Genomic DNA, 84,715 nt, shown 5'->3' with positions numbered 1-84,715 from the left:
TCCCGAATGCTATGACTTAATCAAGTACTAAGCAGCCTTTTTTTGTTTGTCGAATCTGGATTCATGGTTTGATTTATAGCAAGTTTGGCTGTTCCATATGGCACATATAATAGTGATTAATTTGTTTACCAGGTTATTACGAACTACCGGCCAAGGCTTACCTTCCTCCAGTTTTTTCTGTTTATAGGCACTGAATTTATCGTTGTGTGTACTGGCCGAGCGGGCTGCCATGGTTAACGTAGAACGTGCTTCTGCACTTCCATGGCCGGAAGAACGCGTTTTCCCACGCACCGAACTTCCTGAACTATGACTATGGGGAGCTACTCCAAAACGGGAGGAAATAGCCTTAGGATTCAATTTTTGTTCTCCAAAAAAGAGAATCAGCCACATCCAGGCGGTAACTTCTCCAATACCAGGAATACTGACCAGCAAGTCGTAGTATTCCTGCAGCCCATCATGGGTTTGTATGCACTGCCGAATGTGCTGTTCCAACTGGGCAATATGGTTGTCAAATAACTGTAGTTGCTCTTCCCACCCCTGGCGCACCAGCTCCGGGCAGTCCGGCTGTTGGGCCGATTGCGTTTGCTTGGTTTTGGTGGCCGTTTGCTGGCGTATCAGCCGGCGACGTTCAGCATAGAGTTGTTGAAGCTGATCTAATACCGGCTCTGCCGGGGTGCTCAGTGATAACTGATCAGCAAAACGATCCGCGTATTCAGCCAGTAGCTGAGCATCAAACTGGTCATCTTTACGATGGTGGTCCGGGCCCACCTTTTCCAATATGGTGGTCTTTTCTACCGAGCATCTCCATCCCATTTGGGTTAACGCAACCAATAGTCGTTTACCATAGATTCCGGTGTCCTCCATACAAATAACACTGTTCTGGTCGGTACATCCCGCCTCGGTTATCCACTGGTTTAGTTGTTGGAAACCGGACTCGCAATTTGCGCACTGCATATGTTCCCCGGAAGGACGGTGCCAGCAGTCCAGGGTATCTTTAGAAATATCTATACCAATAAAGTGGGTTAGATTTGTGAGATCCATAAAAAATCCTCATGTTTGATTAACCTTAATGACGTATGCCAGCTAGGTATTATCGGACCTGACTCTGTTCGTAGTGTTTTACTAGCATGCTATTTAGGTTTGGATAATACCGAAGCCGGAGGGGCTGATTCGGGATTTCGAGTTCTGCTCGACACACTCGGTTAGCCTGTCTCCGGCTCGCTGGTATTATAAAAAAGCAGAGTTGACTGCCTTTCTCAATACTTAAAGTCTAACAGAAATCTCGGGAGCACCTCATGAAGCAGGGCACCGTGACGAACAAAAATATTATGATTACTAATTTTACTTACCTCTTTTTCAATTACAATTCATTCCCCACAAAATAAAAGTTTAGGGCACTCCCTTGTATAATCTCAGAAAACTCCCCGGCTAAATTTTTCGATTTATCCCCAATACGACCATAAATGTTTCTATTTCGGAAAAAAACTGATTTATACCTAAAACCAATTCCATGATTATGCTCCTCACTATCTACCTGTATATTTTCCAGTGTGAGTAGCACATCTTCAGATATCACCAATTCAAAAGGAGTTAGATCTACGGATACCACTCCATGTTTCTGAACACCTTCAAGCAACACATTCTCCGAAACAAGGTTTCTACCAATTTCCCCATCATTGAATTCATAGATATTGACTCGATAGATCATACTATCTCCACTTACTCGGTCTATGGTAAAATGAGCACTTTTCAAATAGGTAGGTTTTCTGATCTTGATTGGCGTGCCGATCTCGTCCCCGGGTTTGTTGGATGCTAAGCCGGTATATCCGGCAGGAATTCCCTTTTTGATTCCAAAAATTTTATCTCTGCCTCCTCCTTTATCCACCACCTCAAAACTCTGCATTTCATACGATCTGGAGGTCAACCATACTTTATCATTGTCAATAAGATCTGTGATCGCCACTTTACGGGAAGAATAACCTACTGCTGAGAATAATACCGAATCGGCCGTTCCCTCTGATATTTGTAAACTGAATTTCCCCTCTTTATCACTCACCGTTCCTATACCCAATTCAACAACCCCAATATTGACATAGGACAATACTTGTTCGGTCTCTTCATCTATAACCTGTCCGTTTATCACTTGTCCCCATCCAATTTTTTGTCCTAATAACAACACTATTATTAAAAGCCAGAAACACTTCATAAAAAAATTAAATAGTTAGGATTACTATCAATCTATACCATTCTTCGTATAACACTGATACATGTTACAGCATAATTTTAAAGCAGAAAACTAATTGATTTCCTTAAAACCTCTGAATCAACGTCTAACTAAAGAATGCAAACCTTGCACCCCTTAAGTCTATATGCGAGCCTTAAAATTATGATCCGTTATCCAAAACCTATCGAGCGCTGACTTAGGAGTCTTTGCAGAGCAAGTCTCTGACTTACATACTAGCAGCTAGGTGTTAAATAGAATAGAACTCACTGCCAATTTTGGAAGTCGGAGACTTCCTGAGCAACTACTTTCCAGTGAATATTCATTATTCCATCGACCTTAGAAAAAAGAGCGTTAAGAAGATGACGGAATGAAGCGTAAAGAAAGAAATCAAACCGCATGGCACTTAACTTACCTGCAAGCCCGGTGATGGAGCATTGATTTCTTTTAGCGCAATGGAGTCAGCTTTAGCTCTTTTTTCGCAGTCGGGAGCTTTTGGTTCTTTTGTCGGCACAAAAGAACAAGGAGGGCGATAATGGGAAATTTATATTCGCAGATCGATCTATCGGTCCCCTGATCATTCCCTGGGCAAGCCTTAGACCCGTAACGATCAACCATCGAGCAGATGAACTCTGACCCTCAAACCACATAAATAAACTATCCAAAACAAAAAAGCCCGATCATCATAGATAACCGGGCTTGAATCTATTAGTGAATAGATGTTCAGTTCAATACTGAATCTACATCTTCCCAGGCCATGTCAAAGGCTTCGGCTACATCTTTATAGACAATAGAGCCATCCGCAATATTCAATCCCTTCAATAATTCGGGATCATCCTTCAGGGCTTGTTTCCAGCCTTTGTTGGCTAATTGCACAGCATAAGGCAATGTTACGTTGGTTAGTCCCATGGTTGAGGTGAAAGGAACCGCACCGGGCATATTTGCTACACAGTAGTGAACAATACCATCCACCTCATATACCGGATCTTGGTGCGTAGTTGGTTTTGAGGTCTCAAAACAGCCGCCCTGATCGATCGCCACATCCACGATCACCGTGCCCGGCTTCATCAGCTTAAGCATATCTCTGGTGATCAAGTGCGGGGCCTTGGCACCCGGTATCAAAACGGCACCGATCACCATATCCACGTGTGGCAGCATTTTGCGGATGTTGGCCTCAGAGGAATACATGGTAGTCACATTCTTTTCCATCACATCATCCAGGTAGCGCAGTTTAGGCATGCTGATATCCATGATCGTGGTATTCGCACCCATACCGGCTGCGATCTTAGCAGCATTCACACCTACAATACCACCTCCCAATACCAATACATTAGCCGGAGGCACTCCGGGAATTCCTCCCATCAATACGCCTCGACCGCCTTTGGGTTTCTCCAGATAAACGGCGCCCTCTTGTGCAGCCATTCTACCGGCCACTTCACTCATCGGGATGAGCAGCGGTAAAGACCGGTCGGCTTTTTCAACTGTTTCGTAAGCAATGGCAATCGACTTGGATTCAACCACGGCTTTGGTAAGAGCTTCCTCAGCGGCAAAGTGGAAATAGGTAAATATGATCTGCCCCTCGCGCATTCTTGGATACTCAACGGCAATAGGTTCTTTCACCTTCATGATCATTTCTGCTCTTTTCCAGACTTCCTCTACATCATCAATGATCTTGGCGCCGGCATCAATATACTGTTGATCCGAAAAACCGCTTCCAACTCCGGCACTTTTTTCGATCAGAACCTCATGTCCGTTACGTTTTAACTGCACCACACCGCCCGGCTGAATGGCAACTCGGTTCTCGTGTGTCTTGATCTCTTTAGGGACTCCAATAATCATGATATTATGTTTAGTTAGGCTGTTGTTTTTCAGGATGCAAAGGTAGGTATTTTTCAGGAAAACTGGTTAATGAAAGTTTACCCCAAACTACCTATTAAAGGGAATGTTATTTCATGTTAAACCCTTAAACCTTTTATTGAATACCCCTACATTTGGTCAATAAACTTTTAATCAACTCTATTACCATGCCTAACGCATTTTCTAAAAAACTCGGGGTTTTTGTGCTGTCCATGTTATTTATGGGCGCCTGTTCCGGGACCAAACAAACTACATCCAGTAAATCAGCTTCAGACCGGGCCGCTGCTTCCGGCAAAGGAGGCAACGAGTACTCCAAAGTGATCACCAAAGATGCTGAGACCGATGAAGGATTATTTGACGTCCACTGGGTAGATGATAAACTCTATTATGAAATACCGGACTCACTTCTGAACCGTGAGATGTTATTAGTGAGCCGGATCGCTGAAGTCCCGACCGATTATTTCGGTTTTTTCTCGGGCGGATCCAAAACAGCGGAGCAGGTCATTACCTTTGAACGGCAACGCGATAATATTCTTCTAAGAAAACAATCCTATAATGCTGTAGCGGCTGATACCCTGCCAATTTACAAGTCGGTGAAAGCAAACAACTTTGCCCCTATCCTGGCCTCTTTCCCTATCGAGGCCATGAATGAGGATTCAACAACTATGGTCATTGAGGTAACCGATTTCTTCACCTCAGATATCGAAGCCATCAGTGGAGCTATCAGTTTTTTGAGACGACAATATCAGGTGCGCCGTTTGGATGGTGACCGTACCTATATCGAAAGCGCCAAAAGCTTTCCGGAGAATATTGAGGTTCGCCATGTGCTCACTTACAACGCAGGCAATCCTCCTTCTGACGAGCAGACCGCAACCCTTTCCATGCTTATGAGTCAATCTATGGTTCTGCTTCCAAAAGAACCTATGCGACCCAGATACGAAGATTACCGAGTAGGCTGGTTCACCGTGAATCAGATCGATTATGGATCTGACGCCCAAAAGGCGGAAGAAAAAAGCTATATCCGCCGGTGGAGACTGGAACCAAAAGATATGGATGCCTACCAACGGGGTGAACTCGTTGAGCCGGTTGAGCCGATCGTCTATTATCTTGATCCTGCCACTCCAAAAAAATATGTACCCTATGTAAAACAAGGCGTTGAAGACTGGAATGAGGCCTTTGAGGTAGCCGGATTCAAAAATGCAGTGATCGCTAAGGAAGCACCGACTCCCGAAGAAGATCCGGATTGGAGCCCTGAAGATATTCGGTATTCCACTGTTCGCTGGGTAGCAAGTACCATCAGAAACGCGGTTGGACCAAGCGTGAGTGACCCCCGAACCGGTGAGATCATTGAAAGTGATATTGTATGGTACCACAACCATATGCGGTCGTACAGAAACAGGTTGATGATAGAAACAGGCGCGGCTAACCCTGCTGCCAGAAAGCTTAAACTGGATGATGACCTGATCGGTGAGACCATGCGCCGGGTGATTTCTCACGAAGTGGGTCACGCATTGGGACTTCCACACAACATGCAGTCAAGTTCTGCCTATCCGGTCGACTCACTGCGTTCCGGTACTTTCACTCAAAAGTATGGCATTGCCACTACCATCATGGAATATGCCCGACAGAATTATATCGCCCAGCCGGGAGATGAAAACATCCGGTTTATACGTCAGATCGGACCTTATGATAAGTATTCGATCAACTGGGGATACCGCGTGATCCCTGAGGCAGATACTCCAGAGGATGAAAAGCCCATTCTGGATAGCTGGATAATGGAAAAAGCCGGTGACCCGGTCTATCGTTTTGCCTCATCCACCGGATATGACCCTTCATCACAAACCGAAGATCTTTCGGATGATCCCGTAAAAGCAAGTACGTATGGACTTATGAACCTGAAACGTGTGGTACCAAACCTTATCGAGTGGACAGCCACACCGGGTGAAGGGTATGATGACCTGGAAGAGATCTACGGAGAATTGATCTTCCAATGGGCTCGTTATGCGGGGCATGTATCCACTAATATTGGCGGTGTTTATCAAAACCGTAAGAGCTCAGATCAGGAAGGATATGTGTACACTCCGGTTCCTGAGGACTATCAAAAACAGGCCTTGGAGTTCCTGAATGACCATGTATTTACGACGCCTGATTGGCTACTTGACAAGGAAATCCTACGCCGCATTGAACATAACGGAGCACTTGACCGGGTTAAAAATCTGCAAGCCAGAATTCTGAATGATGTGATGGCAGCCGATGTAATGATCAGGCTTAATGAAACGTATGCTTTCAATGGAGATGAGGCCTACGCTCCTCTTGAAATGTTAGGCGATCTCCGTCAGGGTGTATGGAGCGAGATCTATGATCATGAAGCGGTTGATCCCTATCGCAGAAACCTGCAGCGCATGTACATCAATAACATTGCATCCGCTTTTGAAAATGATGAAGCCGGCCGGGTTGATATCGCCACTTCCGATATACGTCCCCTGCTCAGAGTGGAACTGAATACCCTCGATCAGGACCTTGATCAGGCCAGCTCAAGGATCTCAGATGCACTAACGAAAGCTCATATTGAAGATATTCAGAATCGAATTGCTGATATTTTGGATTCAGAGTAATATCCAGCCCGATTATTAACAGAATAGCCTCTTTCAACGAAGAGGCTATTTTTGTTTATGGCAATCGCCTGTAATTCGGAGCTATCTGAGTAGGAATGATAAAATTATCAGGAGATCCTATTTCTTCTTCAGGGCTTTATGAATGCCTTTGTCAGTGATCTGAATATGTCCATATAAAAAAGGACCTCCAATGGATGCAATAGAGATCAGTTCACGTCCTTCCAGGTACTGCAACAGGTTTTTAAGTACAGAACGATCTGAATCAAGTTCTTTTACAAGCTCTTCAACAGGTACTTTAACATCCGTATCGTTATCACACATGTCTGACAAGATCACCAGCAGTTGTTTTGCCCTGTCATTAAAATCTCCACCAATCAGCATAAAGGAATAGAATTAAGTTGGTCAAGAATCAGCATCTCAGCTAAAGAAAAGGTTAAGCGAATGTTATGCCTTTGTTAACAAGTGTTTTTCACTTGAGTTTTAAAACATTACAAAATATTAATAAAACGTCTCACAGTTTAGTAAAATGAACTTTATGTATTAACATTGGGCAATTATGCTGAACAATCTGACACTCCGGAAGCGGATCTTTTTATTCTCTTCCCTGCTGCTGTTATTGGCTTTTACCCTGATCTGGATCTTTGTGCGCCCCCAGTACAAAGAAGCCATTGTTAACGAGCGCACCACCATTGTATCACAACTTCAGGAATATTCCCTTCAGCGGGCCGATCAGATCATCAGAAACTGGCTGAACGCTTCCAATTACATGACGGATCAGATCCTTCAGAATCCTGCCCAAACACAGGATCTGATGTCAAAAACACTGAACCTCACACCCGGTTTAATGAGAATCACCATTGCTGAAGATGGCTCTGATGAAACTGTGGATATCAGGCGTTCCATGTATGATGAGATCGATTTTTCTGAGATCACTTACACCTGGTATCCTTCTGAAATTGACAACGAGATCAACGTCAGCTTTAGCAGCGACTCCCTTTCAGAAATGCATTACATAGTGGCCAGAAAAGCCATTCAGATCGATCAGGCATTCTATATGATCGATCTGTACTTCAACGCAACCGGCATTGTGAACGATCTGGTAAACATCCCTCTTGGTGGCACCTATGCCAGTAATATTATCACCAAAGATTCGAACAAACTACTTCCGTCTAAACAGATCGATGTTCCCGAACAGGAACTCATGGATCTGGTCTATTCTGATCTTACTGTTAAGGAAATAGATGGGTTGGAATGGTACATTCTCACTTCCAGATTTCAGACCATTCCCTATTGGCATGCCGTTGCGGTAGAGGATGCCTTTATCCTGAAACCGGTTTATGATCTGATCACTTTTTCTCTGATCACAGGTAGTGTGATACTTCTCATCCTTTTTGCCTTTGGATGGTACGTCAGCCGTAAGGTCAATCGCCCGGTCGAACAGATCATCAGTGATGTTGAATATATGAGTACCCTGAATTTTGAGCATCCTGTGCAACCGGTTTCTTTACCCGAGTTCAGCCTGATGCAAACCACGCTTGAAAACATTCGGCTCACTCTTGAACGCTATCAGCGCATTAATGTGGAAAAGATCATCCTTGAGGAATGGAAAAACCGATATATGATGACCTATTCCGATGACCTGATCGGAATACTGGACAGCGATAAGAAATTCAGCTTCCTCAATAATAATTTTAAGCAGCTGCTTGAGTCCATGGATCTGGATCCGGATACCACACAACTTGGTGAGTTACTGGTTCATAAGGATATCACGATGAGCAAACTGGAACAGCAGGTCCATAATCCCGACCCTTATACCGTTAAGATCAATGTCTCCGAACTCGCACATTATCAAAACGAAAATAAAAGCGACTATTACGACTATCAGTACGTTTCCATCATTGACAAGAATGATGAGGAACAGGCAGCACTGATCATACTACATGATAAGACAGAAGATCGATTGAATGATATTAAACGAAATGACATGATCAATATCATTGCGCACGAATTGAAAAACCCGATCACCAGTATCATGGGACTTTCTGAAGTGCTGCAGGATTCCACGTTCACTGACGAGAAGGAACGCAACAATCTGATCAACGAGATCATGTTATCAGGACAGCGCATGAAAACTCTGGTCAATCGTTTTCTTGACATACAAAGAATTGAGTCCGGGCGGGCTAACATCGAAATCGTGGAAATCAACCTATATCGAATAGCAGAAGAAGTAAGGAGTGTAAACCGTCCACTTTTTGATCAAAAAGGTGTGGAAGCAGAGATTGTTCGTGAAGGCCGCGGATTTAAAATCAAAGCCGATAAGGATCTGGTGTACGATGCCATTCAAAACCTTGTGAGTAATGCCATCAAGTATGGAGAACCGGGACGAACCATCGAGATCAAAGTGGCCAACCGCCCTGACTCTGTAAAACTAAGCGTAACTGACTTTGGATATGGAATTAGCCTTGAGGAACAGAAGAAAATATTTAATAAATTCTATCGGGTTAAATCAAACAAAAAGGCGGCACGTGAAAACGGAACCGGTCTTGGGTTAGCTTATGTTCGTGAGATCATAAATATTCACAACGGGGAAATTGAACTTGAATCAAACGAAGCGATCGGCTCGCGGTTTACGTTGATTTTTCCGAAGTAACGGGTAGAAATGAAAAGGAGTTATGTTAAAGTCTTTATTGGCTTTATTACAGCCCTGATTTTGGGCCATGGGATTACTATGGCTCAGGGAAACTCATTGTCATTCAAAGCCAGTGAATTACAAAAAATTGCGGAAGATTATACCGGCAGTACCCAAAACTGGCCTTTGGTGATATCGCTTGCTGATCATGATACAGAAGAAAATGTATTCAGCATTACTCCTTCGCAAGTTCAGGAACTTCAGAATTTCTCACAGATCCATGCTTCCATCGCTGCTCAAAAAGAACGGATCGGCACATTGATAGCTGATGGAGCTACGGTTTTCGCGGCAGAAGAGTATCAGGAAGTGCAGAAACTTATGTCTGCCTATACCAAGGCGATCAATGATGGAAACATTGAGCAGGCTTTTTCCCTTGGCAGAAACCTCCCATCCGCAGTTGATAGTATGGAATCTGCATTAAATGAAAACCGGGTTGTGGACGTCCAGGCCCAGTTATCCCAAAAGAAAGGACAGGTAGATAAGCGACTTGGTTTACTGGGTTCATGGACCGATGCCATGCGGGGAGATCTGTTCGAACAATCCGATGGGATCAGGACGTTCTCTGAAAGCTATGCACTCCTATCCTTTGTGGATGGCAGTGATATACAGGTTGAACCAAATACCATGGCGGTTATTCGAAAATCCCGGATAGATCGACTCAATAATTCCACCGATACCGAGATCACCCTCGAAGACGGCGGGTTACTCGCTAAACTTTCAGCCTCAGGGAAAGAACAGAGTCGGTACATACTGAATGCCGGTTCCTCTGTGTCTGAACTTCAAACCCAGAATTTTTATGCCGAAACAGAAGAATCAGGACTCGTTAAGCTGACCAACTATGACGGACAGGCGATCGTTAATTCAAATAATGTAACCGTAACCATTCGCCAGAATGAAGGAACCGTGGTGGAAAGAGGTAAGTCACCGATGGAACCCGTGAAATTATTGCCCTCTCCGGAAATAACATGGGCGACCTCAGATTCGGTTGTAAGTGATCAGGCGGTTGTTATTTCATTCATACCGATAGATGGAGCCGTTTCTTACAGAATTCAACACAGCACTGACTCTAAGTTTGAAGATAACGTTAATGAGGTGCGCATGACTGATACGTCACTTGCCTTCAACACTTTACCCATGGGAATCACGTACGTGCGTGTTCAGGCCATTGATCACTTAGGCCTTCGAGGTCCATTTTCTGAGACGATCCGGATCATTCGATCCATTGATAAAGTACCTCCCCCAATATTTATTGATAACCTGAATAATGATCTTTTGTTTGCTGTGAATGGGCAGTTAGACGTTGAAGGAGCTACGGAACCTGAAGCACGGTTAACCTTAAACAATGAAAGGATCTCAGTACAGTCCACCGGTAGGTTCTCATACCAAACCCAGATCAATGACAAAGAAAAGACATTTGACCTTAAGGCCACTGATCCATCCGGAAATACCACACAGAGATCTTTAAGAGTGGTGAACATGACCAAAGAACGAGTGTTTGACATCAGGGTTAGAAGTGCATCAGGCAGTGATCTAACTCCCATTCGCTCCGGTTCCACGACATTTTCAGGAAACTTGTATCCCGGTATTGAAGTGGTTCTCAGTAATAATACTTCTGAGAGATCGGTTAAAACTGATTTCAACGGTAACTGGGCGGTTACCCTAACTCTTGAAACCGGTGACCTGGAAATTAGCTTTAAAGACTCCCGGACCGGTGAGATCTATTTTTCGAATTCATATTCAGTTCAGTAATTTTATGAACAAACAATTATTCAGAGCCTTACTCATTTTAATGACATTTGTTTTGGTTGAACCGAAACTTTTGGCTCAGGAAACCTATGTTGCTGTGTCAGGTAATCAAGCTGACCCGGCCCTTCAAACCATCGACTTATGGGTTCAACCCGACGAAAACGCCTCCCAAGCCACACTGCAGATCTTCGATGCGGCAACCGGAAGTGATTTGGATATTTTATCCGGAAACGCCAACACATCCACTTCATTTGAGATCTACCCTTTCAATGACTTGTACCGACTGGTTGACGGTAAGCCTGAAAAACGAAATGTGGCAGGATCTCCTGAATATTCCCTGCAGGTTGAAAATGAATCAAATTTTACCAAAAGCTGGAAAAATTTGGGCTCAGGTCTTTCCCCCATTCCCAGCGGCTATATTCTACGGGTCCGTATCACCTCCGGAGATGATCTAAACAGCTTTAAGATCCGAACGGTCACTGAATCCGGCTCCTCATCAAATTCATGGAACATCATAAGCCTGAATCTATCACTGCGAACCTTAGGTTTTAAAAATGGAGACGCACTGCAGATCACCCCTCATCAAGCATCACATGAGTACGGTCCATTCACCATTAATACCTCTGATGATATCTACTTAACCAAACTCGACAGATTTGGGCGGCATTATAATTTGAATGATACAGGTGTGCCCGAAACCAGGTTTGGCACTCAAAACAACTGGGTCCTTTCAGTTGGAGATTTTGAACGATCCAATTCTGTTTTTTCTGTTGTTGATCAAGAACAACCTAAGGCCTGGCATCTTCCTCCGAATCTCACCCCGTTTCATGATCCACAGATCTCACTGGCAGAGCGGCCTGTACAAACCTGTTCTGAAAAATCATTTGAGCTTACGAGTCCCGTCATCAATTCTGCCGATTTCAGGAATGCCCGCTGGCAGGTAAATGGTGAAACCATTGGAACCGGGGCTAACCCAACCCTGGTATTCAGCAATCGTGGTACGGTAAATATGACGATTCGGGTGCCAAACACTCTCATTTCATTTCCGGATGAATGGATCATTGACCAAACGCTTCAGATCACTGAACCACCCATTGCACGCCTTAACGTACCAAAAACGGACATTGCACTGGCAGAAGTGGTTACCCTTTCAGCCGCTGATTCTTATGATATGCAGGGCAAACCGTTAAATTATTTCTGGTTTGTTAACGGTGAGCTGCAGGCTACTTCTCCCTCTTTCAACTTTTCTTCAACACAGCCCGGCAGTTACATTATTTCAGTGCGTGTTAATAATGGAGGAGATATTCCAAATTGCAGTAACAGTCAGCGACAGGCCCGAATCGTGGTATCAAATAAAACCAATGCAGGCGGACCTTCAGGCCAACAAATTTTAGCACCATCCATCACCTCAACCGGTAAGATCAGCCTCAGTTACGACAATGGTGAAAATCAACTGCCCCCAAATTTCAGTTATACCTGGAATATGGGAGATGGCACGATCCTCAACGGAGTTGAAATAGAACACACCTATCAGCAACCGGGATCATATGAGGTCACGCTGACCATTGACGACGGACGGGGACAAGCAAATAGCGCAAGGGTCAGATCTCATACGATCATTGTCAATGAATTCCCTGAAGCCATTTTTGAATTACCTGAAGTTGTACCCACCGGAATTCCCATTCGCCTCGATGGTACGGAAAGTTTTGATGAAGATGGCATCATAACACGCTACGAATGGTTCTTGGATGGGGCTCCTATTGCCAACGGACCAAACCCAGAAGTCATCATTGAAGAACCCGGTGAACACGTTGTCACACTAAAGGTTCGTGATAATTCCGGCAATCAGATCGCTCAGGGATTGATGAGCCAAACCGTGCGTGCTAATCACGCTCCGGTTATACTTTGGGAAGCAACCCCGGAAAAGATCGGCTCTGGACAAGAGGTTACTTTGAGTGCTGCAGAAACCCATGATCCGGATGGTGAGATCACAAACATAGAGTGGTCGTTTGAAGACGGAAGTACGTTTCAGGGACCTGAAGCCACGATGCGTTTTCAGGAAAGTGGGGTCCATTACTTTACCATCACTGCAACCGATAACGAAGGTGTAGCCAATTCAGTAAAAACCATTGAGGGAACCATCAATGTAAATCATACCCCTTACATTGTGTCAGAATCCGTTATCAGATCCAATTCACTGGATGTGACCCTCGATGCCACCTCCACCTACGATGCCGATGATGATCCACTGAATTTTGAGTGGACACTCCCTGACGGTTCCAAACGCTCGGAAGCCAGTTTTAGCTGGAAGGCACCTGAATTCGGTGTTCATATCTTTAACCTGAAAGTGGATGATGGAACCGGACTTGAAAACAGAAGTGCTGAAAAATCAATTCGCGTGCTTATCAACCGACCTGTTCAGGCCGTCGCAGATTCAGTGGTCATATCCTGTGCCGGACAAACCATACTATTTAACAGCTCGCAAAGCTACGACCCCGATGGGGATGCCTTCGATGTTCAGTGGGATTTTGGAAACGGTGATGTTTCAGAAAGTGCAAACCCCTCTTACGTATATGATCGTCCGGGTATATATGATGCCATTCTCAGCATGACAGACGGCATTTCCAATAAAACCACAGTTACCAAGATACCCGTCATTATTGAAGGCTCGCCGGTGGCCAAGATGAACGTCACAGACACCACTGTTTGTGTGGATACAGCTCTTGAATTCGACGGATCAAACAGTGTGGACCCATCCGGGGCTCTGCCCTCTTTGCTGTGGGACTTCGGTGATGGAACCATTGAAACGGGACCTAAGATCCGCCACGTTTTCACCCAGCCAGGGATCTTTCCGGTAACCCTTACTGTAGAAGGCTCGGGCTCAGTGAATTGCGGGAACACCAATCAGGCACGTGCCGTGGTCAGGGTAATTGAAGGCCCTCAGGCACGTTATGAAGTACCTGAGTGGATAGAACCCGGTGAAACGGTACAGTTTGATGGAAGTAATTCTACCTCCGAGGAGCAGTTAACAGATATCGAATGGCAGATCCGGAAAGATGACAACGTGATCGAAAAATCAGGTTTCGTCACAGATCATCAGTTCAATGAACCGGGAGAATATCTGGTTACGTTGAACCTTCAGACCAGTTCAAATGTGACCTGTAACACTGCCAGTTTTACAAGATCTATTAGAGTGAATGCCCCGCCGGTGATCGAATGGGAGCTTCCTGAAATAGTAGCGGCAGGTGGCGATGTTGAACTAAGTGCCATGAATTCATACGATCGGGATGGATACATAAAAGAGTATAAATGGTACCTTGATGGTGAATTGATCAGTAAAAATGCGGCTCAATTGATCAAAGCGATCGAGCCGGGGGCTCATACGGTCAGGCTGGAGATCACTGACAACAGTCCTACCTCAAATAACAGATCTGTCGCTGAAAAGACCTTTATTGCTAATAATGCGCCCAAACCACAGATCAGCACTTCCGCGGTTCGGTTTATTGGGGAACCGGTCACCCTGTTTTCAAGTCCTGACAGGGATGCCGATGGGCAATCCGTTACGGATACCTGGCTTATAGATGGTCAACCGATCGATGGAAATACATTCACACCAACTGAGGCCCGAAAACACAGGGTAACCCTGCTGCAGGATGATGGCCAAAATGCCCCAAATTCCATTGATTCCGCCGTTGTCGAGATCACTCCCAGAGATATCCCTTTGATCTATCCAAAATATCCGAGATCCATCATCGCAGGACAATCTCTTTCCATTGAAGAACTTGGTATCAGCTCTGACTGGAGGTTCCCAAACGGAAATCAATACACTTCATCCTGGACAGCAGATCAAACCGGAACCCAGGATCTTAGGATCTATTGGTTTTTTGAGGGGGATCCGATCTATTTCCGGGCTTACCCCATCAACATAAAACAACCGCTTGCATTTGAACAGCCTCAAACTACTATTGAGCTTGCTCACACTCCGGCAAACCCTGAAAAGATCATTAGTGCACCGGTATTAAATCGTAACGTAAACGAAGTTCGGTTTACCTGGCTGACAGAAGATGGGCAGATATTGGGCAATGGACCAAAGATCGAGCTCACTTTGAAGGAAGGCGAAAACAGATTTAAGGTTCGTGCAGCTGATCTCAATACAAAAGGCTCACTGCCCGTTGAGACTGATCTAATAATTATCACTGATTAGCCTGTAATATGCTGTTATTTTTACGTTTGTGAAAATTTAAAACATTTTCAATTCACGTGAAATCATGGTAACATTGATTGCTTTTTGAAAATGAAACCAACTGACTATTGAAGATCGTAATTATTGGTGGCGGAGAAATTGGCTACGACCTGGCTAGTGTGCTTTCTTCCGAAAAACACGATGTAAGGGTGCTTGACCGTGATAAAGCGGCTTTATCAAGAGTGGCAGACTCTCTGGATGTTCTTACCATTGAAGGCAACGCTACATCCGTTAAAGACCTTGTAACAGCCTCGGCAGGTGAAGCAGATATCCTGATCTGTGTAACCAGTATTGATGAGGTGAATATGATCGCGGGGATGATCGGCAAGCGTTTGGGAGCTAAGATGGTCATAGCCCGTATCCGGAGTGATGAATTTTCGGATGAAAATGCCCCACTTACCCCCTCCGACCTTGGTATCGACGTGATGATACATCCCGAGCTGAGTGCCGCCCATGAGATCGCACAGTTACTTAAACGGTCCTCAGCCAGTGATGTCATAAACCTTGCGGATGATCGCATGCAACTTATTGGCATACGGCTTGAAAAGAATTCACCCCTCATAAATAAATCTCTTACAGAATATGCGGCTTCCTATCCCGACCTGACTTTCAGGGTGGTAGCTATTGGCCGGCGTGGACGTACGATCATTCCAACCGGATCTGTTAAGCTGCAGAATTACGATCAGGTCTTTATTCTGGCTGAGACTAAAAACATCAATACCGTTATAAAAACCACGGGTAAAAAAGATCAGGAACTTAATTCTGTGATGATAGCCGGCGGTTCAGGCATGGGGTCTATGATCGCCAAACTCCTTGTGGATGATCCAGCCAAGAATTGGTCGGTAAAGCTGATCGAACCGGATTATGATAAGGCTGAACAGCTGGCCATTGACATGAAAGACATCATGGTGCTGCATGGGAATCCAACCGATCCGGATCTGTTGGTTACAGAAGGCATCAACGAAATGGATGCTTTTATTGCAGTAACGGATGATGAGGAATCCAATATTATCTCATGCCTGATGGCAAAGCACCTTGAGGTTAAAAAAACCGTAGCCCTTGTTTCCAAACCGGACTTTATCCCACTGGCACAAACCATAGGCCTCGATGCCGTCATCAACAAAAAGGTGGCGGCCTCTAACGAGATCCACCGTTATGTGAGACGTGGCAGGGTGATCTCCGTGACTGAATTAAGAGGAATCAAAGCCGAAGTGATCGAACTGCAGGCAACCAAAGACTCAAAGATCACCAAAAAACCCATCAAGAAACAGAAACTACCTGAAGGTTGTGTGATCGGTGGGGTTTTATGTGACGGTGCGGTTGAAATCGCAACCGGAGAAACACAAGTGAATTCCGGTGACCGGGTGATGGTCTTCTGCCTGCCCTCTGCCGTTGATCGTGTAACCAAGCTTTTTCAATAATGGCTTCACTCTATAAAAGTAACGCACCCCGCGCACAAATCGATTTTCTGGTGGTATTAGGGGTACTCGGAGCCTTTATCTTCTTTATGGGATTTGCCCTGCTGATGCCCGCGATCATTGATCTTGTTTACGGGGAAGATACCTGGCATTCATTTATTATATCGGCAGGCATCGCATTTACCGTCGGAGGCACACTTTGGTATTTGTTCAAACCTTCACAGGAACTTAGAGTGCGTGAAGGTTTTCTCATTGTAAGTCTGACATGGTTATCTCTTTCCCTGGTTGGTGCCCTGCCGTTTGTGATCTCAGGGGTTCTTCCCTCCTTCACCGATGCCGTCTTTGAAACCATGAGTGGTCTGTCCACAACCGGTTCAACCATACTTGGAGGTACCACCTCAGACGGGTTCTCTAATCCGCAAATAGAGGATATTCCTAAAAGCTTTTTATTCTGGCGTTCACTGGCACACTGGCTGGGTGGTATGGGGATCATCGTACTATCACTCGCAATTTTACCACTACTCGGAATTGGCGGTATGCAGCTGTTTCAGGCTGAGTCGCCGGGTCCTACGGCCGATAAACTGACTCCCCGCGTACAAGAAACTGCAAAGTTACTCTGGGGAGTATATGTAGCCTTTACCGTGGCCGAATTCCTGCTACTTTGGGTACACCCGTCCATGGATTGGTTTGAGGCCATTAATCATGCGTTTGCCACCATGGCAACCGGGGGCTTCTCGACCAAGAATGGAAGTATCGCCTCCTTTAACTCAGCCTATATCGATTGGGTGATCATACTGTTTATGTTTCTCGCCGGCGTCAACTTTGCGATGCATTTCCGACTATTTAAAGGCGATACAGAATCTTTTTTCAATAATCGTGAGATCCGTTTTTATACGCTGGTCATAGCTGTTGGTACCATCATCATTTCAGGGTCACTTTGGCTGAAAGACAATTATGAGATCCTTGAAGCTTTGCGATCAGGGGCCTTTCAGGTCATTGCCATTGTCACGACTACCGGATTTGGAACGGATGATTATGAGCTATGGAACACCATAGGTGCTTTTTTCCTCTTCCTCCTGTTTTTTACCGGGGGGTGTGCCGGATCGACCGGCGGGGGCATTAAGATGATCCGGTGGATGATCCTGATCCGTAATACCGGCAGAGAGATCAAGCAGATCGTTCACCCAAAAGCGATCCTTCCCGTTCGGATCGGAGATCAGGCTATCAGCCAGAATATTCAGAGGACCGTACTGAGTTTCTTTATCCTCTATATCTTCATATTTGCCACAGGAGCCTTCATCATCAGTTTGTTCGGCTACGATATCATGTCTTCCATCGGGGCAAGCATAGCGGCTATTGGAAACATTGGTCCGGGCTGGGGTGACTTCGGTCCCACCGACAACTTTGCGGGCTTACCCTACTTAGCTAAATGGGTACTCATCATGCTGATGATGGTCGGGCGACTCGAGATCTTTACCGTACTGATCATCTTTTCTCCGACTTTCTGGAAACAGTAATTCAGTAGTACAGGGAACAGTTAGCAGTGATCAGTTGACAGCCCTATTTATGTAACATCTGTTCAATGTATAGATAAGGTGTTTTTATAAATTTAGTGGTCATTTCGCGGCGAATGCCCGAAATCCAATGATCTGCTAAGTATCCGACAGCTTACTCTGACAATATGCTATTTCCCGCCTTTGCGGTAATGATCGTGATCGCTGTATATAGGCTGTTGCAACCACTTGTTATGTCGAATTCACGCTATTTAGTTGCTTCCCGAATCATCGCCGGAGCCTTCGGCGAACCAGGTTTTTTCGATGAGTACATCGCTGGCGGTTTCGGAGCGAATGTACTTTCTGAATTCACCGGAGCTTTTTTGATCGACTTTGAGGTGGAAGTAAACTTCGATGATAACTAAACACTAGGCAGATTTTAATACCGCCTGTGCACACTTAATGCCATCCATAGCGGCAGATACAATACCACCCGCATATCCGGCTCCTTCTCCACAGGGATAGAGCCCGCCGATCTGAATATGTTGTAAGGTGGAATCATCCCTGGGAATCTTAACGGGACTTGAAGTTCTTGTTTCAGGCGCGTGAACCACGGCATCATTGGTCAGATATCCCTGCATGCTTCGGTCAAACTGGCGAAAACCATCTTTGAGGGAATTATAGATGAATTTCGGCAGAACACTTCTCAGATCTACAGATGTAATTCCCGGAGCATATGAAGTATTTGGTAATGCATCTGATACTTTTCCATCTATGAAGTCCTGCAGCAACTGAGCCGGAGCCGTTTGGGTCTTACCTCCGGCCACCCAGGCCTTTTTCTCTATAGCATGCTGAAATTCCATGGCGGCTAAGGGACCATACTTACTGAAGCTGTTAAAATCACTGGGTTTGAGTTCTACCACAATTCCTGAATTGGCTGTCGATCTGGCTCTCCGCGAAGACGACCATCCGTTAGTTACAATCTCTCCGGGTGATGTAGCACAGGGCGCAATGACTCCACCCGGACACATACAGAACGAATACACTCCCCGATCCCCTGCCTGCTTTACAATACTGTATGAGGCCGGTGGCAAATAATCCCCTCGTGTTTCACAATTGTACTGTATGGAATCGATCAATGCCTGTGGATGTTCGACCCTAACTCCAATAGCCAGGGGTTTTAATTCAATGGCAATATCTTTCTGATGTAACGATCTGAATATATCCCGGGCACTGTGTCCGGTGGCAAGGATCACATCATTCGCTTTAAACTGTTCTCCATTCAGTGTTTTCACACCTCTAATTATCTCTGCTTCAATAATGAGATCAGTTACGCGTGTATTAAAATGGATCTCTCCTCCATTCTGAAGGATGCATTCCCTCATATTTGCGATGATACCCGGAAGTTTATTGGTCCCAATATGCGGATGTGAATCAACGAGAATGTCTTTTACGGCACCAAAACCAACCAGTCTTTCCAACACCTTCATTACGTTACCACGCTTTTTAGAACGTGTGTAAAGCTTTCCGTCCGAATAAGTTCCGGCTCCTCCCTCACCGAAGCAGTAGTTGGAATCCTCGTTCACCTCATGCCTGACATTGATCGCCTTCAGGTCCTTAATTCGATCTTTCGCGTTCTTACCCCTTTCCAGGATCACCGGCTTTAAACCCTGCTCCATCAGTTCCAAAGCTGCAAAGAGTCCGGCCGGTCCGGCTCCGATAACGATCACTTCCCTGGCATTTCTGACATTTGGATAATCCGGCAGAGATACCTCCTGAGGGCGATATTCCTCTCCAATGAATAATCGTACCTTTAGGTTGTAATAAGCCTGTTTTGCCCGGGCGTCAATAGAACTTCGAAGGATCTCAACATGCCTGAGGTCTTCTTTTTTGAGCCCTTCTTTTTCGATCAGGTGCTCAAACAGCAACTCTTCTTCCCCCGCAACTTCAGGCAATACCCTAACGACAAGTTCTTTTTTCATACTTATTTATATTCCCTCAAAGTATTGAGGCTCAATAATTAACCGACTTCACTTAAAATTTTATCCAACTCTTGTCTTCCAGCCATTGTATTAATGCCGGCAGGAAGGTAATGGATGTAAGCAAGGTCATTCCTATTCCAATGACTGCCATGATACCAATAGATTGCAGGCCGGGGTGATTAGTGAACAGCAATCCGGCAAAACCCAACATGGTAGTCACAGACCCCATGGTAATATGCTGACCGGTACTCGACAAAACCTGCCACATACTGTTCTTCCCTTCCTCACGGTATCGGTGAGCTAAATGGACTCCACTATCCTCACCAATTCCAAGAATGGCAGGCAGCACTACCAGGTTGTAAAAATTGAACTGGAACCCAAAGATCATCATGATGCCGAACAGCCACAATAAGCCAACCAGAAGCGGTAACATAGCGATCAGCGACCATCTGAATGATCGGAATGAAAACAACATGAAGAAGTAAATAAAGATAAAGGTAGCAGCGACCATATACGGACTCTCAGTTCTCATCAGATCCAGCATGGAAGCGGCAACAATGGAGGTACTTGAAGCATAAAACTCTGAACCATCATCCAGGTTAACTACGCTGACATCATCTTTGAAGGCAATGGACTGCCTGCCGTCTGATAATCCAACAGAAGGATATATGATCACAAATCGCCCGATCTCTCCATCCTTGGTCACAAAACGTGACTTGAGGTAATCCGGTATCTGATCTATGGTCACAGGTTCTGTGGTTTGAGCTGCAAGCCGAAGCCGGTCAAGATCTTCATCATCCCTGTCAACCAGGAATGGATCCTGAAGTAATTCCCTCACCTTAGCGATCTTCTCAAGCTTTTCCTGTTCTTCAGCTTCATTGGAAGGATATCGCTCCTGCAGAGTTTCGACGCTTTGAATGGTCGGTGAAACGGTATCTGCCTCGGCTCTCTCCTTTAGGATATTCGCAATTTCTTCAACCTGTTCATTGGTTTCTGCTACTATATAAGCCGGGTTTCTTTTGTCTGAATCCTCAACCTGCCGGGCAAATGACCTGAATTCCTCATATTCTGGGAATTTTGGTTCCAGTTCGCCGAAATTATACTGAAATGACAGGTTTCCGCTGAAACCGATCACCACAGCCGAGATCACCAATCCGACCGTTACGATCGTTCTTGCAAATGGGTAGCGATGCGTGCCATCGTAAACCTCTTTGTCTTCTTCACTGATCAATATCCAGTTCAGACGTTCATCCAGTACCACAAGAATAGAAGGCAGAATGAAAAGCATGCTCACCAGGGCCAGCATGATCCCGGTTCCTGAAATAAAGCCAAATTCTGAGAACCCTCGGAAATCAGCAAACATTAGAATATATAGGGCTGTGGCTGTTGTGAAGGCGGAAACCAAAATAGCCTCTCCCGTCTTCGTGTAGGTGGTTTCTACGGCTTCATACACACTTAAACCATGATTACGAAGCTCAATATATCTTGCGTAGAAGTGGATCCCGTAATCGATACCCAACCCGAACAGTATCACAAATAGCACGGAGGTCATCGTGTTGAGTATTCCCAGATAAAAGTAGGTCAGTCCAAAGGTCCACACCAGGCTTATCAGCAATGGGATACCGATCACCAGCACGGGAACCGGCATTCTGATGAAGTGTGACCAGATCGTGTAGGATCCTTCTCCCTGTGTTCCTTTTCTGTAGTGCAGGTATTTTTTAATGAAAAAGTATAACATGACCAGGAGTATCACACTGCTGATACCCGTGGCAAAACTACCGATCACATCATCCATAATGGATGTGATCTCTTCCAGGTGCCTTTTGAGTCGGCCGCCGAATTTGACTTCCATTTCAGGATGATAACTGGCAGGTTCCAGAGAAGCGATCACATCCTCGTATTCCTCAAACATATCCTCGAGGTATTTGATATCACTTTTTGAACCGGTTGGAAAGAATTTCACCACCATAATGGTGCTGTCTTCGCTGATCGGATATTCTGAAGGTACCAGTGTTTTATAGCTTTGCTCGAAATCTTCAGCCCGTGTATCTTCTGCCTCTTCTTCATCCTCACCAAGATCAAAATAAAAGGGATTAGCTTCTTCTTTGGCTTGTTCGATCTCATCTTCCAGCCAGCTGATCACATCATTCAGCTCAGACTCACTTGCCAGATATAGTGCATTATTTTTCGTGAATTCGGTTTCCCGTTTGAATTCTGCCCGGTCAAAGTAATAATCCTCTAACCGCGGGTAATACATTTCAAGGGATCTCTCAATGAGGTCTTCAGCAAATTTCTTGTTCGCCTCAAAACTGGGTGAACTTATGACGACCTGCATATCGGTCTCCCCACCCACTGTTTCGTTCAGTTTATCCAGCGCTAACACATTAGGGTGATCCTCAGGCAGTAGATTCGCAATGTCGGTATCTACCTTGAGCTGAATGGCATAAAATCCACTCACGATAGCAACTAACAGCGTTATGGTCAGGACCCAATATGGATGTGAATAGTTAAATTTCAGTAAGGGTTTGAGGAGGTCGAGCAGCTTTGACATTTAATTTCTTTGTGAATCGTAGGTTTTATCGGTTCTGATAACTAACAAAAATACGGATTTCTTGGTTCTCTTTTAAGAAATACTAACAAGTCGATGTCGGTTTCAGTAGCACATTAACTCTTGTACCCTACTATCATTGTGCAAGTAAATATTGTTAACATCTCCGTGATCGAGGAGTTACATTTAGTTAGCATAAATTCAATATCTTTGAGCTCTCATAAACCCAAAGATCTCCGGAGTGGATACATTTAAAAAGCATAAAAAGATCCTGTTGTGGACTCTTTTGATCAATATCCTGCTGGTGGCTACGCACCTTGGTGAATTCTGGCCATTTTCCATTTTCCCAATGTTCTCTCAGGCCGGAAAGGAATGGTCGCGGGGAGTGGTGGAGCAGGTAGAGGATTCTTCAAGAGCCGACCTATGGGAAACCAAGTCGATCTCCGAGATCGAGAACCGCATCTTGCCCCTCAAAGATTATGGGATACACGAGATCGATTTCGCCAATTTCATCACCAAAACAAAAGTGTGGAATGAAAAACGGCTCAATGGAATGCGCTCCACCTTTCAGATCGATCAATATCCCGGCGAAATGTGGCTGGCTACCCGCGTTAGAGGCTATATGGATGAAAGAGACAGTGTGGTCATAGAAGCCATTCCTATGTTTCTGTTTACGGCAGACACTACCATCAAAAATCCTCATCTATTCCCTGAACCATGATGAGAGTATTGCAAAATCTGTTTCAACTTGATGATCCCGATTCCGTTGGCACAAAAATTCAACTCAGGGCCTTTGAGTTCTTTGCTGTTATCTATACCCTCATTTATACCTGGGAATGGGCATTTTACATTCCAAGGCTGAGTGATGTGGTCCTCCCCCTCGGCCTGGCTAATTACTTAGATATCAGTATTTTTTTCTCCAATGATATTTCAATTTACAATGCTGTACTTATCAGTTTATTCACTCTTGTTCCTTTGCTTCTAAAACGAGTTAGGTGGCTGTATGCCATCGCCTTTGTGCTGTTTCACCTTCAACACGTGGCAAGGTTTTCTCAGGGAGAGATCCCACACAGTGCCAATCTCGTAGCCTTCAGTTTAATGGGATTGGGTCTGGCCGCCCTATTTTTTAAGGGTATGAAAAAGGAGCTCAGTTTTGCCTTTGGGTTTACCCTGTTCTTCTTTGGTCTCGGTTATACCTCTGCAGCCATCAGTAAGTTGGTTGCAACCGGAGTTACCTGGGTAGATGGCTATCATTTATGGCTATGGATGGGTGAAAAGAGTATTGATATCCTCTCTCTTCAGGGGGAATTTCAGTACAACTGGCTACAGGAGCTGGCGTTCAACAGCCGGTTTTTGGCCACTTTGATCCTCAGTTTTGGTCTGATCACGGAGTTACTTGGTTTTACAATATGGTTCAAAAAATTACGTCCGTACATTGTTATTATGCTGATCGGGATGCATGTCGGTATCGATCTCACTATGAACATCTTTTTCAAAACCTTCACCATACAGTTGATCATCATGGGTTTTTTCTGGAACCGATACATCAATGTTATACCCGGTATTGAAGCTCTAAATGAGCATCCATTGGTGAAGAAGATCCTCTTGTACTAACAAGCACAATGATGAAATGATTTATCGTCTAAATTGATTGAGTGAACACATAAATAATGATATAGCTATTACATTTTGAAGACACTAAAACGACCGTTTATTTATTAAGGCTTTCAAACATAATAAAAGTGTTCTATGATCATTTATGTAAGTGAAAGTTGTAAGTTATTTTTTAAATATTTTGTATTAACCATTTGATATTAATTTAATGTCAGCCAAGCTTTTAAAAGTTTTACCTGTTCTGCTCTTATTCATTGTTTCTCCACTTATTCAGGCTCAAACCCCGGAAGGAAGTTTCAGAGACACCACGCCCGAAGATTTTGTAGCTAAAAATCTGCCTTCCAAGTACTACAACGAACTCTGGACCTATCATGCCGACCTGAATGAGGACATCCAACTGGTGGTAACCTTCTCCATCAATGATTTCGGTTCCTCCTTTAAAGAACGTGTTACCGGCGGGAAACTAATGGTAGCCTGGAAAGATGGGAACAGTTACGTGGTCAACAAAGAATATTCGCCTGATGACCTGATCAGTGAAGCCGAAGATCATCACCTGAAACTTCACCCTGAACGAAATTACTGGGCCAAGGGGAGTCTGGATAATGAGCATCGTTTGTATTACAAGACTCAAAAAGACGGAATCAAATACGATGTGGATATCACTTTTTATGATATCGCCCAAGGCAAGGCGCTTGGAGATGGCGAGTATAAGATCGGTTCACATAAATTAGGGTTGACCATCCCCATGCCTCATGCCAAAGTAAAAGGATTTGTTGCCATCAACGATGATACCGTTCAGGTTACCGGAACCGGATATATGGACCACTTGTATCAGGACAATCTAACTACTGATCTGATCGACACCAGTTATCGCGTAAAACAGGGCGATGAAAAATATGGGTTTTACCTACATTTTCTTAAGATAAAGAGTAACCGCTCACGTTCAACCATTGGGTATGGAGTGGGCTACAAAAATGGGATGGCTTATCTAATCTCTCCATCCGGAATTGAGGTAAATCGCTCAAAAGGTGACCTTGACTTACAAACAACCTTTGGCACATATCAGGATGGCAAAATTGAAGTTGAGGCGTATGATATGCTCAATAAATACTCTCTGATCAACGAACTGGGTTCTGTTCAGAAGTTTTTTGTCAAAAAAGTAGTTGGCGGAGAACTTATTGAAATGCACGGAAATGCCCGCATTAACGGGAGCAAGGAAGGGTATTTCTACTACATGGATGCCAAATGAGCACTTGGCGCTGATCTTCAACTATTTAAATCACTTCCATTCTCTTACAGTTAGTCTTATATTTGGGGTTCTGTTCAATAAAATGATACACATCCGCAAATCTGATGAGACCAATTTATAATGAGTGAGACTTCTTTTGCCCGAAAAGTAGCTTCATCAGTGTTCTATAGCGGAGCCAGTTCTGTTGTCGCCCGTCTTTTAAATGCGGGGGCCTTATTTTATACGCTCAAGATCATTTCTGAATCAGAATTTGGTATTGCCGCACTGGCCATTGCTTTTTTTAATACAGCTAAAGCTCTTACTGAACTCGGATTGGGTGCCGCGATCATTCAGGAACGTAAAATTGGCAGAATTCAGATCGATTCCTTGTTCTGGATCAGTTTTATGATCTCTGCTGTGCTTTATGTAACCCTTTATTTTGCAGCTCCCTTTGTGGCTCAGTTTTACGAAACAGAGGTCCTTTCCCCCATGATCCGGGTTTATATGCTGGGAATCGTAGCTTTCAGTTTTTATATGATCTCCAGTAGACTACTCACACGGGAACTGGCTTTCAAAAAGATCGCTGTGATCGATAATGTGTCCCTCGCAGCTTCTGCGGGATTGATGATCTGCCTGGCGTGGGCCGGTTGGGGTGCCTGGTCAATAGTCCTCGCTGAATTAGCCCATAAAGTCGGCCAAATGGCGCTTAGCATGGTATTCAAACCATATTGGCCACGCTTGCAATTCAAATACAGTAAGATCAAGCATCTGCTAAGTTTTGGGTTATACACGGCCGGATCACATACGCTCCAAAAACTGTACATCAATGCCGATTATCTGATCATCGGTAAATTCTTTTCCATGGAATTGGTGGGGATCTATTCCTTCGCCTACCGGCTCGTTTTTGACACGGTTCAGGAACTTTCAAGCGTGATCAATCGTGTGGCCTACCCTGCTTTTGCCAAACTTCAGGATCAGGCAGACCGATTGCGTAATTACTTCTTCACCATGAGTAAAGCAAGTATGTTACTGGTTGGAACCGTGATGATCATCATCGGGACCTACATCGACTGGTTCCTGCCTATGGTGGGTTACGAGAAATGGATCGAAGCCGTACCCTACATGCGTATCTTTGTGGTTGTCGGGCTGGTTCAGTGCCTTATCACTCTTTTACCTAAACTCATCAATGCCAAAGGCGAGGCTCGTTTTGTGTTCTACTTCACCCTAAGTAATGCTATTGTGCTCCCTGTAGGTTTCCTGCTGGCCGCTCAGATCAGCATGCTGGCTGTCGCTTATGTGTGGCTAACCCTCTACCCTGTTATCTCAGGGGTGATATTCTACTTTGGAGCTAAAGTCACCCAAACTAATCCCTGGTATTTTGGCTTCAAGAGTTTTTCAGCCTTATACATTTTAGCTCCTATGACCGGTGTTGCCATTCTTACCCGTTACGGCATCAATTACTGGTTAGGCGGAGCCCACCTTGGTGGACTTATTCTGGCTTCTGTCTTCATTTTTACCCTGTCTATAGGGGTGATATGGTTCACAGAACGAAAGACTATCAATGCCCTGCGATAAACGGTTTATCCTTTTCAGTTGTCCACTTAGGGCAGATCAAATTTAGACTTACACCTGTGCTTTATTAAAAGTATTTTTAGCTGATCATCTTCACTTTAATTCACGGTCCAACATGCCGAACTCTCAGATATCTAATCCCAAAGTCAGTTGCCTGATGGTGACCGCCAACCGGCGAAACCTGGCTAAAAGAGCTGTTCAATGCTTTAGGAACCAAACTTATCCCAACAAGGAGTTGGTCATAATTGATGATGGGGATGAGGATTATTCAGGGATCCTTCAGGATCTTCCGGCTGAACAAGTGAAATACATCAAACTGGAAAAGGAGCCTGATTTCGTACTGGGAAAATTACGAAATCGAAGCCTTGAAGAAGCAAACGGAGACTATCTGATCCAATGGGATGATGATGACTGGTATCACCCGGAAAGAATAGCCATACAAGCCGAAGTGCTCGATCAGGGGTATGATGCCTGCTGTCTGGCTTCCTCCCTCATGCATCTGGATACGGATGAGTTTATGCTACATCCATATGTGGGTATCTTACCGGACGGTATTCCCGGGAGCATCATGCACCGTCAAAATAATTCGATCCGATATCCTGAAACGCGTCGTTCTGAAGATACCGTTTATCTTGAGGAATGGATGAAACTGCGATACCACAAACTGGATCATTCCTACAACTACCTGTTTTTGAGAGCCTACCATGGCAACAACACCTGGGAGAAAGATCACTTCAAGCGTCGTATCAGAAATTCACCAAAGGCATTAGTTCAGTATGTTTGGCATGCCATCGTTAAAAATGACCTGTTTGGTCACCCCCGCTTTCAATTGAGTGATGAAGCCACCAAAGCCTTTCGTCAGTACCTCAATGAATCCAAAGCCTTAAACCTGCTTTAGCCTTGATGAAAAAGATCTTCATAGTCGGCTGCCCACGTTCAGGTACCACCTTGCTCCAAAGTTTTCTGGCTTCGCACAGCGATGTTGTTTCATTTCCGGAAACTCATCTCTATTCCAAAACTATCTCCATCAATCCGTTGGTTCAGGCTTTAAGCTGGTACAGAACTAAACACCTAAATATGGTTGAGCGGATACTGACTGAACTTGAGGTTCCCATCAATAAAGAGATCAAAGAATTTGGCCATACATTCAGTACTGCAACATGGGTTCAGTTTTTGAATCTACAATTGGACCATATTGGGGAATATTTCAGGAGTAAAAATGAGACCTACCTTCTGGAAAAAACACCACGGCATCTGCATTTTATTGATCTGATTCAGTCCGCCGAACCTGACGCTCAATTCATTCATATTATAAGAAAGGGAGAAGATGTAGTAGCCAGCATGGTTGAGGCCACAAAATCAAACCCGAACGAATGGTCAGGAAATCGCTCTGTTGATACATCTATTTTTTGGTGGAACCGAAGCATCCGGCTCTCAGAAAAATTTATCGGGAGGCCTAACAACTATCACATCAGATATGAAGATCTGACTGAAAAACCGGAAAAGATATTACGATACCTCTTTAAAAAAATGGGCATTCCCTTTGAAGAGCAGATACTAACTGAATATCACAGGACCGCTGACTCCCTGATAGGTGATGACGAGGTCTGGAAGAATAAGAACACAGAAAGTAACCTAAGTACCTCCAATAAATTTGAAGCCCTGCCGGATAAAACCCGGGAGCATATCCAAAATAAACTCATTCGGTTTGATCACAGAAAAATCGATATCAATAATCTTAGTTGATTCTATTATTTGATCAGATCGTATTCCAACCTGACTGCGGCCCCTACCCGGTCACCATAAAGTTCACCCAGATCGGCCGTAATGTTGACCCCATATTTTAGCCTGTCATTACCGGGAAAAATTGAATTGATGCCCACCATAAATGAGTGATTCACCTTTTTCAGTTCCTCAAGGGGACGTAATTCAGCACAAACCCTGCCACCGGTTCCCGGACATTCTTCACGTGGAAGCCTGGTGATGATCTGATCTTCAACTACCCCATAATTTCGGGAATAGGTATATAGCACCTTATAGCTTAGAGCATTTGAAAGTTTACCTGACAAACCCAGATGATGTGCTACAATGATATTATTATAAATAGGCCGTTCTGTTGAACCGTCTGTGAGTAACATGGGGTTTCCGATCACTCGTCCCTGATAGGTCCAGCCGGTTCTGTAAATGCCATTATTGTAATAACTGGCGGTTCCCCTCGGTTCCCAATCATAGGAATCCATGCGCTTGGTGTTAATATGCTCCCAGATCACATTCTGAATGAGCTTTGTATCCTTAAGCTTAACGGTAAGCCCCCAGATCCCATCCCAGGGACTTCGAAACCGTGTTGAGACCTTATCCTCCAGGTAAAATAATCGGTAGGCTTTGAGGTCAACTTGACCAAAATTCATATGTACACTGAAGTCGTAGGCCGCCACTGAATTCCCAACTGCATTCGATTGCTCACCACCCGGGGCATTTTCGTCACTTGAACCGGTCGCAGTGATAACTTCCCAAAAGGTCTTGCTGCCGGACGGCAACGCTCCCCTGCTGTCACTGACTCCTCCCCACTGTACGTTGTGAACCACCCCGCCGCGCACATCGAGGAAATCATACTTGAAACTCAAATAAAAATATTTTTCGTGCAGGTATGCATCTTTTACATGCCGGTCATTTTCAAACCATCCATGAGCAAAAAGTCCGTTATACCTTACCACTCCGTTAGTACCCGGCACATTCAGAAATCCATCCGTTGAAAATGCGATCTTAGGAATGGGAGTTGCATTACGGCTATACATGAAAGAACCGGTGGAAAGCTCATCTTCTTTTAACGCTAATGGGTCAATAAATCGACCACCGGTTAATTTGAAGTTCCCAATTCCAAGATCCAGGTAGGCTTGATCAAAGAAGACCGTTGAATGGTCAGAGATCCTTGACGTCAGGTTTCCACCAAAATTGAGATCAAATGTGGAGTTACTAAACAGTTTTGCCTTCCAGTTGATGTAGTTCAACGCATTTGCCGACGACTGATCAACCCTTCCATCCTGATTGACGTGCGACCAAAATGGAAGCTCTTCATCAAAACCACTCAAATTAGTATTAAACAATACACCCGTTTTGAGGTCAATGTTCTCAGTATCATAATTGATCAACTGCGCATTACTCTGATAGGTGATGAATAACATAAAGGCACAAATGAAGGTCTTTTTAAGCATTGTTATCTAATTCTAAATCTTCTTTGGATGGTTCAACTTGAGTTTCGGTTCCCACGAACTTAGATATGAGGTAGGATACCACATTTAAAATTCGCTTTAAAATAAGATTTGCGGTAAGGATCCCAACCAGGGCTTCTTTCGGAAGGGATACAACGCCCGACATCTCTAAAGCTACGTTTACAAACAAGGTATCCGTACTTGGTAAAAATGGAATCCTGGAAGCTAAGATCTGAACGGCTGAGAATGTAAACCAAACCGGAATGGCAATATCCGGCCTTGCCACATGCCACTGCCATATTTGTATCACATTTATAAAGATGATCCTGGAGGCATGAAGAGAGAAGATCTTCAAACTATCATATCGGTTCAGGCTTAAAATAGTCTTTCTGAACCTGTAGATAAGTACTCCGGATATGATTATACCCATACCGATCAGTATCCAACTCCATCCATTTATACCCTCTGTATAATCAGGTAGGTTGATATATCCATTAGATATAAAAAATATCAACAAAAACACGGTTACGATACCTGATGCCAATGAAGACAACACATTGTTATCTTTTATGAATATAAAGACTTCTTTAGCCGGATCACTCAGGTATTTTTTTGCCCACATATATAAAAAGAATTCGCCTGAGTAGCCTACTACATCCGTATTCAGGACTTTTTTCTGAATAAATATCGGGAATGAATCTTTGAAACTGATAGGCCATTTAATTTTATAAATAAAGATCTCAGCCAGGGGCAACGAAAAGTAGATCACTAAGTACAGCAGGTAAAACGCAGGGATGGTTGGCAGGGAATCTAGTATGTCGGTCAACCCAATTTCGTACAGCTGATAGACCAGATATCCGACGATCGTGAACTGTATAAGTAGCCTTAGCGACTTCTTGATCAATTTTTTTTTCTCATCACTAAGCGTCATTCTTCGATCGACCTTCCAGGTCTGAAGAACCCCGTTGATAGTTTGGGCTGATGGCCTTTTCCCAGACTCTTTCAGAAAAATCAAAGAATGGCTGCTTTTCGTGGTACCAACCGAAATGCAGGCAATAGGGTGTTACCATCATATGGTCCCCTTTTCCGGGTATGATAGAAAAGATCTTGATCAGTAAATTTTTAAGCCAATCGGTCTTTAAGCCCCTGAAAGAATACACAAAATCATTACAGTAGTATTTACACTTCACGTACTCAAAATCTTCATCGTGTTCGGTTAAGAACTGAATGTAATCAAGCTGAGGACTTCGCTGACCCTGAAACCAGGCAAATATTGGAACGTTCAGTTTAGACATCGCCATTGCCAGGCTCCATTCACAGGATTCCTCGTTCCGCCCTTTCTCTTTTTTGCGGCTTTGAAAGTGTGTTTCAGATTTCCGGTTTAGCAGAGCTTTGGCTTCTTCACATACCTTTTTTGTAATGGTGTAATTTCTCGAGTACATAATCCCGGTCTGAGCGCGACTCAGATACGTCAAGCCAAATCGTTTCAATGTTCTTCTTCTTCTCAGCAATAATACATCCTTGACCACACCAATGCTTTTTGGAGCCCCGAAAAAATTATCAGACACCAAATTTCCGGTTATTGTAAACTCAAAGGCATCAAAAGATTTCCAAAGTGGATCAGGATCTTTACACCACACAATATCACTATCAAGGAAAAGATTTTTGTCAAAAAACAGGTAGTGAAAAAAATTGTGCTTGAAGCCTACTATTGAGGCATGTTCATCCGGAAGGTCGATCAAATGATCAAACAGGTGTTCAAGATCGTAACGTTTGATCAGGCTTTTGTGCTTTTCAGTACAAGCTAAAGCAACCGGCCTTTCGGTATCGTATCGCCTCAGTGTAGTGACCGAGGCTACAACGTGCTTCAAATACTTTGGGTGGCCATAACTGACATAGATATAGCCTTCTTTACCACGAGTATTACTTCCAACAGGCTTTAGCACGTTGTTTCGGTTTGTTAATGTTGCTTAAATATACAACAATTCGTGATCTATGCCCGGTCTGCTCTCTTACGCAGGCTGGTCATGAGGGAATCAAAGCCCTTTTGGTTGATGATCCGTTGAAACTGTCTGTTATAGGATCCGGCTGTTGATACATCATCAATTTCCATATCTGTAATGAACCATTCACCTTCTTTTTTCTGCATGTCGTAATTCACCGGAGTTCTCACATCATCAAGTTGTGCAAGGGTTTCGACACGAGCCTCATCACCATTTGCCGTAATACTATTGTAGGTAACCTTTGCACGATATATGTCAAGCTTGTTAAGGGATTGATCTCTTACAATGGTAGAGAAGAGTTCTACAAATTCAGTACGTTGCTCCTCAGAGATCGTATTGAATGTTTCGTCCAGGGCTTCTTTTGCCATTGCTTCAAAATCGATGATGCCGTTAATGATCTCCTTTAATTCAGATCTTTGATCATCGGTGTACTCAGTGCCTTCAGGTCCCATCAATTCTTTGATCTGCTCATCTCTTTGCTCAAGCAGGTTCTTGATCTCCTGATCAGCCGATTGTGCCAAAACACTGTTAAAGCCTATAAAGGTAAGTAATACTATTAGTGTGAGTCTCATCTTGTTCATAAAAATTAAGTTCAATTTGTGATCAGTGTGGTTAACGGGATACCTGCCGATTTATTTAGCTTAGCTAATGAAGAGTTGAATTCAAAAACTCGTTGTTTTAATTGTAGTTTGAGTTCCAGCTCTTTCTTCATGGCATCGATCAGGTCTTTCACATCTCCCATACCAAAATCGTAGTCCAATTGTTCCTGACGCAACCATTTTTTAGAGGTCACCAAAGCCTGATCGGTTTGCTTCACCTTGACGTCAGCCAGTGACGCTTGCCGATAATTATTATTCACTTCAAGCAGGATGCCATCTTTTGTGGCATCTTCGGCATAGTTGATCTTATTTAATTCGATCTGATTTCTCTCAATATTTGCTTTCATCGACAGGAAATTCAGGTTTTGCCTTATAGTAAAACCAAATCCACCACTCAATAAGTTCGTATTATTCTGTATGAATGGATTTGACTGCCTTGGACGATTTGGGGTATTGGCAAAATTAAGATATCCTCCTAAAAACAGGCCGGGTAAATTCTGCCGCTTTAGAGATGAGATGTAGGTACGAGTGGCTTCCTGCCCAATATTCAAAGCCTTTAATTCCGGGCGGTTACTAAATGCCGACTGTTGGTAGAAATCAACCGGTTCGATCTCTGCCGAAACAGGATCCAGGAATCTTACTTCAGGTTCATAGACTTCATTTTCCTGATTCCGGAGAATATAATTCCAGGTTTCCCGAACAAAATTCATATTTTCGGCAACTTCAGCTTTCTGTATCTCAAATTCTGCTTTGAAGATCTCAAATTTAAAGATCTCTGAATCATCCAGGCTCGTATCTCCCTCTTCCTGCATATCCTCTATCTGACTTTCGATCTGATCAAGTTTGTCCTGAGCCTCCTCAAGCAGACGTTCAATCTCCATGGCTAAGACTCTGCTGTAATACAGTTCAAATAGACGAATCTCGAGGTCTTCTTTTTTAGCCTCAAAACTGTATTGAGCTGCTTCAGCTCCCAGTCTTGCTGCATCAACGGCTTTGTTGATCGCTCCCCAGGTAAATAACGGTTGAGCCGCTGTCAGTTGAAAGCGGGTAAAGATGGCCCAGTTATCCCAGTCGTTACGCAAGTTTGGGTCTAAGTAATATTCATCTTCAGCTAATCCGGGTACATTGCTTTTAACCCCGGGTACGAGACCATGCTGACTGCTGAAATCGACACTAGGGAGTATGCGCTGGGCCTTAGCCTGGTCAAGTCTGTTTTCTGCAAGTTCTACTTCCTGCCGTTCATAGTCGATCTGGCCTGAATTATTAAGTGCTTTAGATAGAAATGTTTGAAAGTCGATTCTCAACGTATCCTGTGCCTGAATTTCTGCAGCGGATAACGCAAAGAAGATGATAAGCAGGTAACTGATTCGTGTTGTCATAATTTTTGTTTGATTTATGCCTTCAACGAATGCACGATGATAATATTTAATACCAATGGTTCAAAACAAAAATAGCCCCATAAAGGGGCTATTTTAAAGCGGAGAGCGAGGGATTCGAACCCCCGGAGACCGTGAGGCCTCAATGGTTTTCAAGACCACCGCATTCGACCACTCTGCCAGCTCTCCTAATTTTCACTAAGTGCCTGAGCACCAGATACAATTTCAGAAATCTCTGTAGTAATAGCACTTTGTCGTGCCTGATTGTATTCAAGTCTCAAGTCGCGCTCTAATTCCTTCGCATTTTCGGTTGCACTGTCCATTGCGGTCATACGTGCACCCTGCTCTGAGGCATTAGATTCAAGTACTGCTCTCCACAATTGCATGTTCAAATGCAACGGTAACAGTTTGTCTAATATGGCCTGTGAATCAGGCTCGTAAAGGTAATCAATCGTAGAAACAGATGCATTATCAGATTTAGAATTTCCAATAGTTTCCGGATCGATCGGTAACACCTTTTGAGTTTTTCTGTTCTGCGCAATTACAGATTTGAATTCGTTGTATGAGATATACACTTCATCAAATTTGCCATCAATAAATTGCTTAGTAGCAGAAGCCATGATATCAGAGGTCTTGTTATACTGAATATCATCGAAGAAACCCGGAAAGGCTTCAATAACATTATACTTTCGCTTTTTAAAATAAGCTGAGGCTTTCTTACCAATGGTGATCATGGACAGAGTCTCACTCTTCAAATGTGATGAGAAGTTACTCTGAATTCGGCTTTCAACGTCCTTGAATAGGTTATTGTTGAAGCCACCACAAAGTCCCCTGTCTGAACCGATCACAATAAATAACACATTTTTAACTTCTTCAGGCTTACGCATTACAGGATTTGCAGTCTTGGTATTATTAGCAAGTCTGCCGGCTACTTCTTCAATCTTAGAAGCATAAGGACGTGTATTATTCATTTTGTCCTGTGCTTTCCGCAATTTGGCAGCCGCAACCATTTTCATGGCTTTAGTGATCTGCTGTGTATTGTTTACAGAAGATATCCTGTTTCGTATGTCTCGAAGATTCGCCATTAATCCGTCCGGTATAAATTAGTTAGCTGTGATCTGATCAATAACTGAATTAGCGATCTTGATCAATTCATCACCAAAACTATCGTCTAATACGCCAGTTTCTGACAGTGATTGCATTTCCTTCTCAAACTTGATTCCTACAGTTTCGAGGTATTGCTTTTCAAAATCACTGATCTGCTCTACAGCAAGTTTATCTAACAGACCCTCTGAATTGATCTTCAACAGAGCAATTTGTTGCTCAACAGGCAATGGCTGATATTCACCCTGTTTCAATAGTTCTACCGTTCTTTCACCTTTTCTCAATTGAGCCTGAGTAGAGGCATCAAGATCAGATCCGAACTTAGCAAAGGCTTCAAGCTCACGATACTGAGCCAGGTCAAGTTTAAGGGTACCTGAAAGTTTCTTCATGGACTTAACCTGAGCAGACCCACCCACTCGAGATACCGAAGTACCTACGTCAATAGCAGGACGGATACCCTGATTAAACAGATCCGTATCAAGGAAGATCTGACCATCGGTAATAGAGATCACATTGGTCGGAATATAGGCTGAAACGTCACCGGCTTGAGTTTCAATAACCGGAAGAGCCGTCAGTGATCCTCCTCCTTTAACCTTTGGTTTCAGTTCTTCAGGTATGTTGTTCATTTTCTTGGCTACTTCATCATCATTGATGATCTTAGCAGCACGTTCAAGTAAACGACTATGCAGGTAAAATACATCACCAGGATAGGCTTCACGACCTGGAGGTCGTTTCAGTAGCAGGGAAAGTTCACGGTATGCAACAGCCTGTTTTGAGAGATCATCATAAATTACAAGCGCGTGACGACCAGTATCACGGAAGTATTCACCGATAGCAGCACCGGCAAATGGTGCAATATATCTAAGTGGAGCTGATGTACTGGCAGGTGCAGCTACAATGGTCGTGTACTTCATGGCACCGTTGTCTTCCAGTACCTTACGGATGTTAGCAACAGTTGAACCTTTCTGACCAACAGCTACATAAATACAATGTACCGGAGTATCAGTATCCTGTGTAGATTGCTGATTGATGATCGTATCAATAGCTACCGCAGTTTTACCGGTTTGACGGTCACCAATGATCAATTCACGCTGCCCTCTACCGATCGGGATCAGAGAGTCAATAGATTTCAGACCTGTTTGAAGTGGTTCAGCTACCGGTTCGCGATAAATTACACCGGGTGCTTTTCGCTCCAGTGGTAATTTGATCGTTTCTCCGCTTATACTGCCCTTTCCATCAATAGGTATACCAAGTGGATTGATCACACGACCTAAAAGTCCCTCGCCTACCTGAATGGAGGCAATATCGTTGGTTCTTTTAACAGTGTGACCTTCTTCTACGGCATTTGCAGATCCGAAAAGTACAATACCTACGTTGTCTTCCTCGAGGTTAAGTACCATTCCGGTCACAGGATTACCGTTGTCATCTTTGGAATCAGGCAGTTCAACCAACTCACCGGCCTGTACTTTAGACAATCCGTAAACGCGGGCAATACCATCACCCACTTCAAGTACGGTACCTACATCATAGGTATCTGCCTCGTTGTCGAAGCCTGAAAGTTGCTTTCTTAATATGGCTGAAACTTCGTCTGGTCTGACTTGACTCATCTTATATATCTAGTTAAAAAAGGTTTTTATAATTTTATTCCATAGCTGAACTAAGGAATACATCTTCAAGCTGTTCTAATTTATGCTTAACGGTACCATCGATCACAGTGTCTGATATCTTAATGGCCATCCCGCCCTTAAGATCTGCATCCACTTCTTCAGTGATCTGAACTTTTTTACCTGTCACAGAAGCGATCTTATCTTTTACATTAGATAATTGTTCTTCTGTAAGTTTCTGAGCAACAGATATCTTAGCTTGGATGATACCGGCGTGATCGTTATATATTTCAATAAACGAATTTGCGATCTGATCGATCATGCTCTGACGGTTTTTCCGGGCGATCAGGGAAATGAACTTATGAACAAGCTCACTAACCTTTCCTCCAAAGATCTCTTCAAGGGCAGCCACTTTTTTCTCAGGCTTGATGATAGGACTCTTTAAGAACAGCAATAGTTCTCTTGAATCATCCAGTGTAGCCTTAATAAACAGGATATCCTGTAGAGTTTGCTCAACTTTATTATGTTCTTCAGCAAGCTCTAAAAGTGCTTTTGCGTACCTTCCTGAAGCCTTAGATACCAGCATGTATTAATTAGTTTTTAGATAGATCGGTTAAAAATTTATCTACCAGCTTTTTATTCTTTTCATTATCAAGCTCAGAATCAATGATGATTGAAGCTGATTTAACGGCTAATTTCGCCACTTCGCTTCTCAATTCATCAAGAGCTTGTTTTTTCTCCTGCTCGATAGTCGCCTTGGCCTGTTCAATAATTTGATCGGCCTCCTCTTTAGCCTTATTGATGCGCTCAACGCGTATCAACTCAGCTTCATCGACGGCTTCCTTGCGTATTTGCTGAGCTTTTGCTTCAGCTTCACGTAAGGCTTTCTCGTTATCTTTAGAGATCTTCTCTGCTTTGGCAATCGCCTTTTCAGCTGCCTCTAAAGATTCCTTGATGTTTTGCTCACGATCTGTGAGTGCCGTCATAATTGGAGGAACGGCGTATTTCATCATTACCAGAAGAAATATGATCAGGGATACTAAGATCCAGATCGCAAACCCGGTATTAAATGACAGTAAACCGCCTCCACCTGCTAATAGGAAAGTCATGATAGTTACCTACCTTTAATTATTGACCAATTCCAAGCGCAAGCAAAATACAAATAACGGCACCAAGCAGAGCAACACCTTCAATAAAGGCTGCGGTCAAAATCATCGCACCGCGAATGTCTCCAGAAGCTTCTGGTTGACGTGCAATACTTTCTGTAGCGCTTTTACCGATCATTCCGATTCCGATTCCGGCACCAAGTGCAACGATTCCAGCTCCGATACCTGCTGCTAATAATCCCATAGTTCTGTTTGTTTAGTTTTTATTGATGTTAGATTATGTTATTAAGCTGAAACTTCTTCAGCAATATGTTCTGTGTGATATCCTTCTTCATCATGATGATGATCTTCAGCTGCCATTCCAATAAATACAGCTGACAATAATGTAAAGATGTATGCCTGCAAGAGGCCGACAAATACTTTCAAGGCGTACAATACAACGGTCAATGAAACTGAGAATATTCCAACTCCAAATCCGGCCCCGGCTCCAAAGAGGTCAGCAAAGATAAAGACCAAACCAAGAATGGCAATGATCATGATCTTACCTGACAACATGTTGGCGAACAAACGAATGGCCAGCGCGAACGGCTTGGTAAATAAACCCAATATTTCAACGGGTGTCAGGATGAATCTCACCCATCCTGGAACTCCGGGAAACCAAAAGACGTGAGCCCAGTGGTCTTTAGTACCGCTGAACTGCGTGATCACAAATGTCACTAATGCCAGTGTTGCTGTAACTGTCAGATCAGCCGTTGCCGTTGCTGCCCAAGGCAACAACCCAAATAAGTTCATAAATGAGATCCCCATGAACATGGTGAACAGAAATGGAACGTATCTGTCAGCCTTATGCGCATCAATATTATCACGCGCCACATCATCCCGAATGAAAACAAATAACACTTCAAAGATGTTTTGCATCGCTCCTTTTGGCTCAACATCCCGGCCAATTCCTTTTTTGTAGCGACTTGCGGCCATTATGGTGAGAATTACAGCCAAACCCATCCCCAGCCAGAAATAGACCAGGTGTGATGTGATCGAAAGATCGACTTTAATACTTCCCCCACCTGCCGGAACGATAGCCCCTTCATCAGTCTCAATAAATTCATCTGAGGCCAGTGCTTTTTTAGTGGAAGCATAGGCACTCAACTGCGCCTCTCCTTCTGCAGTCTCCCAGTAAAATATCCTTGGCAGATAAAGCTTACCACCGTTGATAAACTTAGGTACTTTAAAATAGTCGTGATCAGCAACAGTCCCCATCACGTCGATGACAGGCTCCTGAGCCCCTTCAGCATCGTCGGCTGCGAATGTATTTGATGTGCTTACACTGAGAAATAAAAGAGTTAAGAAAACTCGACGCAGGGTTTGAATCATTGTCTTTAACTGCCGCTCTTTTGAAGAAATTTGTTGATTAAAATCATTTCCGTTACAGATTGACAAAGATAGGAAATTATAAAACTAACTGTAAAGTAGATTTCATCAATTTTTGTGGTTGCAAGCAAAATGATGAAGAGGGTTAGCACGATCAAAAACCGAATAGCTATAGAAAACACATAAACCTTTATAAACAGGCTACCTTCCGTGTTTTCGAACTTTTCAAGTATCCACCCGCTGCTTACCACAAAGACCGAACTCAGCATCACTCCCGCTGTCACAGCTACACCCTTGGCTGCATCGGCTAAAAAAAAAGTAGCAGATATCATCAAAAGCAGTGCGGAGATCTTCAGTGAGTTTTTAAAGATGTGATCATTCACGCTTATCCTCGGAATCCAGTTTCTTAGTGATCCGGACGATCATGAAGCCAAAGCCTATCATAGCACCCAACACTCCTGCCATCAAAATGAAGGGAGACGTGCCAAAATATTCATCCAGGTAATACCCGATCAATATTGGAACCAACAAAGATGCCGCTATCTCTGCTCCAAGGCCAAGGTATGCCATGTATTTTTTTGGAAGAAGCTCTTTTGGCAATGAATCAGGATTATATTAGCTGCCGGCCGTAGTTGATTCGGTCGCTTTAGGCTTGTTGAAAGATTTTGCATCGGCACCCATTCGGCAGGAACCGTTGATCTGAGCTCCTTCTTCCACGATCAGCGTCTTCGTGTAAATGTTGCCATCAATTATGGCATTGGCGCGCAGGGTTAATTTTCCGGAAACTTTTACCTCACCATCTACTTTTCCGGCAATGTCGGCATCGGCAGAATCAATATTTCCATTGATCTTACCGTTTCCGGTTACAATGATCTTTCCTTTTGAATTCGCTTCACCCTCAATGGTACCGGCAACCCGAATATCAGAATCTGAGATCAGATCTCCTTTAAGCCTGGTGCCTTCACTGATGATGTTAACTGTCGGTGATTGTCTTGAATTGTCTGACACGTTATTTGATGATTTCTTAGAGTTGAGCATATTCTTTTTTAGTTGATTAAATATAATTCCGGATTTTGAGGAACGCCATCTTTCCATACTTCAAGGTGTAGATGCGGACCGGTACTTAATACACCTGCATCACCCGTAGATCCTAAAATATCCCCTTTCAGTACGAGGTCCCCTTCTCTTTTGTTTAGCTTTGCCAAATGTTTAAAGGTGGTAACCACTCCGTTACCATGCTGAATAGAGATCACATAGCCATTGTTGATCGTCCAGCTGCTGGTAAACACGGAACCATCAGCAATATTTATGACCGGTTCATCTATACCGGTGGCAATATCTATCCCATAATGTTCTTCTTCCGGTAAATAACCTCTTGTCAATGACCCATTGACCGGATAACGGCCGGGAAAGTCAGGTATGGTTTTGGATACGTTGGAGAATAGGATCTCGTTCTGTGATAATTTTTCTATGGAACCGAACTGCTCCATCGATATAAAATTTCCATCGTCTGTGCTTTGGGTTTCCGAGAACATCTGATCGAAACGCTGATCCATTGCCAACGTCGTATCAACACTCAAACGGATAATGTTTTTCATTTCCTGAAGTTGAGTATCTCTTTTTTTGAGAGAATCTTCCAAAGCTATGGTCTTATTGGTGATCTCCATGATCTGAGCACGTATTTCCGCTTCATCAGAATTATACAGTAATTCACCCAGCGGAGTCACCATGAAAGTGGCGGCAATCACTACCATCATGATCACAAATATGGTCATGAAGATCCCAAAAATGCTGTTCGGATATAATCTGTACGAATTATCCTCCCCCGGCTGGGTGTCATCCAACAGCATCACCGTAATTTCCTTATGGCGTTGTTCAAATAATTTTTTTAACAGATCGATCATAGACCTTCAAGTTAAACAATAGTCGCGTAATTATTGCGAAGTAAGTGAATCGAATACGTCCGACAGTGATTGTGTTAATTTCCGCCGGTCAAATTGTTCCATGTATGCCTTTTTAGGCTGTTTTAAAGCCTTTTGTTTCCAATCATTATACAAAGATAACAAGGCCTCTTTTACAGCCTCAAGATCATCAGGTGGTGCCGTATAACCGGCACCATAGCTTTTCAGGGTTTCCAGTTCAGCACCTTCATGTACCAGGCCTAAAACAGGTTTTCCGGTGCCTAAATATTCGAACAGCTTTCCGCTTTTAACCTGTTTATGAACCGGATCAAAATTGGATATCATCCAAAGTGCATCAGCTTTCATCAAATTGGAAACAGCATTTATATGAGTGACGTATCCCAGATCTGTTACAGAATTTCCCAAACCAAGTCCGTTTACCAACTTATTGATGCGAGGGGTCAAACCTCCCTGAAAATGAAGATGTATATCATTCATATTTATAGCGGATGCTTCATTCAATGCATCAATGGCCCTTAATAAGATATCAGGCTGGTTAGACTCATAAAAAAGCCCGCTATACAGAAGATTCAGCTTCCCCGGCTTATAGGGTAACGTAGCTTCATTTGTTCCTTTAAAATCATCCGGATCATAACCATGCGCAATGACCTGTGTTTTGGGGTCAATTTTCGGATGAGCCTGCTTGATCGATTGCCCCATAAATTCATCCAATACGATAACCTGATCAGCATTTTTGAGGCAATCCCTCTCCAATCTGCTGTGAATTCGTTTTTGCCATCTGAACAGATCATCCATAAAGTGATTGTTCGTCCAGGCATCCCGATAATCAAGTACAAGAGGAATTTGTAACCTTTCTTTTATTTCGGAAGCCGCAATATGATTGCTAAACGGAGGAGCGGTACTGAATATCAGATCAAACCTCTGTTCCTTAGACAATTCTATTGCCTTATCTACCGCCGGTCCGATCCATCCCTTTTTGTTATCCGGGTACATCAACAGCCGGGTTAACCTTCTGCCAAGTTCTGTGATTTTTTCTGAAATATCCGCTTGTCTGCCCTTTATAAATGGCAAATGAAACGGAGTTTTTGCAGTCACCCTGTGGACCTCTACCCCAATATTCGTCAGTTCATCAAGTAAGGAATGATCTGAATACGGATAGGCTCCCGGCTCAGGACAAACCACGATCGGGTTCCATCCAAACTCACGAAGGTATTTTACAAATTTGAGCGGACGCTGAACCCCACTCCCTCCCAGTGGAGGAAAGTAATACACCAATAAGAGCACGTTTTTCATGCCGGACAAGCCGTTTATGAAACCGAATAGTTTGGAGCTTCTTTTGTGATCTGAACGGAGTGTGGGTGACTTTCTTTATAAGCCGCAGCTGAGATCTGTACAAATTCAGCTTTCTTCATCTCATCGATGTCAGCGGCGCCTGCATATCCCATGGCCGCTCTTAACCCACCGGTCATCTGATGTACCACCTCGCTGAGGTATCCTTTAAATGGAACACGCCCCTCAATGCCCTCAGGAACCAGCTTATTAATATCATCCTCAACATCCTGGAAATAGCGATCTTTGGACCCTTTGTTCATGGCTCCGATGCTACCCATTCCCCTGTATGACTTATATTTTCTTGACTCATAAATAATGGTTTCACCCGGACTCTCATCCACACCGGCAAACATGGAGCCCATCATGACCGCATCGGCTCCTCCGGCAATGGCTTTTGGGATATCACCGGTTTGCTTGATACCGCCATCTGCGATCAAGCCTATTCCATTTTCTCTGGTAAACTCAGCCACTTCCATAACGGCACTAAGCTGAGGAACCCCAACGCCGGTTACCACACGGGTTGTACAAATTGAACCGGGACCAACCCCAACTTTCACGACATCTGCACCGGCTTCAACCAACGCTTCAGCCGCAGCACGGGTGGCTATATTACCCCCGATCACATTCAGGTCAGGATAAACAGATTTTATTTTTTTGATGGTATCAAGTACTCCCTGTGAGTGTCCATGAGCGGTATCAACCGTTATTACATCCACACTGGCGGCAACCAAGGCATCTACCCGATCCATGGTATCTGCCGTCACGCCTACAGCGGCCCCAACTCTCAGTCTTCCCATATCATCTTTACAGGCGTTCGGAAAGTTCATTTTCTTTTCGATATCCTTAAAGGTGATCAGCCCTACCAATTTATTATTGTTATCAACAATAGGGAGTTTTTCCACCTTATGCTTCTGAAGGATCTCTTCCGCCTGCTGAAGATTCGTTCCCTCTTTGGCGGTGATGAGATCTTCATGTGTCATGATCTCCCCCAGTTTCTTATTCATGGCCGACTCAAACCGAAGATCTCTGTTGGTCACGATCCCGATCAATATTCCGGAATCATCAACAATAGGGATCCCACCGATCTTTTGCTTTCTCATCAGAGCGCGGGCTTCTTTAACCGTGGCCTCCTTTTTCAGGGTCACAGGATCCACTATCATCCCGCTTTCACTTCTTTTCACCAAACGGGCATGCTCAGCCTGATCCTCGATACTCATATTCTTATGAAGCATGGCGATCCCACCCTCGCGGGCAAGTGCAATAGCCAGACGATATTCAGAAACCGTATCCATGGCTGCACTGATGATCGGAACGTTGAGCGTCAGATTCGGTGTGAGCCTGACACGGGTATCCACATCGCGTGGAAGTACCTTGGAATAGTTAGGCACAAGGAGTACGTCATCGTATGTAAGTCCCTGTCGTGTAATGCGTTCAAATGGAGAGGAGTTATTTGTATTGTGCATCAAAAGAAATTGTTTGGCTTGCAGTTTTTCAAAGATAAGTATATCTCTTTGGAAGTTCTGCATCGATTCACAATTTTTGCAGCTTTTATCTCACCATTGTAACGTTTTCAGGTATATCCTTTTAAAGCGACTTTACTTTCAAGGCTTTGATCGCAGCATCCAGGCTGCAAATACCATCCTGATAGCAGTTGACCCAGTAGGTAACAGTTTGTCTTCTTCGTTTTACAAATGGATCGACGGAAGAAAACCTTCCTTTCAGTTCTTCCACCATGAACCTGACATCGTTATGGATCTCAACCTTAAGTGCATCCGGCAGAGCTGCCCACCCCATGAGTTCAAAGGCTTCCTGCATCTCATTGTATTCTTGCCGACTCTCACGTTCAATACGCTTCAGAATTGGAAGAGCAAATAAAGTGGTTGCTGGTTGTTTTTGAGTGAAGGTAGTTAATGCGTTATTCATCATGATCATTGAGTTTTGTTTTTTGATTTACTCAATGATACGCACAAGGGGTGACATCATACTGTCACCCCTTCCAAAATTAATTTTTTACTTCAGAATACTCATGTTTGATGCCATGGATCCTTTAAGATCCTGCTTTTCGAAAGTGATCTTATAGGTGGTTCCATCTTTTGCATTCAGATCCACTTTTGCCCTCAGTTGTTTAACAAAAGTATCTATTAAGGTATGCCCAAGGGAAGATTTTTCTTTCTGATCTTCTTCAAAACCCACCCCATTATCTGTAACGGTAAGATGAATCTCATCATTTACCTCAGTCAAACCAATTTCTATCTCTCCATCATCACGCCCCACAAAAGCGTGCTTAAAAGCATTGTTCAGAATCTCGTTGAGAAGTAACCCAACCGGCAATGCCTGATTGATGTTGATCTGAACCTCATCCAGATTCAAATGGAGATCCACTTTTGCCGAGTTTTGGCTCTTGTACATGCTGAAAAGAGTATTGGCCTGTTTCTCAATGTTTTCTTTCAATGAGATATTGGCAAAGCTTTTAGACTGATAGAGTTGCTCATGGATCAAGGCAATGGATTTGATACGGTTTACACTTTTACCAAGCTGTTCAGCAACTGCCTCATCCTCAATGCCAAAGATCTGCAACTGAATGAGCCCGGATATGATAGCCAGGTTATTTTTAACCCGATGGTGAATTTCAGCAAGCAAAGCTCCCCTTTCCTCATAGGCTTCCATCAGTTCATTTTCAGCGGCTCTTCGATCTGTAATATCCCTCCATACCACGTACCGCATACTTTCGCCATCATTATCGGTCAGGTTGGTCAGTACGGTTTCAACCGGAACGACTGTACCATCTTTTCTCAGGTGTTCCCATTCGAACTTCAAGCCTTTTTTTCTGTTTTCAGTCAATTCACTGAGTGCTTCACCAAACAGTTTCTCAGATTCCCAGCCACTGCTTTGGGTCTCCGGTGATATCTCCAGTATCGATTTTCCGATCAATTCATTCTTTTCGTCATACCCCAGTAGATCAAGCAATGCTTTATTACAGTCAATAATATATCCATCCTTTTCAAGCAGGCTGGGATCAGAAGAATTTTCGAACAACTCCCGGTACTTTTTCTCAGACCGTTTGAGACGCTGTTCGGCCTCCATCCATTCGGTTATATCTACATGGGTACCAACCATACGCGTTGGGTTGCCATCCTCATTTTCTTCAAAGATCGCCCCTCTGTCCCATACCCAGACCCAATGCCCCTCTTTATGCTGCATTCTTACCTTGGTATCGTAAATAGGTGTTTTACCCTCTAAATACTCCTGTAATTCCTTTTCTGAGCGAATTTTATCCCCGGGATGTGTCAGGTTATTCCAGGTTTCAATATATGTGGGCTCAAGCTCACTCAATGAATACCCAAGCATTTGCGCCCAGCGTTCATTAAATATGGTTTTACCACTTACCAGGTCCCAATCCCATGTACCCGCACGGGTTCCGATCAAGGCATAATTCAATCGTTCTTTCAGGTCTTCCAGTTCTTTTCTGTATCGGATCTCAGCGGTAATATTTCTACCAAACCCAAGGAATCCTTCCTTTTCAGAATTGGCAGTTTTTAGCTTGGTCAGTTTGGTCTCGTAATGATTTTGCTTGCCTTCTTCATTTTGTATAAACCACTTATAGGTAAAGTGACCTTCGTCTTTTGCAGCTTGCAGAGCTTCGATGTGTACCTGTCCGGCTTTATTTCCGAAAACCTCCGTTGCGGTTTTCCCCTCCATCATAGTACGGAGTTCCTCATCCCTTGCCCACTTACCATACAAATTTGTGTACCTGCCATCCTCATCCAGTGTGAAAACAATATCATCAAAGGATTCAACAACGGTTTGAAACTCAGCTTGTCTGCGTTTCAGAGCGTGCAAGGTTTTTACTTCCTCTGTCACATTCCGCACACTTCCAAGTAATCTTACAACTTCGCCTTTGTCATTTTTTACGGCTTTGCTTTTTGTTCGCACCCACATTTCAACACCATCTACATTGGTAAAAGGTACGGTATGGTCATAGGGGGTGCCATCTTCCAGGCATTTTTTATAAGACTCCCCGATCTTTTTTTGAGCTTCTTTACTGTAGCATTTCAGGCTTTCGGTGGGAAGATCTCCGTCAAAAGGTTTTTCAAAACCGTGTAAACGATAAAGTTCATCTGTCCAGAAAAAAGTATCATTTTCTACATCATACTCCCACCCTCCGGTTTCAGATAACTCCTGAATGTTGTTTAGCAGCCGTTCACGTCTTTCAGCTTTCTCAATATTAGCCTTTTCCTCGGTGATATCCTGTTTAATAGCCATGTAATAGGCCAATTCACCTTCTTCATCCATAATGGGGATGATACTCGCTTTTTCCCAATAGTAGCTACCGTCTTTTTTGACATTTTTGAATTCCCCTTTCCAAACTTCCCCTTCATTCAGTGTGGACCACATTTCCCGATAAAATTCTTTACTCTGCTCCCCCGAATTTAGAATATTCGGATTCTTTCCTTTAGCCTCTTCAAGTGTGTACCCCGTCAACTCCGTAAAGAACTTATTTACATATAGGATATCATTATTCGCATCTGTGATGACAACAGATGCAGGAACCTGTTCCATTGCCGTTCGAAAAATAACCGAATCCAGTAATTTGTTAACCTTTTCCATAGCACAATTTTATAGGTTTATTTTAACCTACTTGTATAAAGTTTGTATGAAAAAACCGGACCCTATCGCTGTAAAAGCCTGATCATTCAGGATAGATCGATTTTTTCGCCGCCAATAAGGTATTCTTCATCAGCATGGCTACCGTCATGGGACCAACGCCACCCGGTACCGGGGTGATCCAGCTCGCCTTTTTGCGAACTGACTCATAATCCACATCACCCACTAACTTGTATCCTTTTTCTGACGTTTCATCCGCCACACGATTTATACCAACATCTATCACCACAGCCCCCTCCTTGATCATTTCACCTTTGATCAATTCCGGTTGGCCTGCCGCTGCGATCAATATATCTGCTGAGATGGTATGTTGCGTCAGGTCTTTTGTAAATTTATGGCAAATTGTGGTTGTAGCTTTACCGGACGAATTCTCACGCGACAGCATGATGGCCATTGGTGACCCCACAATATTACTGGCCCCCACCACTACCGCATGTTTTGATTTAACCGGGATGCTGTAGTGTTTGAAGAGTTCCATGATACCTGCCGGCGTACAGCTTCTGTAGCAGGGCTCATCCACGGTAAGGCGACCAACATTCATGGGATGAAATCCATCCACATCCTTTCGATAATCAATGGTTTCTATCACATCGTGAGATGACAGATGTGAAGGAAGTGGCAGCTGAACCAAAATGCCATCCACTGAATCATCTTCGTTGTAGGCCTTAATGATGGATTTAAGTTCTTTGGCTGAGATCGTGTCCTGCAGAATGCGGGTATGAGTCTCAATGCCTACATCCTCACAGGCTTTAGTTTTTGCGCCGGTATAAACCTTGGAAGCCGGATCGTCTCCCACCAAAATAACCTGAAGAAACGGGGCTCTGTGCCCTTTTGACTTCCAATCGTTTACATCCTCACGGACTCTGTTTCTCACCAGTTCGGCTACTTTCTTGCCATCAATGATCTCTGCGCTCATGCTGCTATCTTTCTATGTTGTACTTATTCATTTTATTGTAAATATGACTACGCTGTATTCCAATTTCCTCAGCAGTCTTCGAAATATTCCAGTCGTTTTTCTCCAGTCGTTTTATCAAGAACACTCTTTCGGCCTGTTCCTTGAATTCCTGAAAGTCTGAGATCCCTTCGGCAAGGGCATCCAATTTGTCAGATGCAGAAGTTTTGGAGGATAGAATGCTGTTCACGGTCTCCTCATCGATCTTATGATCAGGTGCCAGTATTCCAAGACGTTCGACAGCATTTTGTAATTCCCTAACATTACCTGACCAATCCCGCTCTTTCAGGGCTTCCAGTCCATCATCGGTGAATGTCACTTTAGAAAAACTGATATCCCTCTCCTTTAGTGAACGAAGGCAGGCTTCAGCGATCAACGGAACATCAGACCTCCGATCTTTTAGTGCGGGTACTTTGATGGGGATCACATTGATACGGTGGAACAGGTCTTCCCTGAAGTTACCATCGGCTATTTCCTGCTCAAGGTCTTTGTTGGTAGCCGCCAATATTCGTACATCGATGGAAATGGCCTCACTTCCGCCAATGCGGGTGATCTTGTTTTCCTGAAGAGCCCGAAGTACTTTTGCTTGTGCGTCCAGGCCCATATCCCCTATTTCATCAAGGAATAAAGTACCTTCGTTAGCCTGTTCAAACTTTCCGATTCGCTGTTCGGCCGCGCCGGTAAAGGCTCCTTTTTCATGGCCAAATAATTCACTTTCCAGAAGATCTGCCGGAATGGCCGCACAATTTACTTCCACCATAGGTCCACCGCTGCGGGGACTTTTTTCATGGATCCATTTGGCCACCAATTCCTTTCCGGTACCATTGTCGCCGGTAATAAGCACACGTGACCTCGTTGGAGCCACTTTATCGATCAGATCCTTGATCTTCTGAATTGATTTACTTTCACCAATTATTGGCTGAATGGACGGAAGTTTTTTTCTGATCTGCTGATTTTCCTTTTCCAGGTTTTTCTGCGAAAGGGCATTTCTTACTGCGATCAACAGGCGATTCAGGTCAGGCGGTTTTTCCAGAAAATCATAGGCCCCGATCTTGGTTGCTTCAACAGCAATTTCGATGGTACCATGGCCAGAGATCATGATCACAGGAACTCCGATCCCCTTCTCACGGATCTGTTTCAATGTCTCAATACCATCCATCCCCTGCATCTTGATATCCAAAAGCATGAGATCCACATTTTCTTTCGAAACAAATTCTAAAGCTTCCTTTCCGCTTTCTGCAGTCGATACCTTGTAGTCCTCAAACTCGAGGATATCCTTTAGCGTATTCCGGATCGCCTTTTCATCATCCGTGACTAATATGTGTGCTTTTGGATCGGCCATTATCAGGGATTGAGATCAATACTTGTTATAAAGGTACATCAGAATTTTTTCATGAACCGAATCAATGGGGCGCACCTTTTCTGATATGTAATTATTGGTGCCAATGCTGACGATCAGCTGCTTGCCGGAACGGGCATTCATGTATCCGCTCAGGGTTCTCACTCCGGTCACAAACCCGGATTTACCCTTAAAGTTATTATAAAGCGGTGTGCCCTTCATTCTGTGTGCCAACGTACCGTCAATTCCGGCCACCGACATACTACTAAAATAGGCTTCAAAGCATTCATGCGACTGCATCTCCACCAGTAACTTTGATAGATTCTCAGTGGTATTGAAATTTCCACCCGCCATTCCTGAGGCATCATTCATTTGTACGTGAATGGTATCCAAACCTATCTCAAACAGAAAATCACGGATCTGTGAAATTCCATCCTCAAAACTTCCTTTTACTCCACTTTTTTGAGCCGACAGGGTTTTGGTCATCATTTCAGTGTAGAAGTTGTCACTTTCCTTATTCGTCCACTCGATCAGTTTTCCCATTGGATATGACCGGTGTATGGCAAGCGGCTCCATACCGGATGTCTGCAGCCCATCATAGGATACTTCCAGCTCTCCTTCTACCTCAATGCCATTCTCAGCCATGTAGTTACGGAATGAGTGCAAAAAATACCCCGGAGGGTCATTCACAGAAAGTGACTCATCTTCATAATATCCCTGAGGCAGCGTACTCCCAAGCGTAATGATATTACCTCCCAACTCTCTCCGATAATACTCATCGTATTCTGTATTCGGGTGCGTGATCACCTGTTGGTTGATGAAGGTCACATAATCAGTACTATCCGGAAACCAGGTAATTCTTGGAGTATCGCCGATATTTCCATCCGCAAAAACCTCAAGATCCACCGTGTTATTATTGAATGAAAGCGGGCTGACCTGAACGGCATAGTAAAAGGAGAAGTCATACCAGTCCCACCCTTTAGGGTACACTTGCTCATCAAACAAAGACACATCTGCGATCAGTTTACCGTTAATTCGCTGAATTCCGGCTTCTTTCAGTTGCCTGACATAACTCTCAAACACATGATACCGGTTACCGTCATACAGATCTCCACTGATGGAGGGGTCACCGCTTCCTACAATGATAAGATCTCCATCCCAGGTCCCCTCAGATAGACTACCTTCACCGTAGATCACCGTTTTAAACTGATAATCGGCTCCAAAATGATCCAGAAGTGCCGCTGTTGTTACGAGTTTTTGATTGGATGCCGGGATGATCACCTTGTCAGAGTTGTGCTTCTCTAAAATATAGCCCTGATGATCACGGACCGTCACAGACCAGAAAGCCTCCTGATTGGGTGCATTTTCAATGACCGAACCTAAATTTTGAGCATACAGATAGTCCGAAGTTGCAAAAAGAAGAATGAGTATTGCAGTTCGGAATAAATGCTTCATCTAATTCACAAAATATTTTTCTTCTTCCATTCTGAATGCTTCCAGGATCTCATCTGAGGAAGTACAGGCCAGGATCTTTTCACGGAATGAGCCACTGTTCATCAGGCGGGAAATACGGCTTAAAAGTTTGATATGCTGACTATTCTTGGATTCGGGCCCAACTAAAAGAAATACCAGGCGAACCGGTTCATTATCAATAGAATCAAAGTCGAGGGGATCTTTCAGCAGTGCAAAGGCCGCGTGGTTTTCACTCACGGCTTTGGTTTTGGCATGCGGAATGGCTAAACCTTTACCAACCCCGGTCGACATGATCTCTTCTCGTTCAAAAACGGCTTTTCGTACATCCTCAAGTTGCTCATTACTGTCAACCTTATTCTTTAGCGTATCCACCAATGCATTGATGAGCTCCTTTTTTGAGCCTGCAATGTGGTTTGGGAGAACAGTAATTTCATCCAGCAACGAAAATAAATTCATGTAATATCCTGACAAATAATTTTTAAAACTCAGCAACCGAATATAGGCACCGAAGTGATAATCAATCAAAGTTTAATTCTGCGATTTTGAATGAGTAAGATAAAAAATTTTCAGCCCTCCTCTTTGTGATTTACTTGGTGTTTAAGTAACCTTTCTTAAATCTTAATCAATTGAAGCGTTCTCATGAGGATCCTACCATACATCGTTATTTCATTTATTCTAGCTCTATCCGGCCTCAATCCAGCCTCAGCCCAAAATGAGGTGTACTTCACTACCCATCCTGCTATCTCTCCGGATGGGCGAACCATTATTTTTGCGTACGAAAGTGATCTTTGGAAGGTCTCAGCTACCGGTGGTCAGGCAGTGCGATTAACCGGGATGGATGGTGAAGAAAGTGCTCCAGCCATTTCCCCCGATGGACGATGGGTTGCCTTTACTTCCAATCAATATGGGAATAATGATGTTTATCTGATGCCGATCAATGGTGGGGAGATCCGGCAATTGACCTTCCATCAGGCTGATGATCAGGTTGAGTCCTGGAACTGGGATTCTGATGAGATCTTTATTCGGTCTGACCGATATAACCGAGCCAGTGTGTACACTGTGAGTAAATCCGGAGGAACCCCTGCAAGATTGTTCAGCCATTATCACAATACCGTGCATAACCTGGTAAAACATCCTGAAGAGGCTACCTATTACTTCAATGAATCATGGGAGAGCTTCATCTTCCCGCAGCGAAAGAAATACCGGGGACCCTACAATCCTGACATAAAATCTTACAACATCGACTCTGAAGTGTACTATAAACTCACTGAGTGGGAAGGCAAAGACCTTTGGCCAACCATAGACCGTAACGGAACCCTGTATTTTGCCTCAGATGAAAGCAACGGCGAATACAACCTTTACACCCTGAACGGAAATCAAAAAGTACAGCTTACTGATTTTGACACCTCCATCTTCTATCCACAGGTTAGTGCTAACGGCGAAACCATAGTATTTGAAAGAGATTATCAAATTTACACGTTTGATGTGAGCACTCAGGCCTCAAAAAGAGTACCTATCCGTATTCTGAAGAACAAGACTTTATCTAAAGAACAAAGTTTTAATGTTGAGGGAGAGATCTCCTACTTCGACGTTTCAGCCGATAAAAACAAGTTAGCTTTTATATCGCGGGGGGAATTATTTGTATCTGATATCAAAGGAAAATTCGTCCGTAAAATTGAAACAGACCCAATGGGACGGGTTCTCGAAGTAAAATGGATGGCGGATAACAAAACACTGCTGTTCAATCAAACTTCAAATGGGTACCAAAATCTGTTTACCATTCATGCTGACGGATCCGGTGAATTAAAACAGATCACAACTGACGATCAAAATAACCGGGCTTTGGAAATGAATTCAGACCGCAGCATGGCACTTTATCTGAGCGGCCGAAGTGAACTGCGTTTAATGGATCTTGGATCCCTCGAAAGTGAATTGATCGTAGAAGACGAATTTTGGGGGTTTCAGAATCAGCAGCCTCGCTTCTCTCCTAATGATGAATATGTACTTTACACAGCAAGACGAGATTTTGAGCATGATGTCTTTACGTACCATATTGATTCAAAAGAATCTTTAAATCTAACCAAAACCGGAGTTTCAGAATCGGATCCATTTTGGTCGCCCGATGGTAAATACATCTATTTTTCTTCATCCAGAACACAGCCATCCTATCCCCGGGGTGGTGGCGAAACGGATCTCTTCCAAATGGCCCTCGATGTTTATCAAGAACCATTCAAGTCCGATAAATTTGATGATCTGTTTATGGAGACCGAGAAGGAAGAAGAAAACGGAGAAGAGGAAACCCCCGAAACAGAGATCGAGATCTCCATTAACCCTCAGGACCTGATGAAACGGCTGACTGTGATCGGAGAACGATTCGGCTCACAATATGCTCCCTTTGCGGTTCAGGATGGGGATAAGAACATGATCCTGTACGGCAGTAATCACGATGAAGGTAACTCAGCTCTATATGTAACGACTCTTCAGCCGTTTGAAAATCCTGAAACCAAGAAATTTGAGGGGATCAGCTTTGTGAGTAACATCCTGAATGTAGATGGCACGCTCTATGGGGCATCCCGCGGTGATATTTATGAACTGGATCCCGCTTCAGCCAAGGCAACAAAGATCGAGGTCAGCCATGACTTCAACCGAAACCTTAGAAACGAGTTCGATCAGATGTTTGAAGAATTATGGGCAAATATTGAAGAAAACTTCTACAACGAAACGTTTCATAACATTGACTGGCAAAATATCCGTGACCGGTACCGTGACTTCCTTCCTCATGTAAACAACAGAAATGACCTTAGCCGGCTTCTGAATGATATGCTAGGTGAGCTGAATTCATCACACATGGGCTTTAGCACCTCAGGGGAAGAAGAAGAGGAATTTTACTCGACGGTTTCCATATCAACAGGCATACTGTTTGAGGAAGACAACCCATACACGGTAAAACATATCATAAGTAATGGTCCGGCAGATATAGCTGAGACGGACATTCTTCCTGGAGATGTGCTAACCGCGGTAAATGGCAAAGCCATAGATCCTGATTCAAACCGGGAGATGTACTTTAACTCCCCTTCTATGCCCGAAGAAGTAAACCTGACTTTTGAAAGAGGGAATGACTCATATACTTTGAAGATCCATCCGGACAGTTACTTTTCTACCCGAAATAACCTTTATGACGAATGGGTCGAACTCAATCAGAGTATCGTTGATAACGAAAGTGAAGAGCGGATCGCCTATGTCCATATGAAAAATATGGGTGGTGGTGAGCTGGAAAACTTCCTGATAGAGATGACCTCAGAAGCCTATCATAGAGACGCCCTGATCCTCGATCTTCGATATAATACCGGTGGCAACGTTCATAACGATGTGTTGCAATTTCTGTCGCAGAGGCCTTATCTGCAATGGAAATATCGGAACGGCGATTTTGCTTCTCAGCCTAATTTCACACCGGCCGCCAAACCGATCATCCTTCTGATCAACGAACAGTCCCTCAGTGATGCTGAAGTTACTGCTGCCGGATTTAAGGAACTTGGTCTTGGTACTGTGTTAGGAACCGAAACATACCGGTGGATCATTTTTACCTCCGGCAAAGGATTGGTGGATGGATCCTTTTACCGTTTACCTTCATGGGGAGTCTATTCCCTTGACGGAGAAGATAACTTGGAAAGAACCGGTGTATCTCCCGATATCGAGGTTACCAACACCTTTAAGGACCGACTCATGGAAAGAGACCCTCAGCTAACCCGGGCTATTGAACTTGCATTAGAACAACTACAAAATTAGATCCGGTTTTGTAGGCGAGAGGGATAACAACACCCTTTCGCTTACATAAATAGTTACCTTAACCGGGCTTTATTTCTGTCAATAGCCCGTTAAAATCCTTAAACTTGACCATGAGCTGGATCAGAAGCACTTATACTATTTTAATGAAAGATCTGCGTATAGAATTGCGCACGCGATTCGCTTTTAACATGGTTCTGGCTTTTGTGGCTGCATCCATGCTGCTGGTGTTATTCACCCTTCGGGCAGATCAGCTGGAACCGGGTCCCAAATCAGGTTTGGTCTGGATCATTATCCTGTTTGCCGCTTTGTCGGCCCTCAGCCGTAGTTTTATTTCAGAAACCGACAAAAATACCTTCGACCTCTTACGGATCTATGCCGATGGGACCAACGTGTACAGCGGTAAACTGATCTATAATTACCTGTTTACCCTGCTTATTAACGTGACCACATTTGCCGGCTACATTTTTCTAATGAACCTTAGTATTCAATCCTGGACGGCCTTTTTGATCATGCTTCTGGTAGGTACAGCCGGACTTTCAGGAGTGGCTACCATGACCGCAGCGGTCGTCTCACAAGCTGACCGCAAGGGGGCGATCTTTTCTGTATTGAGCATTCCCTTGTTCATGCCGTTAGTACTGCTTCTTGCAGACATCAGTAAAACAGCTTTTGTGGATGGCGGAGCTGCATCTTTAAATAACATTACTGCATTAGTCGGTTTTGCCGGGGTGACCATCACATCCGGTGTTTTGCTTTTTGATTTTATCTGGGAGGAATAGAACGTATGAATATTAAATTTGGCAATAAGCGTATCATTGGGCAGAAAAGGGCTAAAGATCAGGTGGAGAGAATTCTGGCCTCCGACCGGATCAGTCATGCATACCTCCTGTCAGGGCCTAGTGGTATTGGCAAAACGGCTTTTGCACTTGCACTGGCTGAGGCCATAAATGGCATCAGTAACCTGAGTGATCTCGGTGAATATGCCACCTCAAAAAAATCATCCTGGTTCACCCATCCTGATATACATGTGTTCATCCCAAAACCAACCACAGTTAAAACGGAAGAACTGAGAGACCGCCTTGAGTTACTGGCAGAGGACCCCTACGAAATTATTGGCTTTTCTCAGCGTCCCTCACTGGATGATGAATCTTCCAAGAACCGGCAGGCATTTTATCCCATTGATTATTTCAGAGAAGATATCCGCCCTATTGCCAAACTTAAGCCGAACGAGGGAAACCGGGTGGTAGTTATCATGACACAGGTTGAAACCATGCGTAAGGAAACCGCCAATGCCTTCCTTAAAATGCTTGAGGAACCATCTGATCGCCTTATGTTCATCCTTACCACCGAAAGCTATGAAAGCCTGCTTCCAACCATTACCTCCCGTTGTCAGCATATTCCACTTGGAACACTGAAGGATAAGGAAATAGAAGAGGGTTTGATCGATGTGGATGGATTGAGCCCCGATGATGCTGCTTATCTGGCGAGGGTTTCCGGCGGGAATTACGCCATGACCCGGTTCTTTGATGTAAAAAAACTAAAGGAGAACCGTGAATCGGTGGTGGAATTTATGCGAATGGCATTCAGTCAGGATGCTGCCGGGCTATCAACACTGGTGCAGGACTGGCAAAGCTCAAACAACATTGAAGGTTTGATCGCGATCACTAACCTGATCGAAATGTATATCCGGGATCTGATGATCTATCGTGAAACAGAGAACCGAACATTCGTAACCAACATCGATCAACTGGAATCGATCCAGAAATTTGTAGGCTCTCTTGGAGAAGCAAGACTTGAGGAAATGATCGATCATCTTGATTCATTTAGGTCTGCCATCCGGCAAAACGTAAATCCAAAGCTGATATTTATTGCGATATCGCTGCGTTTTTCCATGCTCATGAGGGGACTCGATCCTGTGATATCAGAAGATAATAACTGGCAACATATTCCGGCTTTTGTGGAGTAATTATGCAGAAGATCTCATTTCATAAAATGGAAGGTGCAGGAAATGACTTTGTGGTCTTTGATAACCGCAATTACAGATTTTCTCTTGAAGATATCATTGCCTTCACCCCGGAATTATGTGACCGTAAATTTGGTATCGGGGCTGACGGCATTCTGGTCCTTCAGGAAGCAAAACGTGAAGATGTGGATTACACTATGATCTACAGAAACGCTGATGGCAGTGATGCGGGCATGTGTGGCAACGGTGCACGTTGTTTGGCTATGTTTGCCTATCACTTTGGGTTTGGTTCGTCCCAGACTTTTAATGTGCATCAGAATGTGTACGAAGCTGAGATCCATGCTGATAATTCTGTAAGTATTCACTTTCCGGTTCATGTAAAAGCAGAAGAGATCAGTGTGGATGGTCTACCTTTCATCAAAGCCGATGCAGCCACCGAACATCTCGTACATTTTGTGGATAAGGAACACCTGGATGAAGTGGATGATCTTGTTGACACCGGCCGTAAGATCCGGTATCACGAATCCATCGATCCACCGGGGACCAATGTTAATTTTGTTCATTGTGATGAAGACAGGCAGATCTCACTGCAAACCTATGAGCGGGGCGTGGAAGATCTCACCCTTGCTTGTGGAACCGGTGCCCTTGCCTCAGCCATTGCAACCCATCACAAATATAACCATAAAGAAGGGCATAGCGAGTATCAGGTAACGGTAAAAGGAGGCAATTTAACCGCTTCTTTTGATTATGATGCTAAGACCCAAACCTATCATCAGCTGATCTTATCGGGTCCGGCTAATTTTGTTTTCAGAGGAAGTATTTCAGTGGGATCAACCGAATAATTTGAACCTGAAGTTTATCCATATAGTCAAAGATAAACCTGATTGGCTGCTTTTGGCCTGTGTGATACTCATGTTGAGTCAGTTTTCAGGTTGTTCTTCAACCCTGAACACTTCTTCTGCTTCTGCATCAACAGGTGAAGCCTCGGTTAACAGTGTAGTCTTGGTACCAAACCAAATTCCAGTGCCTGCTTCATTTAAAAGTGTTCAACTTTATGCCAATAACGATCAAAGTAACCCACCGGTCATAGAACTCAATTCTGATGACCATCTGACCCTATCATTTGATGAACTGACCGAAATTAACGGGCAATTCAGGATCACCTTTACACACCACAGCAAAACATGGGCACTCAGTAACATCCCCCAGGATTGGTATTTGGATGGTATTGGTGAACTCATTCTTGGAGGAGGACAAGTAAGTCAGTCACGAGGCCCCGATTACATTCACTACGAAATGAGGATCTCCTTAAATGAGGTCCAATTTACGAGCAGTGGAAATTACCTGTTACACGTCACAGATCCTGAAAGTGGTCAAGAACTATTTTCTCTCCCCTTCTTTATCACCGAAAATGAAGGAGAACTCAGTTCAACTTCACAAACTCTATTCAACTCGGGAAATCGGTTCATGCCTGAACACCGTTTATTCAGCACCTTTAATGTCCCCGATCTTGTGGAATATCCTGAATTCGACCTTAGTTTTTCATACGTCCAAAACCGTTTTTGGTCGGATACCCGTTTTACTGACTCATATGATTTCAACACTCCGGGTACTGCCAAATTTGATCTCACTCAATCGAATGCCTTTCCTGCAAATGTCAGTTATGTTACCAAGAACCTGAATTCATTTTCACAGATTAATACGCACATCGTTGAGTGGAACCCCGGCTCTAACCCACCTAAAGCAATCCTCAAAGAGGATGTTGTAAATTTTCTGAATTCTGACTTTGGTACTTCCTCTACATTCAGAACCTATTCACCGGCATCATCTAAACGAGCCGATTATGCAAGGGTCATTTTCCTTTTAGATGGCTCCGATAGCCTTTCTCCTGATAACAGGATCTATATACTTGGGGATTTCAATCAGTGGTCCGCCGTGCATGAAAATAAAATGGTTTTTGACTCTACCACAGGCTTTTGGAAAAACAGTCAGTTACTCAAGGAAGGTACCTACAGTTATCAATACATTTTACTCGATGAAACCGGTCAGATAGATCTCACCTCACTTTCCGATAACAGTTCTCCAAACGTTCAGGAATACATGAGCTTTGTGTACTTCAATGATCCAGAGCGAAAGTTTGACCGACTGTTAGCCGTGGAAACATTTTATGCCAGATAGTGGATCCTAAAAATCGATTCCAATACTGAAATAATGGATCGGTTTGGATAGAAAACCACTTCGCTGATAAGGCCAGCCTACATCATATCTGAATGGCAAGCCAAACAGGATAGTACGAAGTCCAAAACCGGCTCCCATAAGAATGTCTCCATCAAGATAAGGGGCAGGGCCTGAGCCAACTAAATTACCGTTCTGATCCCTTAGCTCATATGTACCTGTTTGCTCTTCAGCGATCTTAAAATCCAGTTTGGACTCGTTGATGATATCGTTTCCATCGCCATCCACCAATCCATAATCAATACGCTCTCCCCAGGCTGAACCGATATCAAGGAAAGCGACTCCGGTCACATTGTAAAGGGGTAAGATTGGAACTGCTCCCGGTACAATGGCTGCAAACAGTGGGAACCTGAATTCTGCATTGATCAATGAGAAGTTACTGCCATAGATACTGTTATAAGCATATCCCCTGACCGGTAAAGCCGGAACGGTAAAGAAACTGTCTGTGAGTTTATCGTAGGAAAGTCCATTCTGGTTGAACCGTTGATTGATCCAGCCAAGGCGGCCTCCCATAAAATACGTTTGTTTATCCGGTCCAACCGAAGCAGCACCGGAAGCTCTCATTGCAAAACTGTATCGGGAGCCGAGGTTGAAATATTTTCTATAGTCGCCCAGTACAGATACAAACTGAGGAGCGTTATCACCAACACCTGGACTACCGGATAAACCAATGGAATACCTGTTACCCCCCTGTGGTGTAATAAATCCTGGTAGAGTCTGATCGTTGGTAAAGATCACCTCAGGATATAAAAAGAAACTACTTTGATTAGGATCCTGATTCAGGTTAAAACTGCTGCCGGCATATAGGTCACTAACAGAACTGTAATCTCGAGTGATCCCCATGAATGAGAATCCGGCATCCACTCGCTTGAATTTACTGATCGGATATTGGGCATTTACACCCCCACCGTAAGTTCTGAACCGTATATTCTCACCGAAAAAAGTCTGATACTGTCTTGAAGAGTGGAAATAACTAAAGAACCAGTTGGTACGATTTTTCATATACCCATACTGCAGCGAGTAATCACTGTTTCTAAGGTCGGTCACAAAGTTCGTACCCAGTGCGATCTGATGATCACCAAGCAGATCACTGATAATAAACTGTGTCAGCGCATAGGTACCATAGGTAGAAGCCACAATAGATGGATTGTATGAAATATCCGTTGAGAACCGGAGTCGATATTCCTTGGGCTGAAATCGTCCATCTTCAGTCAGGGTATTTTCCGGCTGAAAATTCTCAATGTCTTCCAGTACAATGGTTGTGTCTTCCATGACTTCCGTACTAAATACGTAATTCCGGAAATCGATCTCGTTGTTATTTTCTTCTTCCTGAACCTGTCCCCCTGTTTCACCGGTGGCGGTTGTATCTGTTCCAGCAGCCTGGCCACCGGTTTGATCACCCTGGTTTGTATCATCCGCTACAGCAGCTATATCCTCTCCAACCGGCAATCCTGCTCCCGCAACGCTGAACATTTCGCGCGCATATTTTGTGGCAGGCACCCGTTCTGAGTCGGATTCTGTGGCTCGTCGTTGGGCCCAATAATTAGGGGTAAGTTCCTCAGATTTCCTTCGGTCAAATGGAGAGCGTAAAAGAAAGATATCCAGATAACCCTCATTTATAGAATTAAAAGCCAATCTTGAACCGTCAGCACTCATAGATATTTGAGAAGCACCGGTCTGCAGATTTGTAAGCGGGGTTGAAGTCCGGGTATCCAAATTAAACTCATACACGTTCTGTATACCATTTTTATCTGATATGAAGACCATTCGGCCATCACGGGTAGTTTTGGGAGACCTCTCACTCCAGATAGGGGTATCGGTCAACTGAGTCGCTTCTCTCGAATTTAGTCGCACGCGATACAGATCTGTTTGGTACATGCTTTCCGTACTCAAAAGATCAAACTCCAATGAGTAATTGTGTAGCTGAGTCCTTTCCCCACGATCGGATACAAAATAGATATGCTCGGAGTCCGAAGCCCAAACCGGTTGCATATCGGAAAAGAAATCACCCGTGACATTCGTGAGTTTCTGAGTACTCAGGTTGTAAACAAATATATCCTGATATGGACCTATGTTTGCATCGAAAGCGATCTTTTCACCATCCGGCGACCATGATATGGAACCAATGGCATCGAGGTCAGGGAATTTCACTTTAGTGACTCCGGTAGTTTCATAATCTATGATGGCAAGATCATCCCTGCCCTCTGATTTCGTTGACATGGCGATCTTACGTCCATCGGGTGACCAGGCAATGTTGGGATTTAAAATATTCAGTTCCTCAAATTCAGGATCATCCTCTCCGCGGATCAAGGTCTTCAGTTTTCGGCCATCAATGGCACTGATCGCAACCACATCAAAATACCCACGCTTGTTAGTAATAAAAGCGATCTTATCGCCCTGTGGGGAAATGGACGGACTGGTATTATAGGAACCGTAATCTCCCCGCTTGGTCAATAAGGTTGATATCATATCGGCTCGTTCACGTTCAGCCACTTCCGGATAATACCGTTCCTGAAGGGCATCCTGCCAAACCTTGGACAGTTCCTCAATATTCAAACCAATGGACTGTTGTAATCCATATTCAACGCTTCGGGATGTTTTTATGCGCTGTAGGATCTCCCCAATCTTTTGCCGGCCGTATTGCTCAACAATGTAGTTCCAAACGGCTTGTCCCCCTCGATACGAATAATAGCCGCTCAGGTATGGAATGGGCGGAAGATAGTTATTAATGACGGCATCACGGATATACATGTCTGTGTTAGTGTCCCAACCCAGTGCGGTATATTCTGCAAGGCCTTCTTCAAACCAAAGTGGGAAAACCAGCTGAATATTATTTCGGATGATGGAGTTGATGGTTCCACCATAAAACATATCGTTGAAAACGGCATGAACCAGCTCATGATGCAGCGTTCTTCTGAAATCCGCATAGTCTCCGGCAAAAGGGACCGTCATCCGGTTTTTCATTTTATCGGTCACACCACCAATACCCTCTGCGCTGGTTGGTAAATTAACCACATTGGTTTGTGAGAAATCGTTATGAGAATCGTAGATGATCAGGGTAATTCGGTTCGATATCTCATGATCAAAATCCTCACTTAGCTGTTTATAGGCCGATTCAATACTTTTTGCGGAAAACTCGGCCAACTCATAATTCTTTTCCCCATAGTAATACACATCAAAGTGAGTGGATTGTATGTACCGCCACTCAAATTTTTCGTATTGAACACGGTTCTTTCCAAAAGGATAATACTGAGCAAAAGCAGACATGGAATCTGCAGCCAGGATCATAAGTCCAAGAAAGAGTATGGAGAAAATTTTGGTCTTCATAAACGTAAAAATGAGAAATTACTGAGCTAAACTAAGGTCGATCTGCCTTTTCTGCAGATCGGTGCTTTTAACACGCACTTTGATATCATCGCCAAGCTGAAATTGCTTCTTACTTTTGCGACCGACCAATGCATGTCGTTTTTCATGGTAAACATAATAATCACCCTTCAGGTCACTGACTCTGATCATTCCTTCACAATAAATATCTTTCAGAGTTACGAAAATACCTCTTTCCATCACTCCGCTGATGGTTCCCTCGAACGTTTCACCAGTTTTATCACTTAAAAACTCAACCTGTTTCAGTTTGATCGAATCACGTTCCGAATCTACAGCTACTTTCTCTCGTTCACTGCAGTGTTCACCATCCTTTTTAAGCTGATCGTAGGTATAAACTCTCGCTCCGGAATTATAGCCTTTCAACAAGCGATGGACAATCACGTCCGGGTAACGCCTGATCGGACTTGTAAAGTGTGCGTAATGTTTAAAGCCTAAACCAAAATGTCCAACATTATTTGGGGAATATTCAGCTTTAGCCATCGCTCTTAACATCAGTCCGTTTACAATATACTCCAGATTGGTGTCCTTCACCTTCTCAAGCAAGTTATTGATCTTCTTAGGGCTCATGTTATTACCAACCTCAAAGTTGATACCGATCGGTTTCACCTGCTCAGCGATACCGGCCAGTTTTTCACCATCCGGTTTATCATGAACTCTATAGAAGAAAGGAAAAAGATCCTTCGAACGTTTCTTTCCGGATTTTTTTCGCATGTTCTCAACGTGAGCCGCAACGGTTTTATTGGCCATCAGCATACATTCTTCAATAAGGCGGTTTGCAAAGATGCGCTTTTTAATGATCACTTCAAGTGGTTTACCGTCATCATCCAGTACAAACTTCGGCTCGGGATTATCAAAATCTATAGCTCCTTCACGAAATCTCTTATCCAGTAAAATCCGGGCCAGCTCAGCGGTGGTATTAACCTCATGGCTGAATGGATGATCCTTACCATCTATAACTTCCTGTGCTTCCTGATAGGTGAACCGTTGTTTGGAATGAATGACCGTTTCTTCAACCGAATAGTCAACCATTTGTCCCCTCGGATCGATCTCCATGAAACAACTGTATGTCAGCTTGTCCTCATTCGGGCGCAAACTACAAACCCCGTTACTGAGTACCTCAGGCAGCATAGGGATCACGCGATCCACTAAATACACACTGGTTCCCCTTTTATGAGCCTCCTGATCCAGGATCGATTTGGGCGTCAGGTAATGGGTTACATCCGCAATGTGTACCCCCAGGTAATAATTTCCATTATCCAGTTTTTTGATACTCAGTGCATCATCAAAATCTTTGGCATCGGCCGGATCAATGGTAAAAATGTTTTCATCACGCATGTCTCTGCGGCGTTTACATTCTTCTTCCGGGATCTCAAGCGGTATCTGGCGAGCATAATCTTCGACTTCTTTCGGAAACTCCGCTACCATATCATTTTCTGCCAGAATTGACAGGATGTTGGCATCGTTGGAACCGGACTTACCCAGCACAGATTTGACATTCGCTTCGGGTAAGGCTTTTGGATGTACCCAGTTAACCAGTTCAAATATTACCTTATCACCATCCTGAGCAGTGTTTAGATGTTCAGGCTGCACAAAAAAGTTGGTATGAACCGATTGCGTATCGGCTTCGATCACAAAGTTGCCTTTGGTGACTTCCCTTAGCGTTCCCACATAAAATTCCTTACCTCTTCTCACAATATCGAGAAGCTTTCCACGGGGTTGACCACTTCGCTTATCCTTACCAGTGATCTTCACCTTCACGATATCATCATTAAGTGCCAGCCCAAGGTCTCTTGAGGAAACCATCACATCCTGATCAAGCTCCTCTACTATTACATAACCTGTACCACGGGCTGAGATATCGATCTTGCCTTCATAGGTTTTTGCACCAACTGAGTCTGATCTCTTTTTCCGGGCCTTCCTTTTCTGAGGAAGCAACACGTAGTTGTCTTTTCGGTCAATATGTTTCTTATTCGATAACCGGTTCAGCGATTTATCGAGTCTTTTAATTTCGTTGTTACTTTCAAGGCGAAGAACGCTGATCATCTGTTCTCTTGTCATTTTATGATCGGGGCTGTTCTTCAGCAGATCTATGATCAGATCTTCAAATTTACTTAGTCTGTCTTTTTTACTCATTCAAATGGTATTACGCAGGACCGTCTGTCCCGCTATTTTCAGTTTCTTCTTGATTGTCGTTGTTGTTTTCTATCCCGAACAATTTCCTGAATGGTGAGAATAATCGTTTAAAAAATTCATCCCAGGAATTAAAGCTTACTTTAGCTTCAAGGCCCACGCCGTTGATATCCTGAGATTGTTGTGATTGTTCGGTGCTGTTTAATGTTCCAAAGGTAAGATCCTGACGGTGAAATGCGGTTACTGCAAATGTTCGGTTGATCCTGTAAGTGGCCCCCAAATCACCGATGTTGGATTGTCGTCCTGTTATCTGTCCTTCTCGTCTAAGTATCAGCTTATCATTATAAAGTCGCAATGCAACTCCAAGGTCAACCTGATTATATGTATTTAAATTAAAATCTACGTCTAAACTACTCAAATCGCTGTTCAATAACGAATTTATCTGACTGGACAGCAATGGGTTGATCACCTGACTGGATAACAATGGATTCAATACAGCTGCACTGCCCGACAGGTTTTCTCCAAACAGGTTACTTTGAGCTTGCCCACCCGACGAAACCGGAATGAAATTACCCATCAGCATAAAATTTGAAGCCTGAAGCAGTTTTAGGTCCTCATCCCGGTTAATGGTCGCGATCTGTGTGGAGAGTGTGGAACTCTGCTGAGACTCAATGGTATTCGGTAATCTGAAAAAGAAATTATTCTCAATACTCGAGATGGTCCCCCCAATGTTAAGAACCAGCTCTACAGGTACCCGCTGTGTATTATCAGGATCAATGGTTCCTGCAGTACTCAAGGTGTTGATATCCGGCCTGGCACTGTAAATAGCATTCAGATCAAGTCGGGCATTGGCAGGATCTCCCTCCCATACAATACTTCCACCCGATTCGATCTCAAACCGTCGTGTAAAGATATCACCCACCACAAACTGATACCGTCCGCCCTGAATATCAAACCGGCCAAACATAGACACGTTCTCATCCTCAAGTAAGATCCGAATACGTCCGGTTCCCTCAGCGGTTACAATGTCACCTGTAACAGGATCAAAAATGAGTCGAACGGTCATAGGGTCGTTTGCCACAAACTGAAGGTCCATGGTAAAGCGCTCGGTAAATGAAAGATCCACTTCCTCCTCTTCTTCTGATTCACCGTTTGTCGTTCCCCGGTTGCGGTTATTGAAACTTGCGTTTGTTACAGCTCCTTCCTCAAAGGAATCCACAAACCGTATAAAACGGTTTCCTTCGTCAAATTCCGTTTCCTCAAGCAGTGGTATTGAAATTTCCGAGAAATCACTGATCTGCACCGGCTCTTCAGTTCTTAAAACCGGTTCAAAATTTGTACCTGTAATAGTAATTGTGCTAGAGCCGTAGGCATCCCCAAAGAAAGGAAGTGTCGGATCGAAGGTACTGTTCAGGAACTGAAATTCATCCATTTCCAGGCGAATATTCATGCTGTCAGTCGGGGTGAAATCATTGAAGTCATAGTACCCACTCAATATGGCGTTACCCCCGGAGGGATCGATCAGGTAGATATCCTGAAATGTAAGGCCTCTGTCTCGGCTGAAGTTAATTCCACCCTGTGCATAGTAATAGGTATCCAAAAATCGTGGCCTCAGGTAGGCGGCATCTTCCGTTCCCACCATCAGATCTGCGTTAAAGTCGTAGGTGTCCGTATTCCCCCACAATTTTCCGCTACCACTTGCCAGACCGGATCCTTCCGTGAATACTTTTGGTGCAATGATCGGTAATATCCACATGTCAATATTTTTGAAATCGACTTCAAAGTTGTACAGTGAATCCACCTCAGGAAAATTACCGTCATTAGGAGCCAGAATGTATCCACTGATATCAAATTCCTGTCCTTTGCGGCTCGTATTCTCGAAATACTGCGGATATTTTGAAGAATCTGTGGTCACAGAGATATTTGTATCAAACCGGTCAAGATCCCTGTTGTAATTACTTCTAAGTGCCAGGTCACCAACCAGGGTTTCTCCAAACTCCAGGGCTTCCACATCCATATTTCCCTGAACGGTTGGTACAGTTGTCAGGGTACGTGTGATGAAATCCCCGTTTAGCGTTCCGCCAAAAGTGAGCCGTTTACCGATCAATTCAGAGATTTCATCCAGATTCAGGTCTTCTATGCTATATCTTACAGAATCTTCCGGATCTGTACTGAATGTTCCGTTGATCGCCAGAAATTGCTGCTGATTCTCAAATACAAAATCTCGTAGTTCAAGGGCCTCATCAGAGTTATAAACTATGGTTGGGATTCCATCATTTTGCCAGGTGTAAGTATCCGTACCGAGTCCAAGTGAATCTATATTCAACTCAAAAGCCTGTTCAAGGATCTTACCGCGGCCTTTAAAATCAAACGTGGCATTATCTGATAAATGAGCCATTGAACTGCTTAGATCCAGGGAATCGCGGTTCATAGTTGCGTTGAAGGTAAAGCCTTTGCCATTTACAATACCGAGGTCTATTCGACTGGCGGTAGACTGGATCTGAAGATTCGCAAAATCCTTGAGTGAAGAACCATATCTGAAACCACCTGTTGTTTGCAGCTCAAGTGTATCGGCATTAAAATCATTGACGGCAATGGTTTGGTCACTGAGGCTGGAAGTAAACAGGAGTTGCTGAGAATTTACGTTGAATGAGGAACTGAAACGTGCGGTGGATGATATTTGGGGCAATCCACTTAAATAAAAATTGAGTAAACCGAGATTTTTAATACGACCTTCAAACTCAATATTTTGATTACCGATCTCAGCAACAGGCCCCATATTTATCGTGTCATTAAAAAAGATCTCCTGATCGATCCTGTTTTTTAAATACCTGCCCCACTGGCCTGCAAGTTTCACTACACTCTCTGTATTGAACTCACCTTCTACCGTCGCATCAAATGCTGTGGAAGTAAAGCGCAAGATCCGTTGCCTTTCCGCCGGATCGTTAAAATCAAAGTAGAGCTGATGCCGGCCAAGAGTATCCTCTTCCGAACGGGATTCTAGTACATCAAGCGTGAATTTCCCAAACAGATTCTCAAGATCATCTCCAATTACATCTATTTCATACTCAATATCGGAGTAGATCGTTTTTAATCGGTCAACCGTTGCTAATTTCTTAAGTGGTAAATTGTCAGCAGATCCCTTTAAAAAGATCTCAGGCTCAGAATTTTGAATATTTACTTCACCACTGAATTGCGTTCGTGCTTCTCCAAAATTCCCACGAAATTCAGGTGTTATTATTCCATTCTCCCAGTTAACCAATGCATACAGATCATACTGAGCGTTTGTCGGGTTTAGGGAATCCACCGTTTCTATGAAAAGCCCTCCCCTTGCCGTCTTGAGATCAGTTGAGGTGCTTCTGATCCTGCCATTCAGTGTAAGATCTGTTTCACGAATACGTGGATCGATCAGATTTCCAATATCCAGTGAATCTGTTTCAAGCCCCAGATCAAATGACAGATCCTCTCCATAGCGGACGGATCCAGTCAGAGCCACAGACCCTCTCTCACCTACCGCAATCAGGCTTGTATTCGTAGAGTCTAACGTACCCTCAAAAACTCCCTCATATCGAGTATTTATGATGGCTTCGATCTGTTCATTTGTTAAGCTGCCTGCAAACTGTTCGATCTCATTATCTGAAAGGATCAGCGACTCGATCTCAAGCAAGTAACCCAGATCCTGTGGATTGGAGATAGATCTAAGCCGGCCATTGAAATTTGTATAACTATTCCCAAAAACCAATTCTCCATTACTGAATATCATTTCACTAAGCGTTCCCTCACCTTCCAGTGTGCCCTGTAAATATTTTTTAGTATCAGGAAGTTTTGGATATATCCTCATTAAATCTGCAGGTCCGATATTCATCTGATCCAGATTCAATGTCAATTGTGAGCTTTCAAGCTGATCCATGAACCGCCCACGTAAAGCGTTAATTCCATCTGCCTCAACACTGAAACCCAGCATAGAGTGTTCTGTAGTGATGTTGAATGAATTCAGTTCAAAAAACTGATCGTCATTGAAGATCTGCCCGTAGAGTTCTACTGTAGATAAATTCGGTTCGCTCGTATTGAAGCTCACGGAATTGAAATCAACAAATCGTTGCTCTTCTGTGAATTCAAAGAACATATCCATTTGAAGATTTGATATGATCAGGCTATCCGGTGTGCGATTGGGTTCAGTGGTCTCAGATTCCCAGAACTCCACGGTTCCATCCGATAAAACAAAGGATGGTATAATGACCTCAAAATCAGTGGGTTGCAGGGGAACCTCAAGACTGTCAACTACTGACCTTTGATTGGTGTCACGTTTTCTGAGAGCCCCGGATAAGGTGAAATGCGCTCCCTCAATCTGATCAAGAACTACCTTTGGCTCGTTTACGATCATCTTATTGATAACCAGCCTGTCTTGCAGTACTGACCAAAGATCAATACCTGCAGAAATATTACCGGCTGAAACCACCGGTGTAAAAGTGGAATCGTTAGGATAGATAGTTACATCCTTGAGGTTCATGTTAAATGGCAGTAAACCATCCACTTTCCCAATACTCAGCACTCCATCAAATCGCTCATTGAACTGATCTTCGATCTCATCAGCAATGCTGTTTTGAACCGGACTTAACTGTAAGGCCCCAAAAGCAATTCCTATAAGTAATGCCACAGTAAGAACAAGAACCCCAATGAAGGTCCAGAAGATGTTCCAAGATTTATATATCCAGCGTATGTAAGCCACTAATAAAATATCTTTAAAGTCTGCTGCCAGCTATCTTCCACAAAGGTCTTTTCCGCAACCCTGTATAAGTACGGTTCTCCAAGATCTTTTAGCAGAACCAGCCGCAACGTGCCGTCTTTTACTTTTTTATCCCGCATCATAAGATCTACCAATTGTGCAGGTTTCTGTGTGATCCCGTGCAGGTCAAAATCGTACAACGAACGAAACTGTAATAAATTTGACAGATCGATCTGACTTCCCAGTTTATTTGAAGCATAAGTTGCTCCCACCATTCCGGCATAAACTGCTTCTCCGTGAGAATAGGTACTATAATTCCCCAGGTTCTCCAGCACGTGACCATAAGTATGACCGAAGTTCAGAAACGCCCTCTTTCCGGCTTCCAGTACATCTTCTGAAACAACATCTATTTTGATCTGTGCACTTTGTCGGATCAGGTCTAACCAACTGTTACCATCCATATCAATTTCAGAATCAGTTAATTCTTTTAACTGACCGATGATATCCGGACTGTGGATCATCCCATATTTAAGTATCTCACTCATGCCATTCACCCACTCTTTTTCAGGGAGTGTTCGCAGATAACTGACATCTGCAAATACGGCCTCAGGCTGATAAAAGCTGCCGATCAGATTTTTTCCGGTTTTATGATTCACTCCTGTTTTACCCCCAATGGAACTGTCAACCATGGCAAGCAGGGTAGTTGGAATATGAATAAGTGGAAGCCCTCTTAAAGCGGTGGCTGCCACAAATCCTGAAAGATCTCCGGTAACGCCTCCTCCAATGGCAAAAACAGGGGTACTCCGGTCTGCGTTATTTCCAAGAACATGATCCAACAGTTTTAAATAAACGTCGGCACTTTTGGCTTGCTCTCCCCTTGGTATCTCAAAGATCTTGAGATCGGTAAATTGTTCACGAAGAGGCTCTTCAAAATATGATCTGTGATGCTTCAGAACGAAAGCATCAACCAGGGCAAAGGCTTTTTTTGAAGCATACCGTTTGGTGAACTCAGAAATATCATTCCTTAGGTCATTTCCCACAAAATAGGAGTAGTCACCCGCTGTAGATGTATTAACCTGTAATGTATCAAACATGGCGTTTAATTTTGTCGATTGCCGCCTTTACCAATTCCTGTTGCGACTCAAATTCGGAGGTATCCAACGTGATCTGTGCCTGTTCATAGAACCTGAGTCTGTTTGAATATAAGGTTTTAAGCTCGGTTTTAAGAGTTGCCTCCGATTTTATTTTCCCTTCCTTATCATATAAAATAGGCCGTTCCGTACTGCTTTGAACTCTTTGAACTATATCATCAAACGGAGCTTGTACACCTATTAAAATCCCTTTGGTTTTCAAAAGGTTCACGAGCTGCTGATCTTGCAAAGCCCCGCCACCAAGTGAAACGATACCATTGAAAGTTTTGGTCAGATCGATCAGGGTCGCATGCTCCTTATTTCTGAAATAGGCTTCCCCTTTTTGGTCAAATATTTCCTGTATGGTCTGCCTCTCCCTTATCTCGATCTCTTTATCAAGGTCTTTGTAAGGCAAATCCAGTTCATTGGCAAGCGATCTGGCCAGGGTACTTTTCCCGGATGCCATAAAACCGGTGACGTAAATGTTTCGGTCAATGGAATTCAAGTGATTGCTCATTTCACATCAGGCTTTCGGGGTTCCACCATTTCCACACTTTCCTTATCCACTAACACAGCTCCGGGGGGTGAACCTTTGGGTTTTCTTACATATTTTTTCTTGGTAATGATAACCGGTGCCAGCTTAGTTCCTTTGGCTTTAGAGTTATAGGCGGCATACGAAGCCGCTTCCAGCAAAACGTCTTTGGGAGGCATTCCTTTATCATTACCCATTCTTATGATCAGATGTGAACCGGCTACTTTCCGGGCATGCATCCACACGTCTTCTTTATGTGCCATCTGCACGAGTTTATCATTACTTTTGGCGTTCTTACCAATCCAAACCGGATAGCCCTTTATTTCAAGGGTGTAAAAAGGTAACTGCTCGGTATCAGAATCGCTGCCATCCGTATTTCGATATTCCTTCAGCTCCTCTTCGTGCTCTTTTTCCCAGTCTTGAAATTCCCACAAGTTGTTTATGGACTCCGCCTGTTCCAATAATCGCTCAGCCTTTTCTTTTTCTTTCTCCATTTTTGGGATCCTTTGTACGGCTTCCTGATAAGAACGTTCCGCACTGGCTGATTTCTTATAATATCGCTGTGCATTTTCAGCAATATCCAATTCCCGTTTTATGGGGATTTTTACTTTTTCGCCGGCATTGTACAGATCATCCAGCTCCAGTTCTTTGCTGTTCACGGAACCGATATGGGCGTTGGCCATTAAAATGTGCCCCCACTGCTCGTATTTTTCAGCTCGTTCCAAACCCTTGTCAGCCTGATGGAGATTCTTTAGTCCTGATTTCGTGCGCTTTATTTTGGTTTTAAGTCCTTTTATGATAGAGGATTTTCTTTGTTTGAGCCGCTGATTCCTGGAGTAATTTTTATATCTGTCCAGGATCAAATGATTTATATCATCATAGATCATCTGTGTTTTAAGAGGCAGCAAGTTTTCGGACAGCAAGGTTGTTTCACCGTTTTCGAGTAACCTAAACCAGGGTTCGGTTTCCATTTCCCCGGTCATCTTTCTAACAAAGGTTTCAAGCTCTGGCAGATCCGCTGTATCCAGTTCATGAAACTCGATCAGATCTTTGAGGTTCTGACGTGGAAGCATGGGATTAAGTGCAACAAGTTTATTCTTTGTGCTTTTATTGGAGATATCACCTTCAACCTGAAAAAGATCAAGTTCCTGGGGAGCCGGCACAGGTTCGCCCTTTTCATCATATTCCTTATACACTTCTGTGATCACACCATCTTTTGAAAGAAACACATTGGCCCGATTACTGAATAACCGAAAAGAAAGCTTATATCCGTTTTCAAAATGAATGTAGAACCAACGGTCTGTATCAGGAATGCTGACATCAGTGATCTCAACCCCGTAGATCGCTTCAAAAAAATTGATGGTATTACTTTTCTTTGCCCCTCGGTAACTATCTGTAAATAATGCAATATTGCCGGGTGCTGAACTAAAACAAAGACGAAATGAGTTATTTTTTTCCTCCACAAAAAACTCAATATAATTTTTATAGGGGCTGACCGTATTAGTAATAACGGAACCGCTTAACTTGTTTTTGAGCAGCCGATTTAGATATATTAATTCGTAATAATTCATTTAAAATTGTTGGGGAAATAAATTTTTCATGCAGTATCCAATCTTCAATTCTATTGTAAACACTGTAGAATCACAATTGGGAAAACGGGGTATAGCAACTAATAAATTCAGAACATGGCAAGATAACAAGATCTATGCAACAGGATTGGAATTAAACATTTCTTTGCAAGAAGCCTCTGAGTACATCAAATCACTTTCCATTAACTTTGACTGGGACAGTTTTCGGGAAACGTCTATGGCCAAGGGATTGGAAGGTATGGAAAGTCACCCCTTTCTTAAAATTGAGCCTTTTACAGAATCGACGGTCATGCCAACCATTGATGTGGAAATGATGTGGTTGTTCAATATTGATACCTGCCAAAAAGAGGAACCCGGGAAGTCCGGTAATTACAGGATCGAAGAAGCCAGTAAATGGATGGAATCGATCAGCCGAGAAGTGAATGAGTTACTGGCTGATGATGATATCATCACACGCTGGCATGTGGAGATAGATGGTGACGAGAATGGCCGTTACTTGTCCGCCATAAACCTGATCTCTTACTTTCAATATCAGCTTACTGAACCTAAAAGCCTGAATGACGTTCAGGAGATCGTAAAAAGAAAATTGAATGATCTGCTTTTAAAAGCCAACAAAGTGATATTTACTTCCAATAAGATATTAAGCAACTCTCTGGCTGCTTAGCTTTCAGATCAAATTCACATACAAGTGTTTAAAAGAAAGGGATCCGTTTTTATACAGATCCCTTTTTCAATTTAATCGTAATTGTAAAAACCTTCTCCGGTCTTGTTACCGAGTTTTCCGGCATCAACCATTTTAACCAGAAGCGGAGCCGGTCGGTATTTCGGGTCCTTGAATCCCTCATAAAGAACGTTAAGGATATCGAGGCATACATCCAGTCCAATGAAATCTGCCAGTCTTAGTGGCCCCATAGGATGAGCCATACCAAGTTTCATCACTTCGTCCACATTTTCTGCTGTGGCAACACCCTCACCCACACAAAAGATGGCTTCATTGATCATAGGCATCAATACACGATTACTTACAAATCCGGGTGCATCATTTACCGGAACCGGAACCTTATTTAATTTCTTAGAGGTTTCTTCCACGATCTTATAGGTTTCATCATCCGTTTCAAGTCCACGTACGATCTCAACCAGTTTCATGACCGGAACCGGGTTAAAGAAATGCATACCGATGAATTTCTCAGGCCGACCGGTCATGGATGCTAATTTCGTAATGGAAATCGAAGAGGTATTGGACCCAAGTATGGCATGATCCGGAGCGGCGGCATCTACCTTTTCCCAGACCGAGCGCTTGATATCAATATTTTCAGGCACGGCTTCTACAACAAGATCAACATCCTTTACACCTTCACTGACATCCAGAAATACGGTAATGCTGCCAAGAGTCGCGTTCTTCTTATCTTCGTTGATCTTTTCTTTCTTAACCATTCTATCAAGATTCTTCTCAATGGTTGAAAGGGCGCGATCAGCAAATTCCTGCTTGGTTTCGATCAGGTTCACCGGTATACCACTCATCGCAAACACGTGAGCAATTCCATTTCCCATCGTTCCACCGCCAATTACGGCTACTTTTTTAACATCCATGTATTCAGATTTTTTGATTAGTAATTTTAGTCAGGTTAGCCTTTTTGGAAGCGTTTTTCAAGGCTGTGTGACCTATTTTTCAAATAATAACTAAGTATGAACGCACCACAGATCCTGATTCAAAAATTGAATCTGATCCGGGCGGCCACCCCTTGATAACCGGCTTCGTTTACATAAGTAAATCCCGCCTCAGGAAAGTTTTCGAGTTTCTTCTGCGCCTTCAAATAGGCACTGATTCCACTTGTTATGCGATTACCCACCATCAAAACGACCAATGTTGGCAGTTGATTTCTGGTCTTATCCACTTTTTCACGGGTATTTTGATATTGTATCCGGTCCTCGGTACGGTCCCAGCTCCACTGATATTCGGGTGTATCAGGGAAAAGGGCATTCCATCGTCTGGCACGAAGTTGAGCCTCATTATATTCACCCATGGAGTCGAAATTTCCCAGGGCGATCAGGTAATCCCTGCTTTTATCACAAAGGTCTGCCCCGGACCTGCTTTGTGCCAGGGTCCGGAAATCGGTTTCAAGGTAATTGGCGCGGACATTGAGCCCGAGGTAAGACAACACTAAAACGGCTTCTCCTGCAAGATGGTACTTCCCACGGTTCCAGTTGGTATCATCCACATAATGGTGTCCCCACCCGGGCATCACCATAGATCTGAGAAAAGCGCCACCGGGTGTAATTTCATCCCGATCTTGTGCCTGCACTCCGGGTTCAAAAACCGAGAGAAACAAACCTATTGAACAGACTGTAAGTAAGCGTAATAGCCCGTTCAGTAGGTTATGAGTCATGGCTTCAATCCGAATTCTTTTCTTTTTCTCTGCCCCAATGTCGGAAAATTGAGATGCTAAATCCAATCATCAGGATAAAGGTACCGGTCCACACCACAGAGATAAATGGTTTTTCATCGGCTACAACCAACACCCATTCAGGTTCGTATTCCTCTTCTAGTCCGGTAACAGTCAACTCAATGCTGTTTTCCTGTGGATTGATCTGTGTGAACTGAAATTCCAGATCAAAATCTGAAGCAAATGCAGGGGGAGAAAATATGTAGCTTTGTCCGTTTTCGCTGTACACCGCAAACAAGGGATCGAGGGTGATCACTCTGTTGCTGGCCGGGTGAATAAGCTCTACTTCAGCCCGAACGCCTATGGTCGTATTTGGAGGAAGTTCTGTACTGTCAGTTTGTACGTAGTTTACGAACCGAATGGTGTAATTACCTACATCAATAGATTGCCCCGGATTCATATTAAACGACTGCACATTCACAGAATCTTTTTGGATCCCGGCTGTATCCTGAGAAGCTGCATTTTGCATCATTTCGGCATTCTTTTTCACCCATTCATTTTGTTGCTCGACGTATGAACTTCCACCTACATACAAGTAGATATCGCTCATGAGTCCGGTTCGAACATCCGGATCAACCGACCATTGAATATTTTCCTGTGTACTTGAGGTCAGCATTGGATACACTTCCGGATTCATATAAAATGGTTTACCCCCATCGATCGGTTCGAACAAGATCTTATAAGTCTGCTGCCCCCTTCTCACCGTGTTATCAAGATCATATCCCTCATAGGTAACCATATACCTATTATCTATCATTATGGGCTCATTGAGGTTGAGCAACAACATTTCTTCCTTTTGCGTGACTTTGAAGCCCTGTTCATCAGTTACTTCACCTCTCTCTACAGCAGCATTGTAATTAGCCGTCTTCTGATCGACCAAAGGCTCGTTATAGGCTGAGGAAGCCAGAATTCCCACAAGCAGCAAACCAAATCCAACGTGGGTCAAAGAGCCCCCGATCACTTTCGGATTCTTCATTGCCAGTTTGATCATGATCCAGGCATTACCCACTATCGCAAAATACCCACAGAACAGGTACACCATATAATACAGATCTCTGACATCTCCGAATATTACACTCAGGATCGTTACCGCACTGGTTACCAGTAATGGATTGATCAATGCTGATGCCAGTGATTCTGCATCATGCTTGTTCCAGAAAAGGTATTGCCCGACCACGGTCAACAGTGCCATGATCATTGCAATAGGCATGCTCCATGTATTGTAAAAAGAGATCTCCGGCGGGGTTGGGTTTTCAACAAACAACCGCCCAAGTATGGGTGAACTGGTTCCCAGGATGATGACTAACCCCAGGATGAGAAGCATCATGGCACCGGTCACTGTCATAAACTCACGGCTCAAAATACTTGATTCTTTTTCAGGAGAAGGCAATTCCTTGTATCTCCAGAAAAACAGGCCAAGCCCCACAAGAGTAACCACCAGCATGAACGCCAATAGCTGATTATACAGCCCCAGATCCACAAAACTATGAACAGAGGAGCTGCCCAATATTCCGGAACGGGTCAAAAACGTTTCATAGACCACGGCCACATAAGCAAGAATGGCAAATAAAATTGAGGACTTCTGAGCGATCGAACTTTTACGCTGAATGATCATGGTATGGATACCGGCCGTACCGATCAGCCATGGAACGAGAGAGGCATTCTCTACGGGATCCCATGCCCAATATCCACCAAACGACAGGGTTACGTATGCCCAATATCCGCCAAGAAATATGGCTGTAAGCAACGCTACATTAGCACTTAGAGTCCATGGCAATGCAGGACCGATCCATTTGTGATACTGTTGTTTCCAAAGAGCGGCCATGGCAAAACAGTATGGAATGGTCATCATGGCAAAACCGATGAAAAGTACCGGTGGGTGGATCATCATCCACGGACTCTTCAGCAGATCATTCAGGCCACTTCCATCACTGGGAACAAAATCAGGATTGGTTTGCAAAAAGGGAGCATTAGGCATCTCCTCTGCTATGGTTCGGAAGGGTGAGGCTCCCAGCTTCAAACCAAAAATATCCCATCCAAGTAACATGGAAAGCAAGAACACCTGGGTAAGTGTCAAAAAGAAAAGTACGGGCGCTTTATATGGAGCCCGTGTCCATTTCATCAATCCAAAACCAAACAGAGCTGAAAACAGGATCCAAAGCATGAAACTGCCTTCCTGGCCGCCATAAAATGCAGAAAACAGATAACGGGGGGTTAGATCTAAACTCGTATAGTTGAATACGTAGTAATACTGAAACTGATGCTGAAAGATCAGATAGATCAGAATACCGGATGCAATGACCAAAAAGGTGGTCTTTGCCGTAAACAGCCAGTTACCCAATTTAAGTGTACGATCTTCATCTTTATTGGCTGAGATGAAATAAAAAACCATGGCCCCTATCGAAGTGACAAAAGAGGCCGATAATAACAGTTTACCAAGGATTCCTAGCATGGATAGGTGTAAATTTTTTTAGGTAGTGGCTCTTGATGAAAAAATATTAGCTTTCAGTCTGATCGGTTCAAACTGAAACAGTATCTAACCCTCGACAGCTTCTGTAAACTGCCCGGGATCTGCATCATTATACTTGGAAGGGCACTTCATCAGCATTTCGTTGGCATAAAAAGTATCTCCCCTCATTTCACCGATCACAACAAGTTGGTCTGCCTGTTCGAAATTATTCGGTTTAGGTTTGGAGTAGACCACTTTTTTGGAAACTCCATCCTCATCTTTCATGTAAAATGTGAAGCGTTTGGTCTCCAATGAGAATACGGCTTCTTTTTCATCGTCCCAGGTTCCGGGAATATGAGCTGTAGAACGTTCTCCGGCTCCTTCAAACGTAGTGTAGGTACTTATACTTTCGCCAAAATTATACATCAAGAGTGATGTAAATCCTACAATGGCAACAATTCCAATGATCAGCTTCGGTTTCATGATGTTTTATTGCTTTGAATTTCCTGTTCAAGTTCGCTGACTTTCTTGTCAACTCTGAAAAGAAAGAAGATGAGTACCAGCCAGATTATGAGGCTGACTCCGAGAACTACAAAAATTAAGTCGTTTGAACTCATAAATTGAATAAATGCGTTTGTTTCTTCACCTGATGCAGCTCCAGCCCATTGATCCGAGTAAGCCTCTGTGAGGGTGTCAACGACTGCTAATGAATCTTCTTGCATAGTTTAATTAAGTTTTGGTATCTGATCCGACCATCGATCCGATGCGTATTCTTTTAAATTACGAATTCTCCAGCTCAAGTTTTACCCTGTTATAACGATGGTGGATGTCGTATATCCAGATTCCCAATGCGATAAATCCAATAAAGGCCGGATAAAGTATGAACCGTAATTCATCAGCCGTAATTTCGCTGAATGCTGGATTTCCGTCTGCTCCGGGATGCAAACTTGTTAACTGCCTTGGAACCACATATAACAGAAACGGAATCGTTGTAACGGCAAAAATATTGTAAACAGCTGCGAGTTTTGCCCTTTTTTCACGATCATCAAATGCAGATCGGAGCATGAAATATGCTACATATATCATTAAGGCAAGAGCAGCAAGGTTCATTTTTGGCTCAGCAAAGGTCCACCAGGAACCCCAGGTAAAACGAGCCCAAAGTGACCCGGTCAGAAGTCCACAAACACCGAATGCCACTCCCACTGATGCGGCTGAAGACGCTTTGATATCAAACACCGGGTCCGGCTCATTCAGATATTTAATACTGTACCAGAAACTGATCAAAAAGAGCACGAACATGGTCATCCACATGGGTACGTGGAAGAAGATATTCCGTGCTGTTTGTTCGAGTATGGGAATTTCAGGAATGTAAATCAGAAAGCCGGCAGAGATGACCACGGTCATCCAGATAGCCACTACGTATTTCCAGATTTTCAAGAATGTGGGATTTTCATTAACTATAATTGCGTTTCAAGTACAAAATATACAAACTTCGGCTCGATATTCTGAGTATAAAATCCGTAAAATCTGCCATGCCTGACTCCCAACTTCCCGTTGTTCTAACTCCTTCTCCCAAAGCTTATTTCCGGAGTTATATGGTCGGTATTTTGCTATCTCCCCTTGTGATCGGGTTATACATTATATGGAAAGCAGAACGTAAACGGCGCAGTACCCGGTACACCATCACAGCATCCATGCTCACCATAAGTGATCAAAAATATTCGAGAAATATAGATCTTGTAAACATCTCCAAGATTCAGGTATTGCACAGATTTCCGTCAATTGGCATGCTAACACTACATACAGATACTCAGCATTATGTTTTGGTTGGGTTAAAGGATCCTGATATGATCTCCAATATCATTCGAAAAGCAAAACAAGCCAACACATAGTATAGAATACTCTAACTAAATACATCAGAACTAAGGTTTACAAGTGTTTTACAAAATAATGCCGTTTCTTATTGGCCTCTTAACACATACTTAAACAATCGACTATGATTTCATCAAAACTAACTAAAGGGCTCTTCTTTGCTCTTATTTTGACTTTCATTTGTAATTTTTCGGTTTTAGCGCAAACCGCTAATTTCGAAGCCGCTGAGCGCTTCACCGGTGATAAAATGGAGAAACTGATCGGTAACACGGCTGTGTATCCGCGCTGGATCGAAGACACCAATAACTTCTGGTATGAATTTGAAAATCCGGATGGTAAGAACTGGTTTTTCGTAAATGCGGAGCGTGCCTCACAGCGTTACCTTTTTGATCAGGAGGAAATGGCTTCTCAACTGACCGAGATCTTTGAGCGTCCCTTCAACTCAAAAGACCTGGACCTGAATGGCTTTGAATATGACACCGATAAAGAACGCTTCACATTTCATGTAGACAGCATTGAATTCACCTACAACCTGAATGGGAATCAGCTGATCAAAGGTGACTCCCTGCAAAAAGAGGAAAATGAGCGATGGGCAACCTACTCACCTGACAGTACATGGATCGCTTTTGCCAGGGATCATAATCTTTATGTGATGCGGTCAGATGATGAAGATAGTACGGAGATCCAGCTATCTGAAGACGGCGAGCGCTGGTTCAGTTATCAGGCAGATGAAGGTGACACCACCAGCAACGAGAGACTCAGAACGAATGCGCGTTTCTTTGATGATGAAACAAAACTTTATGTAACCCGCACCGACATGCGCGAAGTGGATGAACTCTGGGTGATCAATTCACTGGGTGAGCGACCGGAACTGGAGACCTATAAATACGGCATGCCCGGCGAGGATGAGATCGGGATCGACCACGTAGAAGTATTTGATATTAAAAGCCGCGAACGCGTTCGAATGGATACCGATAAGTGGGAAGATCAGGATCTAAGAGCCAATTACGGTGGGCATCAAACCGGTGACTATCGTGCAAACAGTTCCGATAAGCTTTACATTTATCGCGAAAACCGGCCCTCAGACAAAGTGGATGTACTTATTGCAGATACCGAAACCGGTGAAACGGATATACTGATCAGCGAAACCAGTAAGCCTTACTTCAACTGGAGCTATCAGTACCTCGGCATTATGAATGATGGTGAAGAGTATCTGTGGTGGAGTGAGCGAACCGGATGGGGACAACTATACCGCTACGATAGCGAGGGTAATTTAAAAAATCAGATCACAGACGGTAATTTTGTGGTTGGTGATGTTGTTAAAGTAGATACTGCCGGCAAGAAGCTCTTCTTTGAAGCCTTTGGGCGTGACGGTGACAACCCCTATCACAGCAACCTGTATAGCGTAAGATTTGACGGCTCAGACTTCAAACACCTGACACCTGAGAATGCCAATCACTGGATCTCTGAATCTGATGAAGGCAATTACTTTGTAGATAACATCTCTCGCGTTGACCAACCTACACGTTCCGTACTGCGTGACGAAAATGGACGAATTAGCCTGACCCTGCAGGAAGTGGATATGAGCCCTGCCGAGGAGATCGGATGGGAAGCCCCTGAGGAATTTAAGATCAAAGCCGCCGATGGTGTTACGGATATTTACGGTGTTATGTGGAAGCCATTTGATTTTGATTCCACCAAAAGCTACCCCATAATTTCTTATGTGTATCCGGGGCCACAAACGGAGCCCTTCCCTACCAGCTTCTCGCTACAGGGGTACACCGGCCGGAATCAGGCTCTTGCTCAGTTAGGATTTGTAGTGGTGGCATTTGGTAACCGTGGCGGTAGCCCAATGCGGTCCAGATATTATCATACCTATGGTTATGATAATTTGAGAGATTATCCATTGGCTGACAACAAATACGGAATAGAGCAGCTTGCTGCCCGTCACCCCTATATCAATGATAATAAAGTTGGGATCTTTGGACATTCCGGCGGTGGTTTTATGAGTACAGCCGCCCTTCTGACCTATCCTGATTTTTACACTGCCGCTGTTTCATCTGCCGGTAACCACGACAACAATGTGTATAATACCTGGTGGGGAGAAACACATCATGGCGTCAAGGAAGTGAAAAAGACTGTCAAGGAAATGAATGAGGACAGTGTTGAGGTCGAAAAGGAAGTGATCACCTTCGAAAGTGAGATCAAGACCAATGCATCACTGGCTGAAAACCTGAAAGGACACCTGCTTTTGGTTCACGGAGATATGGATAACAATGTACATCCGGCCAATACCATACGCCTGGTGGATGCCCTTGTGAAAGCCGGCAAGCGATTTGACCTGATGATCCTTCCGGGACGCCGACATGGTTTCGGGCCTTATCAGCCATATTTTGAGCGGCAAAAATGGTACTACTTTGCGGAACACCTGTTAGGTGATTACCGGACCAATGTGGACTTCAATCTCCCTGAAGACGAGTAGATCTGTTGAATATCGAAAACTAAATATTGAACATTCAACGCCGAAGTGGGAATCTGCTTCGGCGTTTTTTATGCTAAAATAAAAACCTTGCAGCGTCCTTAAAGACCTGCAAGCGTTGTGTGGGCTGAAATAAGTGTTTTACCAATGATCCGAACGCTTCAAGGACCTACGGACGCTTGAAGGTTCTAAATAGGATCTTGAATACCGAATTTAGTACCTGATTCTGCCTTTATTAATTACGGCATATACAATCCGGCTGTACAATTATATAATTTTTACAATAAAAACTCTTTACTTCAGACAAACAATGAACTTAACCCATGCTCATGCTTTATAGATCTTTAAAATCACTAATTCCCATTGTATTGCTTCTATTTGGGATGTCCACCATTGCTCTGGCTCAACAGGCCAATTTCGAAGCCGCTGAACGCTTCACCGGTGAAAAAATGGAAAAGCTTATCGGAAATACCACTGTCTTTCCGCGATGGATAGAAGATACCGATCGTTTCTGGTACACTTACGAAAATAATGAAGGTAAAAACTGGTACTACGTAGATGCAGCTCGTCCGTCTCAGCGTTTGCTATTCGATCAGGAAAAAATGGCTTCTCAACTTGCAGAAACATTCAACCGACCTTTCAACGCCAAGGATCTTGACCTTGAAGACTTTGAATATGATACCGACCGGGAACGTTTCACCTTTCATGTTGACAGTATTGAGTTCACCTACAACCTGAATGGTAATGAACTAATTAAAGGGGATTCCCTTCAGGAAGAAATTGAGGAAGATTGGGCTACCTACTCACCTGACAGCACCTGGATCGCATTTGCAAAAAATCACAATCTATATGTTATGAGAGCGGATGATGAGGACAGTACGGAGATCCAACTGACCGATGACGGCGAATTATGGTTCAGCTATCAGGATGAGGATGATGACACTACTTCAAATAAACGACTAGAAGCTAATGTGAACTGGTTCGAGGATTCAAAAAAACTCTGGGTAAAACGGCAGGATAAACGTAAAGTTGATGAGCTCTGGGTCATTGATTCCTCAGGTGACAGACCTTCACTTGAGACCTATAAATACCCTATGCCCGGCGAAGAGGATATCTACATTGATGAGATCAAGGTATTCGACCCGGCTGCTCAAACCTCCGTAACCCTTGATACCGATAAATGGGAAGATCAGTCCCTTGGGGGTGCCTATTTCAATGATGGCGGAATATTCGAGACTGACCGGTCAGATTATCTCTACATCCTGAGGAGAGACCGTACTTGGAGCAAGATCGATGTGCTTAAAGCTAATACCAATACCGGAGAGGTCGAAGTCTTGTTCTCTGAAGAGAGTAAGCCTTATTTCAACACCCGTTATGCACAACTGGCCATTATTAATGAAGGAGAAGAATTCATATGGTGGAGTGAACGAACCGGATGGGGACAGTTATATCGCTATGACAGTGAAGGAAATCTTAAGAATACTATCACTAACGGCTTTTATACTGTGGGGGATATTGCTAAGATCGACACCACGGCTCAAACCATTTATTTTTCTGCATACGGACGTGAAGCCGGTCAAAATCCCTATTTTGAAAACCTATATTCGGTTCGATTTGACGGTTCCCGTTTCAGGCACCTGACCCCTGAAGATGCCAATCATAATATCTCCCCCTCTGAGGATGGCAATTACTTTGTTGATAACTATTCCAAAGTGGATCAGCCAACCACTACAGTGGTGAGAAATGCAGCCGGGGAAGTCACGTTAGAGTTACAAAAGGTGGATATGAGCGCAGCCGAACAAATTGGATGGCAGGCCCCTGAAGAATTCACAGTAAAAGCAACTGATGGCGCCACCGATCTGTATGGTGTGATGTGGAAACCTTTCGACTTTGACTCTACCAAAAGCTACCCGATCATCACCTATGTGTATCCGGGACCTCAGACTGAGCCTTTCCCAACCAGTTTTTCTGTGACCGGCTCAACCGGAAGAAATCAATCACTCTCTCAACTTGGATTTGTAGTGGTTGCCTTTGGTCAGCGAGGAGGAAGCCCGATCCGTTCAAAATATTATCATAACTTCGGGTATGGAGATATGAGAGACTACCCGCTGGCTGATAACAAATATGGGATCGAGCAACTCGCATCCAGGCATTCATTTGTGGATCAGGACAGAGTTGGGATCTTTGGGCACTCGGGCGGCGGTTTTATGAGTACTGCCGCTCTATTAACCTACCCTGATTTTTATGATGTAGCTGTTTCATCTGCCGGTAACCACGACAATAATATCTATAATATCTGGTGGGGTGAAGTCCACCACGGCGTGAAAGAGGTGAAAAAGACTGTTACGGTAATGAATGAGGATAGCGTGGAAGTGGAAAAAGAAGAGATCACCTTTGAAGCTCCTGTTGAAACCAATGCTGCATTGGCTGGAAACTTAAAGGGACATCTGTTGCTGGTTCACGGAGATATGGATAATAACGTACATCCGGCCAATACTATCCGGCTTGCCGATGCCCTTATCAAAGCCGGAAAACGATTTGATATGATGATCCTGCCGGGAAGACGGCACGGATTCGGACCTTACAATCCATATTTCCAGCGCATGATGTGGTACTACTTTGCGGAACACCTGTTAGGTGATTACCGAACCAATGTGGATTTCAATCTCCCTGAAGACGAGTAGATCTGTTGAATATCGAAAACTAAATATTGAACATTCA

63 protein-coding genes and 1 tRNA gene are annotated in these 84,715 nt (G+C 43.7%); 22 read left to right on the top strand and 42 right to left on the bottom strand.

Annotated features, from left to right (window positions below):
- Positions 1 to 27: 27 nt before the first annotated feature.
- The 3 genes from C3B73_RS11950 to ald form a co-directional block, all read right to left on the bottom strand.
- On the bottom strand, positions 28 to 1,041 hold the full coding sequence (locus C3B73_RS11950; RefSeq protein WP_103664008.1) for an IS110 family RNA-guided transposase: 1,014 nt from the start codon (positions 1,039 to 1,041) through the stop codon (positions 28 to 30).
- Positions 1,042 to 1,360: 319 nt separating this feature from the next.
- A complete protein-coding gene (locus tag C3B73_RS11945; protein ID WP_157939497.1) occupies positions 1,361 to 2,176 on the bottom strand; it encodes a carboxypeptidase-like regulatory domain-containing protein in 816 nt (271 codons plus the stop codon).
- A 768-nt stretch (positions 2,177 to 2,944) separates the two neighbouring features.
- Positions 2,945 to 4,060 (bottom strand): alanine dehydrogenase, encoded by a 1,116-nt coding sequence (ald, locus tag C3B73_RS11940; RefSeq protein ID WP_103665823.1) that lies wholly within the window; start codon positions 4,058 to 4,060, stop codon positions 2,945 to 2,947.
- Positions 4,061 to 4,245: 185 nt separating this feature from the next.
- On the opposite strand from ald, the gene C3B73_RS11935 reads away from it, so the two are divergent.
- Positions 4,246 to 6,693 carry a zinc-dependent metalloprotease gene (locus C3B73_RS11935; RefSeq protein ID WP_103665822.1) on the top strand — a complete coding sequence of 816 codons (2,448 nt, stop codon included), beginning with the start codon at positions 4,246 to 4,248 and terminating at the stop codon, positions 6,691 to 6,693.
- Between the two features lie 117 nt (positions 6,694 to 6,810).
- On the opposite strand, the gene C3B73_RS11930 is transcribed toward C3B73_RS11935, so the two are convergent.
- Positions 6,811 to 7,074: a hypothetical protein gene (locus C3B73_RS11930; protein WP_103665821.1), complete on the bottom strand. Its 264-nt coding sequence runs from the start codon at positions 7,072 to 7,074 to the stop codon at positions 6,811 to 6,813.
- Positions 7,075 to 7,249: 175 nt separating this feature from the next.
- Between C3B73_RS11930 and C3B73_RS11925 the strand changes: the two genes are divergently transcribed.
- The 6 genes from C3B73_RS11925 to C3B73_RS13945 all read left to right on the top strand — a co-directional run bounded on the left by C3B73_RS11925 (position 7,250) and on the right by C3B73_RS13945 (position 18,707).
- Positions 7,250 to 9,343: a sensor histidine kinase gene (locus C3B73_RS11925; protein ID WP_103665820.1), complete on the top strand. Its 2,094-nt coding sequence runs from the start codon at positions 7,250 to 7,252 to the stop codon at positions 9,341 to 9,343.
- 9 nt (positions 9,344 to 9,352) lie between these two features.
- A complete protein-coding gene (locus tag C3B73_RS11920) occupies positions 9,353 to 11,131 on the top strand; it encodes a hypothetical protein (RefSeq protein WP_103665819.1) in 1,779 nt (592 codons plus the stop codon).
- Positions 11,132 to 11,135: 4 nt separating this feature from the next.
- Positions 11,136 to 15,332, top strand: a complete 4,197-nt coding sequence (locus C3B73_RS11915) for a PKD domain-containing protein (protein ID WP_103665818.1) — start codon at positions 11,136 to 11,138, stop codon at positions 15,330 to 15,332.
- Positions 15,333 to 15,439: 107 nt separating this feature from the next.
- The gene (gene trkA, locus C3B73_RS11910) at positions 15,440 to 16,792 is read left to right on the top strand and encodes a Trk system potassium transporter TrkA (protein ID WP_103665817.1); all 1,353 of its coding nucleotides are present in this window, start codon (positions 15,440 to 15,442) and stop codon (positions 16,790 to 16,792) included.
- Entirely contained in the window at positions 16,792 to 18,306 is a 1,515-nt protein-coding gene (locus tag C3B73_RS11905) for a TrkH family potassium uptake protein (protein WP_103665816.1), read from the top strand. The genes trkA and C3B73_RS11905 overlap by 1 nt, the downstream gene beginning before the upstream one ends.
- 164 nt (positions 18,307 to 18,470) lie before the next feature.
- The gene (locus tag C3B73_RS13945) at positions 18,471 to 18,707 is read left to right on the top strand and encodes a hypothetical protein (protein WP_157939496.1); all 237 of its coding nucleotides are present in this window, start codon (positions 18,471 to 18,473) and stop codon (positions 18,705 to 18,707) included.
- A gap of 3 nt (positions 18,708 to 18,710) precedes the next feature.
- Here C3B73_RS13945 and C3B73_RS11900 read toward each other — a convergent pair whose 3' ends face one another.
- Together C3B73_RS11900 and C3B73_RS11895 are read right to left on the bottom strand one after the other, a co-directional pair.
- Positions 18,711 to 20,264, bottom strand: coding sequence for an NAD(P)/FAD-dependent oxidoreductase (locus tag C3B73_RS11900; RefSeq protein ID WP_103665815.1), 1,554 nt, complete (start codon positions 20,262 to 20,264; stop codon positions 18,711 to 18,713).
- Positions 20,265 to 20,316: 52 nt separating this feature from the next.
- Positions 20,317 to 22,815: an efflux RND transporter permease subunit gene (locus C3B73_RS11895; protein ID WP_103665814.1), complete on the bottom strand. Its 2,499-nt coding sequence runs from the start codon at positions 22,813 to 22,815 to the stop codon at positions 20,317 to 20,319.
- Between the two features lie 238 nt (positions 22,816 to 23,053).
- Between C3B73_RS11895 and C3B73_RS11890 the strand changes: the two genes are divergently transcribed.
- The 6 genes from C3B73_RS11890 to C3B73_RS11865 all read left to right on the top strand — a co-directional run bounded on the left by C3B73_RS11890 (position 23,054) and on the right by C3B73_RS11865 (position 28,972).
- The gene (locus tag C3B73_RS11890) at positions 23,054 to 23,533 is read left to right on the top strand and encodes a hypothetical protein (RefSeq protein ID WP_103665813.1); all 480 of its coding nucleotides are present in this window, start codon (positions 23,054 to 23,056) and stop codon (positions 23,531 to 23,533) included.
- Positions 23,530 to 24,426: a hypothetical protein gene (locus tag C3B73_RS11885; RefSeq protein WP_103665812.1), complete on the top strand. Its 897-nt coding sequence runs from the start codon at positions 23,530 to 23,532 to the stop codon at positions 24,424 to 24,426. The genes C3B73_RS11890 and C3B73_RS11885 overlap by 4 nt, the downstream gene beginning before the upstream one ends.
- A 208-nt stretch (positions 24,427 to 24,634) precedes the next feature.
- Positions 24,635 to 25,675, top strand: coding sequence for a hypothetical protein (locus tag C3B73_RS11880; protein WP_103665811.1), 1,041 nt, complete (start codon positions 24,635 to 24,637; stop codon positions 25,673 to 25,675).
- Between the two features lie 120 nt (positions 25,676 to 25,795).
- Positions 25,796 to 27,229: a lipopolysaccharide biosynthesis protein gene (locus C3B73_RS11875; RefSeq protein ID WP_103665810.1), complete on the top strand. Its 1,434-nt coding sequence runs from the start codon at positions 25,796 to 25,798 to the stop codon at positions 27,227 to 27,229.
- A 112-nt stretch (positions 27,230 to 27,341) separates the two neighbouring features.
- Positions 27,342 to 28,124 (top strand): glycosyltransferase family 2 protein, encoded by a 783-nt coding sequence (locus C3B73_RS11870; RefSeq protein ID WP_103665809.1) that lies wholly within the window; start codon positions 27,342 to 27,344, stop codon positions 28,122 to 28,124.
- Between the two features lie 5 nt (positions 28,125 to 28,129).
- Positions 28,130 to 28,972, top strand: a complete 843-nt coding sequence (locus tag C3B73_RS11865; RefSeq protein WP_103665808.1) for a sulfotransferase family protein — start codon at positions 28,130 to 28,132, stop codon at positions 28,970 to 28,972.
- Between the two features lie 5 nt (positions 28,973 to 28,977).
- Here the strand turns inward: C3B73_RS11865 and C3B73_RS11860 are convergent, their stop codons facing one another.
- From C3B73_RS11860 to C3B73_RS11745, 24 genes are all read right to left on the bottom strand, one after another.
- The gene (locus C3B73_RS11860) at positions 28,978 to 30,438 is read right to left on the bottom strand and encodes a capsule assembly Wzi family protein (protein WP_103665807.1); all 1,461 of its coding nucleotides are present in this window, start codon (positions 30,436 to 30,438) and stop codon (positions 28,978 to 28,980) included.
- On the bottom strand, positions 30,431 to 31,366 hold the full coding sequence (locus C3B73_RS11855) for a hypothetical protein (RefSeq protein ID WP_103665806.1): 936 nt from the start codon (positions 31,364 to 31,366) through the stop codon (positions 30,431 to 30,433). Before C3B73_RS11855 ends, C3B73_RS11860 begins: the two co-directional genes overlap by 8 nt.
- Positions 31,356 to 32,381: a hypothetical protein gene (locus C3B73_RS11850; protein ID WP_103665805.1), complete on the bottom strand. Its 1,026-nt coding sequence runs from the start codon at positions 32,379 to 32,381 to the stop codon at positions 31,356 to 31,358. Before C3B73_RS11850 ends, C3B73_RS11855 begins: the two co-directional genes overlap by 11 nt.
- Positions 32,382 to 32,428: 47 nt before the next feature.
- Positions 32,429 to 33,010: an MlaC/ttg2D family ABC transporter substrate-binding protein gene (locus tag C3B73_RS11845; RefSeq protein WP_232803186.1), complete on the bottom strand. Its 582-nt coding sequence runs from the start codon at positions 33,008 to 33,010 to the stop codon at positions 32,429 to 32,431.
- Positions 33,011 to 33,030: 20 nt separating this feature from the next.
- Positions 33,031 to 34,416 carry a TolC family protein gene (locus C3B73_RS11840; protein ID WP_103665803.1) on the bottom strand — a complete coding sequence of 462 codons (1,386 nt, stop codon included), beginning with the start codon at positions 34,414 to 34,416 and terminating at the stop codon, positions 33,031 to 33,033.
- Between the two features lie 99 nt (positions 34,417 to 34,515).
- Positions 34,516 to 34,602, bottom strand: a tRNA-Ser gene (locus tag C3B73_RS11835).
- Positions 34,602 to 35,498 (bottom strand): ATP synthase F1 subunit gamma, encoded by an 897-nt coding sequence (gene atpG, locus C3B73_RS11830; protein ID WP_103665802.1) that lies wholly within the window; start codon positions 35,496 to 35,498, stop codon positions 34,602 to 34,604. Before atpG ends, C3B73_RS11835 begins: the two co-directional genes overlap by 1 nt.
- An 18-nt stretch (positions 35,499 to 35,516) precedes the next feature.
- Positions 35,517 to 37,124, bottom strand: coding sequence for a F0F1 ATP synthase subunit alpha (gene atpA, locus C3B73_RS11825; protein ID WP_103665801.1), 1,608 nt, complete (start codon positions 37,122 to 37,124; stop codon positions 35,517 to 35,519).
- A 34-nt stretch (positions 37,125 to 37,158) separates the two neighbouring features.
- Positions 37,159 to 37,707: an ATP synthase F1 subunit delta gene (gene atpH / locus C3B73_RS11820; RefSeq protein WP_103665800.1), complete on the bottom strand. Its 549-nt coding sequence runs from the start codon at positions 37,705 to 37,707 to the stop codon at positions 37,159 to 37,161.
- Positions 37,708 to 37,714: 7 nt separating this feature from the next.
- The gene (atpF, locus tag C3B73_RS11815; RefSeq protein ID WP_103665799.1) at positions 37,715 to 38,230 is read right to left on the bottom strand and encodes a F0F1 ATP synthase subunit B; all 516 of its coding nucleotides are present in this window, start codon (positions 38,228 to 38,230) and stop codon (positions 37,715 to 37,717) included.
- 19 nt (positions 38,231 to 38,249) lie between these two features.
- The gene (gene atpE, locus C3B73_RS11810) at positions 38,250 to 38,471 is read right to left on the bottom strand and encodes an ATP synthase F0 subunit C (protein WP_103665798.1); all 222 of its coding nucleotides are present in this window, start codon (positions 38,469 to 38,471) and stop codon (positions 38,250 to 38,252) included.
- Between the two features lie 41 nt (positions 38,472 to 38,512).
- Positions 38,513 to 39,598 (bottom strand): F0F1 ATP synthase subunit A, encoded by a 1,086-nt coding sequence (gene atpB, locus C3B73_RS11805; RefSeq protein ID WP_103665797.1) that lies wholly within the window; start codon positions 39,596 to 39,598, stop codon positions 38,513 to 38,515.
- A gap of 5 nt (positions 39,599 to 39,603) precedes the next feature.
- Positions 39,604 to 39,978, bottom strand: coding sequence for a hypothetical protein (locus C3B73_RS11800; protein WP_103665796.1), 375 nt, complete (start codon positions 39,976 to 39,978; stop codon positions 39,604 to 39,606).
- Positions 39,971 to 40,195 carry an AtpZ/AtpI family protein gene (locus tag C3B73_RS11795; RefSeq protein WP_232803184.1) on the bottom strand — a complete coding sequence of 75 codons (225 nt, stop codon included), beginning with the start codon at positions 40,193 to 40,195 and terminating at the stop codon, positions 39,971 to 39,973. Before C3B73_RS11795 ends, C3B73_RS11800 begins: the two co-directional genes overlap by 8 nt.
- 15 nt (positions 40,196 to 40,210) lie before the next feature.
- A complete protein-coding gene (locus C3B73_RS11790; RefSeq protein WP_103665794.1) occupies positions 40,211 to 40,633 on the bottom strand; it encodes a bactofilin family protein in 423 nt (140 codons plus the stop codon).
- An 8-nt stretch (positions 40,634 to 40,641) separates the two neighbouring features.
- Positions 40,642 to 41,499, bottom strand: a complete 858-nt coding sequence (locus C3B73_RS11785) for a M23 family metallopeptidase (protein ID WP_103665793.1) — start codon at positions 41,497 to 41,499, stop codon at positions 40,642 to 40,644.
- Positions 41,500 to 41,529: 30 nt separating this feature from the next.
- Entirely contained in the window at positions 41,530 to 42,810 is a 1,281-nt protein-coding gene (locus C3B73_RS11780) for a glycosyltransferase family 4 protein (protein ID WP_103665792.1), read from the bottom strand.
- 14 nt (positions 42,811 to 42,824) lie between these two features.
- Positions 42,825 to 44,312: an IMP dehydrogenase gene (gene guaB, locus C3B73_RS11775; protein ID WP_103665850.1), complete on the bottom strand. Its 1,488-nt coding sequence runs from the start codon at positions 44,310 to 44,312 to the stop codon at positions 42,825 to 42,827.
- Between the two features lie 121 nt (positions 44,313 to 44,433).
- The gene (locus C3B73_RS11770; protein ID WP_232803182.1) at positions 44,434 to 44,775 is read right to left on the bottom strand and encodes a hypothetical protein; all 342 of its coding nucleotides are present in this window, start codon (positions 44,773 to 44,775) and stop codon (positions 44,434 to 44,436) included.
- Positions 44,776 to 44,859: 84 nt separating this feature from the next.
- The gene (locus tag C3B73_RS11765) at positions 44,860 to 47,457 is read right to left on the bottom strand and encodes a PAS domain S-box protein (protein WP_103665790.1); all 2,598 of its coding nucleotides are present in this window, start codon (positions 47,455 to 47,457) and stop codon (positions 44,860 to 44,862) included.
- A gap of 82 nt (positions 47,458 to 47,539) precedes the next feature.
- A complete protein-coding gene (gene folD, locus C3B73_RS11760) occupies positions 47,540 to 48,430 on the bottom strand; it encodes a bifunctional methylenetetrahydrofolate dehydrogenase/methenyltetrahydrofolate cyclohydrolase FolD (protein WP_103665789.1) in 891 nt (296 codons plus the stop codon).
- Between the two features lie 4 nt (positions 48,431 to 48,434).
- On the bottom strand, positions 48,435 to 49,808 hold the full coding sequence (locus C3B73_RS11755; RefSeq protein WP_103665788.1) for a sigma-54-dependent transcriptional regulator: 1,374 nt from the start codon (positions 49,806 to 49,808) through the stop codon (positions 48,435 to 48,437).
- A gap of 15 nt (positions 49,809 to 49,823) precedes the next feature.
- Positions 49,824 to 51,260 carry a D-alanyl-D-alanine carboxypeptidase/D-alanyl-D-alanine endopeptidase gene (gene dacB, locus C3B73_RS11750; RefSeq protein ID WP_103665787.1) on the bottom strand — a complete coding sequence of 479 codons (1,437 nt, stop codon included), beginning with the start codon at positions 51,258 to 51,260 and terminating at the stop codon, positions 49,824 to 49,826.
- The gene (locus tag C3B73_RS11745) at positions 51,261 to 51,734 is read right to left on the bottom strand and encodes a PTS sugar transporter subunit IIA (protein WP_103665849.1); all 474 of its coding nucleotides are present in this window, start codon (positions 51,732 to 51,734) and stop codon (positions 51,261 to 51,263) included. It lies immediately after the preceding gene.
- Positions 51,735 to 51,917: 183 nt separating this feature from the next.
- Between C3B73_RS11745 and C3B73_RS11740 the strand changes: the two genes are divergently transcribed.
- From C3B73_RS11740 to C3B73_RS11720, 5 genes are all read left to right on the top strand, one after another.
- The gene (locus tag C3B73_RS11740) at positions 51,918 to 55,064 is read left to right on the top strand and encodes a S41 family peptidase (protein WP_103665786.1); all 3,147 of its coding nucleotides are present in this window, start codon (positions 51,918 to 51,920) and stop codon (positions 55,062 to 55,064) included.
- Between the two features lie 110 nt (positions 55,065 to 55,174).
- Positions 55,175 to 55,840, top strand: a complete 666-nt coding sequence (locus tag C3B73_RS11735; protein ID WP_103665785.1) for a heme exporter protein CcmB — start codon at positions 55,175 to 55,177, stop codon at positions 55,838 to 55,840.
- A 5-nt stretch (positions 55,841 to 55,845) separates the two neighbouring features.
- On the top strand, positions 55,846 to 57,027 hold the full coding sequence (locus C3B73_RS11730) for a DNA polymerase III subunit (RefSeq protein ID WP_103665784.1): 1,182 nt from the start codon (positions 55,846 to 55,848) through the stop codon (positions 57,025 to 57,027).
- 2 nt (positions 57,028 to 57,029) lie between these two features.
- Positions 57,030 to 57,866 carry a diaminopimelate epimerase gene (gene dapF, locus C3B73_RS11725; protein ID WP_103665783.1) on the top strand — a complete coding sequence of 279 codons (837 nt, stop codon included), beginning with the start codon at positions 57,030 to 57,032 and terminating at the stop codon, positions 57,864 to 57,866.
- Position 57,867: 1 nt separating this feature from the next.
- Complete coding sequence (locus C3B73_RS11720) at positions 57,868 to 59,202, top strand: type IX secretion system plug protein (RefSeq protein ID WP_157939495.1); 1,335 nt, start codon at positions 57,868 to 57,870, stop codon at positions 59,200 to 59,202.
- A 6-nt stretch (positions 59,203 to 59,208) separates the two neighbouring features.
- Here C3B73_RS11720 and C3B73_RS11715 read toward each other — a convergent pair whose 3' ends face one another.
- The 6 genes from C3B73_RS11715 to C3B73_RS11690 form a co-directional block, all read right to left on the bottom strand.
- Positions 59,209 to 62,586, bottom strand: coding sequence for a peptidase MA family metallohydrolase (locus C3B73_RS11715; RefSeq protein ID WP_103665781.1), 3,378 nt, complete (start codon positions 62,584 to 62,586; stop codon positions 59,209 to 59,211).
- Between the two features lie 18 nt (positions 62,587 to 62,604).
- The gene (gene rnr / locus C3B73_RS11710; RefSeq protein ID WP_103665780.1) at positions 62,605 to 64,776 is read right to left on the bottom strand and encodes a ribonuclease R; all 2,172 of its coding nucleotides are present in this window, start codon (positions 64,774 to 64,776) and stop codon (positions 62,605 to 62,607) included.
- Between the two features lie 10 nt (positions 64,777 to 64,786).
- The gene (locus tag C3B73_RS11705; RefSeq protein ID WP_157939494.1) at positions 64,787 to 69,430 is read right to left on the bottom strand and encodes a translocation/assembly module TamB domain-containing protein; all 4,644 of its coding nucleotides are present in this window, start codon (positions 69,428 to 69,430) and stop codon (positions 64,787 to 64,789) included.
- A gap of 71 nt (positions 69,431 to 69,501) precedes the next feature.
- Positions 69,502 to 70,593 carry a 3-dehydroquinate synthase gene (aroB, locus tag C3B73_RS11700; RefSeq protein WP_103665778.1) on the bottom strand — a complete coding sequence of 364 codons (1,092 nt, stop codon included), beginning with the start codon at positions 70,591 to 70,593 and terminating at the stop codon, positions 69,502 to 69,504.
- On the bottom strand, positions 70,586 to 71,134 hold the full coding sequence (locus tag C3B73_RS11695) for a shikimate kinase (protein ID WP_157939493.1): 549 nt from the start codon (positions 71,132 to 71,134) through the stop codon (positions 70,586 to 70,588). The genes aroB and C3B73_RS11695 overlap by 8 nt, the downstream gene beginning before the upstream one ends.
- An 8-nt stretch (positions 71,135 to 71,142) precedes the next feature.
- Positions 71,143 to 72,624: an NFACT RNA binding domain-containing protein gene (locus C3B73_RS11690; protein WP_198597346.1), complete on the bottom strand. Its 1,482-nt coding sequence runs from the start codon at positions 72,622 to 72,624 to the stop codon at positions 71,143 to 71,145.
- A gap of 136 nt (positions 72,625 to 72,760) precedes the next feature.
- Between C3B73_RS11690 and C3B73_RS11685 the strand changes: the two genes are divergently transcribed.
- A complete protein-coding gene (locus C3B73_RS11685; RefSeq protein ID WP_103665775.1) occupies positions 72,761 to 73,414 on the top strand; it encodes a hypothetical protein in 654 nt (217 codons plus the stop codon).
- A 71-nt stretch (positions 73,415 to 73,485) separates the two neighbouring features.
- Here C3B73_RS11685 and C3B73_RS11680 read toward each other — a convergent pair whose 3' ends face one another.
- From C3B73_RS11680 to ccsA, 6 genes are all read right to left on the bottom strand, one after another.
- The gene (locus C3B73_RS11680) at positions 73,486 to 74,340 is read right to left on the bottom strand and encodes a 3-hydroxyacyl-CoA dehydrogenase family protein (RefSeq protein ID WP_103665774.1); all 855 of its coding nucleotides are present in this window, start codon (positions 74,338 to 74,340) and stop codon (positions 73,486 to 73,488) included.
- A gap of 119 nt (positions 74,341 to 74,459) precedes the next feature.
- Positions 74,460 to 75,137, bottom strand: a complete 678-nt coding sequence (locus C3B73_RS11675) for a hypothetical protein (protein WP_157939492.1) — start codon at positions 75,135 to 75,137, stop codon at positions 74,460 to 74,462.
- A gap of 4 nt (positions 75,138 to 75,141) precedes the next feature.
- Positions 75,142 to 77,646 (bottom strand): heme lyase CcmF/NrfE family subunit, encoded by a 2,505-nt coding sequence (locus C3B73_RS11670; protein WP_103665772.1) that lies wholly within the window; start codon positions 77,644 to 77,646, stop codon positions 75,142 to 75,144.
- Between the two features lie 84 nt (positions 77,647 to 77,730).
- Positions 77,731 to 78,126, bottom strand: coding sequence for a cytochrome c maturation protein CcmE domain-containing protein (locus tag C3B73_RS11665; protein WP_103665771.1), 396 nt, complete (start codon positions 78,124 to 78,126; stop codon positions 77,731 to 77,733).
- Complete coding sequence (locus tag C3B73_RS11660) at positions 78,123 to 78,365, bottom strand: CcmD family protein (RefSeq protein ID WP_103665770.1); 243 nt, start codon at positions 78,363 to 78,365, stop codon at positions 78,123 to 78,125. Before C3B73_RS11660 ends, C3B73_RS11665 begins: the two co-directional genes overlap by 4 nt.
- Before the next feature lie 58 nt (positions 78,366 to 78,423).
- The gene (gene ccsA / locus C3B73_RS11655) at positions 78,424 to 79,080 is read right to left on the bottom strand and encodes a cytochrome c biogenesis protein (RefSeq protein ID WP_232803180.1); all 657 of its coding nucleotides are present in this window, start codon (positions 79,078 to 79,080) and stop codon (positions 78,424 to 78,426) included.
- 95 nt (positions 79,081 to 79,175) lie between these two features.
- Here ccsA and C3B73_RS11650 point away from each other — a divergent pair, with 95 nt between their 5' ends.
- The 3 genes from C3B73_RS11650 (at position 79,176) to C3B73_RS11640 (ending at position 84,678) form a co-directional block, all read left to right on the top strand.
- Positions 79,176 to 79,535, top strand: coding sequence for a hypothetical protein (locus tag C3B73_RS11650; protein ID WP_103665768.1), 360 nt, complete (start codon positions 79,176 to 79,178; stop codon positions 79,533 to 79,535).
- Between the two features lie 104 nt (positions 79,536 to 79,639).
- A complete protein-coding gene (locus C3B73_RS11645) occupies positions 79,640 to 81,997 on the top strand; it encodes a S9 family peptidase (RefSeq protein ID WP_103665767.1) in 2,358 nt (785 codons plus the stop codon).
- 320 nt (positions 81,998 to 82,317) lie between these two features.
- On the top strand, positions 82,318 to 84,678 hold the full coding sequence (locus C3B73_RS11640; protein WP_232803178.1) for a S9 family peptidase: 2,361 nt from the start codon (positions 82,318 to 82,320) through the stop codon (positions 84,676 to 84,678).
- Positions 84,679 to 84,715 lie beyond the last annotated feature (37 nt).

Origin of the sequence: Gracilimonas amylolytica (genome assembly GCF_002911695.1) — a bacterium.
Lineage (GTDB): Bacteria > Bacteroidota > Rhodothermia > Balneolales > Balneolaceae > Gracilimonas > Gracilimonas amylolytica.
This window is presented reverse-complemented; position numbering and strand designations above follow the sequence as displayed.

Bases quoted from the DNA above. Each gene is read 5' to 3' on its own strand.
- C3B73_RS11950 (WP_103664008.1), bottom strand. From the start codon at position 1,041: ATGGATCTCACAAATCTAACCCACTTTATTGGTATAGATATTTCTAAA.
- C3B73_RS11740 (WP_103665786.1), top strand. From the start codon at position 51,918: ATGAGGATCCTACCATACATCGTTATTTCATTTATTCTAGCTCTATCC.
- guaB (WP_103665850.1), bottom strand. From the start codon at position 44,312: ATGCACAATACAAATAACTCCTCTCCATTTGAACGCATTACACGACAG.
- C3B73_RS11680 (WP_103665774.1), bottom strand. From the start codon at position 74,340: ATGGATGTTAAAAAAGTAGCCGTAATTGGCGGTGGAACGATGGGAAAT.
- C3B73_RS11905 (WP_103665816.1), top strand. From the start codon at position 16,792: ATGGCTTCACTCTATAAAAGTAACGCACCCCGCGCACAAATCGATTTT.
- C3B73_RS11660 (WP_103665770.1), bottom strand. From the start codon at position 78,365: ATGCAAGAAGATTCATTAGCAGTCGTTGACACCCTCACAGAGGCTTAC.
- C3B73_RS11715 (WP_103665781.1), bottom strand. From the start codon at position 62,586: ATGAAGACCAAAATTTTCTCCATACTCTTTCTTGGACTTATGATCCTG.
- C3B73_RS11870 (WP_103665809.1), top strand. From the start codon at position 27,342: ATGCCGAACTCTCAGATATCTAATCCCAAAGTCAGTTGCCTGATGGTG.
- C3B73_RS13945 (WP_157939496.1), top strand. From the start codon at position 18,471: ATGCTATTTCCCGCCTTTGCGGTAATGATCGTGATCGCTGTATATAGG.
- C3B73_RS11650 (WP_103665768.1), top strand. From the start codon at position 79,176: ATGCCTGACTCCCAACTTCCCGTTGTTCTAACTCCTTCTCCCAAAGCT.
- C3B73_RS11675 (WP_157939492.1), bottom strand. From the start codon at position 75,137: ATGACTCATAACCTACTGAACGGGCTATTACGCTTACTTACAGTCTGT.
- atpG (WP_103665802.1), bottom strand. From the start codon at position 35,498: ATGGCGAATCTTCGAGACATACGAAACAGGATATCTTCTGTAAACAAT.
- C3B73_RS11780 (WP_103665792.1), bottom strand. From the start codon at position 42,810: ATGAAAAACGTGCTCTTATTGGTGTATTACTTTCCTCCACTGGGAGGG.
- C3B73_RS11885 (WP_103665812.1), top strand. From the start codon at position 23,530: ATGATGAGAGTATTGCAAAATCTGTTTCAACTTGATGATCCCGATTCC.
- C3B73_RS11735 (WP_103665785.1), top strand. From the start codon at position 55,175: ATGAGCTGGATCAGAAGCACTTATACTATTTTAATGAAAGATCTGCGT.
- C3B73_RS11765 (WP_103665790.1), bottom strand. From the start codon at position 47,457: ATGGAAAAGGTTAACAAATTACTGGATTCGGTTATTTTTCGAACGGCA.
- dapF (WP_103665783.1), top strand. From the start codon at position 57,030: ATGCAGAAGATCTCATTTCATAAAATGGAAGGTGCAGGAAATGACTTT.
- folD (WP_103665789.1), bottom strand. From the start codon at position 48,430: ATGAGCGCAGAGATCATTGATGGCAAGAAAGTAGCCGAACTGGTGAGA.
- aroB (WP_103665778.1), bottom strand. From the start codon at position 70,593: ATGTTTGATACATTACAGGTTAATACATCTACAGCGGGTGACTACTCC.
- C3B73_RS11925 (WP_103665820.1), top strand. From the start codon at position 7,250: ATGCTGAACAATCTGACACTCCGGAAGCGGATCTTTTTATTCTCTTCC.
- C3B73_RS11755 (WP_103665788.1), bottom strand. From the start codon at position 49,808: ATGGCCGATCCAAAAGCACACATATTAGTCACGGATGATGAAAAGGCG.
- C3B73_RS11730 (WP_103665784.1), top strand. From the start codon at position 55,846: ATGAATATTAAATTTGGCAATAAGCGTATCATTGGGCAGAAAAGGGCT.
- C3B73_RS11855 (WP_103665806.1), bottom strand. From the start codon at position 31,366: ATGACGCTTAGTGATGAGAAAAAAAAATTGATCAAGAAGTCGCTAAGG.
- C3B73_RS11935 (WP_103665822.1), top strand. From the start codon at position 4,246: ATGCCTAACGCATTTTCTAAAAAACTCGGGGTTTTTGTGCTGTCCATG.
- C3B73_RS11785 (WP_103665793.1), bottom strand. From the start codon at position 41,499: ATGATCGATCTGTTAAAAAAATTATTTGAACAACGCCATAAGGAAATT.
- C3B73_RS11930 (WP_103665821.1), bottom strand. From the start codon at position 7,074: ATGCTGATTGGTGGAGATTTTAATGACAGGGCAAAACAACTGCTGGTG.
- C3B73_RS11770 (WP_232803182.1), bottom strand. From the start codon at position 44,775: ATGATGAATAACGCATTAACTACCTTCACTCAAAAACAACCAGCAACC.
- C3B73_RS11860 (WP_103665807.1), bottom strand. From the start codon at position 30,438: ATGCTTAAAAAGACCTTCATTTGTGCCTTTATGTTATTCATCACCTAT.
- C3B73_RS11845 (WP_232803186.1), bottom strand. From the start codon at position 33,010: ATGAGACTCACACTAATAGTATTACTTACCTTTATAGGCTTTAACAGT.
- atpB (WP_103665797.1), bottom strand. From the start codon at position 39,598: ATGATTCAAACCCTGCGTCGAGTTTTCTTAACTCTTTTATTTCTCAGT.
- C3B73_RS11840 (WP_103665803.1), bottom strand. From the start codon at position 34,416: ATGACAACACGAATCAGTTACCTGCTTATCATCTTCTTTGCGTTATCC.
- C3B73_RS11670 (WP_103665772.1), bottom strand. From the start codon at position 77,646: ATGCTAGGAATCCTTGGTAAACTGTTATTATCGGCCTCTTTTGTCACT.
- C3B73_RS11865 (WP_103665808.1), top strand. From the start codon at position 28,130: ATGAAAAAGATCTTCATAGTCGGCTGCCCACGTTCAGGTACCACCTTG.
- C3B73_RS11875 (WP_103665810.1), top strand. From the start codon at position 25,796: ATGAGTGAGACTTCTTTTGCCCGAAAAGTAGCTTCATCAGTGTTCTAT.
- C3B73_RS11745 (WP_103665849.1), bottom strand. From the start codon at position 51,734: ATGAATTTATTTTCGTTGCTGGATGAAATTACTGTTCTCCCAAACCAC.
- ald (WP_103665823.1), bottom strand. From the start codon at position 4,060: ATGATTATTGGAGTCCCTAAAGAGATCAAGACACACGAGAACCGAGTT.
- C3B73_RS11900 (WP_103665815.1), bottom strand. From the start codon at position 20,264: ATGAAAAAAGAACTTGTCGTTAGGGTATTGCCTGAAGTTGCGGGGGAA.
- C3B73_RS11640 (WP_232803178.1), top strand. From the start codon at position 82,318: ATGCTCATGCTTTATAGATCTTTAAAATCACTAATTCCCATTGTATTG.
- C3B73_RS11915 (WP_103665818.1), top strand. From the start codon at position 11,136: ATGAACAAACAATTATTCAGAGCCTTACTCATTTTAATGACATTTGTT.
- rnr (WP_103665780.1), bottom strand. From the start codon at position 64,776: ATGAGTAAAAAAGACAGACTAAGTAAATTTGAAGATCTGATCATAGAT.
- C3B73_RS11645 (WP_103665767.1), top strand. From the start codon at position 79,640: ATGATTTCATCAAAACTAACTAAAGGGCTCTTCTTTGCTCTTATTTTG.
- C3B73_RS11895 (WP_103665814.1), bottom strand. From the start codon at position 22,815: ATGTCAAAGCTGCTCGACCTCCTCAAACCCTTACTGAAATTTAACTAT.
- C3B73_RS11665 (WP_103665771.1), bottom strand. From the start codon at position 78,126: ATGAAACCGAAGCTGATCATTGGAATTGTTGCCATTGTAGGATTTACA.
- C3B73_RS11790 (WP_103665794.1), bottom strand. From the start codon at position 40,633: ATGCTCAACTCTAAGAAATCATCAAATAACGTGTCAGACAATTCAAGA.
- atpF (WP_103665799.1), bottom strand. From the start codon at position 38,230: ATGACTTTCCTATTAGCAGGTGGAGGCGGTTTACTGTCATTTAATACC.
- atpE (WP_103665798.1), bottom strand. From the start codon at position 38,471: ATGGGATTATTAGCAGCAGGTATCGGAGCTGGAATCGTTGCACTTGGT.
- C3B73_RS11685 (WP_103665775.1), top strand. From the start codon at position 72,761: ATGCAGTATCCAATCTTCAATTCTATTGTAAACACTGTAGAATCACAA.
- atpH (WP_103665800.1), bottom strand. From the start codon at position 37,707: ATGCTGGTATCTAAGGCTTCAGGAAGGTACGCAAAAGCACTTTTAGAG.
- dacB (WP_103665787.1), bottom strand. From the start codon at position 51,260: ATGAAGCATTTATTCCGAACTGCAATACTCATTCTTCTTTTTGCAACT.
- C3B73_RS11880 (WP_103665811.1), top strand. From the start codon at position 24,635: ATGTCAGCCAAGCTTTTAAAAGTTTTACCTGTTCTGCTCTTATTCATT.
- C3B73_RS11920 (WP_103665819.1), top strand. From the start codon at position 9,353: ATGAAAAGGAGTTATGTTAAAGTCTTTATTGGCTTTATTACAGCCCTG.
- atpA (WP_103665801.1), bottom strand. From the start codon at position 37,124: ATGAGTCAAGTCAGACCAGACGAAGTTTCAGCCATATTAAGAAAGCAA.